The organism is Bacillus sp. G402 (assembly GCF_051172515.1).
Taxonomy (GTDB): Bacteria; Bacillota; Bacilli; order Bacillales; family Bacillaceae; genus Bacillus; species Bacillus altitudinis.
Map to the genome: position 1 here is coordinate 169,904 of NZ_JBPIZC010000002.1, position 115,343 is coordinate 285,246.

The window sequence follows — 115,343 nt, forward strand, 5'->3', positions numbered from 1 at the left end:
GAACATTTATATTTTGGCACGCGGAAGGGCATCATGAAAAAGCGGCAGCGATCCATAGCAGCCTGTCCATGGTCTCCTCGTTCCACATCTACTTTCTTTAATGTTATAATGAACATGGACTTGGCAACAGTTCTTACTGCCATCATTTTTTTATCTTACTAGGGTAAATACTTTATCATTTCGCACGTTATTTTTTCTTAAAGAGAGGATGTTTCTTGTTCATGAGCGTACTGACGAATTTTCCGCTGCTTGCCAGCCTTGCAGCCATCTTTTTTGCACAATTTGTAAAAGTACCGATTCAATTTATCATTTCTAGACGACTAGATTGGTCGCTCATTACAAGCACAGGCGGAATGCCAAGTTCACACTCCGCAGCAGTAACAGCACTCTCAACAGCAGTTGCTTTAGAGCACGGGCTAGGAACATCTATTTTTGCCATTTCCGCCATCTTTGCCATTATTACAATGTTTGATGCGACAGGTGTTCGCAGACAGGCAGGAGAACAGGCAACTGTCCTGAACAAACTGGTCACAGATTTTAACCGGTTTGTTGCCGAGGCAAAGAACTTCCCAAATGCGGAAGAAAAAGAGAAGCAAAAGAAATTGAAAGAGCTTCTTGGGCATAAGCCGATTGAAGTCTTCTTCGGCGGCTTAACAGGAATCTTGCTCACACTCATCTTAGATTATTACTTCATGTAGAAACGAAAAAGCTTTGGACCTTTTGAGATCCAAAGCTTTTTTATTCTTTATTGGCTTGAAACTGCTGCCGGAACACTTGCATCGATTCTGCTTCATTCAACTGATTTAAGTCTTTTTCTGTCAGCGTCCCTTCACCCTTTTTAATCACATAAACGTCCAGCACCTTTTTACCCCATTCTCTATACACATCATCAACCGTTTCATAATATAAATCAAGCTTATGACCTTTAATCGCTTTCCCAGTATCTGCGACTACACCATAGCCATAATTGGGGATAAACAGGACAGTTCCTATCGGAAAGACAGATGGGTCCGCTGCCACGGTTGAATATAAATCACGTTTTACTTTGACGCCTGAATATGTAATGCCATATGCATGATGTTCTTTCGTCTTACCTGTTGATTCTACTCCTGCTGTATAACCTGTGGCGACAACCTTTTGCTTCGGATAATCGTTCCAATTAAATGCTTCTTCGAGAGAAACAGCACGCAAATCATCACTTTTCACCGCCATCGTCTGCCTTTTTGGATGCTTTAAAAAAGAAGATACGTGCTTACCGGCATCGGTCTCTTTCACCCATGCAGCGAGATCACTTGGTTCTACGCCAGATATGCCCGTAAAGCTTGTCATCAAGGCAAGCATAAACAGACCTGTCATGAACAATCGTTTCATCCATGTTTTCATTTCTATTTGTCACTCCTCTACCCATCTATTTGTTTCCAAACAAAATGGAAACTATGCAAAGGAGAAACAAAAAAACCCACTTGCGTGTAGACAAGTGAGTTAAAACATTTGATAGCCTCTTTTACGAAGGGCATTGATGACAAAACCTGAGGCAATGGCACCAATTAGACCACTTAATAAAATGATGATATCTGCCGCAGCAAGAGAAACGATGCGGTCTCCTATCCCGGAAAAAGCAATGCCTGGTTCTCTTACATAAGCGATCATCTTTTGATTATTGATAATGAAAAGGCATACAATTGGATATAAAATTGCCATAATCCATGACATTCTCAGCAGCATATTCAGCAAAAAGCCAATGCCGAAGAATAACACGAAAAATAAAATAACTGAAATGATAACGACTGGTAAACTGATCACTTCATCTCCACCCCCAAATATCCCATCATTAGTTTAACTTGGAAATAGAGATGAAGTCAATCAATGGAAAAAGCCGTAAGATTAATGCTTCTTTCCTGTCCCCTTACATTCCTCACATGTTTCTGATCCGCCGAGCAATAACTGAAAATATCCTTTTCCTGAACAATACTGACAAGTTGACTTTTTTTCTTTCGTTTGTGCATTCATATTGCTCACTCCTTAATCTAAATTTTCTGATAATTAATCATAACATATTTTTCTGTCCAGTACCAAGTGAGAAAATATTCCGTCAAACATGAAAAAACGTGTACCACAGGGATACACGTTTTTGTCTATATCGGTTTAGAAGAACTTGAATTTTCCTTTTTTCAGAACAAGTCCTGGTCCGCCAACCATGAATAATGAACGGTTGTCGATGATTTTTTTCATTGCAGAAGCTTTTGTTCCTTGAAGTTTTTTACCAAACGCAACACCTACAGCGTCGTGTTCACCAAGAGAAGCAACTGTTCCTTTGATGTCTGGCTTAAAGCTTTCAAGCGTGCCACCTTTTACTAGTGCTGCAAGGTTTTTCGCTACTGTTTCACCTTGCTGCATCGCAATTTGTGCAGTAGGTGGGTATGGACGATTAATTTCTTCATTGATGATTAATGAGCAGTCACCGATGATGAATACATCTTCATTTTCTGGTACACGAAGATCTGGAGACACTTTTACGCGGCCGCGCATGTTTTCAAATCCAGCTTCTTCAACGATTGGGTTACCACGTACACCAGCAGCCCATACAACAGTTTCAGCTTTGATTTCTTCTGTATCATCGTCTTTTCCAACAATGATGCCTTCAGGCGTACATTCTTTGATCGCTGTACCGATTTTGAACTCAACACCTTTACCTTGAAGGTAGTTCATCGCATAGTCGATCAATTCAGGATCAAATCCTGGAAGAGCTGTTGGTGCAGCTTCTACACAGATAATACGCACGTCTTTTTGATCAATATCATACTCTTTGCAAAGCTCAGGTACACGGTTTCCAAGCTCACCAAGGAACTCAATACCTGTGAAGCCTGCACCGCCGACAACGATAGTTAGACGCTCTGGGCGCTTTTCAGCATCTGTATTATAAGTCGCAAATTGAAGCTCAATATGCTCACGAAGCTGACGAGCAGAGTTAATGTTAGAGATTGAGAATGCATATTCTTTCAGTCCTGCAATACCAAATGTTTCAGGAACAGCACCAAGCGCAACAACAAGGTAGTCATAAGAAAGTTCGCCATCTGATGTCACAACTTTCTTCTCTTCCTTATTAATGCTTTCAACTGTTGCTTGTACAAAGTTGACACGGGAACTGTTAATCACATCTTTGATTTGATAACGACAACGGTCATGATGAAGAGTACCTGCACTTGCTTCATGTAACCATGTTGTTTCGTAATGATAATTGTGCTTGTTCACAAGAGTAATGTCCGCATCATTTGTGCCAAGCTGTTTTGTTAATCTTGTTACAGTCATTAATCCGCCATAACCTGCACCTAATACAACGATTTTCGGTTTATTCACTGGAATCACATCCACCTTTTTTAAATTTGCTGTAAAACGGATAAAGAATTACATATCGTTATTCTCAACCGCTTTGCGGCATTTTATGAAATTTAAACAAAAAATAAGTATGTGAAAATCTGAACTTTCACCTACAAAAAACGAAAGCATTTGACCGTATCCGACAAAAATTCATAAAAAATTAATATTTAGTTCCCTTAACAATAATAGCGAGTTCTGCTCCTTTTTTCAAGGCTTTAAACTGAAAATCCTTAGGATAAACGGTCTTTCTCTCTTTTTTCCCCTTTTCACAGCATCAGCATCAAAAAACGACAAGTTTTTCAAAACAAGTCAAACGACGATATGTGGTATGATATGATATAGTGATAACAATTTTCATTTGGGAGGATTAAGGAATGCAAGAAGATTCTAAGGTATATGACATTACCGTTATCGGGGGCGGCCCAGTCGGATTGTTTACTGCGTTTTACGGAGGCATGAGACAGGCAAGTGTGAAAATCATTGAAAGCCTTCCTCAGCTCGGCGGTCAACTATCCGCTCTTTACCCTGAAAAATACATTTATGATGTGGCTGGTTTCCCAAAAATCCGCGCACAAGAATTAGTTGATAATTTAAAGGAACAAATGGATAAATTTGACCAAACCATTTGCTTAGAGCAAGCTGTGGAAACGGTTGAAAAACAAGCAGACGGTATTTTCAAACTCGTTACAAACCAAGAGGTTCATTATTCAAAAACGATCATCATTACAGCTGGTAACGGTGCATTCCAACCGAGAAAGCTTGAGCTAGATGCAGCAGAATCATTCGAAGGAAGCAACCTGCATTACTTCATCAATGACCTGAACCAATTCGCTGGCAGACGTGTTGCTGTTCTTGGCGGCGGAGACTCTGCGGTTGACTGGGCACTGATGCTTGAGCCAATCGCAAAAGAAGTATCGATTATTCACCGTCGTGATAAATTCCGTGCACATGAGCACAGTGTAGAAAACTTGCACAACTCGAAAGTCAATGTGCTGACACCATTTGTCCCAACGGAGCTCATTGGGGAAGACCGCATCGAACAAATTGTGCTTGAAGAAGTCAAAGGCGATAAAAAGCAAGTACTAGATGTGGACGACGTGATCGTCAACTTCGGTTTTGTTTCCTCCCTTGGACCAATCAAACAATGGGGCCTTGAAATCGAAAAGAACTCTATCGTGGTCAAATCCACGATGGAAACAAACATCGAAGGCTTCTATGCGGCAGGAGACATCTGTACGTATGAAGGAAAAGTCAAATTAATCGCAAGCGGATTTGGTGAAGCACCAACTGCTGTGAACAACGCGAAAGCCTACATGGACCCGAAAGCCCGTGTACAGCCGCTCCATTCCACAAGCTTATTTGAAAATAAATAAGAACGGATCAAAAAAAGGAGTTCCATCTGCGGAACTCCTTTTTTGTTTATTTAAAAATCCCAATATAGGCATTCGCCATTCCAAGTACCATTGCAGCAAGTAACACCACAACAATTCCTGCCACAACCAAAATTACCCGATCCTTCACACGTTCCTTTTTCGGAAGCGGCTTGTCTATCCCGCAAGACGGACATGTTTTTGAACGATACGGAATCAGTTCATGACAGTTCCTGCAATTGATTTGTTCACTCAAACCTCAGCAACCTCTTTTCTGATGACAGTATATGTTTGGTTCTCATGATACTCTTTTCGAGGGGAAATAGCCAGTTGTGAGGACAAGCTGTAACAAAATTGAGCGATTTACAAATTGTTTAAGAAGGAATGGAATGAATGAAGGTTTGATTGGTTCAACCGATATAAGAAGTAGAAGATTGTCATGAAGGATAGGTGGAAAGATGATAAAGCGTTTCATGATTAGTTTGAGCTTGTTACTGATGATTGGCGGCTCAGTAGAAGTGTTCGCAAAAGATTATAACAAACATTATGCTCAATTCGCTGCCGGATCGAATATGGATGTTGATCAGCTAGAACCTTTTTTAAAGCGTGTATCCACTTCGGTTTTAGATGCTGGTTTGAGTGATCAAGAAATCAAACAGATACTCACCAACGTTCAAAAAATGAATAAAAACAATGATACAAAAAGAATGGGCATCTTTGAAGTGGTATACCATGAAAAACCAGCAAAGATTAAAATTGAAATTGAAGTCCATGTGGAAGATGGCAATAAAGAAGTGGTGATCTATATGTTTAGCACCCAAGAGTTGGTGGATGTCTTGGATAAAGAACTATTGAAAATAGAAGAAGCCATTTGAGAAAGAGACGCTGAATGAGTATCTTTTTTTGGTCATCTTTTCTCTTCAAAACAAAAAGCCTCCTCGATCGTGTTGTTTACAAAAACAAACGAACAAGGAGGCTTATTATTATCCATGATCAGTTGTTAACACTCTTCCGGCGTACCGGTATTCGTGGCTGTTCTGAACGAAGAACCGCATCCGCATGACGCAATCGCGTTCGGATTGTCAATCGTGAAACCGCCGCCCATTAGTGATTGTTTGAAATCAATGATGGTTCCGTTCATGATGTCAAGGCTTTCGGAGTCGACAAGAACCTTGATGCCGTGCTGTTCGAACTGCGTGTCTTTCTCTGAGACTTCATGGTCAAAGCCCATCCCGTATGAAAGACCGCTGCAGCCGCCACCTTTTACGCCAACTCGCAGGAACGCATTTTCTTCTTCATGTTCTTTCATCATATCTTTAATCTGCAATGCAGCAGCTTCTGTAATCGTTACTGGTGTACTCACGATCATCCCTCCTTTTGACTGGATGTTTCTTTTCAATTATAAACGTGATGTTGCCTTTTCTCAAATAAATGGTTTAGAGATAGAATGTGCCGTCACAAATTGTTTCAGCAGGTCCTGTCATCAGCACATGGTCATTGTCTTTCCAGCGAATGATGAGGTCTCCGCCAGCTAGATGAACGGTCATATCCGTTTCTTTTTTCGCATGTCCATTCACAATCGTTGATACAGCCGCAGCACATGCTCCTGTTCCGCACGCTTGCGTAATCCCTGATCCTCTTTCCCACACGCGAAAATGCAGTTCCGTTTCACTGACACGTTCCACAAATTCTACATTGACGCCTTCTGGAAACATGTCATGCTTTTCAATAATTGGCCCAACTGAATCAAGCGGCGCCTGTTCAATGTCTTCTAAATAGAAAACGATATGGGGATTCCCCATTGAAACAGCTGTTCCATTTAAGGTCGTCGTGCCAAAATCAAGCGGTTCATTGATCGTTGTACTGGCCGGTTCACCAAGCATTGGCATCGCTTCTTTTTCAAAACGAGGTTTACCCATATCAACTGTCACTAACTGAACGTGACCATCCTGCACATGAACGGTCGCCTCAACGAGTCCTGACAATGTCTCAATCTGGAACGTTGTGTCTGTTACGATTTGATGCTCATACACATATTTTGCCACGCAACGCAGACCGTTACCGCAGTTTTTCCCCTCTGATCCATCATTGTTGAAAATGCGCATCTTCACAGGCGCAACATCTGATGGGCAAATGAGGATCATTCCGTCTGAACCGATACCTGTATAAACAGAAGAAACGCGGATCGCTATCTCTGACAGCTGCTCTTCTGGAAGCTGTTCCTTCATCTGATTGACGTATATATAATTGTTTCCTAGTCCGTGCATTTTCGTGAATTGAAATGATGTCATGAGCGTCCTCCAAAAATGTTGTTTCTTTATAGTATAAAAGGAGTCGATTCAGGAGACAATCTTATCATCCCCCGTTTTTCATACATAGAAGCTCTTTGCTGCCATGGCAAAGGGCTTTTATTATGCATATGCCTCTTTTTCTCTCGTGTGATGCTTCATTTTGATGATATTTTATTAGCATAACATATTGGATGCGCTTTCTACATTTTTTCCTGAAAATGGAAACTTAATATATGAAAAAAATGCACCTCATGACCCATGTGGTGCATTTAAAACATGTCGTTTTCCTCTATAAAAGCATAAATACGCTCGACTAGCTGCTCTGCATTTTCTCCAGAAACAAATTCTCCATTCACAAGAGCAAATGGGGAGTCCATACATTTGCCGCAGTAGCTTAAACAGCCGTATTCCATTACATCTAAGTTTGGGTCTTTTTCTAGCTTCTCTTTTGCTTCTTGAGACCCTTGTGCAAGATTACTTACACAAAATTCGATCAGTGGAAACACTGTGCTTCACCTCACATTTGCCTTACTATCCTACCGAAATTCCTTCTATTAGTCAAAACATGAGCTTCAATAAATCGTTACGCCTATTCCCCGTAAAATGTTTTACTATTTAGGACTAAGTAATGAATATGTAGGTTATTTTGAAACAATTATTGTGGTTTCACAGTAAATTCGATATAATTTTATTTGGTATTTTAACTTAAAGTTTTTTAGTATAAGTGTTTTTCAATGTCTAGGGGGAAAAGGAGAATCGTCATGAAAAATTTAGTCTTGATCGGCGGAGGTTACGGGAATATGCGGGTTCTCCACCGCTTATTGCCAAATCAATTACCTGATGATGTTACTATCACATTAATTGATCGAAATCCTTACCACTGTTTAAAAACAGAATATTATGCACTTGCTGCTGGAACGATCTCTGATCATCACATTCGAGTATCTTTTCCAGAGCATCCGAAGCTGGATATTCAATACGGGGAAGTAGAAAAAATTGATATTGAAAACAAACAGATCTTATTTAGCGACCGTGAACCGATTCCATATGATGATACGGTAATCGGACTCGGCTGTGAGGACAAGTATCACAATGTCCCTGGGGCGAAAGAACATACATACAGCATTCAAACCATTGATCAGTCAAGGCTTGCGTATAACAAATTAAACAATTTGAGTGCAGGTGCAACGGTTGGTATCGTCGGTGCTGGACTTAGCGGGGTAGAGCTGGCCAGTGAACTGCGTGAAAGCCGTTCTGATTTAAACATCATTCTTTTTGACCGCGGAGAACTGATTCTTTCCAGTTTCCCAAAAAGATTAAGTTTATATGTACAAAAATGGTTTGAAGAAAACGATGTAAAGATCATTAACTGCGCCAATATTACGAAGGTTGAAGAAGGAGTTGTGTACAACCATGACGATGCCATTGAAGCAGATGTCATCGTGTGGACAGCAGGAATTCAGCCAAGTAAAGTCGTGCGAGATATGGATGTTGAAAAAGATGCACAAGGCCGTGTCGTCTTAACTCCTCATCACAATCTCCCTGGAGATGAGCATGTCTATGTCGTAGGTGACTGCGCAAGCTTGCCTCATGCACCAAGTGCACAGCTTGCCGAGGCACAGGCAGAGCAAATTGTGCAATCTCTACAGAAACGCTGGAAGAACGAACCGCTTCCTGAGGCTTACCCACAGTTTAAGTTAAAAGGCGTACTCGGCTCTTTAGGGAAAAAAGCCGGCTTTGGCTTAGTGGCGGATCGTCCACTTGTTGGTCGTGTTCCAAGACTCTTAAAATCTGGACTTCTTTGGATGTACAAGCATCACAATGGATAAAATGATGTGAATTTTTTCTCAAAGCTCCTTCTAATGAAGGAGCTTTTATTATGAAACGGCATGTACCGATGAATGGTTCACTTTGATAGGAGCAAGCGCAAGGATGCAGTCTTTACGAAACGTTCTGATCGTCTTCTTCGATAAACAATACGCTTGTATGAACTGTTCAGTTTGACGATGTACAATGATTTTTCGTTTCGAGCACTCTCCATTTTTCTTCATATAAATCATATCAATCGGTATTTGTTGATGAAGAGATTGTTTTAGTAAATAATTCATGATGCTCACGCTCCTTTCATCTCATTATAAACGAACAAACGTTCTAAATCAACCTAAAAAGGAACGTTTGTTCTGTTTATTTTCCTAAAAAAAGAACAGCTCATTCACTGCTCTCTTCGTACCCGTATTTCTCCATTTCTTGATAAATATCTTTTAATTTCGGATTGCCCTCTCCAACAATTTGATCCTCAACAAGGACAAGCGGATAAAAGAATTCATCATCAAGAATTCGTTCAGACAATTCTTTTTGGCGTTCGTTTTCAGGCGGGTGCTCAATATCGATATATGTGATGCGAAACGGCTGATTTGGATATTTTCGTTTTAATGCTGCATCTAGCCACTCAAATGTATCTTTTGAAGAAGGCAGATTCACGCAACTAGCGCACAGGACATCTCTTCCATATACATAAAGGTCAACGGTTTTGTTCATTTGACAAGCCCCCTATTCTTTCTTTATTTTAGCTGAATTTTCTGTATGAAAAAAGTCAAAATCACTTTTTGTTTCAAGATGAGATTGTGCTATAATGAGAAGGAAACTTTGAAACCAATCAATAGATTTTTATCGTCCAGATGAATATAATGGTGATATGTTGTGAAAGGAGCGATTATATCTAATGACTGAAGTCGAAATGAAAGACCAAGTACAGGAAGTACTGGACAAACTTCGTCCATTTCTATTACGTGATGGTGGAGACTGTGAGCTTGTAGACATTGAAGATGGCATTGTGAAATTACGCCTTCTTGGTGCATGCGGCAGCTGCCCAAGTTCAACCATTACATTGAAAGCCGGTATTGAGCGCGCATTATTAGAAGAAGTACCTGGCGTTGTAGAAGTTGAACAGGTTTTCTAATTCATATATGACATGAAAACGACCCTTACTGGGTCGTTTTTTAATTGTTGACAAAGGGCTAATTTTAGCCCTTTGTCTTCTTTTCAGTGTGATAGAAAACCTTTGCAGTCTAGGAAGGACGAGTACTGGCGCAGAGCGAATTTGACATTCGTGAGCACCGGAACGCAGGACTGACACCGAATGCGAGGGTTTGTCTACACGCTGAAACGACCCAATCAGGGCCGTTTTTTGATTAAGATAACTTCTCTCTAAACCATTCTTGAATAAAGGTCAGTCTTTGAATACGCTGCCCAGGGTGGCCACTTCTCGATAAATCATGAGAAGCCTTAGGAAACTTGACTAATCTCGTGTCTTTTCCAAGTTCCTTCAATGCCACAAAAAGCTGTTCTCCTTGATCGACTGGACAGCGGTAGTCTTCATCACTGTGCAGGATGAGAAGCGGTGTGTTCACCTGTTTTACATACTTTAGCGGCGAACGATCCCATAGCCTATCAACAGAGTCATAAATATCCCCATCAATCTGCCATTTTGTAAAGAAATAGCCGATATCACTGATGCCATAAAAGCTAATCCAGTTCGAAATGGAACGCTGTGTAACAGCTGCACGGAAACGGTCTGTCTGTCCGACAATCCAGTTGGTCATAAAACCGCCATAGCTGCCGCCCGTTACGCCAAGCCTCGTTTCATCAAGAAAGTCATAGGCTTCGAGCACATGATCAACAGCCAGCATAACATCCTCATAATCAACGTCACCATAGCTGCCTCTTACCCGATCCGTAAACATCTGTCCGTACCCATGACTGCCATGAGGATTGATGTACACAATCGCATACCCTTCAGCGGCGAGCATTTGAAATTCATGAAAATACGTATGACCGTACATCGCATGCGGTCCGCCATGAATTTCTAAGATTAGTGGATATGTCTTCCCCTCTTCCATCTGAGCAGGCTTCATAAACCAGCCACGTACAATGTCTCCATCTTTTGACTGGAAAGAAATTGGTTCAGGTTCGGATATGACATGTTCCTTTAGAAAGTCATCATGCTCAAACGTGATTTGCTTGAGTGAGGATTCCCCTAAAGTCAGCTCATACAGCTCACTAGGCGAGACAGGCGAAAGACGGCTGATCAGCATTTTTGATTCGTCTGGATGAAGACTGAAATTCGTCACATGTTCTGCCTCTAAACGAACGGGATAGGCTAAGCCCTCAATAGAGAAATAATAAATTCCGGTACTCCCTTGATCAGAAACAAGCGCATAAAACCCCTGACTATCCTTTGTCCATTGTGGAAACTGATTGGCCTCACCCATAACACTATCCCCTGCCATACAGTTTCCTACATACATATCGAGCATTTCTGATAATTGAACGGTCTTTTTCTCCTTCAGGTCATGCAGCCACAATGATGGGAAGGTTGCATTCTGAAATTCACGTTCGTGTCCAATGTACAAAAGGCTTTCTCCATTTGGAGAAAATGATACAGTCGTGTAAGCGCCTGTTGATTGGGTAATTTTCTTGGATGTACCGTCCTCTAAGGAAAGGAGACAGATATCACTTATGTAAAACGTCTGAGGATTTGATTGAATATACGCAAGCCACTTCCCACAAGGAGAGATGACATGATTCACATGATGATGCGGCTCACTCGTAAGCATCTCTACCTCGCCGGAACGGACATCGATTTTTACAATTTGCGTCAGACGCCCATCTAAAAAGCCTCTGCCATCTGCTTTATAAGTCAAATCATCATATACGGCCGGAGCAAAGTCATCACGCTCTTCTTTTTTTTCATCATGAACAGATTCTTCTTGTTTTAATGAGACCGCTGCATAAATGAACGCTCCATCCGGTGAAAATACAGGTTGAGAGACGCCGTAAGGAATATTCGTTAAGGTACGAATGCCGCCGCCATCGCTCTGAATGAGTGCGAGCTGAGGGACTTCCTTTGGCTTCTGCAAAATAAACGCAAGCTGCTTTCCGTCTTTTGACCATGCTGGTTGATGATGCTTTCCATCATCAAATGTCCATTGAGACAACTCCCCTGTCTCTTCATCTCGAACCCATAAATGAATATTGTAATCATCCTTTTTTTCATTCACCGATACTTTTGTAAAAACAGCCTTTTTTCCATCTGGTGAATAAACTGGATGAGAAACAGACACAATTTGTGTTAAATCCTCTGCTGTTATCAATTTCTTCATCAATAGATCTCCCCCTTTTATGTATCAAAAATAGTTCGCTTCTCTAAATAATAATCCCTGCTTTTGTTATGAAAAACAAGGATAAAAAAAGAACGTGCGTCTTCACAGCACGTTCTTCATTTGATTCACAGAATGATGCTCGACGACGACACCTTCTACCGGCACCGTCAGTACATCCACTTCACAATGCGGGAAATTTTGGGCAAGCTGCTTTTTCAGCGCTTCTCCCTTCCCTTTTTCCACTAAGGTCAAAATAGTCGGCCCAGCACCGCTTAATGCCGTTCCATACGCGCCTTTTAATGAAGCAACGTGCTCCACCTTTGATAGCTCTGGGACAAGCATCGTGCGGTATGGCTGATGAAATAAATCTTTATTCATCATTTCCCCTACAAGCGGCCAGTTCTGTGTCATTAAGGCGGCGACAAGGACGTTACTCACTGCACTCGCACTCACGGCCTGTTTATAGGAAAAATCCTCTGGCAGGACATCACGGGCATCCTTTGTGAGCACTTCATAAAAAGGAATCACGACGACGACATCTACATCCACATGCTGCACTTTAACGGCATGTGTCTTGTCTTCTTCATGAAGACCGATGAGTAAACCACCGAATAAAGAGGCACCCGCATTATCTGGATGACCTTCTACCTCACTTGCAAAAAAGAGCTTCTGATCATCGGTCATCTTTAATTCAAGCAACTGATTGGCGAGCTCAATAGCGGCGACAATGGCAGCAGCGCTGCTGCCCAGCCCCCTCGCTAATGGAATATCACTCCACACTTTGACATGAACAGGCGGGAGTGTTTTTCCAAAGTCATCTGCGACCTTTTTAGCTGTTTGGTAGATCAGATTATCAGTGCCTGATGGAATACCAGACACGACATCTGTTTCTGCTTCAAACAGCCAGCTATCATGGTCATAGACCGATAGCTTTAAATAGCGGCTGAGCGCCATTCCGACTGAGTCAAAGCCTGGTCCTAAGTTGGCAGTGCTTCCCGGTACTGTGATTGAAAAAAGCATGGAGGCGTTACTCATACGCGTGCGGCCTTTTCTAAATGTTCAAGAATTTGATCTTCATCTGCATCTAGTGTGACCGGTTTGATGTGTGAAATATCAATCGCCGTATTTGGATCTTTTAATCCGTTTCCTGTCAGTACAGCGACGACTTTACTGCCTGGCTTAATTTCTCCAGATTTCACTTGTTTGAGTACACCTGCAATTGATGCACAAGAGCCTGGCTCTGCAAACACACCTTCTTCACGTGCGATCAATTGATAGGCATGAAGAATTTCTTCATCTGTCACTTCATCAATTTTCCCGTTTGATTCATCTGCCGCTGCTACAGCTTGCTTCCAGCTTGCAGGGTTTCCGATGCGAATGGCTGTTGCGACTGTTTCTGGCTGCTCAATGACTTCATTTCGAACGATGGCTGCAGCTCCTTCTGCTTCAAAACCACGCATGACTGGCAGTGCAGTGCCTTTTTTCTCATGATATTCTTTGAAGCCTTTCCAGTACGCTGTAATATTCCCCGCATTTCCAACAGGAATCGCCAGTACGTCTGGTGCGGAGCCTAGCTGCTCACAGATTTCAAAAGCCGCTGTTTTTTGTCCTTCAATTCGGTATGGATTGACGGAGTTAACAAGTGCGATCGGTGCTTTTTCACAGATGCTACGGACAATTTTCAGCGCATCATCAAAGTTGCCGTCAATGGCAATGATTTCTGCTCCGTACATGACAGCCTGCGCCAGCTTACCGAAGGCAATTTTTCCATCTGGAATGATGACAATACATTTCATATCAGCGCGCGCCGCATAAGCTGCCGCTGCTGCAGATGTATTCCCTGTCGATGCACACATGATCGTATCATTGCCTTCTTCTTTTGCTTTTGCGACGGCCATGACCATCCCGCGATCCTTAAAAGAACCTGTAGGGTTGACGCCTTCTGTTTTCACATGAAGTTCAATCCCAAGCTTTTCAGATAGCTTTGCGAGATGAATCAGCGGTGTATTTCCTTCATTTAATGTTAGTTTAGGTGTTTGTTCGTTTACTGGTAAGAATTCTTGAAATTCTTCAATGAGTCCATTCCACTTCATCAGCTTAAACCGTTCCCTTCTACTCGGTACGTGCTCTTGACTTGAACCACCACGTCGAGATCGTTTAATGTTTGCAGGATATTTGAGAAATCTTCTTCTGATGTTTGATGTGTAATAATCACAATTTCAGCCAGCTCATCATGCCCTTTGACAGGAAGCTGCAGGATCTTTTCAAAGCTGATGCCTCTTTCAGAAAAAATCGATGTAATGCGGGAGAAAGCTCCGACTTGATCTCTCACATGTATTCTTAAAAATTGCTGAGCAAATACTTCGGATGATGATTTGATTTTCTTCTCAAATTGCGGTGCAATAAATCCACTGCCATTCACACCAAGACGCATGTTTTTCATAACAGCGACTAAATCTGAGACTACAGCTGTTGCCGTTGGCAGGCTGCCTGCTCCAGGTCCGTAAAACATCGTTTCTCCGACAGCACTTCCGTAAACATAGACAGCATTAAATTCATTATTGACGGAAGATAACGGGTGATGATCAGGAAGTAAAGTTGGCTGTACGCTGACCTCCACTTTCTCTCCGTCCCGCTGGGCAATTCCAATCAGCTTCATTGTATAGCCAAAACGTTTACTGAAATTAATGTCCTCATCCGAGATGTCCGAGATGCCTTTCACTTTCACATCCTCTAAGTCTACATTCATGGAAAAGCCGAGTCTTGCCAGGATGGCCATCTTTCTTGCCGCATCTAGTCCTTCTACGTCCGCCGTCGGATCTGCTTCTGCAAAGCCAAGATCCTGCGCTTCTTTTAATACATCTTCATACGCACTTTTATCGACATTCATTTTTGTTAAAATAAAGTTCGTTGTCCCGTTCACGATTCCCATCATTTTTGTGATGCGGTCAGAGGCTAAACCTTCCTCTAGTGTACGCAAAATCGGAATCCCACCTGCGACACTCGCTTCATAGTAAAGGTCACAGCCGTTTTCTTTTGCTACATGTAAAAGCTCTGTGCCATATAGCGCCATTAAATCCTTGTTGGCTGTAATGACATGCTTCTTCTCATTTAGTGCATCTATTAAATATTGTTTTGTCTTTTCAATGCCGCCCATCACTTCAATAATGACGTCGACCTCTGGATCTCGAATCACATCGTATACTTCAGTTGTGAAGACCTCTCTTGCCACATCCACATCTCTTTTTTTATCGGGATTGCTCACAAGCACTTTTTGTATTAATACCGGACAGCCGATCTGGTGCATTAATTTATCCTGATGATCTTGAATAATCTTAACGACACCGCTCCCCACTGTTCCTAATCCTAGTAGTCCAACTCGAATTGCCTTCACCTGAAATTCCACCTTTCTCCGTAAATGTCCTCTCTAAAAAGACATTTGTTAACCTAACACAGACATTCAATGTACACACATTATAAAGGGGTATCCTCATTTTGACAAGGTAATAAAATAAGAGAATATGAGAATGAAACCGCTTAACAGCTATTTATATCAAGATTCTATATTTTCAAAATATTTTTGTAAGAAAAGCTCCCGAAGCCGGGAAGCTTGAGATTACGCCTGAACTGGCGTTTTGGCTTGCTGATCTTGCAGGACAAGCGCAATATTTTCAGCACATAAATACATCATGTTTTTTCTCGTTTCAACACTTGCACTTCCGATATGAGGAAGCACTGTTACATTTGGTAATGTCGTTAACGGGTGTTCTGGGCTGACTGGTTCCTTGCTAAATACATCCAGACCTGCTCCTGCAATTTTCCCTGTCGTGACAGCATCATATAAAGCATCTTCGTCTACCGTCTGCCCTCTGGAAACGTTGATGAAGTAAGCCGTGTTCTTCATCTGCTCAAATGCTTTCTTATTAAACATTTCTTTCGTTTCAGGCGTTAAAGGCGTCAAACAAACGATGAAATCAGACTGCGTAAGCAGCTCATCAAATGCGGCATAGGTCACACCTAGTTGCGCTTCTGCTTCTGGCTTTCTTGAACGATTATGATACAGAACATTCATATCAAAACCTTTTGCCCGCTTGGCCAGTGCGGTTCCAATACTGCCCATTCCGACAATCCCTAACGTTTTATGATGAACATCAGCACCGGCTAGAAGAAGCGGCCCCCAGCCTGTCCAGTTCCCGTCCTTAATCCAATCACTCGCTTCGACAATTCGTCTTGCTGACGCCATCAAAAGCGCAAAGGCTAAATCAGCCGTCGATTCTGTTAAGACGTCCGGTGTATGACATACCGTGATCCCGTGCTTTTTAGCTGCCTTTAGATCAATATTGTCATAGCCGACCGCGAGATTCGCGACCACTTTTAGATTTGGAGCATTTGATAAAAGTGCCTCATCTACTTGATCTGACAGCATCGTGAGCAGCCCATCTGCTTGAGCCGCTTGTTTTTCTAACTCTTCTCTTGGACACGGCTCATCCTCGCTCGTCCACATGTCAATATGAGCGACTTCTTTTAATGGTGTAAGTGTTGTTTCATCAAGCTTTCTTGTGATATAGACATAAGGTTTCGTCAAGAAGAACACTCCTTTGGTTGCTTTCTTTAAGCATAACGAAAAACGCCTCAAGAGAAAAGAGACGTTTCGTCTGTTCACTGAAACTTCAAATCAGCGGATTGATGAATCCATCCAACAGGAGGAATGAGATGCCCACCGCTGCGCATGGCACTCAATTCTTGAAACACCTTGAGAAAATATTCGTAGCGGTTCGCATCATTTAAAACGTAATCTAATCGTTCTTCATAATAAGATTTTTCATTTTCTCCTGACATATAATACCCTTCGACAATTTCAAAATAATGAAGCGGAAACAGAAGACGGCTGTACAGCAGTCGCTTTGAAAACGATGAAAGAGGCGTAACCTGCTCATATTGCTGCAAAAAGGAGAATCCCTCTTCAATTAAATCCTCCTTATGCTGGACAAAGGTTTCTCTTAAATATTCCGCGATATCTCTTGTTGGATGGTCAAATACCCAGTCAACAGGTAAACGAAGCGGCTGCTCGTGTGGCCAGGTCATACGTGAAAAGCGCTGATGACAAACAGTTCCTGAATCACATTCTTTCGGTTCATCATCAAGCTCTGTATCCACTAAATATTGAATGGCATTTTCCGTTAATCCGAGATAATACGGAAAGGATTCAATGAATTTCTTTTCAAATCGTTCAAGTGGTTTTTGATGCATTTGCTGCATCCAAAAGCCTTCCAGCTGGTCTAACCGTTTTGCCCATAATTCCTTCCAAGCTCCGACACGTTTTGTTTCAGACACCTCATATGGAAACCCTCTCCCCCTGACATGAAAGGCCGCCAGCTCTGATGCGTGCTGAAATGAGCGGCTTGTAACCCGCGGTGCTGCCTTTAATAGAGCGTACAGTTCTTTTCCATGGGTAAAAGTCGGTTTCTCTTCGTTTGTTAATTCAAACACGGCAACGTATGGGTCACCGTCATTCAGTAAATACTGACTGATATGATAAAGCTCTGTGAGTTCTTCTTCTCGCAAATGAGACACGGGAACAATGATAAAGAGAGCTTTCGCCGTTTGAAAGCTCTGATAACTGCCATATGGCATAAATTGACGCACATCAATACCAAATGTGTGATAAATGGTTTCTTTCATGATTTCACCTGCGTTCATAAAATCAGTCTCTTATCATATCGTAGTCGCAGGTTGAGGGATTTATGAATACTATTTACTATCCGAAGCTTTTTCACACGTTGTGGACAAATTACGAGGATTGGGTGAGGAACATGCCGCATCATCATGAGATGAACGAAGTAGAAAAAACAGCAAGACGCCGTTTACAGGAACGAGGCGTAACCATTCAAGATATAGCAGACCTTGTCTTCTTTTTACAGGAAAAATATCATCCTGGCTTAGACATGACAGAGTGCATCCACAATGTGGAACGTGTCATCGCAAAACGTGAAGTCCAAAATGCCATCTTAACAGGCGTTGAACTAGACGTTCTCGCTGAGCAAAAAAAGCTGACAGAACCGCTGCAATCCATTCTTGAAACAGATGAAAGTCTATATGGGGTTGATGAAATTTTATCCTTTGCCATCGTTAATATTTATGGCTCCATCGGCTTTACGAATTACGGATATATCGATAAAGAAAAACCAGGGATTCTTGGGAAACTCAACGATAAATCCTCAGGCGAATGCCACACCTTTTTAGATGACATTGTCGGTGCTATTGCTGCGGCAGCATCAAGTAGACTGGCACATAGTGCGAGAAATGCAGAATAAAACACAAAAGAGGACGTGCGTCTGACGCTTGTCCTCTTTTCATTAAGATAATCGTTCAATCCACTCAGATAATGAATCAATGACATAGGTTGGCTGTTTGTCATATTTCTGAAGCAGCTCTTTTGTCGTGACGCCTGTATGAACAAGCAGTGTATCCATCCCTGCATTCATCCCTGCCATAATATCGGTATCATAGTTATCGCCCACCATGAGCGTCTCTGACACATCTGTCCCGAGCACCCGCATGGCCTGTTCCATAATGATAGACTCTGGCTTCCCGATAAATGTTGGCTGCACTGTTGTCGTAACCGTCAGCACAGATGTTAACGATCCATTTCCAGGTAACAGCCCTCTTTCTGTCGGAATGGCAATATCTCCATTTGTTGAAACAAATTGTGCACCTTGACGGATCGCAATGGCTCCTACCGCTAGTTTTTCATATGTAATACTGCGGTCTATTCCAACGACAACGAAATCAGCGTCTTCTTGACCAAACGACAGTCCTTTTTCTTCGATGGCCTGCTGAATGCCTTCTTCTCCGATCACATACACCGAGGCATCTTTCTTTTGTTCTGCGATATAGTTTGCCGTCGCCATACTGGTTGTAAAGACTTGTTCTTCCGTTGCTGGAATATCGAATGAAACCAGTTTTTCTGCTACTTGCTTCGGCGTGCGTGAAGAGTTATTCGTGACAAACAAATAAGGGATGTTCAACTCATTTAACTTGTGAACAAATTGCCCCGCCTCTTCGATCTTTTCTGTTCCTTTATACATCGTCCCGTCTAAATCAATTAAATAGCCTTTGTATTTCATGCTGCATACAACTCCAATGGTTTATTTAAACGCTGATACTGGTCCAAGCTCCTGCTCCAAGTAAGTGCGAATTCGATTCGGGAAGACTTGCAGCGCCTGTTCTACCTCACTGATGACCTGCAACAAATCGTGATGCACCACTTCTTGGTATTGCTGAACAAGTGTTTTACGGCACGAGACCAGTTTTTTCAGGTGAGTGCCTTCTTCTGTTGGTACAACTTTTTCGTCCACAAGAATATCCATGATGTCGTCATAGCTTCCTGGGTCCCGCATGATAAAGCCGTCAATCATATCATTTCCTGTATCAAGAATACATTCGACGAGCAAATGAACAATTCGTTCCAGCGCTTTTTTTTCTAAAGGACTTGACCATGTTTGATGGCTGCGCATCAAATCATATTGCTCCTCAAAAAAACGTAATGTCTCTTCAATCTTCTTTCTGTCTACGAAATACATCATGACGCCCCCTTTGCGTTATTTTCTAATCCGCTTTAAGACAAAATAGGCACAGCCAAAATTACAGTATTCATAAATGTATTCATCGAGTGTACTGATTTTTGTATCGAATGTGGCCTTTTGGTTTTGGTCATCAAAAAACCCCTTCAGCCTTAGCTGGTTGTAGCCCCAATCCCCCACAATATAATCATACTTATTTAAAATATCTGAGTACCTTGCTTTAAACGCTTCCTCATCAAAGCCGTCTTTGATTTCTCTGACAAGATCAAAGGTAGCATTCTGAATGACGATCATCTTCTCACCTCTTTTTAAACGATCCATCTTTAATGATAATTCATTGGAACAACTCCATCAATTGCTAAAGCATGTTTTTTCCGATTTAGCCGAAGCTAAAGAAAAAAGGAGGTCACATTTATGATGAAACAACTCACAGCCACTATTCTCCTATGCATGCTTTTAGGCGGGTGCGGCTTTCAATCAGGCATGAACCGGCAAGTGGATGAAGATTCTTCCAGCAAGACAATCCGCCTGTCTGATCGTCATGAAGGAAATAATTCCAACATGCCAGAAGCAGATACGAATCGAGCAGGCTATGTTCGTTATCAGCGCCAGCAAGTAACCGATCAAAAGGAAAGAACCCCTGCTTTAAATCGTGAGCACCTTGCCCACGTGATTACAAGTTTAGCCATCCAGCTGCCAAATATAAAGGATGCAGCAACACTTGTCACAGACGAGGATGCCCTCATTGTGTATCGAACAGGCAACAAAAACCGAGATGAATCAGCCGATCAAGTGAAAAAAACAGCGGTTTCTGTTCTCCCTCGTTATTATCATGTGTACGTCTCTGATAACCCAGAGCACTTTCAATCCATTGCCAATTTTTCACGTCTTCAAACCAATTCACGTGATTTTGATCAAATTTTAACAAAAACGATTCAACAAATGAAATACTCTCCTCAAGGCGGAGATATTTCAACGAAAGAAGATGCCAATGGCATGACGAATTCCGATCGGACCATGAGACGAAACGCACCTTACGGCCAAAATTAATACGAGAAAAAACGCCAGAGAGCTCTGGCGTTTTCTTTGTTATGCTTGCGCCTGACGCTTCTTAGACGCTTCGTTTACTTGTTCGTCTGCATGATAAGAAGAACGGACAAGCGGTCCAGCTTCACAGTGGCTAAAGCCTTTAGACATAGCAATTTCCTTCAGCTCTGCAAACTCATCTGGATGGTAATATTTTTGCACTTTCAAATGCTTTTTCGACGGTTGTAAATACTGACCAATTGCCATGATGTCAACGTTATTGGCAAGAAGATCATCCATAACTTCAATGATTTCTTCCTTCGTTTCACCAAGTCCAATCATAATGCTTGATTTCGTTGGAATGTCAGGCTGCATTTCTTTTGCACGACGCAAGAATTCCAATGAACGATCGTATGTAGCCCGTGCACGAACTCTTGGTGTTAACCTGCGTACTGTTTCAATATTGTGATTTAAAATATCAGGGCGTGTATCCATTAACGTTTTCAAATTATCATAATTGCCACCCATGTCTGAAGGGAGAACTTCAATTGTTGTGAATGGACTTTTTCTTCTAATGGCACGAACAGTTTCAGCAAACACGCCTGCTCCGCCATCTTTTTGGTCATCCCTTGCAACCGCTGTTATAACAGCGTGCTTTAAATTCATCAAAGCCACTGAATCTGCCACGCGTTCTGGCTCTTGCAAGTCTAATTCAGTAGGAAGTCCGGTTTTCACCGCACAGAAACGGCATGCGCGCGTACAAACAGATCCGAGGATCATAAATGTAGCAGTTCTTCTCACTGCCCAGCATTCGTGAATATTCGGACATTTCGCTTCCTCACAAACGGTATGCAGGTTGTTTTCCCGCATCATTTTTTTCAAACCGGTATAGTTTTCATTCGTATTCAGCTTAATTTTAAGCCAGTCCGGTTTTCTTACGTGCTCTTCCTTCTTTGCCAATTCCATCATCTCCATATGAATTCGTTAAAGGTGCATATACAATCATCTTCCTGCTATATACGATGGATGCAGCTGTTGCCGCAAAAAATTGAATCTTCGGCCTAAGGCCTTTTCTTTAGACACTTTAACATAGTACAGATTGAACAACAAGGGAATGAGCTGCAAAAATACCCAAAAGACTCCTAAAATAACAGAAGAAAATTACTAACATTTTCTTCTTATGAAATAACGTGATCAAACCACACTAAACGGTAGAAGAGATGTTCGAAGAAAGGAGATGGACGTTTGTGAAAGTGGTTTTAGCGATCATCATCGCTCTTTCAATGATTCCCGCTTCAGTCCATGCACAAGGGACAAACAAACAGCCCGATGAATTAAAACAGCGAATGGCACTGTATGAAAAGATCGCCATCACCACACAGGTCCCGTGGTATGTACTTGCTGCGGTTGATCAGTATGAACACAATATACGCAAAAGCAGAAGAGATTTACCAAAACAAACAGGTGTGATTGGCATCTACATTCCCCGGGAAATGTGGATAGGACCAGAAAATCCAAATAAGCAGGATACCTCTCCATTAAGCATTAAAGTGTTCGACGGTATTGGGCTTGATGGAAATGGGGATGGAAAAGCAGAAATCGATAACGATGAAGATGTCCTGTTCACGTTTGCTCAATACTTGCTCCATTACGGCAGCAGCATCGACCAATTAAAAATCGCGCTGTGGGATTATTACGGACGTGATCAAACCGTTGGAATCATTTCATCTTTTATGAAGCTCTATAAGCATTACGGCCATCTTGACCTTGGTAAGCATGCGTTTCCTCTTCCGGTTGGCGCTGACTACAGCTACAGGAGTACATGGGGTGATGCGAGAGGCTTTGGAGGCAGAAGAATTCATGAGGGCACTGATCTTTTTGCTCATTACGGTCTTCCTGTTCGTGCGACATCGTACGGAGTGATTGAAATGAAAGGCTGGAATCGCTTTGGCGGCTGGCGGATCGGCATTCGAGATATTCATAATCATTATCATTATTTTGCCCACTTAAATGGCTTTGCAAAAGGACTCAAAGCTGGGCAGATTGTAGAACCTGGTCAAGTCATCGGATCAGTCGGAAGCTCCGGTTACGGTCCACCTGGCACAGCAGGAAAATTCCCGCCTCACCTTCATTATGGCATGTATAAAGACAATGGACGAACTGAATGGTCGTTTGATCCTTACCCTCATTTAAGGGCATGGGAAAGAGCCGAGCGGAAACGTCGATAAATAAAAGGAGAAGTTTAGCGATACCGCTGGCTTCTCCTTTTAATATGTATCAACATTATCACTTGTCTACTGTTACTGCTTATGCTTTTCTTTCAATCCTAAAACTAAAAAAAGAATACCCATGATGAAAAAAAGGAGATACACAACTGTTACTTCAAGTGGAATCATGTCAAACATCCCTCTAAATAAGTCGACACTCAAACTGTCACTCCCAGCTAATAATATCGATGCTGACATATATTTAGCACTAAATACAATGGCAAATACTAAAAAACAAAATCCGCTTACATGAATTTTCTTCATATCAATCAAATCCTCCTCTCACTTTCATAACTGACGATCGTGAAAAATCAGCCTTCAGGATAGCTACACTATTCAAAAAGGAAAACAATGAACATTTATCATGGCACGCGATTCGTATGGAATCAAGTGGTTAATTAGGATAAGATGAACAGATCACATAAATAAGTCTAAGCATCGCAGCCAATGAAAGATTACTTCACAAAGAGTAGTTAGGGGGTTGTTTTTTGAAAAGAGGACTGACCTTTACCATTCCAAATGAATACGGAGGCTTCCTTGGAGAAGTGCTAAAACCGATCGACATCACTAAATTCAGCTGGCGAATCGATACCGAAGACTCGAATATACTAGTTGATGGCGAAAAAGATGAAGAACTTTTTCCTGAAGGTAAAACAGAAATGGACGGTATAGAACTCAAACACCTCATTGAAAACAAGACGTATTATATGATTTTCGCCGATTTACAAGCATATCCAAAAGGGACATTGACTCATATTAAGACCTATGAAGAATTTATTGAAAGCCAATGCGAGCTTGTTCTTTTAGTAGCCGATTGCTCCTATGTCACGATCTATTGCAAAAATAAGGGAACACTCGAATGGCTATACAAGAATGCAGTTGAATGTGGATTTGAAGACGTGACCTATATCACCGATGAAAATGATGCAAGGACAAGACTGTCTGTTTCGTAACAATAAAACGTGCATCACAAAAACACTATATGCAATCACAGTGTATGAAAAAAACAGCCCCATCCGTCCATTGGGCTGTTATTCTTTCTTCTCCTTTTTTTCTGGCAGAACAATCGATGGAGCGCCTGAATTTGTTCCGCTGCCATTATAATAATCTGGGACGTCTCCTTGAACGGCTTGAATGGAGACAGGCACGGAGTTTTTGACGACGATGGTTTCTGAGGCAAATGGGATGATGACTCTCACCTTCACCTCAATGAGCACACTAATATCAATCAAGGCATTGTTGATGCCATAAGGCTTAATGTTTTTTTCAACGTCCGTATGCGGGTCACCAATGACACTGAATCGTACAGGCACTTTTGGTCCTAGGTTGGCGATAAGTGCATTTCCGGACGCTTGCCCAAGCGGAATGTTATATATAATGCCGTCATGTCCATCTGTTTGATCCTTTAATGCTTCTTTTGCCTCTTTTTGAAAATTCCCCTTTTCAATGTCCTCTAGATTTTTTTGAAGGTGACGTGACAGGTCAGCCATTGCTTTCGATGTTGCTTGCGCATTGAAGTCGATGGTTGTCACTTTTCCGTTCTCACTGGTATTCATCACAACCATATCCTTCATATTCTCCTGATCATCTGCAAAATCCTGAACAGAATATTGGATAAGATGATTGGCGATTCGTTCTGTTTCTAGTTCAGCAATGTGAATCAACGTTGGTTTAATGGAACGATTGATGAAGAATAGGCTAATGACAGTTGAGAGCACAAAAAATAATACGGCAAGCAGCATGACGTAACGAAATGGCAGAGGGCCCTTTTTATAGGGGCGATAACGGCGGTTCAATCTCAATAAAAAATCCCCCCTTCTCCATTACAAGTGTATGCAGACAGGCGGGGGGATAGGAATCATCTGTACATTTTATTTCACCATTTTTAATAATGCATCTCTTCCAATTGTGCCAGCATGAATGCCGAGTGACTCAGCGGCATATGTCACAGATTCTAAAGGTGCATCCAGCAATTGCTCGATGGTTCTTACACCGACTGCTCTTCCTGCGATGATTCCTCTATCTGCAAGCTTTTCATTTAGGAGCCCGACATCAAGTGCACCGCACATAATATAACCATGCTCATTTGTCACTGCCATGAAATTGGTCTTTGGCAATTTGACGGTGACGGCTGTAAAGGAATGGCCATCAATTGTAATAGGTGTTAAATTCACCATATCCCTTCACTCCCTTCAACACAATCTATGTGAAGGGAGGGCAAGTGTTGTTAGGCTGGAGCGGATTTCACTTTTCGTCCCTCAATCGCCAGCTCAGGACATCACGTAAAAATTCCGGCATAAAATATTCGATGTGTTCATGGTCACGTATATGAGGAAAAAGAGAACCAAGTGTATACATATCCACTGTGCCAACCGTATAGGAATCATCTTCTTTGACGAGTTGATCGTTTACATAGACCTCTTTTACTCGTTTGGTTTCGCCCTCTTCTAATGAATAAGTCAAACCGCTGTATAGCATTTTCCCCATCAGTTCGCCTCTAAAGCCAAAGCCTTTGATGCGCAGTTGTTCCATTTTTTCTTCACAGCCACGAGAAACTGTTTCGATCAATTGCTTCCCAGTAAGCGTCACCCGGATTGGATTAATGGGGTGCGGGCATATCCGGTGAATGTCTTCTCTAGTGACGATGCCAGCCTCTAATGAATCAAGCACCATCCCTGCATTCATCATGCCGATATCTGCCCCGCACCATTCTTTAATGGCATCTGTTAAAAGTTGCGGAAGCTGGGAGTCATCAAACCACTTTGTTTCGAGCTTTGATTTAATGGATGTCACTTTTTCCTGCATGAGTGACTTCGCTCGTCTTTCTGCTTTCTGTAAAGTCATGATCGCTTCATCGGATTCGCTGATCAGCTGGTCCACTGATTGCACCGTCGCTTTTTTCTCGATGAGCTCGCTACTCGCTGTGTCAATGGTCAGCTCGACACAGCCAATATAATGCCCATACTTTTCAGCACATGCAAGAAGAACGCCATTATCCATTTCGCCCTGTTCTAAAAGATGATGCGTATGTGAGCCTAAGATGATGTCGATTTCCGGGAAGTCATGGGCTACCTCTCGATCATGGATGATGCCTAGATGGGAAAGAAGAACAATGACATCGGCTTGTCCTTTCACTTCTTGCAGCATCTCCCGTATGCTCTCAAATGGGTCTGTAATGTCCCAGCCCAGCTTTTCATAGACAGGTGTATACGCAATGGTCACCCCTAAGACGGCGATCTTCAGTCCATTGTTCAACGTGATCACTTCATAAGGCTTTGCCCACGATGGTCTTTTGCCTTTTTCAAATAAATTAGATAAAATCACCGGGAATTGCGCGTCTTTGTACAATTGGTCGAGCTGCTCATGAGGCAACGTAATGCCTTCATTATTACCAATTGTGACGCCATCATAGCCAAGCTGATTGAGAAGTTTGACATTCACTTTTCCATAATCCGCTTCTGATACAAGGTTTACTCGATCCATATGATCGCCAATATCAAATAAGAGCATCTGATCGTGAACTTGACGCTTTTCTTCAATATAAGCTGCGATTTTTGGCCAGTTTTCAAAGTGGCTGTGCAAGTCGTTTGTATGATATAACCATAGCTTCTGCAGCATGTTGATCTCTCCCTCAAGTTGTCACTGAACCGTCTCGTTCAGGTTGAAAGCCGCAGCTCTCATTTAACTAAATAAATCTAACTGCTTCGGCGATAAGCTTGAATACGTCAAATCCAGTAAATCAATCATTTGCTGGCCATTCGCTGCCGCATCTCCGCCTGAGTTATTATTAAATACGACATATACATCTTTCGATTGTTGATGCAGGATGTCGAGGTTCTTTTTCCATTCCTTTAGTTCAGCTTCATTATATAAATATAAGTAACGAACTTCACGCCAGTTCTCATGATCTGCCGGGTGAAGCCAGCCTTGTTTATTTCTTCCGTGGAAACGGACCAATGTTTTGTCACGGTGTGTGGCTTTTATGACTGGCGGTATAGATCCTTCTCCGACTTGCGGTTCATCACAGACGGAATGAATCCACTCTTCTTTCTCCATAAAGGATAAGGTTTGTTCATAAAACTCGTCTGAAAACCAAGTTCGGTTTCGGAATTCGAGTGCACAAGGAATGTCCCCCATCTTCTCCTTACACCATCTTAAATAGTGGACGTGCTCCTTTTTGCAATCAAACCATGGTGGAAATTGAAACAGAACCATCGCCAGTTTCCCTGCTCGAATGAGAGGAGTCAGTGAAAGAATAAAGGCATCAAACATTTCTTCCTTTGAAGCAAACGGGATCTCGCCTCGTTGATGCCCGGTCATTCCTTGATATGCTTTCACAACAAATTGAAAGGCGTCTGGCGTATCTTTTATCCATTTTTCATGGTTCCGCTCAGGCTGAACAGCATAAAAGCTTGCATCCAGTTCCACAATGGGAAACGTTGATGCGTAGTGAAACAGCTTTTGAGAGCTGCCGATTCTCGGCGGGTACAGACTGTCATGATCTCCCCAGCCAGTTAATCCGATATAAATCATCTATCTCACCTCTTGCCACTTGCTTGTCTAAACGGATTTTCCCATTGAAAGTCTTTGTTTCTTGGGATACCCATCTTTCTGAAAGAAATTCTTCTGTCTACAACATATCATATTTACCCATTTTTCTGAATGAAGATGACTGATGTGATGTTGCCCTGCCATCTTTTTTGTGATATTACATCACAACTTTCTATCTAAATTGAATGGAGCTGATAACATAAAATTGATATCAGAGACTTTGACAGCGATTGTCCATTTTTTTATTCATCTTCACCAAAGGCTTCAGCTCTAAAAAAAGGAGAATGAGTGGATATGAACATTGTCGATCATCATGTTGAAGCATTGCAAAAAGTGGCCCAAAGAATTCATCAGCCTGTCTATTTGATCAATCAGTATGGACGTATTCTTTTCACCTCACTCCAAGGTATGACAAATCCAGATTGGATACAAATGCTCCGCTTGTTTCACAGTACGCAGCAGCATTATTTTTCTATGGTTCATTCAAAAGAAAGCGTTTCTGTTTTTCCTATCTATATAAACGAACAAGCTTATGATTATTTAGTCGTTCCCGCCTTCATTCATCCTCAAGACGACATGGGGCTGCATTTGATAATTGAACAAGCTGTAAATGCCATGTCCATTTCACGCATCAAACAACATGCCATCAAGCAATCGACAGAGCGAGCCAAAAATGAATGGTTTCGCAAATGGATGGAGGGGACGATTTCCTTAGAGCAAGATGTTGCCTGTCTGGCACGCATGTTTGGATTAAACACAACGATTCCCTATTTATGTATCGTCTGTCAACTTGATCAGAGCAGTCATTTCACTTGTTTCCTTAAGCAGCAAACCCTTGTAGATGATGTGTTTGCTTTACTTGAAAGCACCCTTTCGCACTGTCCATTTCCCGCCTTTCTTTTTGTCAAAGGAGATATCGGCATCTTCCTTATAGAAGAGACTGGCGGCTGGCTGGCAATGAACAAATCGATCTGCTCTTTTTTAAAACAAATGCAGATCCTTATTAAACAGCATGTGAATGCCACCATTTCCTTTGGTGTAAGCTTAAGCGGTTATCTCATCATTGATCTGCCAAAAGGATTCAGTGAAGCTGCCCATGCTCTGCAATCAGGCCAGCTCTCATTACGAACTGAATACATTCAGTTCTATCAAGCAAAAGATGTGTCAGATTTACTGAAGCTCATCCCACCAAAAGATTTAACAACATTCTATGAGCGGTACCTCCACCCATTATATGAACAATCACAAGTCGATCCAAATCTTCTCCACACCTTATCTGTTTATGTCGAAACACATTGCCATATTTCAGAAACAGCCAAACGTTTATCTGTTCATCGCAACACCGTGATATATCGACTGGAGAAATGTGAAGAACTGCTCCAGATCAGCCTAAAAGATCCTGACGCAACATTGCGCTTGCGATTAGCTTTGCGGATTCAAAAGCACCTTTCATCCGATTCCAATTGAATCTTTTTTTCTTACGCCTCATATATTTTGGAGGAGAAATGTGAATGACAAGGAGTGGTGTCAAATGGATGAGGAGATTCGTCACATCCCGCAACCGATTCGAGACGATGGGGCCGGCGCAACCGATTTAGGCCCGCGAGACGTTCTGCGCGATATGGAGAACCCAGATATGTTCGTTCCCCCTAAAACGGATGCGGGGACGATTCCTAATTTAAAATTTTCCTATTCTGATACACATATGCACTTGAATCATGGCGGCTGGTCGAGGGAAATTACCGAGCGAGAGCTGCCTGTTTCAACAACGATTGCTGGTGTGAACATGCGGCTTACGCGCGGAGGTGTTCGTGAGCTTCATTGGCATAAGCAGGCGGAATGGGCATATATGATTTTAGGCAAAGCCCGGATCACATCTGTAGATGCAGAAGGACGGAATATGATCGCTGATGTAGAAGAAGGAGACTTGTGGTATTTCCCGCCCGGTATTCCGCACTCCATTCAAGGTCTTGAGGATGGCTGTGAGTTTCTCCTTGTGTTTGATGATGGTGCTTTTTCTGAATTTGATACGTTCACCATCACAGACTGGTTTGCTCATACACCAAAAGACATTCTTTCTGCTAATTTCGGCGTGCCAATCAAGCTGTTTGATCACATTCCACATAAACAACGCTATATGTTTCAAGGCTCTTCACCGGCATCCATTGAAAGCCAAACAGTCTCTGATCCATATGGCGGCATCAAACCGCCATTTACCCACCAGCTCCTTCGTCAAAAACCAATCGTGACCTCTGGTGGAACCGTGCGAATCGTCGACTCACGCAATTTTCCAGTATCTAAAACCATTGCTGCTGCACTTGTGGAGGTAAAACCTGGCGGGATGAGAGAAATGCACTGGCACCCGAATAATGATGAGTGGCAATACTATTTAACCGGCACAGCCAAAATGACGGTTTTTGGAGCAGGCGGGACAGCTCGCACCTTTAATTACAGAGCAGGTGATGTTGGTTATGTTCCTTTCGGGATGGGGCATTACATACAAAATATCGGGCAAACGAGCCTTTGGTTTCTAGAAATGTTTAAAAGCGATCGTTTTGCAGATATTTCATTGAACCAATGGATGGCCTTAACCCCTCCTCAATTAGTGAAGGAGCATTTGCATGTAGACGATGCATTGATTCATGCGTTGCATAAAGAAAAATCACCAGTCGTGAAGTATGAGCGATGACGAAAAAAACCGATCCATTTGTGCTGATCGGTTTTTTCTATGCTGCCTTTACGATACGGCATGGGAATGTTGCTGCGCTTTTTTCGCCCATAAAATAGAAGCAATAAAACTCATACAAAGCACTAGCGTTCCAAACATAAATGGCAGCTCAATATTCACATCAAATAAAATACCCGCAAGACTTGGCCCGACGATATTCGCAAGGCTCATAAAGGAGGTATTGAGGCCGCCTGCTACCCCCTGCTGATTCCCTGCCATTTTAGATAGTAATGTATTGAGAGCTGGACGAACAAACGAGGTGGCTGATAAAAATAAAATGGAGCCCGTAAAAATGAGCCAAAAGGAAGGAGCAAAGCGGCAGGCGATCAGCATAAATGCCGCAGCTAAAAGGGCATAACGAATGACTCGCATTTCGCCAAATCGTTTCACAAAGGTATTTACTAAAGCACCTTGAACGATGACACCCGCAAGTCCAGCTACCGTAATGACAAATGCAATATCCTTCGGTGTAAAGCCATGTTTTTGGTCCACATATAAGCCAAAGATCGATTCAAAATGAATGATTCCGAAATTCAAAACAAAGGCCAAGATAAACAAAAAACCGTATGGTGTTTTTAAAGCCTGAATCATCTGCGTAAAAGGATTGAAATGAAGCTCTTTATTCAATCGTGCTTCTTCCTGCTTTTCCTTTGTTAAAGTTTCAGGTAAGAACAAGAAAGACAACAGCGTCGACAGGGCTGCAAAGGAACCAGCGATGAGGAAAGGAAAAGCAATCCCAAACTCAACCAAATAACCCCCAACACCCGGTCCAATGACAAAGCCTAACGTCATTGCTGCACTAAATAGCCCCATTCCTTTCCCTCGATCCTTTTCACTTGTGATATCAGCAATGTAGGCAAACATGGCGGGCATCAGCAGCGCACCAGCAGCTCCGCCTAAAAACCGAGACACAAACAGCATCCAAAGCTGATCGGCAAATGCAAAAATAAATTGAGCTACCGTAAAGCCGGCAATCCCGGCAATAATCAATTTTCTGCGTCCAAATCGATCAGTCAGCGCTCCGGCGACGGGTGATAAAGCAAATTGTGTGAGGCCAGTTGCAGCAACGAGGAAACCAAGTGTTTTCCCAGTTGCGCCAAAGGCTTCAATATAACTTGGCATGACAGGAACGATCAGACCAAATCCAAGCATGGCAATAAAAATATTGAGCATCAAAATGTACAATCTGCCCATTTTTTTCATATTAAAACCTCTTTCTTCAAAATAAATGAAAATGATGACAAAAATGATAAGAACTTCTTCAGTATAGCGATATCGCTCTCTATAAGTCTAGTTTTTCAAAAAACAGCGTTTTTTCCCAAATAAAAAATACCCGCTGGTGGCGAGTATTTTGAGTATCCCTTTTTTATTCAGCTTGTTCATAGATGGAAAGAGCCGCCTGTAACCCGGCGCCACAATTGATGGCTGCTCCGTACTTCATCAAGATGGCTTCAAGGCCTGCTAAAACAAATAGAATATTTTCCTTTCGGCAGCTATAGCCCATTGAGCCAATTCTCCATATCCGTCCTGCAAGCGGCCCAAATGAACTCGCAATTTCAATTCCAAAATGATGAAGAAGATCAGCCCGGACCGCTTCTCCGTCGATATCACTTGGAATGACGATACACGTCACGACCGGCATTTTGCAGTCTGGATCACCAAATAATTCAAGCCCCATCGCTTCAAGTCCTGCCATTAAAGCCTTTTCATGAAACAAGTGGCGCTGAAAACGTTCCTCCAGACCTTCCTCTAGCACAAGTCGAACCCCTTCTCTCAGTGCATAAAGCATCGTCGTCGCTTCTGTATGATGATTTAACCGCCTCGGGCTCCAATAATCTTGCAGCTGGCTTAGATCAAAGTAATTGCTTTTGATTGGAGAAATGTCTACCTGTTTTTGCAGTTCGTCCTGTGTTGCAATCCCTTTTTCTACTTTCTTTCTCGATTGTACGACATCTGCCACCCGGTCATTATATGTGATCGGTGACATCCCTGATGGAACAGACAAGCATTTCTGTGAGCCCCCAATTGCCGCATCGATTTTCCATTCGTCTACCTTGACCTCGACTCCACCAATTGTCGCCACAGCGTCTACAATAAAAAGCGCATCAAGCGCTCGGCATGCTTCACCAATTTTCTCAAGCGGCTGTAATCTTCCGGTAGATGTTTCACCATGAACCATCGCAACAATTTTCGGCTTGACTTGATGCATCTCTGCGATGATGTCGTCTTGCTTAAAAACCGTTCCCCATTCACATTCCATTGTATGTACCTCAGCACCATAGCGCTGTCCAATTTCAATCAGCAAATGACCGAAGCGTCCAAAGACCGGAACGAGCATGACATCTCCGGGCTCGATCACACTGGCAAGCACAGCTTCAAGTCCTGAGCGGGACGTCCCATCAATTGGATAAGCCCATTCATTTTCTGTTTGAAAAAGTGATCGTAATAAGGTCATCGTTTCATTCATGATCTCTGTAAATGCAGGATCAAATTGACCAAGAATTGGTGTACTCATCACCCGAAGGACTCTCGGATCTACTTCGACAGGTCCTGGTGTCATAATTGTTCTAGTAGGTGTGTGTAGTTCTTTCACGTTATCCATCCTCTCCCTTGCTGTGTCCATCCTTATATGCCCACTTATACAGCAATGCTGATAAAATAGCAATCTCTTTTCTTACGAATTAATTACATAAAATTTACTATAAATCCATTTATTTCTTTATGGCAATATGATAGAACTAAAGAGTATACATTCCCTATGAAGGAGGAAATAGAATGAAAAGATCTTTATTTGGAACTGTGGCCGCCGGAATCATGATTTTCGGCACATTTGCCGCTCCGCTGCCTCCCGCTGCAAATGCTCAAGGCTTTACTCTGAATGAACCGAGTCAAACCATCACCTTTTCCCCGTTACAGCTACAAACCGAAACATCTGCTCAACATGCGAAAACAACTGCTTCAAGTCAAATTGATTCCTATTACCAATCTGCTGCTGGCAAATCTGGGCCTGCTCTTAAGAAAGCATTACACGATATTATTGATGATCATACGCAGCTATCCTACAGCCAGGTTTGGGATGCATTAAAGAAAACGGATGAAGATCCAAAAAATCCAAGCAATGTGCTTTTGCTCTATAGCGGTATCTCCAGGTCAAAGCAAGCAAATGGAGGAAACGTGGGACAGTGGAACCGGGAGCATGTGTGGGCTAAATCTCACGGCAATTTTGGGACGAGCCAAGGACCTGGTACAGATCTCCATCACCTTCGGGCAACAGACGTACAAACGAATAGCACACGAGGAAATTTAGATTTTGATATAGGCGGAAATGAATACAAGGGAGCGCCGGGCAACTTCTACGACAACGACTCATTTGAACCTCATAGCCGGGTGAAAGGAGATGTAGCAAGAATGCTCTTTTATATGGCCGTCCGATATGAAGGCGATGACCGCTTCCCAGATTTAGAATTAAACAACAAAGTGAATAATGGAAGCGCCCCTCTTCACGGCAAAATGTCTGTCCTATTAAAATGGCACAAGCAAGATCCAGTCGATCAAATCGAACGAAATCGTAACGAAATCATCTATCAAACGTACCAGCACAATCGCAATCCTTTTATTGATCACCCTGAATGGGTAAGCGATATTTGGGAATAAAAAAGAGAGGCACTGCTATGAACAAGCAGTGCCTCTTCCCATTACTACATCTATAAAAGATGATCATGCAACATCAAACACACTTCTCAACTTATAAAGATTCTGATCATTATGTTATGTTTATTCCCCCAATTTACTAATAATAATTCTTTCTACATTGCGATCTAAACAGAAAAATTCTATTTTGATATCATGCTTTGAATCCTTATAGCCTAAAATTTCATATCCCTGATCGTCATTTCTACGATAATAATTTTCACCTAAATAATCATAGATATCTTTTTTAGTTGAATGAATATTTATTGTGTTGTTTATATTACTTTGATTATTTTCTAAAGAGATTGCCACTATTTCTTTTCTATTATTCACTTTAAAATAATTTGAATTTGAAGTTTTAATCCACTCGTTTTCACTATAGTTTCTCTTTATTAATCCCAACTTCAATTCTCCCACCTTTAATTCAGTAAGATTTGTACTTTTTACTTTAAGAAAAGAGATGTGGTTTTTAAGTGGTTGAATGAAGAACAAGCCAATGATGATGATGAAAATAAAGATGATATATATGATAATTTTTTTCATATCAGTTCCTTCCATAAATGATGATATAATGAAACAATATAACATAAATATCATATTTAAATTTACATATAAATATTTAAGAAAAATCTAATCTAATAAAAAAACACCTTGCATAAGGTGTTTTTTTACTTTAGCGGACAGACGAGACAATAATCAAGGCTCTCTGATTTTTTCTCAAGCTTATAATACATACAGCAAGTCTTTCGATTTGATGTGTCTAGCAAACTTTCATCTAAATTTAAGCTGTGCTGGAAAGGATTTTGCTTCGCTCCGAAAAGATCACCCGACGCCTTCTTCAGAAACAAATAATCCTCCCGTATGCGCTCTTTCATTTTAGGCTCTTCCGTTTCTCGCATCATGCTACGGTAAAGAGAATTGATACGTACCGCTACATTTTCCCATAAAATTGAATACGGAAGTCTTGAAGTACGTTTCAATACATCTAAAAGAGGTGTGACACACTGCGTAAATAGCATGCGGACGACCTGCTCTCTCCACTCATGACGATCTCCTTCTAACTGAACAAAAGAACAGAGCATTTCATCTAGCTCAATTTTACGATCTTCTCTAAAGACACACGCCTCTGGTGAAAACCGGTAGACAGCATCATACATCGTCATCAAGTACAAAGTAGAACTAACAGCTAAATAGGCATAGCGTTTTGAAAACATGGACGCCGCCACTGCTATATTCGGTGCATGCATCGCTTCCTTTTCAGCTTCTAATAAACGTCTGATAGATGCTTCTGAAAAAAGCGCAGCAAGTGTGCGATCAGATGTCATTGGTCCATTTGTGATGTGTACCCCGAAATCAAGTAATTCTCTCTCAACCCACTCTGGCTTCATGTCAAAACCCCCATCTTTCGTTTAACGATTTCGCTGTTGATATAACAAATAAATAAAGAACGGTGCACCAATCGCCGCCGTAAACACACCTGCCGGGACATCTAACGGGAGAAAGGCCGTTCTCGCAACTAAGTCTGCCAGCATCACGAGAATACTTCCAACAAGCGCAGATGCTGGAACAAGCGCAATAAAGGAACGACCGATGATCATCCTTGCCACATGTGGCGCCATCAGTCCAACAAATTCAATACCACCTGCGAATGCAACGGCAATACCGGCTAATGTCACACTCATCAGTAGAAAGAATAACCTTTTTGCCTGTACTTTCACCCCGAGACCTGTTGCAAGATCATCTCCAAGCTCCTTCACATTCATCGTTCTTGCCAGCACCATGACAATCGGTAAAATCATCAATACCCAAGGAAGCATTGCGATGACGTCCTTCATTGTAGAACCATATAAACTGCCCGTCAGCCAGATGTATGACTTGGTCGTGGTCATCGTATCGCTGAGCACAAGAGTAAACGTCACACACGCCTTCATAATGGCGGAAATCCCAATCCCCATCAAGACGAGCGTGATCGGCTTGACGCCTTTTTTCCATGAAAGCAAATAAATCAGGCATGATACCGCAAAAGCGCCTGCAATTGCCCACAACGACTGATAAGCAATAGGCACAGTGCCCATCCAAAAGACGATGAACATAATGGCGCCAAACGACGCACCGCTCGTAATTCCTATGATGTCAGGCGATGCAAGCGGATTTCGAATGAGACCTTGTAAAATAAGCCCCGATACCGCAAGTGCCGCTCCCACTAAAACCGCAAGCAGGGTCCTTGGAATCCTCAACGTATTTAATACAAACGTATTTCCCTCGCCTTGTCCGAAGATATGTAGCAGCACATCAGCAGGCGGAATAAAGCGGCTGCCCATACAAAGGCTCAGAATAAATAAACCAAAGGCAACGCCTGTCAATAATAGTAAAATCAAAAACGTCCGCTTTGAAAATTGAAATGAAATGCGCCCGCCCTTTGAACGCACTGTATATGTTTTAGCCACCTGTCTTCAACCCCTTGCGCACGAGATAAACAAATAGAGGCGCTCCTGCTACCGCCGTCATGACACCAATCGGTACTTCCTGCGGCATGATCAGAAAACGAGCGGCAAGATCTGCGACAAGTAAAAGCGACGCCCCTACAACAGCACAATACGGCAGTACCCAGCGGTGGTCAGGTCCAACAAGCTTTTTCACAATATGCGGCACAAGAAAACCAACAAATCCAATGGATCCTGCGACAGCGACGGAACCACCTGCTAAAAAGACGACAAGTACCCCCATCGTCATCTTCAAAAGCAACGTACGCTGGCCAAGCCCTTTCGCAATATCATCACCCGATAAAAGGACATTGATCGAGCGGCCAAGAAGCAGCGCCACCACAGTCGCCCCAAGAATATAAGGCAGCACAGGCAGCAGCATATCTATACTTCTTCCTGACACTGAACCAGCCATCCAGAACAGGATGCTTTGAATGGACTGTTCATTCACGATTAAAAGTCCTTGCGTAAAGGACGCAAACAGAGCAGATATCGCAGCACCTGCGAGTACAATTTTGACCGGTGTCAGTCCGTCTCTTCCAATGGAGCCTAGAAGAAAGACAAGCATACCTGCAATGGCAGCGCCTAAAAAGGCCGTCCACATATAACCTGTTAACGACTCGGTAGAAAAGAAAACAATCGAAATCACAATAAAAAAGAGTCCACCTGCATTAATACCTAAAAGATCTGGTGCAGCCAGCGGATTTCTCGTCAATGCCTGCATGAGTGCACCTGAAATCGCTAGACTTGATCCAACAACCGTCGCAATTAAAGCTCTTGATAATCTGGATGTCATGACAATCACACTGTTTGGATCTGACTCATCAAACTGAAGAAACGCATGGATGGTGGCTTTGAGGGAAATTGAGGTTTGCCCAAGAGAAATACTGAGCATAAAAAAGACCAACATCAATACGATGAATCCAGCAAATAGCAGTGCCTTGCTCGAATCCTTTTTTAATAAACTTCTCATCTGATTCCCGCTTTCAATCTGTTATGGAAAAAGGAGAAAATGGTTTTTCACATTTTCTCCTCTGCTACACTTATTTATCAAGCCCTAGACGATCATAAATATCATCAAGCATCATGTTTGCAGCAGTGATACCGCCAGCCATGTTCCAAGTGATTTCATCCACTTTATGCACTTGTTTCGCTTTCACTGCATCAAGCTGCTTCCATAAAGGATGACTTGTCCACTCTTTATATGCTTTTTCAACTGCTTTATCCTGATCATCCATGAAGTAATAGATCACATCTGCATCCATTTGTGGAATGCTCTCTTTGTCTGTAAGTGTAATGATATCTTGCTTTTTATCTTTGACATTTTTAGGACCTTCAAAGCCTAGCTCTGTTAAAATTGAACCTGCAAACCCAGTTTGATAGATTCTTGCATGATCTGCACGGAAGTTCACCACAGACACACTCATTGGCCAGTTTTTAATGTCTTTCTTTGCTTTTTCTTTGAAGTCAGCGACGCGGTCATCCCACTTCGTCAGCAATTCTTTTGATTTGTCTTGCTTGTTTAACGCTTCACCCATTAAATTCACTGTGTCTTTAAAAGTGAACACTGTTTCTGTTGCAACAGTTGGCGCGATTTCTTTCAGCTGATCAAAAATTTGCTCGTGACGGATTTTTGATGCAATGATCAAATCTGGCTTCAGCTTTTCAATTTCTTCTAAGTTTGGTTGTGTTTCCTGCCCAACAATTTTGACACCCTTTAAATCATCTCTTAAATATTTATACGTAGGTGCTTCAAGCCAAGATTCTACAACACCCACTGGTTTAATGCCCATAGCGACGGCTGCATCTGTTGCTCCTTGATACAACGTCACCACACGTTTAGGCGATCCTTTAATTTCAGTTGAACCGATAGCGCTTTCAACGGTTCTTGTTTTCTCATTACTATCTGACTTGCCTTCACTGCTATTACTGCCACAAGCCGCAAGTAATACGATGGAGAGCACAACTAATAGCGACCAAAAAGATTTTTTGAACATGTACCTCACCTATCCATTCTATATGTAGTCATATCGTTTGATAACGATTCTCATTATCACACTATGATTTTATCATAGAAAAGGATGGTGTCAATGTAAATTTTTAAGAAAAAGGTAGAGTGTTGACTAGTTGTTCAGGTTAAATGGAACTTTTCCACATTTGGATGGTACGCCCAATCTTTTTTCCTGATTCTAGTAAAATGGACAAATGAGTATGGTTTTCTATCACTTGGTAAACAGATTGATTTTTCACCTGCTGATTTGGAAGCGCCAGATATGGATGAAATTTGTCTACGTCGTATAACTCATCCTCGCTTCCAACAAACATGCCATAAGGCTGGTCCAGCCTTGCAAATTGTTTTTGAGGTGCAGATGGCGTTAAGGCAAGAGACATATTGATGGTAATGCCTGTTAAAAGAAGTGGATCTTGTGCAATTACCCATGCTGGGTAGTGAAATCGTACAGCTTCTGAATGCCCCATCAGCCTTCCTTTTGTCATCGCAGATAGCACGAATTTCCAAACTTGAACTGTGGCAAAAGGGACTTGATTAGACTTCGCTGTGTCAGATTTGTAGCCAAATTCAGGAGCAATAAAAAAGTAACCGTCTACTTTTCTTTTTTCATCCCAAGATAGATATTGAAGCAGCAATCCAGCTCCAGAGGAATGACCACAAAGATAAATTGCTCCTTCGTGCTGCTGTTTGATGACATCCACAACTTGCGAAATATCTTGCCACACGTCAGTGACTTTGGGTGTATCCCCCTTCTTTCCTTCAGAATATCCGTGGCCTCTCAAATCCAGCAGAAACACATTCACGTGAAAATCATGTTGCAATGTATAGGCAATATGCTCATAACCAGCCAAGCTGTGAGCGCCTCCGCCATGAATGATGATCACATTGGTCTGCGTGTTTGTTTCTGATAAAAACGGATAATAAGCAAGACGAATGCCGTCATGTGATTGAATGAACTGTCTTTCTGGAATAGCTACAGGAGCTACTTCCTGCATACTTGTAAATGAGAACGGTTCTGTTTCGTTCATAATTAACTTTTGATCCTCCAATTAGAAACGAGAATGGCTAGAGCATTGCTGGCCATCCTCATGTTCGCATCCTATTTTGTCATATCCCTCAAAGGGAACGTCTTACTCTCAATAATGGCGACAATTTGTTTTAACGCTTGGTTCGCTTCGGGAATAGGGAAGACAGGAAAGACGTGATTCATTTTTGGGTATTCGATATAGTTGATGGGAACACCCTGCTTGTCTGCCATCTCTTTGAATTTCCGGGCATCTGGGAGAAAGAATTCATGAGTGCCAATAAAAACAGAAATTCGTCCTAACGATTTGATTTCTCCATAGATTGGACTGATCAAATGATGTGTTTCATCTGTATCACCTGCATAGGCTTTGCCCGATTCGATTAGTAAATCTAGGTTGAGCATTGGCTCTTTTGGAACCATTTTAGCGATATCAGGATTACTTAATGTCACATCAAGCCATGGTGATAATAGAATCAAGTTTCCAGGCTGCGGAAGACCTTTTTTTGCTAAGTATTGAGCAAAGGCGAGCGATAAACCGCCGCCAGCAGAATCACCCATGATGACGATTTTTTCTGGTGTTCCTTTTTCTAAAAGAGCTTGGTAAACTGGGAGAACACTCTCGATTGCATCCATATACTGATGATTCGGTGCTTTAGGATAAACTGGCACATACACCGTACTATTTAATTGCTTCGTCAATCGATCCAAGAAACGCCAATGCCATACGAGCGGCTGCTCAATATAGCCTCCTCCATGTAAAAATAGCACCTGATGATCATCTGGCTGCACATCTGATTTCAACATGTACGTATCGACTGAAAACGTGCTGCTTTTGGTGATGTGATATTTCTTTTTCAACTTCTCAGGCAGCACATAAGGTAATTGATTCGCCATTCTTCGTTCTTCTAAATACCCCTCAACATTTAGTTTCTTCTTTGTAAGTACAAGTAACCATTCAACAAACAAACTTTGAATACTTCGCATACGATCGACCCCTATAGATAGAATGATGACAATCAATGTCTAGGAAAAGAATGGTTTCTCTTTTTCTAAAGCATAACATAAGAACTTGTGAATCCGTTAACTGCTTTGGACAGAATACTTTTTCTATACATCTATTCATTTATGAACACATGTCTATTTATATTATATTTTCTAGATACATCATCATCAATTGTCAATCTTTCAATCATTGTTCATTAATCAACACATATTCAAAAACTGTTCATTTAAACACAAAAAAGACGAGTGTTGACCACTCGTCCTACTCGTCCTTCTTCTTCCTCACTTCACTTCCTCATGCTCATGAGCAGTATCTCTTTTGCTCGCGATAAAGAGCGCACAGGTCATCGCAAGAATGGCCAGTGCCCACCAGAATGTCGATACGGCCTGTTCATGATCAATGATAATCAAACGGATGACAGCTGTGATGCCAATATAAATGAAATAGCGAAGCGGAAAATGAAAGTTGGATTTAAAGTATTTAATAATTAAGGCGATAAATTCAAAATACATAAAGAAGATCAGCAGCTCGCCAAGCATTCCATAATAGCTTTCTCCTTTGTTAAACAATGTTTTATAGACGAATTGCACGATGTACCATGTTTCACTAATTAAGAGTACGCTTAGCGCAATCGCTAGAAAGAACAGGCAGATATTCAGAAGGGCTTGCAGAAGATCAGGTACCTTTTGGAAATTGTTGAATCGTTTCATCAGATTGTTTCCCCATTCCATGATGTTGTTTTTGCTCTCTACATTTTGGTGTTCCAAAATCGCAGTACGATGTAGTAGGTATCGTGTTTTTCTACACTTTCAAACTGTCCATGCATTCGGGACATCATCCGCTTGATGCTTCGTTCCCCGAGTCCATTGCTTTCCGGTATGATGTCTGTCTTTTTTATCGCATTGCTCACATGGATTTCAAAGACATCTTGGTCGGATAAAAAAGTGATCTGAATGTCCTTTTCAGGATCTGCGTATTTACGTAAGTTAGACATCACATTATCAAATACTCTGCCAAGCTCCTCGACATTCACATTAATATAGCTATCCGGCATTTCGCCTACAATATGGACCGTGAAATTCTCCTGATGCAGCAGGGCGACCTGATCTGATAGAAGATCATAAATCACTTCTTTCACTGCAACGGTTTCAAGCTCTGACTCGTGCTCTTTATCTAGCAGGAAATAGGCAAATAGATTGTCAGACAGATTCTTTAATTGCAGGGCTTTTCCATACGCACTCGCTATATACTTCTCCTTGCGGGTATCCGCTAGAGCCTCCTCTTTTTTGGCAAATTCCAGATTCATGATGAGTGATGTCAGCGGGGTCCTCATATCATGCGACATTTCGGTCACCAAGCTGCGGCTCTCTTCCTGCAGATCATCAATAGCCTGAAGCTTGTCCAAAAAGGCTGTTCTTAAATCCTCAATGCTCTTTGCAATCATGGCCAATTCATCATGCCCCTTCACTGTCATCTCATAATCGAGCTCACCGCCTTCAAGAATATGAATCTCTTCACGGATCGTTTGCAAGTACCGCAGACTTCGGCGAATGCCAACAAGCACAATCAGGAGAAAAATGAGTGTTGCACCAAGCAGTTCTAGTGTAAAGGCGAGATCGTGATATCGAGAGGAGTAAAATCCGTCTACCATAACCCTACCTTCTCCGTCGCTAAATTGAACCGGGTAAGAATGACGCTTTGCGTAGTCGGTCTCCTTTTCTTTCCCATAGGCCGATTCGTCAGCGGCAGAGTAAATCGAGTCATATTGAAGCACTTCATCCTTGTAAACAGTGAGATTAATATAATCTTCTTTTTTCACCCACTCACCGAATGCTTTTCGATCCGTTGAAGTCAGCTCATGTTCTGAAACGTAGCGGCTGAATGTTTGAATGTATCTGGCGGATTCTTCCTTATAGTACTCATCCGAACTTAAATATCCTTCAATCAGGTGATCAGTGATCTTTTGCAGTGTCAAAAAGACAACACCACTTACGATAGCAGCGACCAAAATGAGCAGTGACAGCTTTTTGGTCAGCGTATATTTACGATGTGCCAAACCGGTATCCTCTCCCCCATTCTGTTTTGATATACACGGGGCGAGCCGGGTCATCTTCAATTTTCGCACGCAGCTTTCGGATATGCACCATGACCGTATTGTTTGAACAATAAAAATAAGGCTGGCCCCACACGCTTTCATAAATATTTTGAGCAGAAAATATTTTGTTTCGTTTGTTCATGAGCAGTTTTAATATCCGATATTCTAAATCAGATAACTTGATTTGCTGCCCATTTTTCCACACTTCATTAAATTCCTCACTCACCTTCAGGCTACCGCCAACTAAATAGGTTTCTTCCTGTTCCTTTTTTTCCTGATAGATGGTATATCTGCGCAATTGCGCCATGACCCTAGCGTGAAGCTCCTCTTCTGAAAAAGGTTTTGTCATATAATCATCTCCGCCAGCGAGTAATCCTTCGGTTTTATCCCATGTACTAGATCTGGCGGTCAAAAATAAAATCGGCACATTTGAGGTGGCTCTTATTTGCTGGCACGTTTCGATCCCAGAGATACCTGGCATCATAACATCCAAAATCACCAAATCAAGCGAATCATCTATAACATGCAATGCCTGCTTACCATCCATGGCTCTCAACACCTCATACCCTGTACGTGTCAGAGATTCCTGCAACAGGTCACCAATATCCTGATCATCCTCTACAACTAATATTCGATGGGTCATATCTCTGTCACCTCATCCTCCATGACTTCATTCTTATATATTATTACTATATATCATCTAGCTATGTGAAAAGATACACCATAAATCTTAAGTGTTTATGAATATGATCAATTGCCATCAAGTTGTCACATTTATTTTCAAAAAATTGGATCTTCATAAATGATTAAGAATTGGCCTGTATATTGATTCATTGAAGGATCTATCTTTAGATCCAATACATGAAAAGGAGCATTAATATGAATGTAAGCAAGGTAGAACACGGACAACCAATGAGTCTTAAAGAACGGGTGCATTTCTTGGACATCGTACGAGGATTCGCCTTAATGGGAATTATTTTGGTCAACTATTTTTTGATTGTGGATTCGGTCAAGGGATTTGAGATGGAGTCTAATGATGTATTTCACAACTTGGTGAATTGGTTTGCTTCAGGAAAGTTCATTACGTTATTTTCCTTTCTATTCGGGGTTGGTTTTATGATATTTATGGATCGAGCCGCTCAAAAGGTGGACAGCCCGAACAAGTTGTTTGCTCGCAGATTAACGATTCTCTTAGGATTTGGTCTTCTGCATGTCACGTTTGTATGGATTGGTGATATTTTGACCTATTATGCTGTCGCGGGCTTCTTATTGCTTTTCTTTTACAAACGCACAGCCAAAACCATCCTGTACTGGCTGATCACACTCTTTGTGATTCAATTGCTCACGCCTCTTTTCTCAATGCTGCTCAACACCATCAGTACAGGATCATCAGGCAAGCCGGATTTTGCTGATTTCGAGCTGACTAGCCACAACAGTCTGACTTATTTAGCATCTATTGGTGACCGGTGGGCCGATATGGTCACGATGGCTTCCAGCTCATTTTCCACTGTCTATTCGATGTTCTTCATGTTTTTACTTGGTGTGTATTTTGTGAAAATGTCGTTTTTCAAAAACATGGAGACGAAAAAAGCGATTTGGAATCGTATTTGGATGATTTGTACAATCGCTTTTCTTATCACACAAGGCAGTACGATTATGACAGCGGTCACCCCTTTTGAACATACGCCATGGATGAACATTGTCTCAGCACTTGAGCAAAACGGAGGATTAACTGGCAGTATGTTCTATATGAGTTCACTTGCGATGCTGTTTTTGCACGTTCCTCAGCTGCGAGGTGCTTTGATGGTTTTTACCAAGGTCGGACGGATGTCCCTGACCTGCTATTTGCTTCACTCGATCATTGGAACAGTGCTGTTTCTGAAATATGGAGCCGGACTTGCAGATCATCTTCAACCCGCTGGTACGTTCTTCATTGGCATTGGCGTGTATGCCTTCCTTGTCCTTTTCAGTACGTTATGGTTAAAGCGATTTAAGTCTGGACCGATGGAATTTATCTGGCGTCAGCTGACGTATGGAAAGGTCAATGACAAATCGAAAACAAATACATTTCAGGCGGCGAAGTAATAGAAAAAAGGCGAATTACGACAGTTCGCCTTTTTTTAATGTGTTAAGTTTTTTGTGATTGAGATACAATCCGTTCATTTTTAATATTGATCCATCATTTCTTGCAATTGAGTCAAATAACTCTCTTTTAATTCATCGGGGTATTCAATTTTCACATGTTTCCCAAATGAGATCAAATAGTGAGTCATATACGATAATTCTTCTTGGTTGTACCCACCCACTATATAAGGCGTATCATCAATGGTCTCCAATCTCATATTCGGATAATGATTCTTCAAAAACTTCTCTTTCCCTTGTTCCGTTAATCGACATTTAAAAGAGATATCATGATAGGTTTTTTCGTATTCGAGCTGCAGTGCTTTTAATTCTTCCTTCGTAAAAGTGTCTTTCGTTTCTTCTTCGATCATCATGTCCGTCATACAATCACATCTGTAGATGCCCCACTTTTTATTCTGAACATCATATGCTTCGGTGAACCAAATCCCATTTCGATAAAACAACTCAAGAAATTGTAGCCTGATCCTTTTATGTTCATATTGAGTGTATGTCATCTTCACGATTTGATCTTCCATCATTGCCTGCAATATCAAATCCAAATGATGTTGTTCACTCACTGGTGCGACATGATAGTAATGAATCACATCCAAAATCTCCGTGATCCGATGTTTTCTCTCATCAGACATTGTAGCAAACAGTTTTTGGCGAATCTGTGAGTAAGACTTTTTAAATGGTGTTGCTGACAACAGATCTAAGGCTTTAAGAGCGAAAAAAATGGCTTGAACTTCATCTATTTGAAAATAGATCGGAACTAATGGAGATTGATTCACGAGCCGATATCCTCCATGTCTGCCATTTTCAACATAAAAAGCTAAGCCCATGGACTCTAGCTCTTCCATATCTCTTAAAGCCGTACGTTTAGAAATGCCAAATTCAGTTTCTAAATCTTTTAATTGAAATGAATATTTATCACTTAAAAAAATAAGCTCTTGGTTTAAGCGTTCTGATTTTTTCATTTGATTTTCCTTCTGAAAAAGGTGACATGTTTTGTCACCTTTATATTTTATACTCAGTTTATCAAAAGAAAAGGAGCATGTATATGCAAACACTAATCATTAACGCGCACCCAGATTTCACTCATCGAGAAAGTTATTCAAACAAACTGCAAACACTATTTTTAAAGCAGTTTAAAGAAAGATTTCCTCATGAGGAACCAACCATTTTACATTTATATGGAACTGAAATTCCTCGTATCGAAAAAGACCAGCTGCTAGGAATTTGGGATAAGCAAGCATCTGAACAATCATTAACAGCTGCCGAAGAAAAAATCGCCGCTGCTTCATCTGCTCTATTGACTCAATTCAAAGCACATCATCGAATTGTAATTGTATCACCTGTTCATAATTTCAATGTGACTTCACGAATGAAAGATTATATAGATAATATCTTTATTGCGAGAGAAACGTTCAAATATACAGAAGATGGTTCAGTTGGTCTGATGACTGACGATTATCGTGTACTTTTGCTTCAAGCAAGTGGCTCAATTTTCACAAATAATGATCGGTACACACCACTGGAATTTTCATATTATTATCTAAAGGAAATATTCCAAAACTTGATGGGGTTTCATCAATTTCATATTGTCCGGGCACAAGGAACAGCGATTTTAGAGCAAGATGTGATCTTACAATCTGCATCTGATGACATGACGAAAACCTTAGATGCGTTTTATGCACCTCGTTAACCTCTATATTTTCAAGACCCAGAACGAAAAATTTTGCTCACTTGTCATCAATCTTATTTTTCGTTTTGGGGTGACTCCTATCTACTAGTACAAATATTATTGATGACTAATGCTGCCGTTTCACTCGGGTGGCTAAGAGGGAAATGGTGGCCATACGGAACAAAATCAACCTTCCCAAGATGCGATGGCGCAGAATAGCCTCTGTCATACTCCCCCCAAATCATGTGTAAGTTATCCTTTGTGACTTCTTTAAAGTCACCTTGATCGGTTTTCCGTAATAAATGGTTAAGCTGAACCGTTGTATTTAAAATTCTAGGAGAAGTAAAGCTGTTTCTGATTTTTTCAATATAATTTTCAGGGATGCTCTTCGTGCTTTCAAACAAACCATTTCTTAATACATAACGCTCTATCAAATGAGTCGTTGCCAATCTTAATGTCCATTTGTTCAGAAATTGAGGAACATGAAGTGATTTTGCCTTTTGTTTAGCAACAGGCGGCTGAAGTAAAGTGATGGAATACTTCTTATCTATGTAATTTTGTGCTAAAGCTTCTAGAAGAATATACGCACCGAATGAATGACCGATTAGATGTGCACCATTAGCCGCTTTCTCCAATAACTTTTTCACTACATTCAAATAGATATCTAGAAGATGTTTCGCTCGTTTAAATGGAGAACGCCCCAAACCAGGAAGGTCCAAGATCCATACAGGTTGACCTGTTTTCTCATGAAGCTCTTGTGCTAAAGGAAATAAATCTTCTCCATCACTCAATAAACCATGTAATAAAATAAACGGCTTCCCCTCTCCATGTAATTGGTAAAGGGTGTTATTATCGCATAATGTTCGTTTAAATAAATGATGTTGCTCACCATTTTGAGCCATCATTCGATAATCTAGATCAGCTACTACAGCAGGGAAAAATGTCATGACACTCGTCTTCTTAAACCAATCTTCTCCCATTATTTTTTTCGCTGAAACATTTGAAAACGTTCGTTTTGTCATAAAATTCAATCCGTCAGAAGGAATGTTTGTGAGTTTACTGACGCCACTATTCATGATAGCTTTCATCAGTGGCATTGGGACAGAGATGTTTGGCGTCTTCATATTCATACTTTCTGACATCATACTTAATAGTCCAGCAACGTTCTGATCGTGCTCTTTGTCTTCAACAAGTGTATATGTTTGAATAGCCGGCTGCTCCAACTTGAAAACCTGTACAATACACTTCGCAAACTCATCGTTTGAAATAAGTGGTAACCGATAGTCCTTACCTCCAGGAATCACCGGCATGAGCCCTCTTCGCATACTCTTTACAAGCAAACCCAATCCTGCAATTTGCTCTGTACTCCCTGTTTGACTACTACCAACGACAGTTGGCGGATTAATGACAGAAAGCGGATAACCTACTGCTGATGCCTGCTGACGAATATAAAGATCTGCTAAAAACTTTGTTCTCTCATAAGGATTTTTTATTTTCAAGTAATCGTTTCCTTCTTCAAACACGTCGATGGCAATCTTGCTATTTTGATCATCAAAGGGACTCATATAACCGACAACATGGATAAATTGCTGTAAACCCTTCGATTGATGAATACTTTTAGCTAATTCACCAATATATTTGGCGCCATTTAAAAAGACGGAAGCTGCCTCTTTACTGGTTGCTTGAATATCCATGGGTCCTCCTGCGTGAATGATCACATCCGTTGTCAATACCCTCTCCTGATCTTCAGGACTTAGACCCAAATCGGCTTTCGTCAAATCACCTTCAACAAAGTGCATCACTGCCTCTTTTAAAATACCTCTTTCTTGAAAAGTGCGTGTTGCTTTACTTTTCGACCTTACTAAAAGAAGAATGTTCACATCCTCTTTCGCTAATTCCTCGACTAATTGCTTCCCAATAAAGCCCGTTCCACCCGTTAAAAATAATGTTTTCATGTGAAATCTCCTTTTTAGTACTAATCAGTACTAATTTGATGTAAAAAAAATGCTTCTTTATCGAAGCAAGTTAAATAAATGATCTGCTGTTTTTGTGATGACAGTGGCATCTTTCAATGTTTCTGAAATAAATAACGCTCCTTCAAGATTTGTCATAAAAAGTGATGCCACCTCATCAATCTGAATCGAATCTCTGAATTCCCCGTTCTCTACCCCTTGTTTCAGTAATAGAGAAACTTTCTTTTGTAATCCCGTGAAAAAAAGACCTATTTTTTCTTTTATTTGTGTGGCCTTTGCAGGACTTTGAATATAAAGAGTAATAAATGGACAACCGCCCTTATACTCTCTCGACTGAACACCTTGTGATAATTGCTTTAAAAACAGTTGAATACGATCTTCAACTGAAAATTGGGTCTGAGACAGTACGTCATCCATTGCAGATTGATACATATCAATCCAATAATCAACGACCCCTTCTAATAATTCCTCCTTATTAGAAAAGTGATAATACACATTAGACTTTGATACTTTGCTAACACGTACCAATTCATCCATACTTGTATAAGCAAACCCTTTTTCTAAAAATAAAGTTGCAGCTACTTCAAGTACACGTTTTTGATTCATTAATTTTATCTTTGTCATAATTAGAACTATACAGTACTAATTTGAATGTGGCAAGTATTTATGATCATTTAGAAAAGAGTTTGATGAAAAAGTTTTCTCAATGCGGGCAAACGCAAATGAGGAAACTAACAATAAGAGAGTTTCTTTTAATTATAATCTTCTCCTACCAGTAAAGTACTATACTTTGCTTTAAATTTTTCATACTTTCTCTCATCCTTAAATAATAAGAATGCCCCTCTGTCATCATAAATATGATAAATAAAATCTTTATTTATAAAGAAAATTTCAGGATAACTACTATATTTGTCATTGAACCTCGGAGCCATACTTTTAAAATCTTGATTACATATTGCCTTGATTATTTTCTTGTACTCTATATGCTGTTTTTTTGTTTCTAAAGAATATTGAATGACTTTTCCATTCTCATCTTTAGAATTTTTGACATTGAGTCTATATTTATTAATTTTTTTTGAATACTTACTATATACTCCTATCGGCCTCTGTAATGAATGCTCGCTTCGAACAATTGTGACGACGAACAATAAATCGTTCTCCCCAAAAAGTTCATCAAATATACTTATTGCAACATTATAAACCTTATTAAAAATATTGAGGATTTAAATGGCCTTGATCATTAAACTGATACATGTCTTTTTCGAGTTGAATATGAAGGCTTAGAGGTAACTCGTTAAAGGAATCATTAATTAAATCAATATTGAATTCACTTTGTAAATAATCTAGGTGAACCATATCTCATTCTCCATTCATTCTTTTATGTACAATTCTTATTTTATTCATACTCGACCACTTTTATTTAGTGTAGCTATACGCTCTCCGGATTTATTCATTAATTTGTAGTAACTTCCTCCATGAGAATTCCCTTTCCCAAAATCTCTTAAAATGGACCAACCAGATGTAGGATTTTTCCACTTTTGTCTACCTTTAACCTTCTTAGTGAAAAGAGGAATCTTAACTCCAGTATCATTCAATAAAGATTTTTTACATTTTTTTATACATAGTCAACTTAGATGTAACCAATGAAATAGAAAAAGACGAACTTAAAAAGTTCGTCTCATACACTAAAAGGTCATCTTGATCGGCACAAATTCGGCACGCTTCATCAACCTCTTATATCAATCATTTTCAACCCTCTGTATTAACCAATAGAACCTTCCATTTCAAACTTAATCAAACGGTTCATTTCAACGGCGTATTCCATTGGCAGTTCTTTTGTGAATGGCTCGATGAAGCCCATGACGATCATTTCTGTTGCTTCTTCTTCAGAAATTCCGCGGCTCATCAAGTAGAATAGCTGCTCTTCTGATACTTTTGATACCTTCGCTTCGTGCTCTAATGAAATGTTGTCGTTTAAGATTTCATTGTAAGGGATCGTATCAGATGTTGATTTGTTATCCATGATGAGTGTGTCACACTCGATGTTTGAGCGTGCACCCTCTGCTTTGCGTCCGAAGTGTACGATTCCACGGTATGTGACTTTACCGCCTTGTTTGGAAATCGATTTCGATACGATCGTTGAAGATGTGTTTGGTGCAAGGTGAATCATTTTTGCACCTGCATCTTGGTGCTGACCTTTACCTGCTAGGGCAATACTTAATGTCATACCACGAGCGCCTTCACCTTTTAAGATGACAGCTGGGTATTTCATCGTCAGCTTAGAACCGATGTTTCCATCAATCCATTCCATTGTTGCATTCTCTTCACATACTGTACGTTTTGTCACAAGGTTGAAGACGTTGTTTGCCCAGTTTTGAATCGTCGTATAACGGCAGTAGCCGCCTTTTTTCACGATAATTTCAACAACCGCACTATGAAGTGAGTTTGTTGTGTAAACTGGAGCTGTACAACCTTCTACGTAATGCACGTGTGCGCCTTCATCAACGATGATCAGTGTACGTTCGAACTGACCCATGTTCTCAGAGTTGATTCGGAAGTATGCTTGCAGTGGTGTATCTACTTTTACGCCTTTTGGTACGTAGATGAATGAACCACCAGACCATACAGCCGAGTTAAGCGCAGCAAATTTGTTGTCAGTCGGAGGAATGACTTTTGCCCAGTGCTCACGGAAGATGTCTTCGTTCTCTTTTAATGCACTGTCTGTATCTTTAAACACAATGCCTAGATCTTCAAGATCTTGCTTCATGTTGTGATACACAACTTCAGATTCATACTGAGCAGATACACCTGCTAAGTACTTTTGCTCTGCTTCAGGGATTCCAAGCTTGTCAAAGGTTTGTTTGATTTCTTCTGGTACTTCATCCCAAGAACGCTCTGAGCGTTCTGATGGTTTTACGTAGTACGTAATTTCATCAAAGTTTAATGCATTTAAATCTCCGCCCCATTGTGGCATCGGCATGTTGTAAAAGTGCTCAAGAGATTTCAAACGGAAGTCGAGCATCCACTGAGGCTCTTCTTTCATACGAGAAATTTCTTCAACGATCTCTTTTGTCAGTCCGCGCTCTGAACGGAAAATGGAAACGTCTTTATCAGAAAAGCCGTATTTATATTCACCAACATCTGGCATTTTTTTAGCCATCCATTTTCACTCCAATCTTATGATTTGCCGTTATCTTCGGCAGATGCGCCTTTTTCAAGCGCCTTCCAGGATAATGTTGCACATTTGATGCGCGCTGGGAATTTTGCGACTCCCTGCAGCGCCTCAATATCACCAAGATCAATGGAATCGTCGTATTCTTTTCCTAGCATCATATCGGAGAAAATCTGAGACATTTTCAAAGCTGTTTCAATATCTTTCCCTTTAATCGCCTGCGTCATCATAGAGGCAGATGCCATCGAAATCGAGCATCCTTCTCCTTCAAATTTCGCATCGATGACTTTTTCGTCTTCGATTTTCATCGTGAGACGAATGCGGTCACCACACGTAGGGTTGTTCATATCGACGACAATGCTGTCGTTTAACACACCTTTGTTTCTCGGATTTTTATAATGATCCATAATCACTTGTCTGTACAGTGTGTCTAAGTTTACATTAAAAGACATTCGTAAAATACTCCTTTGTCTTACGGAGCGCTGCCATGAGCTCGTCAATCTCCTCTTCTGTATTGTACAGATAGAAGCTTGCTCTTGCAGTCGCTGATACACCAAGCCATTTCATGAGCGGCTGTGCACAGTGATGTCCAGCACGAATGGCGACACCTTCCGTATCTAGAACAGTTGAGGCATCATGAGGATGGACGTCGTCTAAGTTAAACGTCACAAGTCCAGCTCGGTGCTGCGGTCCGTAAACCGTGGCACCTTCAAGCTCCTTAAAGCGCTCAAGTGCATAAGTCGCAAGCTGATGCTCGTAACGACTGACTTCCTCCATTCCGATGTCATTTAAGAAATCAATCGCTTTTCCGAGCCCAATTGCTCCTGCAATAATCGGTGTTCCCGCTTCAAATTTCCACGGCAGCTCTTTCCATGTAGAATCATATAGATCCACAAAGTCGATCATTTCACCGCCAAACTCAGCAGGCTCCATATTATTCAAAAGGTCCTTCTTCCCGTAAAGAACACCAATGCCAGTCGGTCCACACATTTTATGCCCAGAGAAGGCGAAAAAGTCGCAATCCAAGTCCTGAACATCAATTTGCATGTGCGGGGTGCTCTGGGCACCATCGACGACGATAATTGCACCGTGATCGTGAGCAATCTTTGCGATGTCTTTAATTGGGTTGATGGTTCCTAATACGTTTGAGACATGTGTGACAGCAACGATTTTCGTTTGATGTGTGATGGTTTGCTTCACATCTTCAAGCGACAGCGTGCCGTCTTCCTGTAACGGAATATATTTCAATGTGGCGCCAGTTGCTTTTGCTGCCTGCTGCCAAGGGATGATATTCGCATGATGTTCCATATGCGTAATGACGATCTCATCGCCTTCTTTAAGGTTTGCTCTAGCATAGCTGATTGCCACTGTGTTCAGTGCGGTTGTTGTACCTCTAGTAAAAATAATCTCCTGGACAGAAGAAGCGCCAATGAATGCACGAACTTTTTCTCTTGCACCCTCGTATGCGTCCGTTGCTTTTGTGCCAAGGGTATGAACACCCCGGTGGACGTTCGAGTTGTAAGACCGGTAATACTCATTCATTGCATCAATGACAACTCGTGGTTTTTGAGATGTCGCTGCACTGTCCAAATACACCAAATCATGTCCGTTCACTTGCTGATGAAGGATTGGAAACTGCTCACGAACGTCTTTGATATTCATTATTTTACTTTCCTTTCAATCACAGAAACGAGCTGCTTTTTAACTCCTTCAATCGGCAGTTCTTTGACGACTGGATTTAAGAAGCCATAAATGACAAGTCTTTCTGCATCTTCTTTGGAAATCCCACGGCTCATGAGGTAATAAAGTTGAATTGGATCAACACGCCCAACAGAAGCAGCGTGCCCCGCTGTTACATCATCTTCATCGATTAAAAGAATTGGGTTAGCGTCACCGCGTGCTTTCTCACTCAGCATGAGAACACGAGATTCTTGCTCTGCATTTGACTTCGTTGCGCCATGCTCGATTTTACCAATCCCGTTAAAGATAGAAGATGCTTGATCCTTCATGACACCATGCTTCAAGATATACCCTTCAGAGTTTTTACCGAAGTGGATGATGCTTGTTGTGAAGTTTTCCGTTTGATTCCCGCGGCCAACAACAACTGATTTTGTATCACCGAATGTACCGTCGCCCATAAGCTTCGTGATGTTTTCAGACACGACATCTCCATCATTCATCAGACCAAGCGCCCATTCGATTTTACTGTCACGGCCATTTGCCATACCACGTCTATTCACATAGACTGTCACACCTTCTGCAAGGTTATCCACTGCACCGTAAGTGACGCGGGCATTTGCACCCGTGAAGACTTCAGACACGATATTGAAGATCGCTTCTTCTGGTGTTGCCGTACTGATGTAGTTTTCGACATATGTCACAGCACTATGATCGTCTGCTACAACGATGACATGGTTGAACAACGTTGTTTCGTCATTTTCATGAAGATAAACGGCTTGAATTGGTGCTTCAAGCTCTACGTTTTTCGGTACATAGAGGAAAGCTCCGCCATTCACTAAAGCAGCATGTAGAGCTGTTAGTTTGTGCTCATCCACTTTCACTGCATCAGTCATGAAATATTTCTTCACTAGGTCTCCATGTTCGCGAATCGCAGTATGGATATCAGTGAAGATCACGCCTTTGTCTTTTGCTTCATTAGAAAGAGACAAGTATGCTGGCGTTTGATCACGCTGAATATAGACTGTCTTATCTGTGTCCTCTAAATCAATAAGAGATTTCACTTCTTCAGGAAGCTCTTCTAAAGATCCAAATGGCGCACTTTCAACTGTATGCTGTTTGAAATTGGTTAAATTCCATTTTGAAATATTCGTTTTGTCAGGCTTTGGCATTGGAAGGTCTTCTGCTTTTTCAAGAGCCTGTAAGCGAAGGGAACTCATCCATGCCGGTTCCTGATGCTTCTCGGAGAAGCTTTTGACATAATCTTGATCTACTGATAATTTCGTTTCTAATGTCATCAATAATCCTCCTAACGCTTACGCTTCTTGACCAACAGTTTCGTCTTCAATTCCTAACTCTTTTTTAATCCAGTCATAACCTTCTGCTTCTAGACGCTGCGCGAGTTCTGGTCCGCCAGATTTCACAATACGTCCTTGCATCATAACATGAACGTGATCTGGTGTGATGTAGTTCAATAGGCGCTGATAGTGAGTGATCATTAAGCAGCCGAAGCTTTCGCCTCGCATTTTATTAATCCCTTTAGAAACAACTTTCAGTGCATCGATATCAAGACCAGAGTCGATTTCGTCAAGGATGGCGATTTTTGGTTCAATCATCATTAATTGAAGAATTTCGTTACGTTTTTTCTCCCCGCCTGAGAAACCTTCGTTTAGGTAGCGCTGTGCCATATCTGGGTCCATTTCAAGGAATTCCATGTTTTCGTCCATTTTGCGGATGAATTTCATGAGAGAGATTTCATCGCCTTCTTCTCTGCGTGCGTTAATAGCCGAACGAAGGAAGTCTGCATTTGTTACACCACTAATTTCAGATGGATATTGCATTGCAAGGAAAAGACCCGCTTGAGCGCGCTCATCTACTTCCATTTCAAGAACATCTTCGCCATCAAGCAAAATGCTGCCTTTTGTCACTTCATACTTAGGGTGGCCCATGATTGCAGCAGATAAAGTAGATTTACCTGTACCGTTTGGTCCCATTACTGCGTGGAATTCTCCACCTTTTATTTCTAGGTTTACACCTTTTAAGATTTCTTTCCCTTCAATCTCAACGTGCAAGTCCTTAATTGTTAATGTCGAAGCAGTCATATATCGATACCTCCAAAATAATCATTATTCTCAATTTATTCTCATTCTAATTTTATAACAAATTAAAAGTGAATACAACACATTCACGACAAGCGTGAGAGGATGCTCTCAAAATTCTAACAAAAAATACAGGTAGATAAAAGGATTTATGTCGAAAAGACTGTTTTCATAAAGAAAGGACGGGAAACTATTCTCCCCGCCCCTTAGCTATCAATAGCCTCGTATATTCATTTTTGCGAGCTGTCTTTTCTCATCTCGATAGGACTGCTCTCGTTTAAGTTCTACTTTCATTCGTAAGTCATGGTCTCTTTCGTACTCTGCATAACTCATGCCATGAGATTGATGCATGGCCTTTTCCATCTCGGCGGTATAATCCAATCCCAGTGTACTCTGGTCCGAACAAATAATAAACCATTCCCTTCTTTGAGTGTAGCTTCATTGTATCAAAGGCATGCTGCTTCACTCAAAAGGGATATAACACGCTATGCTGGCATATTTTCTCACACAACCGGCTGAGAACGACTCAACTCCCTGATTTGGAAAAATACCATCTTATCCTTCCCTTAATGCGTCTGTCCTCCAAATTCATCAATACATTGCTGAACAACTGTGATGCCTTGACTTAGCGCAGCACCGCCGCCAAACGCTGCCGCCACACTGACGACCTCCAGCAAATTCTCTTCTGTTGCGCCTTGGTCGAGCGCTCCCTTTGTATGATAGATCATGCAATATTCATCTTGTGCATGAATGCTGATGCCAAGGGCAATCATTTGTTTTTCTTTTTGCGTTAATGAATCGCTCTGGAAGCACTGCTCCGTAAATTCATTGAATTTCTTGCCAAACACCGGCATTTTCTTCTGGAATTCACCCATTGCCGTTTTATAATCAGTCAGTGATTGCTGCATGGATCCGCTCATATGCTGTTCATTCATTTTGATTCCATCCCTTCAGGTCATTTGTACGTTTTTATTATGAGCGAGATTTGAAAAAATACACAAAAAACCTCGCTTTGGTAGAAGCGAGGTTGCAGATTGTTGATAAAGGGCTAAAATGATCTTTATTTTAGCCCTTTGTCTTCCTTTCAGCGTGATAGAAAACCTTTGCAGTCTAGGAAGGACGAGCACCGGAGCGGAGCGAATTTGACATTCGTGAGCACCGGAGCGCAGAACTGACAAAGAATGCGAGGGTTTGTCTACATGCTGAAACCTCGCTTTGGTAGAAGCGAGGTTGAAATGTTGTTACTCAGATACAGGCAATACTGCACCATCATACTTTTTGTCGATGAATTCTTTGATTTTATCAGAGTGAAGAACTTCCATTAATACCTTGATCTTCTCTGATTTTTCGTCACCTTTGCGAACAGCGACGATGTTTGCATACGGGTTGTTTTTCGTTTGCTCAAGTTCGATTGAATCTTTTTTCGGATTCAATTTATTTTGGATCGCATAGTTAACGTTGATAAATACAGCGTCGCCTTCACTGTTTTCATAAGCTTTCGCTGTTAGTTCAGGAGCGATTTTTTTGAATTTTAGGTTCTTCGGGTTTTCTTTGATGTTTTTGACTGTTGCGTTGATTGTATCTACTTTTGGATCAAGCTTGATCACACCAGCATTTTGTAATAGGGCAAGCATACGTCCTTGCTCAGCTACGTTGTTTGTCATGATGATCGTGCCGCCGTTTGGGATATCTTTTACTGATTTGTATTTCTTAGAGTAGATACCGAAAGGCTCAAGGTGAACGGCACCAGCACTCACTAAGTTGTAATCTTTGTTTGATTTATTTTCTTCGTTCAAGTAAGGGATATGTTGGAAAAAGTTCGCATCCACTTCTTTTTCAGCTAATGCTTTGTTGTACATTTTATAATCGCTCAGTACTTTCACTTTTAGATCGTAGCCTTTTTCTTTTAGAAGTGGTTTTGCTTCTTCAAGAATCTCGGCATGTGGTGTTTTTGAAGCGGCAACCGTGATGGTTTTGTTATCGCTTGCGTTATTTGATGAACCGCAAGCAGCTAAAATGCCTGCAAATGCTAGAAATAGTGCACTTAAAATCAATTTCTTCATGAATAATTCCTCCCTTAACGTTTATCAATTTTATTTGTAATCAAATCACCGATTATTTGAATGATAAAGACGATGATCAGAATAAACACAGTGGCTACAAGTGTGACATCTGTATTACCAGATTGGTATCCTTCTACATAAGCAAGGTCACCAAGTCCGCCTGCTCCAATTGCTCCTGCAATCGCAGTAGAGCCAATCAGAGCAATCGCTGTTACAGTAATTCCTGAAATAAGGGCTGGCAGTGATTCTGGAAGCAATACTTTGAAAATAATGGTCGACGTTTTTGCTCCCATAGATCGTGCTGCTTCAATGACTCCTTTGTCTACTTCACGCAGTGCAATTTCGACAAGACGTGCGTAGAAAGGGGCTGAGCCAATGACAAGGGCTGGTAATGCTGCATTTGGACCTAAAATTGTATGCATTAAAAATTTCGTAAACCCTAGTAAAAGAATAATTAAAATGATAAAAGGAATCGATCTGAAAATGTTGACGACTGCGCCGATGACAGCATTGATCGGTTTATTTTCCCAAAGACCGCCTTTTCCTGTAAGGAAGAGCAGTAGGCCAAGAATAATACCGATCACAAAGGCAAATGCCAATGAAATGAGTGTCATATACACCGTTTCACCCGTCGCGTTCCAAATAACCTCTAGATCAACGTTCGGAAACCATTTCTCAAACATGTGTCATCACCTCGATTTCAACCTGTTTGCTTTGGATATAGGCGATGGCTTTTTCAACTTCGTTCTCGTCTCCATTAATATGGATAAAGAGTGTTCCAAACGCGCCTTCCTGCGTTTGAGAAATCTTTCCTTGCAGGATGTTCACATCGACCTTGAAGGATCGAATGATTTCCGTGATCAACGGCTGTTCGGCAGAATCTCCAATAAAGGACAACCTGACGACCTGACCTTCTTTTACTCTCTCTAGGACGTGCTCGATCGTTTCTTTTGCTTCTTCTGGTTCAGCAAGCTGTTTCACGAATCGCTTCGTCATTTCTTCTTTCGGCTGTCTGAAGACACGTAATACTTCGCCTTCTTCGACAATACGGCCATTCTCCATCACTGCCACACGATGACAAATTTTGCGAATGACGTGCATTTCATGTGTGATCAATACAATGGTGAGTCCTAGTCGTTTATTAATATCGGCTAAAAGCTCAAGGATGGAATCCGTTGTTTGTGGATCAAGCGCAGAAGTGGCTTCGTCACATAGCAGAACTTTTGGGTCATTCGCTAATGCTCTCGCAATCCCTACACGCTGCTTTTGCCCGCCGCTGAGCTGAGAAGGATATGCATTTTCTTTTCCTTCTAAACCGACCAATTTAATCAGTTCGTTTGCACGAGCTCTCCGTTTTGACGTTGGTACACCTGCGATCTCGAGCGGGAACATAATATTTTGTCTCACTGTTCTTGACCAGAGCAAGTTAAAGTGTTGGAAAATCATGCTGATTTCTTGTCTTGCTTTCCGAAGTTTCGCATTCGATACTTCATTGATCCGGTTGCCTGCCACTTCAACGATTCCTTCTGTTGGCAACTCCAGACCGTTTAATAGGCGAATCAAGGAGCTTTTCCCAGCGCCGCTATACCCGATAATTCCGAATATTTCACCTTTATCGATATCCAAGTTGACGTCTTTCACGGCATCAACATTTCCGCTTTTTGAAAGATACGTTTTTGATACATTCTGTAAATGGATCACAGTCTGTTCACCTGCTTTCTTGCTGAATCTATAGGTTGCCATCACATACGTTCAATTATTCTTCCGACTGTTATGACTCTAGCCTGACGCAAGGTCAGTAAAAAAGACCTAACTGCAACGCAAGCAGAAAGGCCTTTTATATCAAATACGCCTTTCTCTCATCTTTCAAAGCGTTGCGGCTTTGAGTGAATTGGCACCAATTTCAGCTATGCTGACGGTTGCCGGGTTTCATAGGGCACGTCCCTCCACCTCTCTTAATAAGAGAAAATATGTTGTTTTATGTGATGTTCATGTTTTTACTAACGTAGAATATCATGCTATCTGAGATATGTCAACGCTGTAAATCGCTAATTTCCAAGTAAACGACTACGTTATCATTTTTCGAAAAAAACCGTTCGTCAGCCAAAGTACCGCTTCTAGTCTTAGAAGAGCTCGAAATGAGCCTTTCACTTTCACTTGTCCTCTGCTGATCAGCTGCTGTAAGGACATGTCTCCATCTAATAATTGCAAAATCTCTTTTCGCTCACCATAAAAGATGAGATCCGATAACTCAATTGCAGGTAGTTTCTTCACTTCACCACGTTCATCCACAATCAATGTACAAGAGTCCGTTTCCGCCTCAAATGTAATCTTCAAGGATGATGATGAGAGCAACGGCTTTAACAATAATCGCTGCCCTGCACTTCCATGGGCTTTCACATTTTCCACATGTATAACCTCCCTGTCATTTGGTTATACATAACATTTCTCTACAAACATCGGCTTGTCCTTTATAAATAGCTCGACAAATTTTCAAATGAATTGCTTGAAATATGACAAAAAACCGCTTTATTTAGCGGTTTCAATCATTTCGTGAAGATATGGAACGGAGTGAAAGGCATAGCCTTTTTGCACGATTTCACCCTTTTTAAACAGGAGAAAGCAAGGGACACTTTCGATCTCAAATGCTTTTGCAAAACTTGGCGAGTAATTTAAGTTATTTTCATAAAAAGGAACTTCCGGCTGCATGGCATCAACCACTGCCAGCATCTTCTTTGCCAGCTGGCATGTTCCGCAAAATGGTGTATATAAGTACAAAAGAAATAAATCGTCCTCTATCTCCTTGAATTCATGCTCTTCAATCTCTTTCATATACGTCACCCTTATAAATATTTCGAATGAACATCAATGTTTGCAGCTAATAGAATAGATGCAATGTGGGCTGACGGTGAAGCGGCCACTTCGCGGTACGTTCTGTCGACAAAAAGATGCAGTGCTTCAGGGAATTCTTTTCGGAATTGCTTCCGCAGTTTGTCGCCAGCATCGTCACTGTCTGCTAATATGTAAACGTCTTTCCCGAATAAATCGTCCACAAGCTGATCCAGCTTCGATGTACTGATCGTGCCATTGGTGCAAATGATGGTAACAGGTTCACTTATGACTTCTTTTAGCTTCTGTTTATCTGATTTACCTTCTACAATGATGACCTTTTCTATCTCGACATTCATCACGATCACCTGGCCCTTTTGACGTTGATTCACTTCTTCCTTAGATTACAATCTTTCATTCGGGTTGTAAAGATTGGGCACTTGATCAACAAAAAGGCTGTAGCATTCACTCACTACAGCCTTATCTGTGATTAGCACCAGCCATTTTCATCGTCACAGTCTACATATTTTTCAGTCCCATGGGTCAACGTATCTGACAGACGATAAAAACGGTTTTGATCATAGGAATAACCTGATTTTAATTCATATTGATTTTCACTAATCATCGTGCCAATCTCTTCGTTTTGATGGTAAAGCACCATGCCGCTCTCTTTGAATCGTCCAGTGACATGCTCTGTTATATCCACCTGTTCTTTTTGAAAAGACAAATTGGACACCCCCCATAAAGGTAGAGTGTCCAATTTCACATGAATTAGTCTTCTTTTGTCATTTCTTCATATTGCTCAGCTGTCATTAAGTTCTCGATTTCAGACGCATCCGCTGGCTCTACTACGATCATCCAAGCTTTTTCGTATGGAGAGTCGTTGACGAACTCTGGACTGTCATCAAGCTCATCGTTCACTTCAACGATTGTGCCGTTAATCGGTGCGTATAGTTCAGAAACTGTTTTGACTGATTCTACACTTCCGAAAGGCTCGTCCGCTGTGATTTTGTCTCCTACTTCAGGAAGCTCAACGAACACGATATCCCCTAGCTCAGATTGAGCAAAATGCGTAATACCGATACGCACCTTATCTCCTTCTACTTTGACCCATTCATGTTCTTCTGAATAACGTAAATCTTTTGGTGTGCTCATTTCATACCCCTCCAGTCTTTTCTTACAATCTATATTGAAGATACCACAATCTGAATGAAAGTTACATCATTTCCAGACGCTTTTAAATGTATCTTCATTAAATCCAACTGTCACTCGTTTGCCGTCTGTTGTAATTGGACGCTTGATTAGCATTCCGTTAGACGCAAGTAATTCAAGCTGCTCGTCCTCTGACATTGCAGGAAGTTGATCTTTCAGCTGCAGCTCTCTGTATTTCTGACCGCTCGTATTAAAGAATTTCTTCAGCTCTAAACCGCTTTTTTCGTAAAGGGCTTTTAATGTTTCTTTATCAGGCGTCTCTTCGACGATATGTATGCTGTTGATGTCTTTATTGTGTTCTTCCAGCCATTTCTTTGCTTTTCGGCATGTACCGCAAGATGGGTATTCGTAAAAATCTAAAGCCACCATTTTCACCTCCTGCAAATAGTGACAACATTTTATCACAAAACATATGAAAAACCTAAATGTATGCTTACAAAAAGGTGCGGCATGATATCCGCACCTTTTCAGCCGTCTTATACGATATATTTCTCTGCTTCAAAGATTCGTTTCGCCACCTCACGCTTTTTCGCAATGACATTCATTGGCGTGAATCTTGTCAGCTTGCGAAGGGCTGACAGACTCATACGGAGTGAATCTCCTTCTTCCATGGCAATCAATGATTCTTTCGCATGAGCTTCAATTTTTAAAAAGGCTTCCTGCGTGAAAATTTGTGTATACGCAAGCTTTTGTGCATTTTTTTCTGTGCCTGATGCTGCGATTGCTTTTTCCGTACGCAAGACCGCCGACTCAGCAGCAAAGAGTTCATTGACGATATCTGCTATATTCACAAGGATTTCTTGCTCTTTGTCTAATGCTTTCCCATATTTCATGGCGGCCATACCTGCCACCATCAAGGCGATCTTTTTCGCATGGGCAAGTAAGTATTTCTCTTGATCAAGCGGCTGATCACCCGGCTCTTCCGGCATCATCATCATTAGCTCTTCCTGTAGGGTTTGCGCTTTTTGAAGAAGCGGAAGCTCTCCTTTCATCGCTTTCTTCAAGAAGGTGCCTGGCACAAGCAATCGGTTAATTTCGTTCGTTCCTTCAAAAATACGGTTAATTCGTGAGTCGCGATAGGCTCTTTCGACTTCGTATTCTTGCATGAAACCATATCCGCCGTGAATCTGCACACCTTCATCCACAATATAATCGAGCGTTTCAGAGCCAAGCACTTTACAAAGAGAGCATTCAATCGCATATTCTGCAATGGATTGCGCAATTTGTTTCCCATCCTTTTGCTCCTCGTCACTTAACAGACCCATTCTTTGTTCAAATAACCCGACTGTGCGGTATACAGCACTTTCCATGGCATAAAGCTTTGCCGACATGTTGGCTGCTTTTTCGCCAATTAAGCTAAATTGAGAAATTGGTGTTTTAAACTGCTTGCGCTGATTGGCATACTCTGCCGATAATTGAATGACTCGTTTTGATGCTCCGATTGTCCCTACAGCCAGCTTATAGCGTCCAATGTTCAAAATGTTAAAGGCAATGACATGACCTCTGCCTGCTTCACCAAGCAAATTCTCCTTTGGCACTTCGGCATCTTCAAGGATTAACGTTCTCGTCGATGACCCTTTAATGCCCATCTTTTTCTCTTCAGGTCCTGTTTTGACTCCAGGAAAATCCTTTTCTACGATGAAAGCAGAGAAGTGTTCACCATCAATCTTCGCATACACGACAAACACATCGGCAAATGCGGAGTTTGTGATCCATTGTTTTTCCCCATTGAGGACATAATGTGTTCCAGCTTCATTCAGGACTGCCGTTGTTTTCGCACCTAGCGCATCAGAACCTGACCCTGGCTCTGTTAGGGCATAGGCCGCAATTGTTTCTCCAGAGGCGAGTCCTGGCAGGTACTTTTCCTTTTGCGCTTGATTGCCGAACAGCACGATCGGCAAAGAACCGATCCCAACATGGGCGCCGTAAGAAAGAGAGAAGCTGCCTGCTCTTGCAAATTTTTCAGTAATGATGGCTGAGCTGATTTTATCTAGCCCAAGCCCGCCAAATTCCTCAGGAACATCAGCACCAAGCAGGCCAAGCTCTCCAGCCTTTTTCAAGAGACGAACAGAATGCTCGAATTCATGATTTTCAATTTGATCGATGTGCGGAACGACATCTTGTAAAATGTAATCTTCTGTTGTTTTCCCGATCATTTGATGTTCATCAGAGAAATCCTCTGGTGTAAAGATATGCTCATAATTCGTCTCATCAATTAAGAAACTGCCACCCTTTTTTACTTCTTCCATTGCTTTCATCCTGTTTTCCCCCTTTAGATCAATTCAAAAATGCCTGCTGCTCCCATGCCCCCGCCGATACACATCGTCACAATACCAAATTGTTCATTTCGCCGTTTCATTTCATGAATGAGGGACAGCGTGAGTTTCGTTCCTGTACAGCCTAGCGGATGTCCTAATGCAATGGCGCCGCCGTTGACATTTACCTTCTCTTCATCGATCCCTAAATGACGAATGACTTGAATCGCCTGAGAAGCAAATGCTTCATTTAATTCAAACAGCCCGATGTCCTTCAGCTCTAGACCAGCGATTTTCAGCGCACGCGGAATGGCTTCAACCGGCCCAATTCCCATGACTTCAGGTGGTACACCACCAACAGCAAACGCTCTGAACTTGGCGAGCGGCTGAAGAGAAAGAGAAGATGCTTTTTCGCGATCCATCATCATGACACATGCCGCTCCATCACTCGTCTGCGAAGAGTTTCCTGCAGTCACTGTGCCTTTTGTTGAGAAGGCAGGTCGTAACGTTGAGAGAACCTCCTCTGTTGTGCCCGCTCTGACACCTTCATCTTGTGAGAACGTAAATTGGCGTTCTTCTAGTTGATTCTGCTCTCCTACCCGTCTTTCTGTCACATCAACGGGAACAATTTCATCTGAAAATTTCCCTTCTTGAAGTGCCTTTGCTGCCTTTTGATGGCTCCTCACCGCAAAAGCATCTTGATCTTGCCTTGTGACCTGATACTTTTGCGCCACTTGCTCCGCTGTGTGGCCCATGCTCATATAGTATTCAGGCGCTTGCTCTGTCAAAAGAGCGTTTGGACGAATGGAGTGACCCATCATTGGGACTTGCGACATCGATTCGACGCCTCCGGCCAAAATGGTTTCTGCCTGCCCAAGCATAATTCGTTCACCCGCATAAGCAATTGACTGCAGACCAGAAGAGCAATAGCGGTTAATGGTAATAGCAGGTACTGTATATGGCAAACCTGCTAATGCCCCAATATTCCGGGCCACATTCAGCCCTTGCTCTGCTTCTGGTGTCGCACATCCGATGATTAAATCATCGATTGTTCCATCATAATCACCGGCACGCTTTAGCGTTTCTTTTACACACAATGCGCCCATATCATCAGGTCTGACATGTTTTAATGATCCCTTTTTGGCTTTCCCTACTGGTGTTCTTGCGCCAGCTACAATCACTGCTTCTCTCATTTTGACTCCCCCCTAGTTACGTAAAGGTTTTCCTTTAACGAGCATGTGCTGCATGCGTGCCTGAGATTTGACTTCCCCTACAAGACTTAAAAAGGCTTCTCTTTCAAGCTCTAATAAGTATTGTTCATCCACCTCTGTACCAAATGGCAATTTGCCGCCAGAAATGACATGTGCTAGTTTTTTCGCAATGGTCATGTCATGGTCTGAAATGTATCCAGACAATCTCATGTTTTCAGCAGCCAGCACCATTGCTGCGTAGCCTGTTTCCCCCATCACGGGCACCTTTCGCTTCAGAGGTGCACGATAACCCGCTTCATCAAGAGAAAGAACGAGTTGTTTCGCATCATGGATTAAATGATCACCATTCATGCTGATCCGGTCATTCACTCGGAGCATCTTCATATCACGCGCTTCCTCTGCTGATGTAGATACCTTTGCCATCGCAATGGCTTCAAAGGTTTGTAGCGTAGCATCTTGGATCGCAGTTGCTGATGGCTTTTCCGCTCCTTGCAGATGGCGAATATAGAGTTCTTTGTTTCCGCCTCCGCCCGGTATGAGTCCGACCCCCGCTTCGACAAGCCCCATATACGTTTCACTGGACGCTTGGATAGCGGCTGCTGGTAGACAAAGCTCCGTCCCTCCGCCAAGTGTCATACCAAATGGTGCAGCCACAACTGGACGGTCACTATACTTCACCTTCATCATCGCCTGCTGGAACCTGCGAATGACAAAATCAATTTCAAAGAAGTTGTCGTCCTGTGCTTCCATTAAAATTAAGGCGAGATTCGCACCAACACAGAAGTTCTTTCCTTGGTTACCGATGACCAGCCCTTTATAATTCTTTTCCGTTTCATCTACAGCACGATCGATCATATCAATGACATCAAGCCCAATGGCATTACTTTTCGAATGAAATTCAAGCAAGACAACATCATCCCCGATATCGATCAAGCTTGCACCTGTATTTTTAAAAATGACATCGTGTTTCTTTTTCAATCTAGCTAACGAAATATTCTTGTCGTTTCCCTTTTCCTGTTCATAAGCACCATTCTGATAAAATGCACGGTCTCCTTCGGCATTTTCTTGATAGAATGTGTCATGTCCTTGTGAAAGCATATCTCGCACCCAGGTCGGGATGCTGTGCCCTTCCGCTTCCATTCGACTGACGGCTTTTTTCACACCAATCGCATCCCACAGCTCGAACGGGCCATGCTGCCAGCCAAATCCCCATTTCATGGCGTTATCGATGGACTGAATATCATCCGCAATGTCGCCTTTTAGTTGAGCTGAATAAAGAAGAACAGGTGCGGTCATATTCCAAAGCAATTGCCCAGCACGGCCGTCTTGATAAATAAGCGCTTTCAATTTCGCTTTTGTCCCCTTTTGCTGCTTGGCAATGTCAATGCCCGGATCCTTCAGCTTTGTCCGTTCTCCGTATGTGAGTGTGACAGGATCAAGCTCTAAAATGCTCTTTCCGTTTTTTTGATAAAATCCTTGCCCTGCTTTGCTGCCGATCCACCCTTTTTCGAGCATTCTTTCCATAAACTCAGGCAGCTGAAAAATATCTTTTTCCTTTCCTTCTACCTGTTCATACACATTGCGGGCTACATGAGAAAATGTGTCGAGTCCCACCACATCAAGTGTGCGGAAGGTCGCACTTTTCGGTCTGCCAATGAGTGGACCTGTAACAGAATCGACCTCTCCGATCGTGTATTTGTTCTCAAGCATTTCACGCACTGTGACAAGAAGCCCATAAGTGCCAATTCGGTTGGCAATAAAGTTCGGTGTATCTTTTGCTTCGACCACACCCTTGCCAAGTACATCTTCACCAAATGTTTTCATATATGAGAGTACTTCTGGATCTGTTTCTTGAATAGGAATTACTTCTAACAGCTTTAAATAACGAGCTGGGTTAAAAAAGTGAGTGCCTAAAAAGTGGCGTTTAAAATCAGCTGATCGGCCTTCTGCCATTTTTTCAACAGAAATACCGGATGTATTGCTGGATACGATGCTGCCTTCTTTGCGGTGTTCGTCGATGAGAGAGAATACGTGTTGTTTAATGCTGAGCTTTTCAGTGACGACTTCAATGATCCAGTCAGCATCGTGTAATAAGGAAAGGTGATCTGTGAGATTTCCGGGTGTGATGTATGATAGGTTTTTGGCTGAAGTAAGAGGTGCTGGCTTTTGCTTTAACAATTTTTTCATTGCGTCTTGGCTTAATCTATTCCGAACACTAGGGTGATCAAGCGTTAGCTTTTTTGCCGTTTCTTCCTTTGTCAGTTCATGTGGCACAATATCTAGCAATGTTACTGGTATCCCGATATTGGCTAGATGTGCAGCAATGCCTGAGCCCATGACACCTGAACCAATGACAGCCGCCTTGCGAATATGTTTGCCCATAAATATCCCCCTAAACATTTTGAATGAACAGTCATTCATTTTTTGTCCAAAAAAAAGCAATGCCTCTTTCTTTATCTTAAAAGATTTTCCGAAACAGTTCAATAGCAGATTTCAAAAATTTACACATTCTCATGCGTCTTTCTTTACAGCGTATGAATTAAAGACGAGGGGGAATTGTAATAATGGAGGTGATGTCCACATGTCTCGTTTGCAAAAGAACCCATCAAAAGCAGGCGTAAGTGCTGCAAGTGTGAAAGGAAACGCAGGTCCATCACAAGAAGCAGACCTAGGTGGTAAAAAGACCAGTCAAAATCAGCAATATAAAAAGAAATCGTAAGGAGGAACACATCTTGAACAACCAGCAAATGAATATGCCCCCACAGGTGATTTCAGTAAAGGATTCCTTGTACCTAGAGGATATGCTCAACTGGAATTTGATCGCAATGAAAAAAGCCCACTTTATGGCCGAGCATTGTCAGGATCAAACATTGAAACAAGAACTCAATCAAGTTGGTCAAATGCACCATCAGCATTACACACAAATACTTCAACATTTAGGCAGCTCAGGGCAAGGCCAGTCTTCTGGCTTTATGCAATAGGAGGTAACAGACATGGAACAGCAAAACCAACAAAAAATCGGGAATCCACAAACGCCGGTTCCAACAACGACAAACATGAACGATCGCGACTTTGTCACAGACCTTTTGTCGACTGAAAAATATATGACAAGCGGATATAACACAGCGCTCAATGAATTCAGCCATGAATCTCTTTACCAAGATATTCAGCGTATTGCGCTAGAAACACAAAAAACGCAAAGACATTTATATGATGTCATGTTCAAATATGGCTGGTACTCTGTCGAAGCTGCTGAACAGCAAAAGCTCCAGCAGGCACACCAGAAATTCCAGCAAACACTGACTGATCAATCACCGTACGGATCATCACCCATGTCATAAAGAAAAACTGCCAGCTCGTACTGGCAGTTTCAGCGTGTAGACAAACCCTCGCATTCTTTGTCAGTCCTGCGCACTGGTACTCACGAATGACAAATTCGCTCCGTGCCAGGGCTCGTCCTTCCTAGACTGCAAAGGTTTTCTATCACGCTGAAAAGAAGACAAAGGGCTAAAATAAAGTTCATTTTAGCCCTTTGTCAACAATCTGATACTGCCAGCTCGTACTGGCAGTTTTTTAACGGTCTTTATTCGCACGATGAGCTTCATTTAATTGCTTGATCCGCTGAATGGTTTCTTTGATGTCTTCTTTTGCCTCTGGATACGTGTCATTAAAATGCTTGGCTAAAGGCGGCATGCTTTTGGCAATATGAGAATAGATGATCCACTGCGTGACATCTCTTTTCAGTTCCTCATTCGTTTCACCAAGCAGCAGCTCTGTATATTTATCAAGCAGGCCTTCGAGCTTTTCATCTAATTCATTTCCCATTGGTATTCCGCTCCTTTTTTCAGAAAAAAGCCTGACTCTGCGTGTAACAGATGTCAGGCTTTTCACATACGATTATCTTGCAGCAAGAAATGTCTCAGCTTGTGCCTGTTGGACAATACAGCGTCCTCTGCCGTGCGGAATACATAACGGTGTTCCGAATAAAGGATCTGTTGTGACTTGGCAGTTCATATCAAAGACATTTTTCACAAGATCACAGTTAATGACAGTTTCCGGTCTTCCTTCTGCATAAATCGACTTGTCTTTAATGGCCACAAGGTGATGCGCATATCTGCAAGCGAGATTGAGGTCATGCAGAACCATGACAATCGTGCGCTGCTCTTTTTCATTTAAATCAAAAAGAAGATCTAGGATTTCAATTTGGTGCGTCATGTCTAAATACGTTGTTGGCTCATCTAATAGAATAATATCCGTCTCCTGAGCCAGTGTCATCGCAATCCATGCACGCTGCCTTTGTCCACCTGATAATGAATCAACCGTTCGATCAGCAAGGTCTTCCATCTTCGTTGACTTCAGTGCACGATTTACCGCTTCTTCATCTTGCTTTGACCATTGCTTCAGCCAATTTTGATAAGGATATCGCCCTTGCTTGACGAGTTGATGTACCGTTAATCCTTCTGGCGCTTCCGGTCCTTGCGGAAGAATGGCAAGCTGTTTCGCCACTTCCTTTGTTGGTAATTTGGCAATGGAATGACCTTCAAGCAGGACAGAACCACCCATTGGCTTCATGAGACGGGCCAAAGAGCGAAGTAGCGTGGATTTACCGCATCCATTGCTGCCAATAAATACTGTGATTTCACCCTTAGGGATCGATACATTTAGTTCGTCTATGATCATTGTTTCTCCGTAACCTAAGCTTAAACCTTCAGTAGAAATGGCACTCATTCCGCTCAAACGCTCCTTTTCTCATCCAAATTTTTTATATTGAATATCGTCTATGTAGACGTAAAAGATCACTTATCTCAATTTAGTGTATCAGATTTAAGTGATCTTGAAAATCATTTTCAATTAAAAAATGAGAAAGTCTCGTTTACTTTTTCTTTTCGAATGCACGTTTTGTCCCATCTTCGAGCTTGATATCGACTCGTATCCGCTGATAATCATCATCTAAATTAAAAGCAGATAATAATTCATTGACATATGTTTCATTCAGCTTTGCACTAGGAATCGACATATCATTGAGCTTCATCTTCATTTCACGTAAAGCTTCTTCCCCTTCATAGCGGACACCATTCATATGATCTCGAATCAGTGCTTCTTCTCTTCCACCAGCTTGACGATAGGTAGCTTCATATAATTCGCTTTTTTGTCCATATTGTACATGCAATTGCAAATGCTGAAATGGCAGTTCCTTCATTTGAACAGCGGACAGACTTTCAGCTTCTGCTTCATGTGGATGTTGTATTGGTTCGATTGAACGACAGCCAGACAGCATAAAGAACAGCACTCCTAGCAGTCCCGCCTTCTTCCAGCACATCATGTATTTCCTCCTATTTTATAGCATCGTTTTTTATTCTTCTCCAAGCCCCTTTTCGTTATTCAATAAAACAGCAGACTATGGTAGATTAAAACAAAAAGGAGAACCGGATGATGAATAAAACAGCCATTGTGACTGGTGCCAACAGCGGTTTTGGAAAGCTCATCACACTGCGTCTTGCTCAGCAAGGGTACACTGTGATTGCTGGCGTAAGACAGGAAACCAATGCGAAAAAGCTTGCCGAAGAAGTAAAGAACGCCGCTTTATCCGAATCGATACATATTGAAGCATTAGATGTGACAGATACACAGTCCATTCAAGCATTTCAAAAAAGGCTTAATGCCTATGCTCCCATTCACCTGCTTGTGAACAATGCGGGAACGGCCTATGCTGGTTTTGCTGAAGAAGTGCCTGTTGATCAGTACCGAGAGCAATTTGAAGTGAATGTCTTTGGTGTGATGGAAATGACACAAGCAGTCCTTCCGTTGATGACGAGCGGTGCAAAAATATTGAATATGAGCAGTATCAGCGGACTCATGGGAATGCCCGCACTCTCTCCATATGTATCGTCAAAGTTTGCACTAGAGGGTTATACAGAGAGTTTGCGAATTGAGCTGGCTGCGTTTGGCATTCAGGCCGCTTTGATTGAGCCGGGTTCTTTCCAAACGAACATTTGGAACACCTCCATGAATGAGCAAATGACGCCGCCCGCAGAAGGTTCTAAATACACAGCTATTTATCAAAAGATGATGTCCTATATAGAGGCGCAAAAAAACAACTATGGAGATCCCGGTGAAGTTGCAGAGCTTGTGGTTTCGCTTGCAGAGAAGAAGCGGCTAAAGAAGCTAAGGTATCTTGTGGGGAAAGGTGTTCGGCTTTCATTCATAGCAAAGCAGCTCCTGCCTTGGAATGTATGGGAAAACATTATTTTACGGACACTATCCTCAAAAAAATAGGCACAAAAAAACAGGTGGATCGCTTATCCACCTGTCAGCGTGTAGACAAACCCTCGCATTCTTTGTCAGTCCTGCGTGCTGGTGCTCACGAATGTCAAATTCGCTCCGCGCCAGTACTCGTCCTTCCTAGACTTCAAAGGTTTTCTATCACGCTGAAAAAAAAGAAGACAAAGGGCTAAAATCAAGTTCATTTTAGCCCTTTGTCAACAATCTAACAGGTGGATCGTTTATCCACCTGTTTTCTTTTATTCGTTATCAGACTGCCCAAGGGTAATATCAAGATTTTTGTTCTTTCCATCACGGATGACAGTCATTGTCGTTTTATCGCCAATTTTTGTTTCTTTATAAAGGATTTCTTTCAGTTGTGAGCTGTTCGCTACATCTTTTCCTTTGAACTTGATGATGACATCTCCAGACTTCAAGCCTGCTTTTTGTGCAGGAGATCCTTTTGATACATCTTTTACATAGATGCCTTTACCGATTTGTTTATCAAATAGGCCAAGTGTATTTTCCTGATACGTTTCAGGCACTTGCTCAAGGTCAATCATTTGTACGCCAAGGTAAGGACGTTCGACTTTTCCATTTTTCAACAGCTGATCTACGATCGGTTTGACATCGTTACTTGGGATCGCAAATCCGAGTGATTCTACTCCGCTTTCGCTAATTTTCAAACTGTTGATGCCGATGACTTGACCGTCTGTATTGATCAGCGGACCGCCACTGTTTCCAGGGTTAATGGCTGCATCTGTTTGAAGCACATTCATCTCAACGGTTCCAGATGATGTATTGGCTTCAACGGTACGATCGAGACCACTAATAATCCCTTCTGTTACTGTACCAGAGAACTGCGCACCGAGCGGGTTCCCGATTGCGATGACTTTGTCTCCAGCCCGAAGCTTAGAAGAATCTCCAAAGCTTGCAACTTTATCAATGCCGTCAGCATTTATTTCCACGACAGCTAAATCTGTCATTACGTCACTGCCGACAAGCTTCGCATCTTTTGTTTTTCCATCGTATAGTGTGACCTTTAATTTATTGGCACCCTCGACTACATGGTTATTTGTGATAATGTATGCTTTTTTGCCATCTTTTTTGAAGATGACACCAGAACCCGTTCCAGCTTCTGCTTCAGTTGAATCACCGCTAAGACCGAACGAGTTTTGTGTAGATTGATAGTTTGAGACCCCTACAATCGTCGGCTCTAAATCTTCTACCATATCAGCAACATTCGTCGCATTGGTGATTTGTTTTGTTGAGAAATTTTCAGATGAAGCCGGTTCGCTTGATGCTGTTTGGGTTTGAGTGTTTGCCGCTGTATCTTGTGACTGCGGTAAAAGCGGTGTAATGCCAAGCACAAGACCGCCTCCAATAATCCCTCCAAGAATCGGACTTAGCCATGCAGCCTTTCGTTTTTTCTCCTTTTTAGACGAACGGTCATCAATCACTTGAGGAGACCCATTTGTCACCCTCTCCTGAGAGGCAGATGCTTCGTTTTCATGATGGTGAAAAACGAGTTCTTTCTCTTTTTCTGGTTCTTCTATTTGTTTCTCATTCTCTTGATGTGTGTGTTCTTGATCATTCATTTTTTTCTCTTCATCTTCTCTTCGGAAATCCATCGCTTGCACTCCTTTGCATCATTTTCATGAAATGCTTCATTCATATGTCTAGACAGGACTCATGTCCTCTTAATGGCAATATCATTGAAAAATTCTTTATGACAATATGTCAAATTATATAATACTTATTCATAGAAAAAAAGCAAGGTGTGCACATTGGTGAAAAGCACCTATTCATTAGCCTTTTGTCTATGCCCTTTTTTCCCTTGAGCTTATCATAAACAAACATTATGGGATAATAATGAGAAGAATATGTGAAATTGTGAAAAAAGCGTGTGATTGTTGACATGCCGCCTTTGTATCCCGTTATAATGACGTTGAGAGGATGTGGAAGACTTTGTCGTACACCATTTATTTAGTTGAAGATGAGCAGAATTTAAATGAACTGTTAACCAAATATTTAGAGAGTGAAAATTGGAATGTGTCCTCTTTTTTAACCGGAGAAGCGGCACGCGCGGCCATGAACAAGCCACCGCATCTATGGATTTTAGATATTATGCTGCCTGATACGGACGGCTACACACTCATTAAAGAAATCAAAGCAGCCTCGCCTGACGTACCGGTCATTTTTATTTCGGCACGTGATGCAGATATTGATCGTGTGCTTGGCTTAGAACTCGGGAGCAGTGATTATATTGCGAAACCCTTTCTTCCGCGCGAGCTGATCATCCGCGTGCAAAAGCTGCTGGAGCTTGTATATAAAAACAGTGACACACCTCAGCAAAGCGTCACACCCGTTTCTTCCTATATCATTCACGAGGACGTAAGAGAGGTGTATGAAGGAGATCAGCTGATTAACTTAACGTCTAAGGAATTTGATTTGCTGCTCTTATTTACCCATCATCAAGGACATGCCTTTTCCCGGGAAGATATCCTCGTCAAGATCTGGGGGCACGATTACTTCGGGACAGATCGTGTGGTCGATGATCTTGTCAGACGGCTGCGAAAAAAAATGCCTGACTTAAAAGTCGAGACCATTTATGGATTTGGCTATAGGATGCTAAAAGGATGAAGAACAAACCACTCGCTTTTCAAATTTGGGTTGTCATCTCTGGCATTTTACTCACCATCTCGATTGTCCTGATCATTTTATTTTCAAATACATTACGCAGCTTCTTTACGAATGAAATTTATAAAAACATCGAAAACGAGCAGCAAGTGTTAACAGAATACCCTCTGAATCGAGACGGCTCACCAAAGTCGACACCAGAAAACCGCTCGGTTCAGCACATTCTGATTCCGTCAGATGAATTAAATCAAATGGCTCAGTTTTTCCCGCATGCCTTTATTGAAAAAGTGCAGTCCTTTGTTAAAAAACAAAAAAGCGCAACAAAACGCTATTCTGAAGAAGTGAATGGCCAGCATATCTTTTTTGTGATCAAAAAAGTCTCAACTGGCAATACACAATATATTCTCTTGTCATATGCACCCGATTCTTATCGAGATGACTTGTCCTTTACACTGTTTAAACAGCTGATTTTCATCTTAGGAACAGTTATTTTACTAAGCTGGATTCCATCGATTTGGCTCGCCCGCTACTTATCACGTCCAATCGTCGCGTTTGAAAAGCACGTCAAGCGCATTGCACAAGAAGACTGGGACGATCCTGTGATGGTTGACCGGCAAGATGAAATTGGCAAGCTGGGGCATACGATTGAAGAAATGAGACAAAAGCTCATTCAAAAAGATGAAACAGAACGAACGCTTTTGCAAAATATATCACACGACTTAAAAACACCTGTGATGGTCATCCGCGGTTATACGCAGTCTATTAAAGATGGAATTTTCCCTAAAGGAGATCTTGAACAAACGGTGGAAGTGATTGAAGGCGAAGCGGAAAAGCTTGAGAAGAAAATCAAAGATTTGCTGTATTTAACAAAGCTTGATTATTTATCAAAACAACATCCGGCGCATTCTCCCTTCCTTGTGAGTAATACAATGCTGGAAGTGGTTGACCGTTTACGCTGGTCGAAAAATGAATTGCAGTGGAACGTGGACTTAGATGATGAGGCTGCACTTGAAGGCGATCCAGAACAATGGAGCAAATTATTTGAAAATGTATTAGAAAATCAACTTCGCTACGCAAAAAATAAAATTGATATTCATATGAAGCAGGAAGAGGATCAAATTCGCATCGTCATTCGTAATGATGGCCCTCCAATTGAAGAACACATGCTATCCAGCCTATACGAACCTTTTAGTAAGGGAAAAAAGGGCGAATTCGGCATTGGATTAAGCATTGTCAAACGAATTCTTTCAATGCATCAAGCGTCCATATCAATTGAAAATGATGAACTAGGTGTACGCTATACGATCACTGTTCCAAAGAAGAGGCTGTAGGTTTTACACCGCAGTCTTTTTTAGATGAATGAATACCCATTGAAATCACGGTATGTGGCTTTAATTTTCTTGCCAGCTTGATACATCCATTTCTTTTCAATGGTTTTCTCTTTCGGCATTTTGACTTTTTCTACTTGAATTCCTTTTGTTTTCAAGCGTCTAATCATATCATCAATTTCTCTCATGGAACATCATCCTTTCACATTTTTTGACCGGTTGGTCACCTTACTTTATAATATAAAGAATTACACTGTAAAAAACAAGTTACAATCTGATTAATTTTTGAAAAGTTTTGTCGTTTATGACCGATAAGTCACATCTCTTTGCGCACGTTTCCTAAGACATTTGTCTCTCGGTAAGAAAGGATGACATTCATATTGAAAAAGAAAGAAAAAATGATTATTGAGGCTGGTATGAAGTTATTTGCCAGCAAAGGCTATAATACAACGTCTGTTCAGGAAATTGCAGATGAATGCCACATGTCAAAGGGTGCGTTTTACCTTTATTTCAAATCGAAGGAAGCACTACTTATTTCGATCTTGCATTACTATTACGATAAGGTATTTACCCGGATTCATGAGGTTCAAACAGAAGGCGGCACACCAAAAGAGGCCTACCGGAAACAGCTCACTGTCTATTACGATAATATTTTGCAGCAAAAAGATTTTATTAAAATGCAGCTAAGCGACAGGGCGCTCCCATTGAACGAAGAAACGCAGCAGCTCGCAAAGCAAATTCGACTTGCGACGATTCAGTTGCACATTGATAACATTAAGCAAGTGTATGGAGATGCGGCCATTCCTTATATGGCTGATCTATGTTTAACGATTGAGGGCATGAGTCACGTGTACTTTGAGCTTGCCATTTTATATGATTTTCAGCTCGAAGCAGAGGAGCTTGCCGCAACAATGATTCACCGTATCGATGATCTAATGGGCGGTATGATGAAGCGCAATGACCATCCGCTCATTTCTGTGGACCAAGCAAGCGACTGGTTCGGCCCGATTTATGAACGATCATTTGACCCGCTCACAGAATCTCTATTAAAAGAATTAAGAGAGCTGGCAGAAGCACATTATGAAGTGAAAGACGAGCCAGATTTATTTGAAGCGCTTGGCATTTTAGAAAACGAGTTAAACAAACAAAAACCAAGACAAGTCATCGTCAAAGGCATGCTTTATCAATTGAAATTATACACACCGCTTCAGCCGGTCTCCAGCTCCTTATTACGCATTCTAAAAGAAGATCATTTATAAAACCCAGGGCTTGGTTGCCCTGGGTTTATGATTGTGACAAATAATCAAACTTCTTTTCTGTAATTTCAGGGAGTTTCCATAAAAAAACCAGAGGCACAGAGGCCTCTGGTGTCTTATTTTGCTTTCGGTGTCACCATTTCTTCTGGTTTCACAAACTCTTCAAACTGCTCTTCTGTTAATAGTTCTAATTGAAGGGCAGCTTCTTTTAGTGTTAATCCTTCTTTGTGCGCAAGCTTCGCAATTTTCGCTGCATTTTCATATCCGATGTGCGGGTTGAGTGCCGTCACAAGCATCAATGAATTGTTTAGGTTTTTCTCGATCGTTTCTAGGTTTGGTTCAATTCCAACGGCACACTTGTCATGGAATGAGTTCATACCGTCAGCAAGCAATTCAACTGACTGCAAGAAGTTATAGATGATGACCGGCTTAAATACGTTCAGCTCGAAGTTTCCTTGGCTTGCGGCAAAACCGATTGTTGCATCATTCCCCATGATTTGTGCGGCAATCATTGTTAAAGCTTCACTTTGAGTTGGGTTGACTTTTCCTGGCATAATGGAGCTGCCTGGCTCATTTTCAGGAATGATCAATTCACCAATTCCGCAGCGAGGACCACTTGCAAGCCATCTCACATCATTGGCAATTTTCATTAAGTCAGCTGCAAGTGCTTTAAGCGCACCGTGTGCATATGTGATTTCATCATGACTTGTCAGCGCATGGAATTTGTTTGGTGAAGAATTGAACGTTTGACCTGTTAACTGGCTGATTTCTTCTGCCACGTATTTACCAAACTCAGGATGTGCGTTAATTCCCGTACCAACAGCTGTTCCGCCAATGGCAAGTTCTCTCATTTTTTCAGTAGATTCTAAAATCATTTCTTTTGAACGATCAAGCATGTACACCCAGCCGCTAATCTCTTGGCCCACTGTAAGAGGTGTTGCATCTTGCAAATGCGTACGGCCAATTTTCACGATCTCTTGGTATGCTTTCGCTTTCTCATCAAGCGTCGCTCTTAACTGGTCAATTGCAGGCAATAGCTTTTTGTACACAGCTAAAACAGCTGCCACGTGCATAGCCGTTGGGAATGTATCATTTGAACTTTGGCTGCGGTTGACATCATCATTCGGGTGAATGCTGAATTCACTATTTTTATCTTTCAAGTAGGCAGTTGCTCTATTTGCAACGACTTCGTTCATGTTCATGTTACTTTGTGTTCCACTTCCTGTTTGCCATACAACAAGCGGGAAATGCTCGTCATACTTTCCACTGATGATGTCATCACATACAGCAGCAATCGCTTCTGCTTTTTCACTTTCTAAGTTGCCTAGACGTTCGTTCGCAATCGCTGTGCTACGTTTCAAAATTGCAAACGCATTCACAACTTCCTTTGGCATTTTCTCAGAACCGATTTTGAAATTTTCTTTGCTTCGTTGTGTTTGTGCACCCCAGAACTTGTCCTGTGGCACCTTGATTTCGCCCATTGTATCTTTTTCGATTCTAAATTCTGTCATTATGTATCCCTCCATAGCTTCATCACTCAACTCTATTCTATACAAAAAACGAAAATCCTTTAAGCGTTTTCAATTAAAATTTTATCTTTATTTTAATTTTAGTTCAATATAAACACGAACATCTTTGGAATATTTGTATTTTGGATTTGTTTTTCCGTAATCTTTTGACGTATAAGTCACCTCATAATGCTTGTCAAACGACTGTAGAATAAGATCGATCTCCTCTTTTGTTCCTGCTAAACGAATTTGCGCCATCTTCTTTCCTCCAACACCGTGATTCTTTCATATACCACAAAATAATGTAACACAGAATATTGTTTTTTCAAGCAGGTAATGCTAAGAAAAAGAAATTGAGGCGGGTGATCCATTTGAATCAAACTCCATTGAAAGAGCACTTATACGATAATCTCTCTGTCATTCTCCCTCAGTTAAAGGACATGGATGATTTGATCCATGAGAAAAAAACATTGCCTCATGGACAGGTTGTTTATTATTTATACATTAAAGAAATGAACGAAGCGATGCAGATTCAAACCTTCTTAAAACTGCTATTGCAAGATCATGCCTCTCTGACAAAAGAGAAGCTAGAATCCAATTTATCGATGATGACTACCCGTACGGTGAAAACCTCTGAAGAACTAGTAGATGCTATTTTCCAAGGACATTGTGTCGTACTGATTAATGGATTTCAGCATGCTTATATTTTAGAAACACACGGAACGAAGAAACGTAATTTAGGAGATGCTACATCTGAAACCATCGTAAGAGGACCAAAAATTGGTTTCATTGAAGATATCAACACGAACTTAGCTCTCGTCAGACAGCGTTTGAAAAACCCTGATCTCAAAACAGTAGATATGAAAATCGGCGAAAAGAAATACACCCAAGTATCGATCATGTACATTGATGGTATCGTTGAGCCCTCTGTTTTAAAAGAGGTAAAAAAGCGTCTCAAACAAGTCACCATAGATGATATTCAAGACTCAGGCGTTCTTGAGGAGCTGATTGAAGACAATGTGTATTCTCCTTTTCCGCAAATTCAAAACACAGAACGGCCTGATAAAGTGGCATCTGCTTTAAACAATGGACGCGTCGCCATCTTTGTTGATCATTCGCCTTTTATCTTAATTGTGCCTGCTTCTCTCGCGACGATTATGCAATCACCTGATGATTATTATGAAAGATGGATCGCTGCCTCTCTGATTCGTTTGCTGCGTTTTACGTCCATCTTTCTCACATTGTTTTTATCAGCCATTTATATTGCCCTTGTGTCCTTCCAGCAAGGTCTATTGCCCACAACTTTAGCTATTTCCATCTCAAGCACACGAGAGAATGTCCCCTTTCCTCCTATTGTGGAAGCACTCATCATGGAAATGACCATTGAGCTGCTGCGGGAAGCTGGGTTAAGACTGCCTAATCCACTTGGACAAACAATCGGACTTGTGGGCGGTGTTGTCATTGGGCAGGCAGCCGTACAAGCCCATATCGTCAGCTCCATTATGGTCATTATTGTCAGCGTCATTGCACTTGCATCCTTTACCTTTCCTCAATATGGAATGGGGATATCATTTCGTGTCCTTCGCTTTGTGTCCATGTTTGCTGCAGCTGCATTCGGTTTATATGGACTTGTCCTGTTTATGCTCGTCTTACTCACTCATTTGACAAGACAAAAAAGCTTTGGCATCCCATATTTTTCACCAGATTTTGTGTTCAGCTATAAAAATGAGGACAATTCCATCATCAGATTGCCTTTGAAAAATCAAAAGAAAGGGGAACAACATGGTCAATCATAAAGAGTCGATCACAAGCTATCAGGCAAGTGCCATTATCGCCAATACCACACTAGGCGCAAGTATGATGATTCTGCCAAGATCAATGGCTCAAGCTACGCCTACACCTGACGGCTGGATTGCACTCTTACTCATGAGTGTGATATACATTGTGTTTATTTTTGTCAATGTGCTCATGATGAAAAAGGTCTCCTTTTCTTCCTACTATGACTATACAAAAGAAGGGCTTGGGAAATGGATTGGCTCACTTGCCAACCTGTTGATTATTATTTACTTTCTCGGCGTTGCCAGCTATGAAGTACGGGCTATGTCTGAGATGGTGAAATTCTTTCTACTTCAAAACACACCTGTAGCGGTGACAATGATCAGTTTTATTTTGGTTGGTTTTTATCTCGTAGTTGGCGGAATTGGTGATTTTGCCAGACTGTGCCCATTTTTCCTCATTGTCACCTTAATTATCTTATTTATTGCATACGGACTGAGTGTGCAAGAATTTAAATTAGATAACCTAAGGCCTGTATTAGGAGAGGGATTCTCCCCTGTCTTCAAATCCTTGAACGCATCAGCCATTTCATTTGTAGGTATTGAAATGATGCTGTTTATGCCTACCTACATGAATACGCAAAAACACACTTTTGCATATGGCTCCATCGGCTTTTTGATTCCTGCGATCATCTATATTTTCACCTATATTCTTGTGGTTGGTGCGCTCACGGTGAAAGAAACGGCGACTCTGACGTGGCCGACCATTGCCTTATTTCAATCATTTGATATTCAGGGGATTTTTATTGAACGGATTGAATCCTTTTTGCTGATTGTTTGGCTTGTCCAGCTTTATACGAGCTTTGTAGGATATACGTTTTTTGCTACGATAGGAGTCATCAAATTGACTAAATTCCCTAAAAAAATCGCGCTCGCCTTGATGGGCATTGTGATCTTCTTTGCCGCTCTTTTCCCAAAAGATGTTGATACGGTCCGAGACTATTTAACCTACGTAAACAACTTGTTCTTTCTTCTATTTGGTATACTCCCGTTTCTTTTATTTATCATCGTATTTTTCAAAAGGAGGCGGAAAACAGCATGAAAAAGAAAGCGGTTCTTGCGCTCTTCTCACTGATTCTATTATGCGGGTGCTGGGATAGTACAAATATCGAGGAGCTCAACATGGCAATTGGATTTGCTGTAGATAAAGGAGATGACGGACATAAATTGAAGCTGTCTATGCAGGTGCTCGTTCCGCAAAAAATTGAGCAAGAATCAAGCGTGAAAGATCCGACGAAGATTATTGAGACAAGCGGTGATTCCATACACCAAATTTTTCGTACAACGGCCCTAAAAACACACCGCATTTTTGCTCAGCAGCTGAGGGTTTATTTGTTTTCTCAAGACCTTATCAATGAAAATAATTTCGATTTGGTCATCAATCAATTCATTCGGGACAATGAAACACGAAGAGGAAGCCTTGTCTTTATGGCCTCTGAGAAGCCTGGAGATATGCTGAAAATCAATGACGACGGCCAGCCTGCCGCTTCCACCTTATACGATATTTCTTCGAATACAAAAACGACCATTCGTATGTTCAAGCCCGTTTCCTTAGGAGATATTTCTTCTGCTATGCAAAACAACGTATCCTTTGCCATTCCGAAAGTCAGTGTCAGTCAGGGCAAATTAATGCTGGATGGTGCCTCGATTATTCAGAACAAACGATTTCTCACCAACATCTCTCCTTTAGCGGTGCAGTCCTACAACCTGCTGACTGGAGATGCAACAGGCGGAGTGATTGAATTCCAATATGAACATAGCATTTATTCTTTTGAGATCTTTAAAATCAAACACAACATTGACACCCATAAAACAGCCAGTGGCAAATATGAATTTGATGTGTCAGTGGAGCTTGATGGAAGATTGTCTGAGGATTGGAATGAACGGGAAAATTCATTTAATGAAAAATACCTCCAAGAAATTGAGAAAGTCGTGGCACATCGACTTGAGGAAAATGTAAAAGATTTTATCGGGGAATTACAGCATGAGATCAAAGCAGATATTTGTGGATTTTATCAAAAAGCGAGTATTGCCTATCCGAAGGAATTCCGAAAAGAAGCAAAACATTGGGATGACATTTTTAGTGAATCGGATATTCGTTACAAGGTAAATGTGAAAATCCGTGACTTCGGGACTAAGGGCGCAACACAATCCTAATAGAGTATGTTAAAATGGTAAGAAAAAAAGGGTGTCAATCATGAAACGAGCTTTACTTTCGGCCGGCATTCTATTTTTGATTCTAGGAATACTTCTGTTAGTCGTGGTATTCATGCAATCAAAAGAAGATTTCTTCATTGAAGCCGACAGCTTTTCAAGCACATTTTTGATCGTGATTTATTATGGACAAACCCCTGCGCTCCTTCTGATTGGAGGCGGTTTATTTGTTGGACTTTCACAGATCATTGATTTGCAAGAGAAAAAAGCTGCAGTGGCAAAGGAAAGCGTCAAGCTGCTTTCCGAGATGAAGAAAACCCTGGAAGACAAATCGGCCGAGGAGCAGGAGGCTTTTCCAGTTCCTGAGCTCCATCAACTATCCGAACGTCCAATCACAGGACAGAAGGACTAATTTTGTGCATGTTCCAGCAGCTTTCATTTGAAAGCTGTTTTTTTATTGAATCAGCTTATGGCGATGTGCATACACGGCCGCTTGTGTGCGGTCTTCTACATCAAGCTTGGAAAGAATGTTGGTAATATGCGTCTTGACTGTTTTGATGGTAATAAACAATTCCTCAGCAATGACCTTATTCGATTTCCCATCGGCAATCAGCTTTAATATTTCCATTTCTCTTGCGGTTAACGAATCGTGCAGAATGGACCCATTTGATGAATGGCGGAGTTTGTTCATGACCTTTCCAGCTACTTTTGATTCAAGCCTTGGTTCGCCGATACTTGCAGACCTGATGGCATCAGCAATTTCTCCTGCTTTCGATGTTTTTAAAAGATAGCTTAAAGCACCAGCCTCAATCACTGGATACACTTTATCATCATCAATAAAGCTCGTCAGTACAATAATCCGGGCATCCTCTATTTCCTGACAAATTCTTTTCGTTGCTTCGATGCCATCCATGCCTTCCATGACAAGGTCCATTAAAATCACGTCTGGCTTTAATTCAACCGCTAGTTCTACACCTTTTTGTCCATCTGACGCTTCACCGATGACTTCAATATCCGCCTGTGCCTCTAAAAAAGCAGCAAGACCCATTCTCACCATTTCGTGATCGTCAATTAAAAGCACTCGAATCATCGAACGTTCTCTCCTTTTCCTTCATCAAAAATGGGAACCTTCACATCAATTTGTGTGCCTTTTCCCTCAAATGACATAATCTCTGCGACACCGCCTACTTCACTTGTTCTTTCTCGTATCGATTCAAGTCCGTAGGAAGCAGTCTTCACATGATCTGTTTGAAAACCAATCCCGTTGTCGATAATTTTCAATTGAACTTGACGGTTCCGAATAAGCAGACGTACTGTCACCTTTGTCGCCTTTGCATGCCTAAACACATTGGAAAGGGCTTCTTGCACAATTCGGAACAGATGGTCCTCCACCCCTTTAGACAGCGGAGCATCATCTTCTATTTCCCAATCAATATCAATTGGCTGCTTTGCCTGAAATTCATTGAGTAGCTCAATCAAGCCTTTTTTCAAGTCTTTTCCTTCAAGGGTGATCGGTCTTAAATGCAAAAGGAGTGCACGCATCTCATTTTGTGCATCGCCAGCCATTCGTTCCACAAGACGCATTTGCTTTAAAATCTTTTCATCCTTTTCCTTCATCCCTTCAAGAATCGCAGACGTCATCATCGAAATGGCGAATAGCTGCTGGCTGACTGCATCATGCAGCTCACGCGCTAGACGCTGACGCTCTTCTGAGACAACCGATTTTTTCATTTGAACCTGCCATTCAGCTCGCTCATTTGAGAGCTTTTGTAAGGAGGCTACTTGCCCTTCCACTCGTTTCGCCATTTCATTTAATTGATCTGCCGCCAAACCAATTTCATCATCACCTAGAGAAGGCAGTCTATAGGCAAAATTCCCATTTTCAAACTTCAAAATCGACTCTACAAGCTGATCCAGCCGCTTCTTATGCTGATAGCCAAACACATGCCCCGCTGATACACCAATGGCGAGACTAATAATGAGTAAAATACAAAAAAACGGGATGCCGAACCACCGCGTAGACAGTAAAATCATGGGATCAAGCTGGTAATAAAAAAACATCGGGAGTGTCGTCATGATGACAACACCAAGCGAGATACCGACTGCAAGACGAACAGATTGCCACTGGATGCCTAAATGCAGTTTCCTCATAAGTACCTCACATCCACATCCCCTATCAGGAGAGAAATGGAGATTTTCACTTTTCGCTTGCTCTCATCATAATCATTTGTCATGACATACACTTTACTGCCGAACCCGCTTCTTTTTTCATCAATGATTTTCATATCACCAATCGCCGCCGAAGCACTCACACACACTTCAATATCCTGCGGTACATAAATATCGACATCTCCGATGAGTCCACTAATGACGATCGTACTCTCTTCCTCAGCAATGATTGCCTTTGATAAGTCGATTTTGACATCGCCAATAAAACCTGAAATGGTCAAATCGCTTAATTGAAATGGTTTTTTCATCAGCCTGACTTCACCGATGAAGAAATCATGTTCTTTGCGCGGCTTTGTCTGGCTTTTTGTTTTCTTCTGATCGCCCTCTTTTTCAAGATTGACTTTCAGTGAAGGCTTTCCATCGTCTGATGATTCCTTTTTATCGACATCAAAAACAGGTTTGTTTTTCAATAAACGATAGCCCGCATAGATCAAAAAGGCAGCAAATAAATACCCAGTCAAACTAAACGTGATATTTAGTAGAAACTTCAAGAAGAGAAAGCCTGCAAAAATATAGGAAACCGAACCGAGCCAACGTTTAGATCGAGAGTGCAGCCAATAACCAGCTAGAGCAAAAAACACTGGCCAAAATAGGTCTGCCCCAATCCCAATAATTTTGAGAAAAAGATTAATACCGAAAATCACCACAATGATGCCTAAAATTTGATTTCTAGAAAAACGCAGTTGACTCGCCTCCTTCCTTTTTACGTTTGTTTACCGCAATTTTAAGTTTCCGCTTGTCATCTCAATATCGACTAAGTGTGTCCCTTTCCCATGCGTGCCTGTAAAACCTCGGCCTTCACTATCCGCTTGGTCAAAACCATACGAATGATCAATACGTCCACTCGTTTTTTTCACTTGGACTTTGAAATCTCCCTCATCTGGCAAGTTCAATTTCGCACTGCCTGATGTCATGTGAAAGTCGACTGGTGAATCAATTGTATCAAAGCTTGCTGTCAGCCTGCCGCTTGTCATGCCTAATTGCAGCTTTCCTTTTACATCTTGAATATCAGCACGACCAGAAGTGGCACCAATATCACTTTCCTTCGCATCAATATGAGACACTGAAAGTCTGCCAGAAGTCGCTTTGATTTCCACACGATTTGCTGAGAAGTTCTCAGCTGTGAGGTTTCCGCTCGTTGATTTGAGCGTCACATCTTGAAGAGACAGCTTTCCTTCGCCATTTACTTCGCTCACGCCGATTCCACCTGTTATTTTCACATCTTTATGATAATCTGTTGGAATTTTGACTAAGAGTTCTCCTTTTTCAAATGCAGAGAAAAACAAAAATCCTTTATTTTCAGCACGGACTTTGAAGGTTCCGCCTGTTTGTTCCGCATACATTTTCCCTTTTCCATTCACAACCATCACAGAAATATCCGAACGATCTTCCGGCTCCACCTTGATGCGAAATCCAGAAAGAGAGATATCTAATTGTTCAACCTCATCCTTTTTCGCTGAAGCTGTTGTGACCGCTTTATCACGAGAAAAGCTCAAATGAAAGAGATCTCCATTTTTGAAAAGCATCCCAATCATCAAAAAAACACCAACAAGTATACAAATTAGACCAATGAACCGTTTCATTTATATCATCCCTTTATCCTTTGACCTTTTTATTATAAGGAAAAGCGAAACAGAAAGAAATCAAATAACGGAAGAAAAATCCTGTTTTTCTTCCGTTTTGACACATTTCCATTAGTTTGCCGGCTGTTTCTCAAGCTGCTTTGATCGTTGAAGCTTTTGCCATTCCTTTTCAACCTCATCAGCGTAATCAAGATGAGCATATGCACCCTGATCAGCAAATTGTGCATAGCTGCCCGCTTTTATCTCCATTTCCTCTATACGGTTCTCCATGCGTAGAAATTCTTTATAAGCACTTTCACTATCAACTTTATTCATAGATTCATTCATATGCTGCTTTGCCTGTGCGGCATTGGCTCTTGCAATCAGCGCTTGCTTCTTGTCTTTAACATCACGCAGCTTTGTTTCTAGATGCTGCAACTGTTCTTTCAGCTCTTTCAGCTGTTTAACAGATTGCTGATAGGCATCTTGATATTCATTGTGCTTTTCTTCAAAATACTTCATTTCAGTCAGTGCTTTCCGTGCAAGTTCTTCTTCTCCTGCATGAAACGCCAGCTCCGCCTGTTTCTTTCGCTTATCAGCAAATGCTTCTGTCTCTTCTGCTTTTCTCAAGAAACCTTGCTGAATGGTTTGCTGTTTGATAATCGCATGCTTCGCTTTGGCAATATCGTCCTCCATATCACGAACATATTGATTCAGCATGACACGCGGATTCTCCAATTTATCTAAGCCTTCATTGACTGTTGCAACAAACATATCACGTACTCTTCTTAATACCATTTCATATTCCTCCTTTTATTTTTTCTTTAAAAAGTCTTCCCATTCTTGATCAAATGACGTGTGCATAGATTCTTCCATGTTCGGTGCTGTGTTTGGCTCCATATATGTTGTTCTGCCGGATGATTCCTTTGCAGATTCACCATTGATCATCTTCCAGCCAAAGTAGAGAAGTACTCCAGCAAATGCGATTCCGAGTAAAAATGGCAGCGACTGTGCGACAAGCAATACACCGATAATAGAGAGTATGACCCCTGTTGTTTTACTGCCTTTATCATATTTTTTGACACCTACATAAATGAGCCACGCCCCAATCAAAGTCGGGATCAGCCCGCCCAATGAACCACCAAAGAAGATGGATAAACCGATAAACATCAGGATTGAACCGATGATGGTTTTACTTGTGATTTTCATCTTCATGCCTCCTTTCTTGCTCCTTGCTTTAACTATAGTCAAAAAAGGAAGCCGGCAAAACGTGTCGTAGATTGATCTTTGGTTGCGACCAGAGTCGTAACATGGCTCAGACTGAGCGGTTGAATCTATAGAAAAAGCACTCTTCGACTAGAAGAGTGCTTTTCCTCATTTAGAACGAAACACGTCTGCACTTCGTTCATATTCAACATCCGCTTCACCAAGCCGATGATTTACAATACGGGCGACAGCAAATAAATAGTCGGATAGACGGTTCACATATGTGAGCGTAATTGCTGGAATTTCCTCCTGCTTTGCGAGTGTCACAATATGCCGCTCGGCTCTCCTGACGACTGTTCGCGCTACATGTAAGAGGGCAGCACCTTCCTGGCCGCCAGGTAAAATAAATTTAGTCAGCGGCGCAGCTTCTTCTACATACACGTCCATTCGCTTTTCAAGGACTGTGACAGATTCTTCTTTTAACTTGCCTTCTTTCGATGGTTTCACCGCTGCCAAATCACCGCCGCAGTCAAACAGTTCATGCTGAATGACCATCAGCTCAAATAGAATATCTTGAAACAATTCGCCATGCTGCCTTAAGTTTGCATGGGCTAGCCCAATCAAACTATTCGCCTCATCTAATGTACCGTACGCTTCTACTCTTGCGTCATCTTTATCAGCCCGCCCGCCAATCAAGCCTGTTTGACCTTGATCTCCGGTTTTTGTATAAAGCTTCATTGAGGTTCCCCCTTCCATGCTTCTTCCTTTTAGTATACCCTGTTTATTAAAACCACTGTAATCTAAATGTAAAATCATGAATCCCTAAACAAAAAAGCGAACCAGCTGGTTCACTTTTTCATTGCATCCAATGTATGAAGAAGACGCTTCACTTTCTGTCTGACTCTTTCATGTAAATGAGCAGTATGCTCCTTTTCTTCTGCATTGGCAGCAGCGATACAAAGATGATGTACCTGGATACTTGTCTCTTGTTTAATGAAGTGCGTCAGCTCGCCCATCAGCTGGACAGACGCACCATCTGATATCGTTCCTTTCAGCACAAGCCAAACGGACAGCTCTCCTTCTTGATGCATCCCATAAAGAAGGACATCTGCATCATCATCTTCAGCGGCGTATTGCTTCGGCCCATCAGATTGACCAAGAAATAAGTACCCTTCCTCATCATCCAGCATGTCTTGGAGTGCTTCAGTTCCCGTTCCAAGGGACCGTGTCCAAAAGAAACCCCCGCTTTTCTCATGTGATGAAAGGATGCGCAATGGCTGATGAGTAGAAAATGTCATTCCGTTTGCGCCATATGTTTTCCACCCATCCGCTAAGTTCAGCCTTGAATGTTCAGAGATGGACGCAGGTTCAATTACCAGCTGAGGGTTGGCCCGCAGTGGATGTTGGAGAGGTGTTACATCTGTTTCATACACCCGGTTCACCCGTTCGGTGGTCAACACATGATGCGGTTCTCCCAGCATGTCCGTCTTTCCTTCATTCAGCAAAAGCAGACGGTCACAATACAAACTGGCAATGTTCACATCATGAAACACACCGATCACCGTTAAGTTAGAGGAAACCGTCTCTTGTTTAATCAAATCGAGTAACTCTTTTTGATAAGCTAAATCAAGAAAACTGGTTGGTTCATCCAGCAATAAATAGTCAGGGCACTGAGCCAGCGCTTGGGCTAAGTAAACCCGCTGCTGTTCTCCACCGCTTAACTCATGGATGGATTGATCCTTAAATTGAGCAATATCTGTTTGGTCCATCACCTTGCTGACAATCTCGATATCTTCTTTTGTAACAGATTGTAGCCACCCTTTCTGATAAGGATAACGCCCAAACTGGACCGTTTCTTCCACTGTAAATGAAAAGGCTTGATCGGTCTTCTGAGGGAGAACTGCCAATTTTTGCGCAAGTGCCTTTGGCCGGTAGGATTGAACTGGATGGCCACTTAGTGTTACTTGGCCGCTCTCAGGTGCTAAAATACCTGCGATCATTTTAAGTAGCGTCGTCTTACCGCTCCCATTCGGACCAAGGATGCCGAGGAATTCCCCTCGCTCCACTTCAAAACTCATGCCGTGAATGACCTCTTTTTCACCATATCCTCCTCTAACTTCCTTCACTTGAATCATAGATGCGTCCCTCCTCTATATCTGCGGATGAGGATGATGCCAAAGACAGGAGCACCAATTAACGCAGTAATGATGCCAATAGGCAATTCAGTCGGTTCAATGATCGTACGGGAGAGCACATCTGCTAAAACGAGAAAGGAAGCACCATTCAGCATCGACAAAGGCAGCAAATGACGATGATCCGTAATGGATAAAAGACGGATAAAATGTGGAATCACCAGTCCTACAAATCCGATCGTTCCTGACACAGCCACCGCACTGCCAGTCAGAATCGAACCAGCAAGCAACACCACATATTTGCTCCGTTTCACATGCACCCCTAACAGTTTTGCCTTTTCTTCGCCATATGTCATCACATTTAAATCTCTTCCCATCAAGATCAATGCAAATGTACCAATAAGGAAAAAAGGAAGGAAAAGAACAATATATCGCCAGCCTCTCATAGACACACTGCCTAGAAGCCAATGAATAATCTCTTTTAAATCATCACCTGTTAACGCAATCATTAATGAAATGAGCGCTCCTAAAAAAGAGCTAAAGATGACCCCCGTCAAAATTAAAGAAGAAATGCTCATTCCTCGGTGAACCAGACGGGCAAAAAAGAGGACGAGACATAGTGTGACAAGCGCTGTTGTCATACTCAAAAAAGGCAGTGTAAAACTGCCAAGCAAAGGAAACTGCAAACTGAAAAACAATGTGGCTACAGCCCCCACAGATGCCCCTTGAGATACCCCAAGTGTATAAGGGTCAGCGAGAGGATTTTTTAATAAACCTTGAAAGGCTGCACCAGATAACGCCAGAGCTGCTCCGACTAACGCCGCTAATATCACTCTCGGCAGCCGGATATTCATCATAATATTGCGGTCAATTGCATCAATGGTTCCGGCCTGAATTCCAAATACTTCATGAACAAAGATCCGAAGTATAGAAGGAATGGGAATCCCTAAACTGCCAAATGAGATTCCCATTCCAATGCTCACGACAAGAAGTAAAGCACTTGCTGTGTATGCGATGATGATTTTATTTGAACGTGTCAGGATAGATGCTTTTCGCAAGAGCCTCCACTCCTTCAACCAATCGCGGTCCCGGTCGTGATGCCAGATCCGTATTCAATTGAAAGACTTGTTTTTCTTTGACTGCTTTGATCGCCTTCCAGCCGTCTCTTTTTTTCAGATCAGCTAAACTTGCGCCATCAATCGTAACGATAGCATCAGGATTTCGTTTAATAATTGATTCTTCCGTCATTTGCACCCAGCCCGTTTGATCGCCAGCGGCATTTTTTGCATGAATGACAGACAGCATTTCGTCCATAAACGTTTGTTTACCTGTTGTATAAATTTCAGGCGCACCTGATACTTCGACAAAAACTGTTTTTTGTTTGTCTTTGGAGATGGATTCTGCTTGTTTTTTGATGTCATTCAGTTTTGATTTCATCTCATCTACAAGCTTCGTTGATGCCTCTTTTACGCCGGTTGCTTCACCAATCATATGGATAGACTTATAAACATCTTTGAAGGAAGCCGCATCATTGACAGTCAGCACTTGAATACCTGCATCTTCAAGCTGTTTAAATCCGTCTTTTGAGCTCATTTGTGATGCATGTGCTAAGACAAGATCAGGCTTCAAGGAAATAACCTTCTCTACATTGAAATCAAGACCGCCAATCTTCTCGACCTTTTCTACTTCCTTTGGATAGTTGTCAAAATCTGATCTACCCACGATTTTATCTCCAAGGCCAAGGGCATAGGCAACCTCTGTATTACTTGGAATTAACGAAACAATTCGTTTAGGCTGTTCTTTGATTTCAACTGTTTTACCAGCTGCATCTTTGATGGATACAGGAAATGCCGCAGCCGCTGTCTCTTTAGGCTTTGAACTGTTTGTTTTTTGGTCCGTTTCCGCACCTGCACACCCTGCTAAAACACCGATCACAAGTAACAATGATAGCCAAATACCAGTTAACTTCTTCATCAATAAACCCCCTGCTTTATGTACTGCTTGACGTCATCTCTTTCGTCAATTCTTTTCTAATTTCGGGAATATTATACTACAGTGCAGATAGGTTGTATATGTGATTCCGAATACGTCTTGTCTGTGCTTGTAAAAGAAAAACAGCCTTTGACGTGGCTGTTTTCACTTCCGCTATTGGTTCATATGTTCACCATTAATGACAACTTTCTGAAATGAAGGAGATACTGCATGTTCCAATGAAAGAGGGTACGTGACATCGTCAATGACACAGTCTTTCATTTTAAAGTGTGTGACCGGGGAATGTGAGTATGCGGCGATCTTGACACCATATCGCCCTCCGCTGCTTTTTAGCCCTTCTACTTCAATATGACGGACTACAGGCCTATGTGGACCGGCATCCCCTTCCTCATACATCATGTCGATACAGACCACCTCATGCTTTAAGCTTTTCACTAGATTGTTTTTAAAATAGATGTGTTCAATGGTACCGCCCCTGACAGAGTTGGTCTTAATGCGCAATGCCCTGTCGAGGTTCGGACTGTCCATGACATTATCCTCTGCATATACATACTTGACGCCTCCAGAGATTTCACTCCCGATCGTTACTCCGCCATGACCATCACGCATCGTATTTCTACGAATGACGATGTTTTCAGATGGAACACCGATTCTCCGGCCGTCCTCATTTCTGCCCGATTTAATGGCAATACAATCATCGCCATTATCAAAATAACAATCTTCAATGAGCACATGTCGGCACGACTCTGGATTCACACCATCTGTATTTGGGCCATGACCGATGATATTCACCCCGCGGACGATGACGTTTTCACTTAACACCGGATGGACTTGCCACATCGGTGAATCCTTTACGGTTACTCCTTCAATGAGAATGTTTTGGCAATTGTAGGGCTGGATAAAGCTTGATCTTAAATAATGTCCATCACCAAACACTCTTTCTTCCACTGGTATTCTTTTTTCAGCCATTTCAAAAAGAAGCTGACGATCCCGATCTTGAGAGGGTTGACCATTTGTTCCATACTTCCAAGGCCACCAGTGGTGTTCATCCCCTCTCCCGTCCAGCGTGCCTGCTCCTGTAATCGCGATGTTTTCTGCATGATGGGCATAAATAAGTGGTGAATAATTATAAAGCTCAATTCCTTCATATCTTGTTAGAACAAGCGGGAGATAATCACGTGTATCTTGGCTGAAGCTCACATAGGCGTTTTCATGAAGATGAAGCTCTACATTGCTTTTCAATTCTAGAGCGCCTGTCAAAAATGTCCCTTTAGGAATCAGCACACGCCCTCCTTTCAAACGATGTGCATCATCAATGGCAGACTGAATAGCATTTGTCGAAAGCTCTATCCCTTTGTTATCTGCACCATAATGAATGACATTGAATTCACGATCTGGGAACTTTGGCGCTTTTATCTGCTTTAACACATGATCTATACCATCTGTTTCTTTGTCTTTTTTCCCTTGCTTTGCTAAACGTGCGAGTCCAATTCCTGTTAGTACTGTTCCTGCTGTCACATACATCAAATTCCGTTTTTTAGACATTTCCTCATCCCCCAGACGCCTTAAAGTGTCACACCTGTTTTAAAAATGGCCAGCTCTCTAAAATTGTTTTTTTCATGATTTAACAGCTTTCCACTCGCCACATCAATCAACGTGGCAATGAATTTCTCTAGCACCACATCTTCTGGTACATCTTCAAGCAATTCCCCCGCATTAAAGTCGATCCAATGTTTTTTTGTTTCATATAAAGCGGTATTGGTCGATACCTTCATCGTTGGAACAAATGTGCCAAACGGTGTGCCTCTGCCTGTTGTAAAGAGGACGAGCTGACAGCCAGACGCTGCGAGAGCAGATGAAGCAACCAAATCATTCCCAGGCGCACTTAATAAATTCAATCCTTTTCGTTTTAGCAGCTCCCCGTATGTTAAAACATCCTTTATAACGGAAGTACCCGCTTTTTGTGTGCAGCCGAGAGATTTATCTTCTAATGTCGAAATTCCTCCTGCTTTATTTCCCGGGGAAGGATTTTCATATACTGGCTGTCGATGATCCATAAAGTATTGTTTAAAATCATTGATCATCTGCACAATATTGTCGAATGTCGCTTTTGATTCCGCTCTCTCCATTAAGATCGTTTCAGCCCCGAACATTTCCGGTACTTCTGTTAAGACGGTGGTTCCGCCTTGAGCCACAATAAAATCGGACAGTCTACCTAAAAGTGGATTTGCGGTAATGCCTGAAAACCCATCTGATCCTCCGCATTTCAAGCCAATACTCAGCTCAGATAACGGAATGTCTTCTCGCTGATCTTCTTTCGCTGCGTCATAAATTTCCTTGAGCAAAGCGACACCTGTCTCAATCTCATCCCCTACTTCTTGGCTTCTTAAAAATTTCACCCTCGTCTGGTCATACTCCCCTAATGTTGCCTGAAAATCCTCAATGTCATTGTTTTCACAGCCAAGACCTAGAACGAGAACCCCTCCAGCATTTGGGTGCTTTACGGCATTTTGAAGTATTGTTTTTGTGTTTTCATGATCATCCCCAAGCTGTGAGCACCCATAATTGTGCTTTAATACGAGAGCCGTTTCAAAAGGATGGATGCTCCCCCCCATTTCAGCGGTAAATATTTGAATGATTTGATCGGCAATGCCATTGACACACCCAACTGTTGGGACAATCCAAAGCTCATTTCGTATACCACTTGCGCCATTTTTTCGTTTATACCCTTTGAATGTCAGATTCGTTTTTTCATAGGGGTTTTCTGTTAAAGAAGGTCGGTATTCGTAATCGAGCTTACCTGATAGATTCGTTTTGATATTGTGCGTATGCACCCATTCTCCAGCAGAAATCTTAGTGGCTGCATGACCAATGGGGTAGCCATATTTGATGATATTCTCTTTTTCTTTAATCTCAACCAATGCAAATTTATGACCTTTAGCAACGGTTTCTTTTAAAATGATTGTATGACCTTGGTGCTGAAGCTTTTCGCCTTGCTCAAGCACTTTTAAAGCGATACCAACATTATCTGAAGGATGAATCACAACAAAGTCTCTCATGCCTTCTCCCCCTGACTTTCATATTGAAGAATTTGGTGAACAGCAGCTCTCATGCCATTTTCATGTATGAAGGTGAGCTGCTCGGCTACTGCATCCTTCAGCCCTGCGATCTTCGTCAAATCCATCCCCCATAAAACTTCGTTTGAAAGAAGTCGATCGACCATTGATTCATAGGAATGGTCCACTTCCTCCCATGCTTCCTTCATGAATGTCATCACAGACTCATCATCCTTTATTTGATCTGCATGGACTTGATAAAAATAAATCAAACTGCTCAGTGAGAACATAAGTTTCGTAGGCAACTGTTTTTTTAGCTCTATATAATCTAGAAGAGACGGGAGAATACGTGCCCGAAATTTAGATACACCATTTAAGGCAATATCGAGTAATTGATGTTTGACAAAAGGGTTGCAGAATCGATCCCAAACGGATTGTGTATAAAGCAGCAGCTCTTCTTCAGGAAGTGGCAAACTTGGCAGCACTTCCTCCTCAAGCATGCGGCGAATGAACACACCAACATGCTCATCATCCACCGCTTTTTTGACAGTATCCAAGCCACATGAATATGCAATCGGCACCATCGCTGTATGCGCACCGTTTAAAATGCGAACCTTGCTCATACGATAGGGAGCGATATCTTCCACAAAAAGTACGTTTAACCCTGCTTCTTGAAAAGGAAGCTCTTTTTGAACAAACGCAGGTGCTTCAATGACAAACAGGTGATAATATTCTGCCGTGACAAGCAATTCATCAATATACCCCTCTTCTTTTTGAACAGTCTCCGCTGCTTTCTGAGAAAATCCTGGGACAATCCGATCAACTAACGTATTACAGAACGTGTTGGCTTCCTTGACCCAAGCCACAAAATCAGGCGGAAGATTCCACTCAGCTGCCATTGTGATCACATATTCTCTTAATCGATCACCGTTTTGTTCAATCAATTCACAAGGTAAAATGATCAAGCCCTTTTTCTCATCTCCAGAAAAAGCTTTGAAGCGGTGATACAAGAAGGCTGTCAGCTTTCCTGGAAAACTTGCTTGCGGCCGATCTTCTAATCGGTCCTCTTTTCTTAACACAAGTCCTGCCTCTGTTGTATTAGAAAAGACAAAGCGCACATCAGGACTTTCCGCTACATGTAAAAAGGCTTCATAATCTGTATATGTGCTGATTCCCCTGCTGATGGATTGAATGACGATCCGTTCGTTCATTTCTTTTTGGTCATGAAACCCTTGAATACATAAAGTGTACAAACCATCTTGTTCATTTAGAGCGGTCACTGATCCTTTTCGAGGAGGAACAACCACTGCTCTTCCTTTAAAATCTGTACAGTCGTTTAACTTCTGGATCTGCCAATTCATAAATCCCCGCATAAAGTTCCCTTCGCCAATTTGTAGAATGGTTTCAGGATATTCAGCCACTGGGTACACATCTTTGGATAATCGTCTCAAACGCTTTTCCTCCCCGCATTTTTTGCACACGTGAACATTTTTATTTAAAAGATGCTGATTACTGCACCTTTTTTACTGAATCTCTAATCATCAGCTCTGTGTGGACATACACTTTTTCCAGATGATCGTCTTCTTGCTTTTCACCGTTGATGACTGAAAGGATCGCTTCTGCTCCAAGCGCACACATTTTTTCAATTGGCTTTTTGACTGTTGTGAGGGCAGGCGTTGTATAAGATGAAAATGAAATATCATCAAAACCGATAATAGAGAGATCATCAGGACACCTTTTACCTTTTGCAAACAATGCATTCATCGCACCAATCGCCATGTCATCGTTTGAGCAAAAAAGGGCAGTTGGCGGATCATCAAGAGTGAGTAAGGCTTCCATTGATTCATAGCCGCTCTTCATATGATAGTCGCCTGTGATCATGTATTCCTTCTTCATGGGTACATGATGGTCAATGAGTGCTTGCAAAAAACCAGCTTTTCTTTCCTGTGTAGATTTAAACCCTTCTTTCCCTTCAATAATGGCAATTTGTTTATGCCCCTGCTGAATGAAATAGTGTGCAGCTTGATATGCCCCTTCACCATCATCCGCTAATATATTCATCACTTGATTACTTTCTACACGACGATTCAGTACAATAATGGGAATGCCCTGTTTTTTCACATGATGGATAAACGCTTCATCATGCTCGCTCTGGCTCATGAGCAAAATACCATCATACCGCTGTTTATGAATGGTTGTGTAATCGTGAAAATCGTCAATTCCTCTTACAACCAAATGATAGTTTTCTGTTATCACACTGTTGACGCCTTTTAATGCATCAACAAAGAAACTTGAGGATGTGCCTTCTGTTAAACTCGTAAAAAACAGACCAATTGTAAATGATTTTTGCGAGACAAGGCCTCTGGCATGGACATTCGGTGAGTAATTCAGCTGTTTTGCAATCGACAAGATGTTTTGTTTTGTTTTCTCTTTAATAAAAGGACTGTTATTCAAAGCCCTTGATACTGTGGTATGAGAAACGTTTGCCAATTTTGCTATATCTTTGATTGTGACTGTCATGCTATTCCGCCTTTTATGATTTTTTATCATCTTATCATAAAAACGCTTTCATATTCTTGCTTTTTGTTCATATCATCTTGCTTTTATGCGAAAGCTCATTTGCCCGTTCAAATTGAAAATACTGCTTTGCATTTTCATAGCTGATTCCTTTTACCATTCCCCCTAGCAAATTGAGATCATTAGGCGCTTCACCTTTTTCCACCCAATCTCCAATGATGTCACATAACAGTCTACGGAAATATTCATGTCTTGTGTAAGACAGGAAGCTTCGTGAATCTGTCAGCATCCCAATAAATCGGCTGATCAGTCCGATACTGGAAAGTGCCATCATCTGCTCTGTCATTCCCTGCTTTGTATCATTAAACCACCAAGCTGTTCCATGCTGCATTTTCCCAGGAGTCTTTCCATCTTGAAAACTTCCAGCTATCGTTGAAATCACCACATTGTCCCTTGGATTCAAGGAATAGAGGATGGTTTTTGGCAATGCATATGCTTGTTCTAACCGATCTAATACGCGGCAAAGAGGTTTTGCAATGTCTTCATCATTCATTGCATCATATCCGGTATCTGGTCCAAGCCGCTCAAACATTTTTGAATTGTTGTTTCTGAGCGCATTGATATGAAGCTGCATCGCCCATCCCCGCTGAGCATATGCCTGACCTAGTTCAATGAATGTGTGCGTTTTAAATTGAACCTTCTCCTTTTCCGTCAATGGATGTCCAGACATTCTTTTATGAAAAATGATCGTAGCTTCTTCTTCCGTCGTGTCTTCGTACGTCATTTCATTGATGGCATGATCTGAAATCAAACAGCCCTGTTCATGAAAGAAATCGATACGCATATGAAGTGCTTTTATGAAGTCTTGATAGGATTCGATCGGGATAGATGAAACCTCCGCCAACTGATCAACATATTCGATAAACAAGTCATTTGTGATATCTAATGCTTTATCTGGCCGAAACCCTGGCAGTACTTGCACAGAAAAGCCTTCTTCCCGCAGTTGTTGGTGATAAATCAACGAATCAACCGGATCGTCTGTCGTCACAACCGTTTCAACATTTGATTTCACAATGAAATCTCTCGCACCAAATCCATCTCCTTGCAACTTTTCATTTACTTTTTTCCAGATGATGTCTGCGCTTTCTTCATTCAAAAGTTCTTCGACATCAAAATATCGTCTTAGCTCTAGATGGGTCCAGTGATAGAGAGGATTTCCAATCGTCATCGGAACAGTTTTCGCCCAAGCTAAAAATTTCTCATCATCTGAGGCATCTCCTGTGATATGTGTTTCAGGTATCCCATTTGCTCTCATGGCACGCCATTTGTAATGATCTCCGTAAAGCCATGCTTCAGTTATATTTTGGAACGTTTTATTTTCATAGATTTCTTTTGGACTTAAATGACAATGGTAATCAATAATCGGAAGGTTCTTTGCAAACTCATGGTATAGCTTTTCCGCCGTTTGACTGTTTAATAAAAACTGCTCATCTAAAAAAGCTTTCATCAAACTCCCCCATCTCTTATAATGATGAAAATCAATTTGTTCACGTTAACAATTTTATTGTAATCGTTTACAAAATCGATTTCAATCCTAAAACAAGAAAAAACGATCTCCTTTAGAAAAGAAAATCGTTTTTTGGCTATTTTACAGATGGTGTTTTCTTTAGGATAATCGCAATAGTTGTTCCTTGACCTAATTCACTTTCTACTTGAATATCGCCATCGTGCAGTAAGACAAGCTCTTTTGCAATCGCCAGTCCTAGTCCTGTTCCATTTGTTGGATCATTCGTATTTGTCCCTCTATAGTAACGATTAAATAAATGATCCACTGTTTCTTGCGCCATTCCGCGTCCGTTATCTTTCATTTCGATCCGAACTTCATCATTTGTTTCAGATAGAACAGCTTGAATAAGAGTACCTTTCTGGTTATGCTTCACTGCGTTCGCCAGCAGGTTCTCAATGACTCGTCTAAACCAGGCTTTATCGATCTCAAACATGACACCCTCTGTTTGATCTTCAAAGGTTGATAAATAATCTTCTGAAAGCGTGCTTCTTGAAAACTCGTCCATAATGGAGGCTAAAAATTCACCAAGTTCAACAGGTTTTCGATTAATAGGCAATGCACCATTTTTCAATCGATACGTGAGGTTTAAATCCTCAATCAAGGTCGACATGTATTCTGATTTCTCACGAATGACTTGTCCCATTTCCATGACTTCTTCCTTGGACCATTGGTATTGATCTGATTCTAGCATTAATCCATAGCCGTAAATCGTGCTAAGAGGCGTTTTTAGATCATGAGACAGCCCTGCGATCCATTCTTCCCTTGTGGTTTGAATTTTTCTTCGGTTTGCTTCATTCTCTTTTAACGTATTGGTGAGCTGATCCATTGTTTTGAGGATATCCTCAAACAGCCGGTACTCCCGCTTAATACGGCCCTTTTTATTTTTACTTACTGGAATACCTTTTCTATTTGTTGGCTCCTGCAATTTATTTCTTGATAAGAAAATCAGCCAGCGGATAATGTGATAGATCGGTAGCCCATAGCGATACGAGTACCATAATGTCATAACGATAATAATCGTAAGCGCAAGACCTGCAATCAAAAGCGTTGTATATTGGTTTAAAGCCTCTGTCTCTTTATCATAAAGCTCGTCTGGGCTGTATACTTTGTTTGGCACCGAAACAATCATATACAAATCCTTATTCACTTTGATATACGACAGGTCACTTCTAAACTCCCAAGGCTTGGATTGATACTTGAGCAGTTCAACATCCGTTACGTTATTTTTCAAATTACTATTGGCTCGGATACCTTTTAAGTATTTTCCTTCTTCATTAAACAGATGCACCGATCCATTCATTCTTTTCAAAAATTCTTTTGTTTCAACTGAATATTGAGACAATGCAGCCAGGTTTTTTTCATGCTGCTTGAGATAATTGGCTACCTTTGTGCTGTTCGTTTTAAATCCATATAAGACGATAAAGCTTTCTTGATCAATCTCAATTGGCCAGAAGTACATCTTGTAATCTTTAAATTGTCTTTTTTCAAAGATTTTGATCATTTCATCCTTTTGATAGGATGTTGGAATGTTTTTAGGGAGTTGATAGCTATAGACGTTGCGTTTTTTGGAATCAATCACTTGTAGCCAGCCATCACGTTTTTCCACTGCTTGTTTGAGCTGATCATCGGCTTCCATTTTTCCATCCTCGTTAAAATAAAGCCAGCTCATGAGTGTATCTCCATCTGCCTTCGTTAAACCAGTTTCAGTCATATTCTCATAGCGTTTTTGAAAATAAAGATTTTCAGAGAATGTTTGCCCGATCGTTAGAATGACGATGACAATAAACATTTGTCCGACAAAGTGAAAGAAAAGTTTTGTTCGTAAATTCATAAACTATTGAAGAACCTTCACAGGTTGCGGAATGAACTTATAGCCCATACCACGGATCGTCACAATATATTCAGGCTGACTTGGATCTAACTCTATTTTTTCTCTCAGCTTTCGGATATGAACCATGACGGTGTTGTTGTCACCATATGATGGAACACCCCATACTTTCTCATAGATCTGATCTTTTGAAAGTACCACATTCGGATGGTCACAAAAATACTTCAGCAAGGACAAAAGCTGAGCTGAGCAAGCCGTCACCTTTCCCCTTACTTTCAACTCTGCTGCATGAGGATGGTACGAGAAATGAGCATATTCATATTGACTGTGCGCTTCTTCCTGCTCCTCCTGTAAGGAGACATAAGTTCGTTTTAAGTGCGCCTTAATTCTAGCTACTAGCTCTAACGGATTAAATGGCTTTGTGATGTAATCGTCTGCACCTTGTGCAAATCCAGTCAATTTGTCTACATCAGACGTTCTTGCTGTTAAATAGAAAATCGGTGCCTTCGTCATTTTCCTGATGTCAGGTAGAACATCAAAGCCTGACTTACCGGGCATCATCACATCTAGAAGTAAGAGGTGGATGTCCTCGTTTTTGACAATATCTAATGCTTCATCTGCATGATAGGCTTTATAAATATGTTGAAACCCTTCTTTTTTTAATACGCGTTCAACCATTTTTACAATTGCTTCTTCGTCATCTGCAATCAATATTTTTGCTGTTTCCACGCATCTCTTTCCTTTCTAGCTATGATCTCTAACCGTATATTACCATTGTCCAAAGTAAAAAAGTACCTCTTTTCTGCATAAAAGCGAAAAAAGATCAACTGGAGAAAATGGCATAACAAGGTAATACCAGAAGATGCAAAAAAACTCGGTCATACATACCGAGTTTTTTGTCCATCTATTATCCGTTCACAGCTTCAAGCTTTCTTTCATGATTCATTAAGTCATATGTTAAACAGATCGGCTTATTCGTTCTCGGATCAAGCACAATTTCTGCATCGATGTGGAACACCTGACTGAGTACCTCTTTTGTCATGACCTCATGAGGCGTACCCTCTTTAATGACTTTCCCTTGATTGAGGGCAATCATGTAATGCGAAAAGCGTGCAGCATGATTGAGGTCATGAATTACCATCAGCACCGTTCTGCCCTGTTCTCTGTTTAAGCGTTCTAATAGCTGAAGGATCTCCAGCTGATGAGCAAGATCTAAATACGTCGTTGGTTCGTCTAATAAAAGCAGCTCTGTTTCCTGAGCGAGTGCCATCGCAATCCATACCCGCTGACGCTGTCCACCGGAGAGTGCTTCAATTGGCCGGTCATGAAATGCAATCATTCCCGTCTCCTCAAGTGCCCATCTGATGATTCGTTTGTCCTCATTTGATAAACGGCCAAATCCATTTTGATGCGGGAAACGTCCATATGACACAAGCTCATAAACGGTCAGACCACTTGGTGCTTCAGGCGTCTGCGGTAAAATGGCCATTTGTTTTGAAATTTCTTTTGTTGGTGTTTGATGGATCGCCTGGCCATTTAAATAAACAGCACCTTGATGGGACTTCATAATACGAGACATTGTTTTTAAAATCGTTGACTTCCCGCACCCATTCGGCCCAATTAATGTGGTCACCTTGCCTTTTGGGATGCTGATATTTAAATCGTCTACAATCAAACGGTCATGATAGCCAATACAAAGCTTTTCTGTTTCAAGTGATTTCATCTGTTGTACTCTCCTTCCTCATTAGTTCGTTTTCATCAATAAGTAAATGAAGTAAGGTGCGCCTAAGGCAGAAACGACAAGTCCAACGGGCACCTCTGATGGAGCAAGTATGACACGCCCAAGTGTATCTGCAAGTAATAACAGCAGTGCACCAATCATAGCGGACGCCGGTATCATTCCTTGATGTTTCGGACCAACTAGCTTTCTTGCGAGGTGTGGTGCCGCTAACCCTAGGAACGATATACTCCCTGCAACAGCAACACTTGCACCGGCTAATGCAACTGCAATCAGCATGAGAAAACTTCTTTCTTTATGAACTGAAATCCCTAAGCCATAAGATATCTGATCACCCAAATTCATGATATTTAAGTAGCGTGCCCTCACCATCGCTAATACAAGAAAAATCAGCATCCACGGCACGACTGATAAGACATATGTCCAGCTTGAGCCCCAAATACTTCCTGACAGCCACACAATGGCTTGGTTAAAATCATTTGGACTCATCTTTAATTGAATGACCACAATTGCTGCCGAAAATGCAGCATTGATCCCAATACCAGTTAAAATCAATCGAACAGGCGTAATGCCCTTTTTCCACGCTAGCACATAAATGAGAAATGCAGCAAAGGCGGCACCTACGAAAGCGAAAAGCGGCAGTACAAATATTGAAAAATCACCTAAGTTCGACATCGAACCCTGAAAGGCAAAGATAAACAAAACCACCGCAAAACCTGCACCCGCATTTACACCTAGAATGCCGGGATCAGCTAAACCATTTTGAGAAACACCTTGCCAAATGGCTCCTGATACAGCGATAGAAGCGCCAACAAGTAAAGCGATGACCATCCTTGGAAGTCTGAACTCGAATAATACAAGCGCATCCATTTCACTTCCGAGTCCAAAAAATGTTTTGAATGTATCCATCGGAGAAATCCGTATCTCTCCGGTATTTAAACTAATCAGGAACACAGCCACGATCGCTAAAAAGATCATGACCATCGTTCGTTTGTATTTCTTTTTCTTTGCCTGCTGCACCATTTCCATTTAAATTCCGCTCCTTTCACGTCTCGCTAAATATAAGAAGAAAGGAACGCCTATAATGGCTGTAATGGCACCCACTGGCGTTTCAAACGGCGCATTGACAAGCCTTGCCGCAATGTCTGCATAAATGAGCAAAATAGCCCCTAAAATAGCTGAGCAAGGGATAATCCAGCGATAGTCAACGCCGACCAAGAAACGCGTAACATGAGGAATCACAAGCCCGATAAAGCCAATAGAACCTGCAACTGACACGGCTGCACCTGTTAAAAGGATCACGACCAATATGCCAAGTACCTTGACTGTTCGTGTATATTGTCCAAGCCCTTTTGCTAATTCATCACCTAAGCTTAAAACCGTGATGGAGCGGGCAAGAATCATTGCGATGATCAGTCCTACAGCCGCAACTGGAATGATGATCTTAATATTGCTCCAATTCACACCAGCCACACCGCCTGCGTACCAAAAACTCATATCTTGCGCGACGTCAAATCGAATGGCAATCGCTGAGGAAATTGAGCTTAAAAGTGCGCCAACAGCCGTACCGGCTAATGCGAGCTTCACAGGAGTAAGTCCCCCTTTTGAAAGGGTTCCAACCCCAAATACAATAGAGGCGCCAAGTGCTGCACCCAAAAATGACCAAAGAATTAATGTAAAAGAAGATTGGCCTGGGAAAAAAGCAAACGCAATGGCAATCGCAAATGCAGAGCCATTTGTCACACCCATGATTTCAGGAGACGCAAGCGCATTTCTTGTCATGCCTTGCATAATGGCACCCGATACTGCTAAAAAGGCACCGACAAGTGCGGCACCAACTGTACGCGGCAGCCTTAGTTCCCTAATGATTTGATGTGAGGTTTGTTGTGAGTCAAAATGAAAGACGGCTTCCCATACCGTGTGTAAATGAATGTTTGCCGCTCCTAGCGATACTGATAAAAAAAGACCAAATGCTAAAGCAATGATTCCTATGATGACAACAGCTGCTGTACCAAAAGGCTTTGTCACAATATCTATCGCATCATCTTTAGCTGACAGCTGTTTATTCGATTGTGAGCCCAAAACCAGTCTCTTCCTTTCCGTTCATATCTATTCGTTATTAGTGATAATGATTATCAATCTCGGAGTCTAGTATATCACTTTCTTCACGTTTTGAAATCCTTGTTCTGATAAATTTCTTTATTTTCATCAAAAAACCGGGAGAATTTCACCATTTTCATTTTGGTCATAAAATAGCCGATGCATTTTTTCTTCTATCATGTTAAGATATAATCGCGAATGAGAATCATTATCATAAACAATTGAATAGGAGCGAACTTTTGTGAAAAAACGAACCGGACTTCTTTTGATTTCCTTCATGACCCTTATGATTTTTACTGCTGCTTGCAGCAGCACTTCCAATAAAGAATCGGGAGCCAAAAAAAATGACACGATTACCTATCAAGATGTAAAGGGTGAAGTGAAACTGCCTCAAAACCCAAAACGTATTGTGCTTCTGGCGGAAAGCTATTACGGGGATCTCGTCACACTCGGCAAAACCCCAATTGCTGCCACTGCGCCCATCTTTAAAAACCCTTTCTATAAAGGAAAAACAGACGGAGTGAAAAATATTGGAAAATCTCCCTCTGTTGAGAAAGTAGCCTCTTTGAAGCCGGATATGATCATTGCTTGGGGAGAAGATGAGAAATTTGATCAATACAAAAAAATTGCACCTACAGTTGCCATTCAATACAATCAATATTCGTTTAAAGACCAGCTAAAAGAATTCGGTAAAATGACAGGCACATCAAAAAAAGCAACGGATTGGATCACAAAATGGGATGCCAAAATTGCTGAAGTGAAACCAAAAGTAACAAAAGCTGTAGGAAACAAAACCGTTTCGATCGTATCACCATTCGATAAGGGCATTTACATTTTCGGTAACACTTTTGCACGCGGTGGTGAAATCATTTATGACGAGCTGAAATTAAAAGCTCCGAAGGCCGTCCAAAAAGAAGCCATCGACAGTGGTGTCGGTTATGCAAACATTTCTCTTGAAAAGCTTCCAGAATTTGCAGGTGATTATATTTTCACAAGCCCATGGAGCGGTTCAAAAAGTAATGGCGATCAAGTGTATAAAAGCAGCATCTGGGCATCACTTCCTGCTGTCCAAAACAAACGCGTATTTGAAACAGATACAGTCGGTTACTTCTTTAATGACCCTGTGTCACTAGAAGGTCAGCTCGAATTTATTGTGGATCGATTAACATCTGCCTCATAAAAAAATACGTTTCTCCAGCATTGGAGAAACGTATTTTTTAAACTGTACCTTTGGCAAATTTTTTGGACATGAATGGGTAGAGTAAAATGCCAACTAAGAACAATCCAATACCAAGACCAAATGTTTTGAAATCAGCTGTGCCTGAAATAATGACCCAAGCGGAATACCCCATGGCCACAAGCGCAATGATCCCGTCTCTTGTCCGTTTTCCTTTTTGGAGCTCATATGTGTCACCTTGCATGATGACCTTAAAGCTGTAGATCGACGACACGATATACGGAATGAGATACGCAAGTGTCGCTGATGTTGTTAAGAAAGTAAAGGCTTCATTAATCGTACGTGACATGACTGAGAAAATAAACAGCTGTGACATGATATTTGTGACAGTCAAAGCAATAACAGGACTGCCTTTTTTGTTTGTTTTTGCAAACACTGCTGGGAAATCGCCAGCTTTTGCTGCTTGATAAGGGACTTCAGAACCAAGCAAAATCCAGCCAAGCATCGAACCAAATAAACAAATGATCGCAAGAAGTGCCATGACAATGCCGCCAGCCGGTCCGATAATGAGCTGAAGCACGTCTACGAATGGTTTATCAGAACCTTGCAATTGATCATGCGGCAGAACGCCCATTGTAATCAAGGTAATAATCATATAAATAGACAGTGCAATTAAAAGTCCTGTAATCGTCGCACGTTTGACATCACGCTGCGAGGAAGCTCTTCCTGATAAAATGACAGCAGATTCGATGCCGATAAATGCCCATAGTGTGGAAATGGCCGCATGATGAATTTGGCCTCCAAGTCCGAGCACTCCTTCACCACTTGCTGCTTCAACAGGGAAGTAATAATGTTCAAATAATGCGGTTTGGAATGCAAATAAGCCTGCGACAATAAAAAGGACGAATCCAAGCACCTTTGAAAAGGTCGTAATAAAGTTCAACTTACTTGCTGCGCTTAAGCTTGTAATTAAAATCGTATGAGTCCCCCATAGAAGGATTGTACATACGATAAACGTTGTGAGCTGACCAAGTGTGATCGCTTCTTTTCCAAAAGTAAAGACCTCCGTTTTCACGGTTAAAATTGGGAAAAAGGTTGTTAAATAACCAGCTAGGCTTGTGATAATGGCGACATTACTAATCCAGCTTGCCACCCAATATCCCCAAACCATTGTAAAACCGGCTGCTTTTCCTTTTTTCGGATCTTTAAAAAGCGCTCTTGCATAGCTTTGTGGTCCAGCTGTTAGCTGCGGTTTATGAATGGACAAATGTCCAAACACAAAGGCAATCATCAGTACGCCGCCACCTGTGACAAGCCATGCCATCGTCACACCTAAAGGACTTGCATGCTGGGCAAGTGTACTAGGCAGCATAAAGATGCCTGAACCTACCATATTTCCGACGACAAAAGCCGTCAATAACCAAAAACCCCATTTTTTTGTCTGTTCCATTTTCGTACCTCCGTTATATTCACTTTGGACCAGACCCGGCAGTATCTTCATTGATATATTTGTGAAGCAATGACTTGCATTCTTTATGTTCATGTTGGGTCACTTTCTTACCAGCATACCCTTTTCTTAGGCAATCAGAACATAAAAAAAAGCCTGAACAAAAGTCCATGCTTTTCAAAACATACACCTTGATCTCCGGATAGCCCTCCACGCTTCAAAGACGTGGCAGTCCTGCATTTGTTCAATGCAGACCCAGCATAAAGAAAGTTGGAGCTCTCTCTACACTTCGGCGCTGATGCCTTTTTTCTCATGATCAACGATTCCATCTCTCCCATGAGTGACTCATCATCCGCGCAACCTCTACCTCACTGAGACATAGCGTGAGGATTTCTATTCATTTTTACTACACGAAGATTATCAAACATTCTCATATCTGTCAAAGGGAAAAACATAGAAAAAAGGCAGAGAAATGATTCTCCGCCTTTCTGTCAGCTTATTGATGGTTGTTTTTCTTCTTTTGGACAGCTTCCTGAAGCGGATCGCCTGCTAGTTCTTTACTTGCTTCTTCTAACAGCTGATCTACCTGCTGATGGTCTTTCTCGCTTTTCGCCTTTTTATCCTTTTGGAAAAATGACATCGCTATTTCCCCCCTTTTCTTAAAATGCCTTTGCCTGTTTAATTTGTGCTACAGCGCTCAGCATTATACAAAGAGGAGCGGTTCATTCATCGTGAAAGGTCTGTCTCATTTTTTGCAAATATGTTAGAAAGGTTTTTAAGTCTTCCTCTGTGAAGTCTGACATCATATGCTGAATTACCTTTCCAAAAAGACGTGTATGCTTTTCGTAAATAGCCAGCCCTTTTTCCGTGGCTTCTAGCCGGACCAGGGAATGATCGTCCTTGTCCCTTTCTCTCTGAATGTAGCCTTGCTCACATAATTTATTGAGGGCAATGGAAGCGGCACCTGGGTTGAGAGAGAGTCTTTGTTTGAGCTCTTCAGCATGTGATACTTTTCCTTGTATCAATATAGAAAGAGCATATATCTGTGGAGGCGTGATGTCTTTTTCTAACTCAAGTAACTTGCGGTTTAATTTACGGCTGACTTCATAATGTACAAGAACAATTTCTTTTAAAATGTCTGCATTACTCATCCGAATCGCATCCTTATCGTTAGTGTCAACATGACTTCCTTCTTATTATAGAATGTTTTTCCAAACAGCCAACTATTTTACCCCATTTTTCTTTAGAAATAAGCCTTGCTGAATGGATTCACCCTTGATATAGTGAGTACTTGAACAAAAAACAGAACAGGAGTACGCATCATGACAGGAAAAACACATATTATGGGCGGAATTGCCGCCTCCACAGCCGTCGCCTATTATTACGGATTCGAACCAGTGACGATGGCTGCTGCAGGATCAGTAGGTGCCCTCATCCCAGATCTATGTCATACAAAAAGCAAAATCGGCAGGAAATTCCCGCTGCTTTCCACACTGATCAGTAGTGTGTTCGGGCACCGCACCTTTACACATAGTTTATTATTTCTGCTGATCATTTATTTTATTGCGACAACATACATTCCAAATGACAGCCTCAGTACCGGGTTACTAGTTGGGATGGCAAGCCACCTCATCCTTGATGCAGGCACAGTGAACGGTATTAAATTTTTGTTCCCTGCAACCATGAAAGTACGTCTCCCCTTTTATGTCAAAACAGGCAGCACAGGAGAACAAGTCGTACTAGCTGCTCTGACCATTGTCACCTGCTATTACATGGCTGTCATTTGCGGAATATCCATCCCATTGCCGTTTTAGAAAAAGAAAAAAGAGTTTTGCAAAAAAGCAGGATATGAATTGATCATTCCTCATTTTTTTAGTAGTTTTAAGATAAGTGTTTTTGCCTTGCAGCTGAATACAGAATGGTGAGGAGTTACATAAATGAAAGCGTTTTTCAAAAATCACTGGTTTTTAGTGTACTCCATCCTCTTTATGTGGATGAAAACATACATCATTTATCAATTCGGATTTCATATACGAACGGCCAATCTGTTTCACGAGTGGCTGCTTTTGATTAATCCACTTAGCTTTTTGCTCCCTTTGTTTGGGATTGCTCTTTTCTTAAATGAAACGAAACAAAAGGTCTTTTTATTGACCACAAATTTTATTTTGACAGCCATTTTGATATCGAATACGATCTTTTACGGTTTTTATATTGATTTCATTACCATTCCTGTCTTATTTCAAGCAAAGAACATGGGAGATATGGGTAGCAGTATGACTGAATTGTTTCATCCGCTATTTATACTCATGCTGATTGATTTTGTAGTGCTGGCATGGCTCTTAAAACGGAAACCGCTATCACCAAAAGCGTCTTTTAAGACGATCAAAACATACTATGTGGTTTGCTGCAGCTTGCTATTGTTCCATGTCAGCTCAGCTTTGATGGACCACCCTCGTTTTTTGACAAGCTCGTATGATCGAGAAGTCATTGTACGAAACCTTGGGCTGTTTCAATTCCATTTGTATGACGGTGCCGCTCAAACAGCACGAATTGGACAAAAAGCCTTTGCTGACGAAGATACACTTTCAACAGTGGCAAACTACACAAAAGCTGATTACAGTGCTCCGAATGAAGACTACTTTGGACTTGCTAAAGGCAAAAATGTCGTGTTCATTTCACTTGAATCAACGCAGCAATTTGTCATGAATCAAAAGGTGAATGGACAATACATCACACCATTTTTAAATCAACTTGCCAAAAAAAGCTTCTATTTCGATGAATTTTATCAGCAGACAGAGCAAGGCAAAACGTCGGACTCAGAGTTTATCGTCGCAAACTCCCTCTATCCATCTAGCAGTGGCGCTGTCTTTTTCACAGCGAGTGACAACGAATATGACACACTGTACAAGCAATTGAAAAAAGAGAATTATCAATCCGTCCAATTTCATGCGAATAATAAAACGTTCTGGAATCGTGATGTGATGTATGAATCTCTTGGGATTGACCGCTTTTATGATGTCGATTCATTTGATGTCAATGAACAGAATTCGACTGGCTGGGGCTTAAAGGATATCGACTTTTTTGACCAATCCATCGATTATTTAAAAAAGCTGAAAACGCCTTATTACAGCACGTTTATTACCTTAACCAATCACTTCCCATTTGAAATTGATCCAAAGGATCAGTTCATTGATGAATACGATTCGACTAGCACCATTTTAAACCGCTATGTGACCACCGTCCGCTATCAAGATGAAGCCATCAAAAGGTTCTTTGAACGAATGAAAGAAGAAGGACTATATGAAAATACAATGTTTGTCCTGATGGGAGACCACTATGGCATTTCAGAAGCACATCATGAGGCAATGGCAGAGCTGCTGAAGCAGAATGAAATCACACCGTTTGATGCGGTTAAACTGCAGCGGGTCCCTTTTTTGATTTACATTCCTGGGGTGACAGACGCAGCCCCTCAAACCATTTCTGAAACAGCCGGTCAAATGGATGTCAAACCGACACTTCTTCATTTACTCGGCATTGAATCAAAAGATGCCATTCAATTTGGAAATGACCTTTTCTCCAATGAACGGACGCCGTTCGCTGTGCTGAGAAATGGAAACTTTATTACAGATGATTATCTTTATACAAAGAACACGTGCTATGATCAAAAAACAAAACAACCTGTTGAAGAAGATGAAGTATGCCAGCCCTATATAGAAAAAGCCAATAAAGAGCTGTCTCTATCAGATAAAGTGATCAACGGGAACTTACTACGTTTTTATCAGCATTAAAAGCTGCCCTCTGGCGGCTTTTTCTTTTCTCTTTTCCTGAAAGCCTATGAATGGTCAAATAAGTTTGATTATAATAAAGGATACACATGATGTTGAATGATAAAGAGGTGTGATCATGAAATATTTATTCTTAACCTTCGTCGCCATCTGTTTGCTCCTGACTGGGTGTCAAACGGAGTCGACGTCACCAGATCAAAGAAAAAAGACAGAACTTGTGATTTCAGCGGCGGCAAGCCTGCAGGATGCTTTGAAAGAGATTGAATCTGCCTATGAAGATGATCATCCAAACGTGACACTCACGAATAATTTCGGGTCATCCGGCGCATTGAAGCAGCAAATCGCTCAAGGAGCAAAAGCGGATCTCTTCTTCTCAGCAGCTGAAGAGCCTTTTGATGACCTTGTTCAATCTGGCGACATCGATCAGGATCATACAAAGGATGCCATACAAAATGAGCTTGTTCTCATCGTGCCAAAAGAAGGTTCCTCTTCTATCAAAACCTTCCGCGATGTTCAGCACATAAAAGGAAAGATAGCGCTTGGCACACCTGAATCTGTTCCTGCTGGTACATATGCAAAAGAGATTTTCACAAAACTGAATATATGGGACCAAGTGAAACAGAACGCTGTCTATGGCAAGGATGTTCGTCAAGTATTAAACTATGTCGAAACAGGAAATGTGGAAGCTGGTATCGTGTATAAGACGGACGCGCTCGTTTCTCGCAAAGTAAAGATAGTAGATGAGGCAAATCAGGACATGCATTCCCCCATCATTTATCCAGTTGGCATTGTCAAACAGACCGAACATATGAAGGAAGCGAAAGCATTTTTTCAATATCTCCAATCAGATCCAGCCGCATCGATTTTTAAAAAGTACGGCTTTCAAGTGAAATAATGCCGATGCTGACCGAAGATTTTCTTTCACCTATCTGGCTGTCCGTACAAGTGGCTGCTTTCAGCGGGTTATTGGCTGTCGTTTTAGGAACGTCCATTGGTTTTTGGATGGCGCGTACATCTTTCAAAGGAAAAATGATCGTGGAAACGCTCCTCATGATGCCGCTTGTCCTTCCGCCAACAGTCGTAGGATTTCTGCTGCTCGTCGTGTTCGGGAAGCACAGTGTGATTGGACAAGCCATTGAATGGATCTTCCATCAGCCTGTCATCTTCACTTATTGGGCAGCGGTCATTGCATCGACAGTTGTCGCATTCCCGCTCATGTATCAATCAGCGAAAGCTGGTTTTTCTACGATTGAGTCAGACATTGAAGGTGCTGCAAAAGTTGATGGTGCGCATTCTTTCCAGGTCTTTGCCTATATTACCGTCCCACTCGCACTGCCATCTCTTCTCTCTGGTGCAGTTTTAAGTTTCGCAAGGGCTTTAGGAGAATTTGGAGCGACTTTAATGTTCGCTGGCAACATTCCTGGGAAAACGCAAACCCTCCCAACAGCCATCTATGTGGCGATTGATTCTGGACGAATGGAACTTGCGTGGGCTTGGACCATTTGTATTGTGATCCTGTCTTTTCTCATGCTGTTGGCTGTGCGCCGAAGCAGGACTTAAAAAATCCCCTTCTCAAAAAGAGAAAGGGGATTCAGATTGTTGACAAAGGGCTAAAATGAACTTGATTTTAGCCCTTTGTCTTTTTTCAGCGTGATAGAAAACCTTTGCTAGTCTAGGAAGCACCAGTACTCACTGACAAAATATGCGAGGGTTTGTCTACACGCTAAGGGGATTTTTTATTTATTCAAACCCAACCGTCATCGTTTCTGGATTAGACCCGACACGTTCATTATTATTAAGTGCATTGATTTTTTCCATGTCTTCTTGTGAAAGCTCGAAGTCAAAAATGTCGGCATTTTGTTTAATGCGTTCTTCATTGATTGATTTTGGAATGGTGACAACGCCGCTTTGCAGATCCCAACGCAAGATCACTTGAGCCACAGATTTGTTGTATTGTGCTGCAATTTCCTTTAATACGTCATGATCCAAAAGCTTTCCTTGCATCAGCGGAGACCATGCTTCAATTTGAATGCCTTTTTCTTTCGCATATTGTCGTAATTCGACAAGTGTCAGTTTTGGATGAAACTCCACTTGGTTCACCGCTGGAACAACCTCCGCATCTTTTAACAGCTCTTCTAAATGCTGCACATAGAAGTTGCTGACACCAATCGCTCTTACTTTTCCATCTTTATAAAGCTTCTCAAGCGCACGCCATGTCTCTTTAAATGTATCTGCATTTGGTCCAGGCCAATGAATCAAATAGAGGTCTAAGTAATCAAGACCGAGCCGGTTTAAGCTTGCATCGAATGCAGCGAGTGCTTTGTCATATCCTTGATCTGTGTTCCATACTTTTGACGTAATGAACAATTCTTCTCTTTTGACGCCAGATTCTTTAATGGCTTTCCCTACGCCTGTCTCGTTTTTATAAACGGCAGCCGTATCAATGCTGCGATAACCGTTTCGTATGGCTGCTTTGACGGCATCAACCACTTGGTTGCCGTCCTCCACTTTGAATACACCTAAACCAAACCATGGCATTTCTACTCCGTTATTTAGTGTTACGGTATCATTCAAGCTTTTGACCATGTTAACAACCACCTTTTCATAGATTCCATCTTTTTCATTATCTCATGTTGCGTTTGAAAACTCTATTATCAGGCGTTTCTCTTCGCTTCAATCGCTAACAGCAAAGCACCTGTCATACCTGCCTTGTCCTCAAGTCCAGGAGAGACAATGTATGTATCAAGCGGCGGCATGTCGACATAATCATTGACATACGCAGCCAGCTTCTCTCGAATGAGCGGAAATAGCTGTTTTTGCTTCATGACGCCTCCACCCATTATGATGCGCTCTGGGCTTAATATCAGCGTGTATTGCATTAATGCCTGTGCTAAATAATCTGCTTCAAGAGACCAAACTGCTTCTTCTTCGGTAAGCTCTTTAGCCGGCTTTCCCCACCTTGCCTCAATAGCTGGTCCTGCCGCCAGTCCTTCTAAGCAAGTACCATGCGCTGGGCAGACACCCTCAAACTGATCTGATTCATGCTGCCTGACCAGGATGTGTCCCATTTCTGGATGTGAGTGACCGTGAAGAAGCTCATGTTTCACAACAGCCCCGGCACCGATCCCCGTACCGACCGTGATATAGAGACAGCTGCTTAGCCCTTTGGCGGCCCCTTTTGTCAGTTCACCTAATGCTGCGGCATTGACATCTGTCGTAAAGGACACCGGTACGCCTAATTGTTTCTCCAGCTCAGGTATCAACGGGTAATGCTTCCATTCCACTTTCGGCGTATTCATGATGTAACCGTAAGAAGGATCGTCATTCTGGACACAAATCGGTCCAAAGGAACCGACCCCTAATGCTGCAATTTCATGTTGCTGAAAAAATGGAATAAGTGATTGGATGGTTTTTTCCGGGTGCTCTGTTGGAATGGTTAATTCCTCTATGATATCCCCATGCTCATTGCCAATGGCACAGCAGAACTTTGTCCCCCCAGCTTCAATCGCTCCGTAATATGTCATCCTGCCTCTCCCCCTGCTCGTCTCTTTTTTTCATCATAAAACATAGGAGAGAAGATGACAACATCATGTATTGGTCAGTAAGACTGCTTCCATGTCATTGATATACTCCCTTAAATGATGGGCAATATCACGATTGATTTCGCCATTTTCATATAAAGTTTGGATTTCATTACGAATCGTCTGTACGGCTTGGAAGTTAAGCTCTTTCTTCTTCCGGTCAAACGTACGATCCTTTTGCTGGAAGAAAGAAGGACCATGTTCACAGCGGAAAATCACTTGATTGTAAAACCCAATGACTTGATGACACGTTTGTTGATTGTCTTCGGTCATATGGTGCTTAATAGAATCCACCGCAGCTTCAGCCGTTTTCTTACGGATTTGTTTATACGATTCCTCGTTTTCTAATATGCCGCTCGAAATACGCTGATGCGGACGCCACAATTGAAGCCATTGTAGTAAGCGCAGAAACTTCACTTTTGAGAAACGAATTTTAAAGGAGTTGGAATAGAGCATTTCCAGCTCATGAAATCTCTCCTGCAGCTCATATGCTTCTTCTTTGTCGATTTTCTCTTCCTCAATCAACTGCTGAAGTTTCATCTGTTCTGCTTTAATGCCGTGCAGTCTGATTTTTCTCTCTTGTTTTCTCATACCAAACTGGTACGGTTCCCGCTGAATATTTCTCAGCTTCATTCGGTAATCATTGATGAGTGCAAGGGAGACTTCTCGATTGTCTTCATTCATTCCTTCTTTTAAGGTTTTAATGGCACTTCTCAGCAGCTTCCGTTTTGCGTGCTGAATCTTTGTATCTAAGTCCACATCCACCTGCTTATCTTTTTTCTCCGATAAAATAGGCAGCAAGACACTCGCTAAAATGAGTGTACATAAAATGACGCCTGCTGCGAGGAAAATAATTAAATGGCGCTCAGGAAATGGTGACCCGTCTGCAAGCGTAAACGGGATGGAGAAAGCACCCGCTAATGTAACAGCACCACGAACACCAGAGAATGTCATCAGCATGGAAGCACGCAGCTTCGGTTTTTTCGCGTTCTTCTTTTTCGATACACTCCAGTTTCCTGCCCAGAACAGCCATACCCATAGGAATCTGAGAATCATTAGACAGAATGTAATGATTAAAATGTAACTGATCACCTGCATATTATTAAAGGCTTCATCTTGGAAAATCACGGTCGATACATCAGGAATTTGTAACCCAAGTAAAACGAAAACAAGGCCATTTAAAATAAATAAAATAATATTCCACGTGTTTGAAGAAGCAATTTGCAGTTTTGCTAAATTCGCTTCCATTCTGTCTTGCTCGATGGCATGTGTCACACCACCGGCAACAACGGCTAAAATGCCGGATACGCCAATTTCTTCCGCTGCTAAATAAATCACAAACGGCGTGAGGATTTGCAGGATGATGTGCATTGTGACATCGTCCATGCCTAAACGGCGCAGAAAATAGCGGAAACGAATGATAAAAAACGACAGAATAAATCCGGTCAATAATCCGCCAGCAGCAATAAGAACAAAGCTAAAG

Annotated in this window: 122 protein-coding genes, 1 pseudogene and 2 riboswitches (1 of these 125 cut by a window edge); of the genes and pseudogenes, 30 read left to right on the forward strand and 93 right to left on the reverse strand. The window is 41.6% G+C overall.

The features are described from left to right. Positions 1 to 221 precede the first annotated feature (221 nt). Entirely contained in the window at positions 222 to 698 is a 477-nt protein-coding gene (locus tag ACSBQP_RS09505) for a divergent PAP2 family protein (RefSeq protein ID WP_008346791.1), read from the forward strand. A 40-nt stretch (positions 699 to 738) separates the two neighbouring features. Here the strand turns inward: ACSBQP_RS09505 and ACSBQP_RS09510 are convergent, their stop codons facing one another. The 4 genes from ACSBQP_RS09510 to ACSBQP_RS09525 all read right to left on the reverse strand — a co-directional run bounded on the left by ACSBQP_RS09510 (position 739) and on the right by ACSBQP_RS09525 (position 3,363). Next, on the reverse strand, positions 739 to 1,383 hold the full coding sequence (locus tag ACSBQP_RS09510; protein WP_017358926.1) for a 3D domain-containing protein: 645 nt from the start codon (positions 1,381 to 1,383) through the stop codon (positions 739 to 741). Positions 1,384 to 1,482: 99 nt separating this feature from the next. After that, complete coding sequence (locus tag ACSBQP_RS09515) at positions 1,483 to 1,803, reverse strand: YuiB family protein (RefSeq protein WP_003212933.1); 321 nt, start codon at positions 1,801 to 1,803, stop codon at positions 1,483 to 1,485. Between the two features lie 81 nt (positions 1,804 to 1,884). Further along, complete coding sequence (locus ACSBQP_RS09520; RefSeq protein WP_008346797.1) at positions 1,885 to 2,010, reverse strand: YuiA family protein; 126 nt, start codon at positions 2,008 to 2,010, stop codon at positions 1,885 to 1,887. Between the two features lie 135 nt (positions 2,011 to 2,145). Next, the gene (locus tag ACSBQP_RS09525; RefSeq protein ID WP_162149727.1) at positions 2,146 to 3,363 is read right to left on the reverse strand and encodes an NAD(P)/FAD-dependent oxidoreductase; all 1,218 of its coding nucleotides are present in this window, start codon (positions 3,361 to 3,363) and stop codon (positions 2,146 to 2,148) included. 389 nt (positions 3,364 to 3,752) lie between these two features. Here ACSBQP_RS09525 and yumC point away from each other — a divergent pair, with 389 nt between their 5' ends. Next, a complete protein-coding gene (gene yumC, locus ACSBQP_RS09530; RefSeq protein WP_008357239.1) occupies positions 3,753 to 4,751 on the forward strand; it encodes a ferredoxin--NADP reductase 2 in 999 nt (332 codons plus the stop codon). A gap of 46 nt (positions 4,752 to 4,797) precedes the next feature. On the opposite strand, the gene ACSBQP_RS09535 is transcribed toward yumC, so the two are convergent. Continuing rightward, positions 4,798 to 5,004, reverse strand: a complete 207-nt coding sequence (locus tag ACSBQP_RS09535; protein WP_008346803.1) for a hypothetical protein — start codon at positions 5,002 to 5,004, stop codon at positions 4,798 to 4,800. 202 nt (positions 5,005 to 5,206) lie between these two features. On the opposite strand from ACSBQP_RS09535, the gene ACSBQP_RS09540 reads away from it, so the two are divergent. Further along, entirely contained in the window at positions 5,207 to 5,623 is a 417-nt protein-coding gene (locus tag ACSBQP_RS09540) for a hypothetical protein (protein ID WP_008346805.1), read from the forward strand. A 125-nt stretch (positions 5,624 to 5,748) separates the two neighbouring features. On the opposite strand, the gene erpA is transcribed toward ACSBQP_RS09540, so the two are convergent. The 3 genes from erpA to ACSBQP_RS09555 all read right to left on the reverse strand — a co-directional run bounded on the left by erpA (position 5,749) and on the right by ACSBQP_RS09555 (position 7,545). Continuing rightward, positions 5,749 to 6,111, reverse strand: a complete 363-nt coding sequence (erpA, locus tag ACSBQP_RS09545; RefSeq protein ID WP_008357254.1) for an iron-sulfur cluster insertion protein ErpA — start codon at positions 6,109 to 6,111, stop codon at positions 5,749 to 5,751. A gap of 73 nt (positions 6,112 to 6,184) precedes the next feature. After that, positions 6,185 to 7,039: a diaminopimelate epimerase gene (gene dapF, locus ACSBQP_RS09550; RefSeq protein ID WP_008346809.1), complete on the reverse strand. Its 855-nt coding sequence runs from the start codon at positions 7,037 to 7,039 to the stop codon at positions 6,185 to 6,187. 269 nt (positions 7,040 to 7,308) lie between these two features. After that, positions 7,309 to 7,545, reverse strand: a complete 237-nt coding sequence (locus ACSBQP_RS09555) for a YuzB family protein (protein WP_008346813.1) — start codon at positions 7,543 to 7,545, stop codon at positions 7,309 to 7,311. Positions 7,546 to 7,800: 255 nt separating this feature from the next. On the opposite strand from ACSBQP_RS09555, the gene ACSBQP_RS09560 reads away from it, so the two are divergent. Then, the gene (locus ACSBQP_RS09560; protein ID WP_017367978.1) at positions 7,801 to 8,868 is read left to right on the forward strand and encodes an NAD(P)/FAD-dependent oxidoreductase; all 1,068 of its coding nucleotides are present in this window, start codon (positions 7,801 to 7,803) and stop codon (positions 8,866 to 8,868) included. Between the two features lie 48 nt (positions 8,869 to 8,916). On the opposite strand, the gene ACSBQP_RS09565 is transcribed toward ACSBQP_RS09560, so the two are convergent. Then, positions 8,917 to 9,147, reverse strand: coding sequence for a hypothetical protein (locus ACSBQP_RS09565; RefSeq protein ID WP_017358919.1), 231 nt, complete (start codon positions 9,145 to 9,147; stop codon positions 8,917 to 8,919). A 100-nt stretch (positions 9,148 to 9,247) separates the two neighbouring features. Beyond that, complete coding sequence (locus ACSBQP_RS09570; RefSeq protein WP_008346819.1) at positions 9,248 to 9,577, reverse strand: YuzD family protein; 330 nt, start codon at positions 9,575 to 9,577, stop codon at positions 9,248 to 9,250. A 121-nt stretch (positions 9,578 to 9,698) separates the two neighbouring features. Between ACSBQP_RS09570 and ACSBQP_RS09575 the strand changes: the two are divergent. After that, a pseudogene (locus ACSBQP_RS09575) lies at positions 9,699 to 9,998 on the forward strand (NifU family protein). Between the two features lie 232 nt (positions 9,999 to 10,230). On the opposite strand, the gene ACSBQP_RS09580 reads toward ACSBQP_RS09575, so the two are convergent. The 6 genes from ACSBQP_RS09580 to yutH form a co-directional block, all read right to left on the reverse strand. Next, a complete protein-coding gene (locus tag ACSBQP_RS09580) occupies positions 10,231 to 12,201 on the reverse strand; it encodes a prolyl oligopeptidase family serine peptidase (RefSeq protein ID WP_435028355.1) in 1,971 nt (656 codons plus the stop codon). 102 nt (positions 12,202 to 12,303) lie between these two features. Next, on the reverse strand, positions 12,304 to 13,236 hold the full coding sequence (gene thrB / locus ACSBQP_RS09585) for a homoserine kinase (RefSeq protein ID WP_007500423.1): 933 nt from the start codon (positions 13,234 to 13,236) through the stop codon (positions 12,304 to 12,306). Then, entirely contained in the window at positions 13,233 to 14,294 is a 1,062-nt protein-coding gene (thrC, locus tag ACSBQP_RS09590; protein WP_039963831.1) for a threonine synthase, read from the reverse strand. Before thrC ends, thrB begins: the two co-directional genes overlap by 4 nt. Continuing rightward, a complete protein-coding gene (locus ACSBQP_RS09595; protein ID WP_039963829.1) occupies positions 14,294 to 15,595 on the reverse strand; it encodes a homoserine dehydrogenase in 1,302 nt (433 codons plus the stop codon). Before ACSBQP_RS09595 ends, thrC begins: the two co-directional genes overlap by 1 nt. A 222-nt stretch (positions 15,596 to 15,817) precedes the next feature. Beyond that, complete coding sequence (locus tag ACSBQP_RS09600) at positions 15,818 to 16,786, reverse strand: 2-hydroxyacid dehydrogenase (protein ID WP_052320793.1); 969 nt, start codon at positions 16,784 to 16,786, stop codon at positions 15,818 to 15,820. A gap of 74 nt (positions 16,787 to 16,860) precedes the next feature. After that, positions 16,861 to 17,901 carry a spore coat putative kinase YutH gene (gene yutH, locus ACSBQP_RS09605; RefSeq protein ID WP_035389301.1) on the reverse strand — a complete coding sequence of 347 codons (1,041 nt, stop codon included), beginning with the start codon at positions 17,899 to 17,901 and terminating at the stop codon, positions 16,861 to 16,863. Positions 17,902 to 18,014: 113 nt separating this feature from the next. Here yutH and ACSBQP_RS09610 point away from each other — a divergent pair, with 113 nt between their 5' ends. Next, positions 18,015 to 18,515: a phosphatidylglycerophosphatase A family protein gene (locus tag ACSBQP_RS09610; RefSeq protein WP_024719755.1), complete on the forward strand. Its 501-nt coding sequence runs from the start codon at positions 18,015 to 18,017 to the stop codon at positions 18,513 to 18,515. Between the two features lie 42 nt (positions 18,516 to 18,557). Here the strand turns inward: ACSBQP_RS09610 and ACSBQP_RS09615 are convergent, their stop codons facing one another. Genes ACSBQP_RS09615 through ACSBQP_RS09625 form a run of 3 tightly spaced genes read right to left on the reverse strand, consistent with a single transcriptional unit; the run spans position 18,558 to position 20,078 of the window. After that, positions 18,558 to 19,328, reverse strand: a complete 771-nt coding sequence (locus ACSBQP_RS09615; RefSeq protein ID WP_050826574.1) for a TIGR01457 family HAD-type hydrolase — start codon at positions 19,326 to 19,328, stop codon at positions 18,558 to 18,560. Positions 19,329 to 19,349: 21 nt separating this feature from the next. Next, on the reverse strand, positions 19,350 to 19,784 hold the full coding sequence (locus ACSBQP_RS09620) for a DUF86 domain-containing protein (RefSeq protein WP_024719757.1): 435 nt from the start codon (positions 19,782 to 19,784) through the stop codon (positions 19,350 to 19,352). 18 nt (positions 19,785 to 19,802) lie between these two features. Further along, positions 19,803 to 20,078, reverse strand: coding sequence for a YutD family protein (locus ACSBQP_RS09625; RefSeq protein ID WP_008346837.1), 276 nt, complete (start codon positions 20,076 to 20,078; stop codon positions 19,803 to 19,805). A 120-nt stretch (positions 20,079 to 20,198) separates the two neighbouring features. On the opposite strand from ACSBQP_RS09625, the gene ACSBQP_RS09630 reads away from it, so the two are divergent. Further along, positions 20,199 to 20,834 (forward strand): YhcN/YlaJ family sporulation lipoprotein, encoded by a 636-nt coding sequence (locus ACSBQP_RS09630; RefSeq protein ID WP_007500413.1) that lies wholly within the window; start codon positions 20,199 to 20,201, stop codon positions 20,832 to 20,834. Positions 20,835 to 20,873: 39 nt separating this feature from the next. Here ACSBQP_RS09630 and lipA read toward each other — a convergent pair whose 3' ends face one another. Beyond that, positions 20,874 to 21,770, reverse strand: a complete 897-nt coding sequence (gene lipA / locus ACSBQP_RS09635) for a lipoyl synthase (protein ID WP_008360456.1) — start codon at positions 21,768 to 21,770, stop codon at positions 20,874 to 20,876. 323 nt (positions 21,771 to 22,093) lie between these two features. Between lipA and ACSBQP_RS09640 the strand changes: the two genes are divergently transcribed. Continuing rightward, positions 22,094 to 23,038, forward strand: a complete 945-nt coding sequence (locus ACSBQP_RS09640; RefSeq protein ID WP_224559398.1) for a M23 family metallopeptidase — start codon at positions 22,094 to 22,096, stop codon at positions 23,036 to 23,038. A 72-nt stretch (positions 23,039 to 23,110) separates the two neighbouring features. Here the strand turns inward: ACSBQP_RS09640 and ACSBQP_RS09645 are convergent, their stop codons facing one another. Next, on the reverse strand, positions 23,111 to 23,341 hold the full coding sequence (locus tag ACSBQP_RS09645) for a hypothetical protein (RefSeq protein ID WP_008346846.1): 231 nt from the start codon (positions 23,339 to 23,341) through the stop codon (positions 23,111 to 23,113). Positions 23,342 to 23,565: 224 nt separating this feature from the next. On the opposite strand from ACSBQP_RS09645, the gene ACSBQP_RS09650 reads away from it, so the two are divergent. Further along, positions 23,566 to 24,030: a DUF2691 family protein gene (locus ACSBQP_RS09650; protein ID WP_081114360.1), complete on the forward strand. Its 465-nt coding sequence runs from the start codon at positions 23,566 to 23,568 to the stop codon at positions 24,028 to 24,030. A gap of 78 nt (positions 24,031 to 24,108) precedes the next feature. Here ACSBQP_RS09650 and yunB read toward each other — a convergent pair whose 3' ends face one another. The 4 genes from yunB to ACSBQP_RS09670 all read right to left on the reverse strand — a co-directional run bounded on the left by yunB (position 24,109) and on the right by ACSBQP_RS09670 (position 27,610). Further along, positions 24,109 to 24,879, reverse strand: coding sequence for a sporulation protein YunB (gene yunB, locus ACSBQP_RS09655; protein ID WP_017367991.1), 771 nt, complete (start codon positions 24,877 to 24,879; stop codon positions 24,109 to 24,111). Between the two features lie 69 nt (positions 24,880 to 24,948). Continuing rightward, positions 24,949 to 25,254, reverse strand: coding sequence for a YunC family protein (locus tag ACSBQP_RS09660; RefSeq protein WP_007500404.1), 306 nt, complete (start codon positions 25,252 to 25,254; stop codon positions 24,949 to 24,951). Between the two features lie 67 nt (positions 25,255 to 25,321). After that, positions 25,322 to 26,695, reverse strand: a complete 1,374-nt coding sequence (locus ACSBQP_RS09665) for a bifunctional metallophosphatase/5'-nucleotidase (protein WP_202734247.1) — start codon at positions 26,693 to 26,695, stop codon at positions 25,322 to 25,324. A 63-nt stretch (positions 26,696 to 26,758) separates the two neighbouring features. Further along, complete coding sequence (locus tag ACSBQP_RS09670; RefSeq protein ID WP_060781365.1) at positions 26,759 to 27,610, reverse strand: DUF72 domain-containing protein; 852 nt, start codon at positions 27,608 to 27,610, stop codon at positions 26,759 to 26,761. Positions 27,611 to 27,922: 312 nt separating this feature from the next. Between ACSBQP_RS09670 and ACSBQP_RS09675 the strand changes: the two genes are divergently transcribed. Together ACSBQP_RS09675 and ACSBQP_RS09680 are read left to right on the forward strand one after the other, a co-directional pair. Beyond that, entirely contained in the window at positions 27,923 to 29,095 is a 1,173-nt protein-coding gene (locus tag ACSBQP_RS09675) for a PucR family transcriptional regulator (protein ID WP_202734246.1), read from the forward strand. 64 nt (positions 29,096 to 29,159) lie between these two features. Next, positions 29,160 to 30,317 (forward strand): oxalate decarboxylase family bicupin, encoded by a 1,158-nt coding sequence (locus ACSBQP_RS09680; RefSeq protein ID WP_008346857.1) that lies wholly within the window; start codon positions 29,160 to 29,162, stop codon positions 30,315 to 30,317. A 48-nt stretch (positions 30,318 to 30,365) separates the two neighbouring features. Here ACSBQP_RS09680 and ACSBQP_RS09685 read toward each other — a convergent pair whose 3' ends face one another. Further along, positions 30,366 to 31,559 (reverse strand): MFS transporter, encoded by a 1,194-nt coding sequence (locus tag ACSBQP_RS09685; RefSeq protein ID WP_435028356.1) that lies wholly within the window; start codon positions 31,557 to 31,559, stop codon positions 30,366 to 30,368. A 163-nt stretch (positions 31,560 to 31,722) separates the two neighbouring features. After that, entirely contained in the window at positions 31,723 to 32,958 is a 1,236-nt protein-coding gene (locus ACSBQP_RS09690) for a pyridoxal-phosphate-dependent aminotransferase family protein (RefSeq protein WP_026050143.1), read from the reverse strand. 173 nt (positions 32,959 to 33,131) lie between these two features. Between ACSBQP_RS09690 and ACSBQP_RS09695 the strand changes: the two genes are divergently transcribed. Next, the gene (locus tag ACSBQP_RS09695; RefSeq protein ID WP_041507729.1) at positions 33,132 to 34,010 is read left to right on the forward strand and encodes an endonuclease I family protein; all 879 of its coding nucleotides are present in this window, start codon (positions 33,132 to 33,134) and stop codon (positions 34,008 to 34,010) included. Between the two features lie 120 nt (positions 34,011 to 34,130). Here the strand turns inward: ACSBQP_RS09695 and ACSBQP_RS09700 are convergent, their stop codons facing one another. From ACSBQP_RS09700 to ACSBQP_RS09745, 10 genes are all read right to left on the reverse strand, one after another. Further along, positions 34,131 to 34,589 (reverse strand): hypothetical protein, encoded by a 459-nt coding sequence (locus ACSBQP_RS09700; protein WP_025207927.1) that lies wholly within the window; start codon positions 34,587 to 34,589, stop codon positions 34,131 to 34,133. Positions 34,590 to 34,714: 125 nt separating this feature from the next. Beyond that, positions 34,715 to 35,434, reverse strand: a complete 720-nt coding sequence (locus tag ACSBQP_RS09705; protein WP_435028357.1) for an IucA/IucC family C-terminal-domain containing protein — start codon at positions 35,432 to 35,434, stop codon at positions 34,715 to 34,717. Between the two features lie 21 nt (positions 35,435 to 35,455). After that, entirely contained in the window at positions 35,456 to 36,493 is a 1,038-nt protein-coding gene (locus ACSBQP_RS09710; protein WP_017359303.1) for a FecCD family ABC transporter permease, read from the reverse strand. Further along, entirely contained in the window at positions 36,486 to 37,502 is a 1,017-nt protein-coding gene (locus tag ACSBQP_RS09715; protein ID WP_007500383.1) for a FecCD family ABC transporter permease, read from the reverse strand. The genes ACSBQP_RS09710 and ACSBQP_RS09715 overlap by 8 nt, the downstream gene beginning before the upstream one ends. Before the next feature lie 70 nt (positions 37,503 to 37,572). Further along, positions 37,573 to 38,526, reverse strand: coding sequence for an ABC transporter substrate-binding protein (locus tag ACSBQP_RS09720; RefSeq protein ID WP_007500381.1), 954 nt, complete (start codon positions 38,524 to 38,526; stop codon positions 37,573 to 37,575). Positions 38,527 to 38,665: 139 nt separating this feature from the next. Beyond that, a complete protein-coding gene (locus ACSBQP_RS09725) occupies positions 38,666 to 39,568 on the reverse strand; it encodes an alpha/beta hydrolase (protein WP_017359301.1) in 903 nt (300 codons plus the stop codon). Between the two features lie 71 nt (positions 39,569 to 39,639). After that, on the reverse strand, positions 39,640 to 40,551 hold the full coding sequence (locus ACSBQP_RS09730) for an alpha/beta hydrolase (RefSeq protein ID WP_017359300.1): 912 nt from the start codon (positions 40,549 to 40,551) through the stop codon (positions 39,640 to 39,642). Positions 40,552 to 40,851: 300 nt separating this feature from the next. After that, positions 40,852 to 41,280 carry a phosphate-starvation-inducible protein PsiE gene (gene psiE / locus ACSBQP_RS09735; RefSeq protein ID WP_008346998.1) on the reverse strand — a complete coding sequence of 143 codons (429 nt, stop codon included), beginning with the start codon at positions 41,278 to 41,280 and terminating at the stop codon, positions 40,852 to 40,854. Positions 41,281 to 41,318: 38 nt separating this feature from the next. After that, a complete protein-coding gene (locus tag ACSBQP_RS09740; RefSeq protein WP_017359299.1) occupies positions 41,319 to 42,626 on the reverse strand; it encodes a HAMP domain-containing sensor histidine kinase in 1,308 nt (435 codons plus the stop codon). Further along, complete coding sequence (locus ACSBQP_RS09745; RefSeq protein ID WP_017359298.1) at positions 42,613 to 43,308, reverse strand: response regulator transcription factor; 696 nt, start codon at positions 43,306 to 43,308, stop codon at positions 42,613 to 42,615. Before ACSBQP_RS09745 ends, ACSBQP_RS09740 begins: the two co-directional genes overlap by 14 nt. 236 nt (positions 43,309 to 43,544) lie before the next feature. On the opposite strand from ACSBQP_RS09745, the gene ACSBQP_RS09750 reads away from it, so the two are divergent. Then, positions 43,545 to 44,750, forward strand: a complete 1,206-nt coding sequence (locus ACSBQP_RS09750; RefSeq protein WP_017359297.1) for a DUF418 domain-containing protein — start codon at positions 43,545 to 43,547, stop codon at positions 44,748 to 44,750. An 80-nt stretch (positions 44,751 to 44,830) separates the two neighbouring features. Here the strand turns inward: ACSBQP_RS09750 and ACSBQP_RS09755 are convergent, their stop codons facing one another. After that, complete coding sequence (locus ACSBQP_RS09755; RefSeq protein WP_017359296.1) at positions 44,831 to 45,763, reverse strand: helix-turn-helix transcriptional regulator; 933 nt, start codon at positions 45,761 to 45,763, stop codon at positions 44,831 to 44,833. Positions 45,764 to 45,846: 83 nt separating this feature from the next. Here ACSBQP_RS09755 and ACSBQP_RS09760 point away from each other — a divergent pair, with 83 nt between their 5' ends. Further along, positions 45,847 to 46,491 carry an FMN-dependent NADH-azoreductase gene (locus ACSBQP_RS09760; RefSeq protein WP_017359295.1) on the forward strand — a complete coding sequence of 215 codons (645 nt, stop codon included), beginning with the start codon at positions 45,847 to 45,849 and terminating at the stop codon, positions 46,489 to 46,491. Positions 46,492 to 46,568: 77 nt separating this feature from the next. Here ACSBQP_RS09760 and ACSBQP_RS09765 read toward each other — a convergent pair whose 3' ends face one another. The 22 genes from ACSBQP_RS09765 to ACSBQP_RS09870 form a co-directional block, all read right to left on the reverse strand. Beyond that, positions 46,569 to 48,425 (reverse strand): alpha/beta fold hydrolase, encoded by a 1,857-nt coding sequence (locus tag ACSBQP_RS09765; RefSeq protein ID WP_435028358.1) that lies wholly within the window; start codon positions 48,423 to 48,425, stop codon positions 46,569 to 46,571. 57 nt (positions 48,426 to 48,482) lie between these two features. Further along, positions 48,483 to 49,049, reverse strand: coding sequence for a TetR/AcrR family transcriptional regulator (locus ACSBQP_RS09770; protein ID WP_048002053.1), 567 nt, complete (start codon positions 49,047 to 49,049; stop codon positions 48,483 to 48,485). 146 nt (positions 49,050 to 49,195) lie between these two features. Continuing rightward, complete coding sequence (locus ACSBQP_RS09775) at positions 49,196 to 49,666, reverse strand: DUF3885 domain-containing protein (RefSeq protein WP_420481247.1); 471 nt, start codon at positions 49,664 to 49,666, stop codon at positions 49,196 to 49,198. 539 nt (positions 49,667 to 50,205) lie between these two features. Next, positions 50,206 to 51,603, reverse strand: coding sequence for a Fe-S cluster assembly protein SufB (gene sufB, locus ACSBQP_RS09780; RefSeq protein ID WP_007500362.1), 1,398 nt, complete (start codon positions 51,601 to 51,603; stop codon positions 50,206 to 50,208). A 17-nt stretch (positions 51,604 to 51,620) separates the two neighbouring features. Continuing rightward, positions 51,621 to 52,067, reverse strand: a complete 447-nt coding sequence (gene sufU / locus ACSBQP_RS09785; RefSeq protein WP_008347017.1) for a Fe-S cluster assembly sulfur transfer protein SufU — start codon at positions 52,065 to 52,067, stop codon at positions 51,621 to 51,623. Continuing rightward, the gene (locus ACSBQP_RS09790) at positions 52,057 to 53,277 is read right to left on the reverse strand and encodes a cysteine desulfurase (protein ID WP_008347019.1); all 1,221 of its coding nucleotides are present in this window, start codon (positions 53,275 to 53,277) and stop codon (positions 52,057 to 52,059) included. Before ACSBQP_RS09790 ends, sufU begins: the two co-directional genes overlap by 11 nt. Beyond that, positions 53,277 to 54,590, reverse strand: a complete 1,314-nt coding sequence (sufD, locus tag ACSBQP_RS09795; RefSeq protein ID WP_017359290.1) for a Fe-S cluster assembly protein SufD — start codon at positions 54,588 to 54,590, stop codon at positions 53,277 to 53,279. Before sufD ends, ACSBQP_RS09790 begins: the two co-directional genes overlap by 1 nt. Positions 54,591 to 54,608: 18 nt before the next feature. Beyond that, positions 54,609 to 55,394 carry a Fe-S cluster assembly ATPase SufC gene (gene sufC / locus ACSBQP_RS09800; protein ID WP_007500355.1) on the reverse strand — a complete coding sequence of 262 codons (786 nt, stop codon included), beginning with the start codon at positions 55,392 to 55,394 and terminating at the stop codon, positions 54,609 to 54,611. A gap of 210 nt (positions 55,395 to 55,604) precedes the next feature. Beyond that, positions 55,605 to 55,742, reverse strand: coding sequence for a hypothetical protein (locus tag ACSBQP_RS09805; protein WP_008356693.1), 138 nt, complete (start codon positions 55,740 to 55,742; stop codon positions 55,605 to 55,607). Positions 55,743 to 55,957: 215 nt separating this feature from the next. Then, complete coding sequence (locus tag ACSBQP_RS09810; protein ID WP_003212803.1) at positions 55,958 to 56,326, reverse strand: carboxymuconolactone decarboxylase family protein; 369 nt, start codon at positions 56,324 to 56,326, stop codon at positions 55,958 to 55,960. A 306-nt stretch (positions 56,327 to 56,632) separates the two neighbouring features. Further along, entirely contained in the window at positions 56,633 to 57,454 is an 822-nt protein-coding gene (metQ, locus tag ACSBQP_RS09815; RefSeq protein WP_007500351.1) for a methionine ABC transporter substrate-binding lipoprotein MetQ, read from the reverse strand. 14 nt (positions 57,455 to 57,468) lie between these two features. Then, complete coding sequence (locus tag ACSBQP_RS09820; protein ID WP_008347031.1) at positions 57,469 to 58,137, reverse strand: methionine ABC transporter permease; 669 nt, start codon at positions 58,135 to 58,137, stop codon at positions 57,469 to 57,471. Then, positions 58,130 to 59,155, reverse strand: coding sequence for a methionine ABC transporter ATP-binding protein (locus tag ACSBQP_RS09825; protein WP_017359288.1), 1,026 nt, complete (start codon positions 59,153 to 59,155; stop codon positions 58,130 to 58,132). The genes ACSBQP_RS09820 and ACSBQP_RS09825 overlap by 8 nt, the downstream gene beginning before the upstream one ends. A 155-nt stretch (positions 59,156 to 59,310) precedes the next feature. Then, a riboswitch (SAM riboswitch) is annotated at positions 59,311 to 59,419 on the reverse strand. A 102-nt stretch (positions 59,420 to 59,521) separates the two neighbouring features. Continuing rightward, the gene (locus ACSBQP_RS09830; RefSeq protein WP_008347033.1) at positions 59,522 to 59,863 is read right to left on the reverse strand and encodes an SCP2 sterol-binding domain-containing protein; all 342 of its coding nucleotides are present in this window, start codon (positions 59,861 to 59,863) and stop codon (positions 59,522 to 59,524) included. Between the two features lie 120 nt (positions 59,864 to 59,983). After that, positions 59,984 to 60,286 carry a thioredoxin family protein gene (locus tag ACSBQP_RS09835; protein WP_007500346.1) on the reverse strand — a complete coding sequence of 101 codons (303 nt, stop codon included), beginning with the start codon at positions 60,284 to 60,286 and terminating at the stop codon, positions 59,984 to 59,986. Positions 60,287 to 60,297: 11 nt separating this feature from the next. Continuing rightward, complete coding sequence (locus ACSBQP_RS09840) at positions 60,298 to 60,642, reverse strand: toprim domain-containing protein (protein WP_008347035.1); 345 nt, start codon at positions 60,640 to 60,642, stop codon at positions 60,298 to 60,300. A 131-nt stretch (positions 60,643 to 60,773) separates the two neighbouring features. Next, positions 60,774 to 61,010: a YusG family protein gene (locus ACSBQP_RS09845; protein WP_008347037.1), complete on the reverse strand. Its 237-nt coding sequence runs from the start codon at positions 61,008 to 61,010 to the stop codon at positions 60,774 to 60,776. 44 nt (positions 61,011 to 61,054) lie between these two features. Continuing rightward, the gene (gene gcvH, locus ACSBQP_RS09850; RefSeq protein WP_008347039.1) at positions 61,055 to 61,438 is read right to left on the reverse strand and encodes a glycine cleavage system protein GcvH; all 384 of its coding nucleotides are present in this window, start codon (positions 61,436 to 61,438) and stop codon (positions 61,055 to 61,057) included. A 66-nt stretch (positions 61,439 to 61,504) separates the two neighbouring features. Then, positions 61,505 to 61,861 carry an arsenate reductase family protein gene (locus ACSBQP_RS09855; RefSeq protein WP_034317446.1) on the reverse strand — a complete coding sequence of 119 codons (357 nt, stop codon included), beginning with the start codon at positions 61,859 to 61,861 and terminating at the stop codon, positions 61,505 to 61,507. A 110-nt stretch (positions 61,862 to 61,971) separates the two neighbouring features. Next, positions 61,972 to 63,753 (reverse strand): acyl-CoA dehydrogenase family protein, encoded by a 1,782-nt coding sequence (locus ACSBQP_RS09860; protein WP_017359285.1) that lies wholly within the window; start codon positions 63,751 to 63,753, stop codon positions 61,972 to 61,974. 14 nt (positions 63,754 to 63,767) lie between these two features. After that, positions 63,768 to 64,943, reverse strand: a complete 1,176-nt coding sequence (locus ACSBQP_RS09865) for an acetyl-CoA C-acetyltransferase (RefSeq protein ID WP_019743167.1) — start codon at positions 64,941 to 64,943, stop codon at positions 63,768 to 63,770. A gap of 12 nt (positions 64,944 to 64,955) precedes the next feature. Then, entirely contained in the window at positions 64,956 to 67,343 is a 2,388-nt protein-coding gene (locus ACSBQP_RS09870) for a 3-hydroxyacyl-CoA dehydrogenase NAD-binding domain-containing protein (protein ID WP_435028359.1), read from the reverse strand. A gap of 199 nt (positions 67,344 to 67,542) precedes the next feature. On the opposite strand from ACSBQP_RS09870, the gene ACSBQP_RS09875 reads away from it, so the two are divergent. The 3 genes from ACSBQP_RS09875 to ACSBQP_RS09885 are packed head-to-tail and all read left to right on the forward strand — an operon-like array spanning position 67,543 to position 68,302. After that, on the forward strand, positions 67,543 to 67,680 hold the full coding sequence (locus tag ACSBQP_RS09875) for a YuzL family protein (protein WP_008347049.1): 138 nt from the start codon (positions 67,543 to 67,545) through the stop codon (positions 67,678 to 67,680). A gap of 10 nt (positions 67,681 to 67,690) precedes the next feature. Further along, a complete protein-coding gene (locus tag ACSBQP_RS09880; RefSeq protein WP_060698253.1) occupies positions 67,691 to 67,942 on the forward strand; it encodes a hypothetical protein in 252 nt (83 codons plus the stop codon). A 12-nt stretch (positions 67,943 to 67,954) separates the two neighbouring features. Then, positions 67,955 to 68,302: a spore coat protein gene (locus ACSBQP_RS09885; protein WP_048002149.1), complete on the forward strand. Its 348-nt coding sequence runs from the start codon at positions 67,955 to 67,957 to the stop codon at positions 68,300 to 68,302. 232 nt (positions 68,303 to 68,534) lie between these two features. Here the strand turns inward: ACSBQP_RS09885 and ACSBQP_RS09890 are convergent, their stop codons facing one another. The 3 genes from ACSBQP_RS09890 to ACSBQP_RS09900 form a co-directional block, all read right to left on the reverse strand. Then, the gene (locus ACSBQP_RS09890; RefSeq protein ID WP_008347055.1) at positions 68,535 to 68,786 is read right to left on the reverse strand and encodes a YusU family protein; all 252 of its coding nucleotides are present in this window, start codon (positions 68,784 to 68,786) and stop codon (positions 68,535 to 68,537) included. Between the two features lie 72 nt (positions 68,787 to 68,858). After that, a complete protein-coding gene (locus tag ACSBQP_RS09895) occupies positions 68,859 to 69,689 on the reverse strand; it encodes an ABC transporter ATP-binding protein (RefSeq protein WP_008347057.1) in 831 nt (276 codons plus the stop codon). 145 nt (positions 69,690 to 69,834) lie between these two features. Further along, positions 69,835 to 70,281, reverse strand: a complete 447-nt coding sequence (locus ACSBQP_RS09900) for a YusW family protein (protein ID WP_171465740.1) — start codon at positions 70,279 to 70,281, stop codon at positions 69,835 to 69,837. A gap of 113 nt (positions 70,282 to 70,394) precedes the next feature. On the opposite strand from ACSBQP_RS09900, the gene ACSBQP_RS09905 reads away from it, so the two are divergent. Beyond that, entirely contained in the window at positions 70,395 to 71,237 is an 843-nt protein-coding gene (locus tag ACSBQP_RS09905; RefSeq protein ID WP_017368022.1) for an oxidoreductase, read from the forward strand. A 245-nt stretch (positions 71,238 to 71,482) separates the two neighbouring features. On the opposite strand, the gene ACSBQP_RS09910 is transcribed toward ACSBQP_RS09905, so the two are convergent. Then, on the reverse strand, positions 71,483 to 72,853 hold the full coding sequence (locus ACSBQP_RS09910) for a S1C family serine protease (RefSeq protein ID WP_008347064.1): 1,371 nt from the start codon (positions 72,851 to 72,853) through the stop codon (positions 71,483 to 71,485). Between the two features lie 337 nt (positions 72,854 to 73,190). Between ACSBQP_RS09910 and ACSBQP_RS09915 the strand changes: the two genes are divergently transcribed. Together ACSBQP_RS09915 and ACSBQP_RS09920 are read left to right on the forward strand one after the other, a co-directional pair. Beyond that, positions 73,191 to 73,865 (forward strand): response regulator transcription factor, encoded by a 675-nt coding sequence (locus tag ACSBQP_RS09915; protein WP_008347066.1) that lies wholly within the window; start codon positions 73,191 to 73,193, stop codon positions 73,863 to 73,865. Then, the gene (locus ACSBQP_RS09920; protein WP_007500323.1) at positions 73,862 to 75,193 is read left to right on the forward strand and encodes a HAMP domain-containing sensor histidine kinase; all 1,332 of its coding nucleotides are present in this window, start codon (positions 73,862 to 73,864) and stop codon (positions 75,191 to 75,193) included. Before ACSBQP_RS09915 ends, ACSBQP_RS09920 begins: the two co-directional genes overlap by 4 nt. A gap of 20 nt (positions 75,194 to 75,213) precedes the next feature. On the opposite strand, the gene spxO is transcribed toward ACSBQP_RS09920, so the two are convergent. After that, a complete protein-coding gene (gene spxO, locus ACSBQP_RS09925; protein ID WP_164998991.1) occupies positions 75,214 to 75,378 on the reverse strand; it encodes an anti-adapter protein SpxO in 165 nt (54 codons plus the stop codon). Between the two features lie 192 nt (positions 75,379 to 75,570). Between spxO and ACSBQP_RS09930 the strand changes: the two genes are divergently transcribed. Further along, entirely contained in the window at positions 75,571 to 76,449 is an 879-nt protein-coding gene (locus ACSBQP_RS09930) for a TetR/AcrR family transcriptional regulator (RefSeq protein WP_046527525.1), read from the forward strand. A gap of 113 nt (positions 76,450 to 76,562) precedes the next feature. Here ACSBQP_RS09930 and fumC read toward each other — a convergent pair whose 3' ends face one another. Both fumC and ACSBQP_RS09940 read right to left on the reverse strand, forming a co-directional pair. Next, positions 76,563 to 77,957 (reverse strand): class II fumarate hydratase, encoded by a 1,395-nt coding sequence (fumC, locus tag ACSBQP_RS09935; protein WP_017359275.1) that lies wholly within the window; start codon positions 77,955 to 77,957, stop codon positions 76,563 to 76,565. An 87-nt stretch (positions 77,958 to 78,044) separates the two neighbouring features. Continuing rightward, positions 78,045 to 78,212, reverse strand: a complete 168-nt coding sequence (locus tag ACSBQP_RS09940) for a YvzF family protein (RefSeq protein WP_017359274.1) — start codon at positions 78,210 to 78,212, stop codon at positions 78,045 to 78,047. A 113-nt stretch (positions 78,213 to 78,325) separates the two neighbouring features. On the opposite strand from ACSBQP_RS09940, the gene ACSBQP_RS09945 reads away from it, so the two are divergent. The 4 genes from ACSBQP_RS09945 to ACSBQP_RS09960 are packed head-to-tail and all read left to right on the forward strand — an operon-like array spanning position 78,326 to position 82,355. Beyond that, a complete protein-coding gene (locus tag ACSBQP_RS09945; RefSeq protein WP_435028360.1) occupies positions 78,326 to 79,750 on the forward strand; it encodes a spore germination protein in 1,425 nt (474 codons plus the stop codon). Continuing rightward, on the forward strand, positions 79,737 to 80,831 hold the full coding sequence (locus ACSBQP_RS09950; RefSeq protein ID WP_435028361.1) for a GerAB/ArcD/ProY family transporter: 1,095 nt from the start codon (positions 79,737 to 79,739) through the stop codon (positions 80,829 to 80,831). The genes ACSBQP_RS09945 and ACSBQP_RS09950 overlap by 14 nt, the downstream gene beginning before the upstream one ends. Further along, positions 80,828 to 81,946, forward strand: a complete 1,119-nt coding sequence (locus tag ACSBQP_RS09955; protein WP_008347083.1) for a Ger(x)C family spore germination protein — start codon at positions 80,828 to 80,830, stop codon at positions 81,944 to 81,946. The genes ACSBQP_RS09950 and ACSBQP_RS09955 overlap by 4 nt, the downstream gene beginning before the upstream one ends. A 40-nt stretch (positions 81,947 to 81,986) precedes the next feature. Beyond that, a complete protein-coding gene (locus tag ACSBQP_RS09960) occupies positions 81,987 to 82,355 on the forward strand; it encodes a hypothetical protein (protein ID WP_007500307.1) in 369 nt (122 codons plus the stop codon). A gap of 42 nt (positions 82,356 to 82,397) precedes the next feature. On the opposite strand, the gene ACSBQP_RS09965 is transcribed toward ACSBQP_RS09960, so the two are convergent. From ACSBQP_RS09965 to ACSBQP_RS10060, 20 genes are all read right to left on the reverse strand, one after another. After that, positions 82,398 to 83,033: a response regulator gene (locus ACSBQP_RS09965; RefSeq protein WP_007500305.1), complete on the reverse strand. Its 636-nt coding sequence runs from the start codon at positions 83,031 to 83,033 to the stop codon at positions 82,398 to 82,400. Further along, a complete protein-coding gene (gene liaS, locus ACSBQP_RS09970) occupies positions 83,030 to 84,094 on the reverse strand; it encodes a two-component system sensor histidine kinase LiaS (protein WP_007500303.1) in 1,065 nt (354 codons plus the stop codon). Before liaS ends, ACSBQP_RS09965 begins: the two co-directional genes overlap by 4 nt. Next, on the reverse strand, positions 84,091 to 84,855 hold the full coding sequence (liaF, locus tag ACSBQP_RS09975; RefSeq protein ID WP_007500301.1) for a cell wall-active antibiotics response protein LiaF: 765 nt from the start codon (positions 84,853 to 84,855) through the stop codon (positions 84,091 to 84,093). The genes liaS and liaF overlap by 4 nt, the downstream gene beginning before the upstream one ends. Before the next feature lie 30 nt (positions 84,856 to 84,885). Beyond that, on the reverse strand, positions 84,886 to 85,755 hold the full coding sequence (gene liaG / locus ACSBQP_RS09980; protein ID WP_411238338.1) for a LiaG family protein: 870 nt from the start codon (positions 85,753 to 85,755) through the stop codon (positions 84,886 to 84,888). Between the two features lie 111 nt (positions 85,756 to 85,866). Beyond that, on the reverse strand, positions 85,867 to 86,532 hold the full coding sequence (gene liaH, locus ACSBQP_RS09985; RefSeq protein WP_435028362.1) for a stress responsive protein LiaH: 666 nt from the start codon (positions 86,530 to 86,532) through the stop codon (positions 85,867 to 85,869). 15 nt (positions 86,533 to 86,547) lie between these two features. Continuing rightward, the gene (locus tag ACSBQP_RS09990; RefSeq protein WP_024719792.1) at positions 86,548 to 86,943 is read right to left on the reverse strand and encodes a hypothetical protein; all 396 of its coding nucleotides are present in this window, start codon (positions 86,941 to 86,943) and stop codon (positions 86,548 to 86,550) included. 165 nt (positions 86,944 to 87,108) lie between these two features. After that, the gene (locus ACSBQP_RS09995; RefSeq protein ID WP_435028363.1) at positions 87,109 to 87,678 is read right to left on the reverse strand and encodes a cob(I)yrinic acid a,c-diamide adenosyltransferase; all 570 of its coding nucleotides are present in this window, start codon (positions 87,676 to 87,678) and stop codon (positions 87,109 to 87,111) included. A 110-nt stretch (positions 87,679 to 87,788) separates the two neighbouring features. Next, positions 87,789 to 89,075: a heme ABC transporter ATP-binding protein gene (locus ACSBQP_RS10000; RefSeq protein ID WP_435028364.1), complete on the reverse strand. Its 1,287-nt coding sequence runs from the start codon at positions 89,073 to 89,075 to the stop codon at positions 87,789 to 87,791. Next, positions 89,072 to 90,130 carry a FecCD family ABC transporter permease gene (locus ACSBQP_RS10005; protein WP_435028365.1) on the reverse strand — a complete coding sequence of 353 codons (1,059 nt, stop codon included), beginning with the start codon at positions 90,128 to 90,130 and terminating at the stop codon, positions 89,072 to 89,074. Before ACSBQP_RS10005 ends, ACSBQP_RS10000 begins: the two co-directional genes overlap by 4 nt. Continuing rightward, positions 90,096 to 91,046, reverse strand: a complete 951-nt coding sequence (locus ACSBQP_RS10010; protein WP_008347105.1) for an ABC transporter substrate-binding protein — start codon at positions 91,044 to 91,046, stop codon at positions 90,096 to 90,098. The genes ACSBQP_RS10005 and ACSBQP_RS10010 overlap by 35 nt, the downstream gene beginning before the upstream one ends. Before the next feature lie 171 nt (positions 91,047 to 91,217). Then, positions 91,218 to 92,609 carry a glycoside hydrolase family 28 protein gene (locus ACSBQP_RS10015; protein WP_435028366.1) on the reverse strand — a complete coding sequence of 464 codons (1,392 nt, stop codon included), beginning with the start codon at positions 92,607 to 92,609 and terminating at the stop codon, positions 91,218 to 91,220. A 20-nt stretch (positions 92,610 to 92,629) separates the two neighbouring features. Beyond that, a complete protein-coding gene (locus tag ACSBQP_RS10020; RefSeq protein ID WP_435028367.1) occupies positions 92,630 to 94,123 on the reverse strand; it encodes a UxaA family hydrolase in 1,494 nt (497 codons plus the stop codon). Beyond that, positions 94,120 to 95,571, reverse strand: coding sequence for a tagaturonate reductase (locus ACSBQP_RS10025; RefSeq protein ID WP_435028368.1), 1,452 nt, complete (start codon positions 95,569 to 95,571; stop codon positions 94,120 to 94,122). The genes ACSBQP_RS10020 and ACSBQP_RS10025 overlap by 4 nt, the downstream gene beginning before the upstream one ends. A 58-nt stretch (positions 95,572 to 95,629) precedes the next feature. Continuing rightward, positions 95,630 to 96,640: a LacI family DNA-binding transcriptional regulator gene (locus ACSBQP_RS10030; RefSeq protein WP_017359253.1), complete on the reverse strand. Its 1,011-nt coding sequence runs from the start codon at positions 96,638 to 96,640 to the stop codon at positions 95,630 to 95,632. Positions 96,641 to 96,707: 67 nt separating this feature from the next. Next, a complete protein-coding gene (uxaC, locus tag ACSBQP_RS10035) occupies positions 96,708 to 98,144 on the reverse strand; it encodes a glucuronate isomerase (protein WP_435028369.1) in 1,437 nt (478 codons plus the stop codon). Positions 98,145 to 98,280: 136 nt separating this feature from the next. Next, entirely contained in the window at positions 98,281 to 100,035 is a 1,755-nt protein-coding gene (locus tag ACSBQP_RS10040) for a sensor histidine kinase (protein WP_435028370.1), read from the reverse strand. 3 nt (positions 100,036 to 100,038) lie between these two features. Then, complete coding sequence (locus ACSBQP_RS10045) at positions 100,039 to 100,761, reverse strand: response regulator (protein WP_435028371.1); 723 nt, start codon at positions 100,759 to 100,761, stop codon at positions 100,039 to 100,041. Positions 100,762 to 100,939: 178 nt separating this feature from the next. After that, complete coding sequence (locus ACSBQP_RS10050) at positions 100,940 to 101,755, reverse strand: ABC transporter ATP-binding protein (RefSeq protein WP_017359249.1); 816 nt, start codon at positions 101,753 to 101,755, stop codon at positions 100,940 to 100,942. Positions 101,756 to 101,776: 21 nt separating this feature from the next. After that, entirely contained in the window at positions 101,777 to 102,799 is a 1,023-nt protein-coding gene (locus ACSBQP_RS10055; protein WP_435028372.1) for a FecCD family ABC transporter permease, read from the reverse strand. Continuing rightward, complete coding sequence (locus tag ACSBQP_RS10060) at positions 102,800 to 103,852, reverse strand: FecCD family ABC transporter permease (RefSeq protein WP_008347113.1); 1,053 nt, start codon at positions 103,850 to 103,852, stop codon at positions 102,800 to 102,802. 259 nt (positions 103,853 to 104,111) lie between these two features. Between ACSBQP_RS10060 and ACSBQP_RS10065 the strand changes: the two genes are divergently transcribed. Then, on the forward strand, positions 104,112 to 105,050 hold the full coding sequence (locus ACSBQP_RS10065) for an ABC transporter substrate-binding protein (protein WP_099496747.1): 939 nt from the start codon (positions 104,112 to 104,114) through the stop codon (positions 105,048 to 105,050). Positions 105,051 to 105,087: 37 nt separating this feature from the next. On the opposite strand, the gene ACSBQP_RS10070 is transcribed toward ACSBQP_RS10065, so the two are convergent. The 3 genes from ACSBQP_RS10070 to ACSBQP_RS10080 form a co-directional block, all read right to left on the reverse strand. After that, positions 105,088 to 106,497, reverse strand: coding sequence for an amino acid permease (locus ACSBQP_RS10070; RefSeq protein ID WP_099496748.1), 1,410 nt, complete (start codon positions 106,495 to 106,497; stop codon positions 105,088 to 105,090). 192 nt (positions 106,498 to 106,689) lie between these two features. Next, positions 106,690 to 106,868, reverse strand: a riboswitch (Lysine riboswitch). 122 nt (positions 106,869 to 106,990) lie between these two features. After that, on the reverse strand, positions 106,991 to 107,134 hold the full coding sequence (sspJ, locus tag ACSBQP_RS10075) for a small acid-soluble spore protein SspJ (protein WP_008347117.1): 144 nt from the start codon (positions 107,132 to 107,134) through the stop codon (positions 106,991 to 106,993). Positions 107,135 to 107,216: 82 nt separating this feature from the next. Then, positions 107,217 to 107,645 (reverse strand): MarR family winged helix-turn-helix transcriptional regulator, encoded by a 429-nt coding sequence (locus ACSBQP_RS10080; RefSeq protein WP_007500254.1) that lies wholly within the window; start codon positions 107,643 to 107,645, stop codon positions 107,217 to 107,219. A gap of 171 nt (positions 107,646 to 107,816) precedes the next feature. Between ACSBQP_RS10080 and ACSBQP_RS10085 the strand changes: the two genes are divergently transcribed. The 4 genes from ACSBQP_RS10085 to modB all read left to right on the forward strand — a co-directional run bounded on the left by ACSBQP_RS10085 (position 107,817) and on the right by modB (position 111,839). Beyond that, positions 107,817 to 108,308: a metal-dependent hydrolase gene (locus tag ACSBQP_RS10085; protein WP_008347118.1), complete on the forward strand. Its 492-nt coding sequence runs from the start codon at positions 107,817 to 107,819 to the stop codon at positions 108,306 to 108,308. Positions 108,309 to 108,431: 123 nt separating this feature from the next. Next, positions 108,432 to 110,282 carry an LTA synthase family protein gene (locus tag ACSBQP_RS10090; protein WP_048003213.1) on the forward strand — a complete coding sequence of 617 codons (1,851 nt, stop codon included), beginning with the start codon at positions 108,432 to 108,434 and terminating at the stop codon, positions 110,280 to 110,282. Between the two features lie 115 nt (positions 110,283 to 110,397). Then, positions 110,398 to 111,174 (forward strand): molybdate ABC transporter substrate-binding protein, encoded by a 777-nt coding sequence (gene modA / locus ACSBQP_RS10095; RefSeq protein ID WP_048003214.1) that lies wholly within the window; start codon positions 110,398 to 110,400, stop codon positions 111,172 to 111,174. Then, a complete protein-coding gene (gene modB, locus ACSBQP_RS10100) occupies positions 111,174 to 111,839 on the forward strand; it encodes a molybdate ABC transporter permease subunit (RefSeq protein ID WP_008347121.1) in 666 nt (221 codons plus the stop codon). The genes modA and modB overlap by 1 nt, the downstream gene beginning before the upstream one ends. 180 nt (positions 111,840 to 112,019) lie before the next feature. Here modB and ACSBQP_RS10105 read toward each other — a convergent pair whose 3' ends face one another. From ACSBQP_RS10105 to ACSBQP_RS10115, 3 genes are all read right to left on the reverse strand, one after another. Next, positions 112,020 to 112,865 carry an aldo/keto reductase gene (locus ACSBQP_RS10105; RefSeq protein WP_017359243.1) on the reverse strand — a complete coding sequence of 282 codons (846 nt, stop codon included), beginning with the start codon at positions 112,863 to 112,865 and terminating at the stop codon, positions 112,020 to 112,022. Positions 112,866 to 112,933: 68 nt separating this feature from the next. Next, positions 112,934 to 113,803 (reverse strand): ROK family protein, encoded by an 870-nt coding sequence (locus tag ACSBQP_RS10110; protein ID WP_286108515.1) that lies wholly within the window; start codon positions 113,801 to 113,803, stop codon positions 112,934 to 112,936. 63 nt (positions 113,804 to 113,866) lie between these two features. Beyond that, positions 113,867 to 115,343, reverse strand: the 3' portion of a protein-coding gene (locus ACSBQP_RS10115; RefSeq protein WP_039963778.1) for a Na+/H+ antiporter. Its footprint extends 539 nt past the window's final position; 1,477 of the gene's 2,016 nt are visible here — the last part of the coding sequence; its start codon lies beyond the right edge, outside the window — the gene reads right to left on this strand; its stop codon occupies positions 113,867 to 113,869.

Coding starts and splice junctions, on each gene's coding strand:
- ACSBQP_RS09505 (WP_008346791.1), top strand. CDS start 222: ATGAGCGTACTGACGAATTTTCCGCTGCTTGCCAGCCTTGCAGCCATC.
- ACSBQP_RS09510 (WP_017358926.1), bottom strand. CDS start 1,383: ATGAAAACATGGATGAAACGATTGTTCATGACAGGTCTGTTTATGCTT.
- ACSBQP_RS09520 (WP_008346797.1), bottom strand. CDS start 2,010: ATGAATGCACAAACGAAAGAAAAAAAGTCAACTTGTCAGTATTGTTCA.
- yumC (WP_008357239.1), top strand. CDS start 3,753: ATGCAAGAAGATTCTAAGGTATATGACATTACCGTTATCGGGGGCGGC.
- ACSBQP_RS09540 (WP_008346805.1), top strand. CDS start 5,207: ATGATAAAGCGTTTCATGATTAGTTTGAGCTTGTTACTGATGATTGGC.
- dapF (WP_008346809.1), bottom strand. CDS start 7,039: ATGACATCATTTCAATTCACGAAAATGCACGGACTAGGAAACAATTAT.
- ACSBQP_RS09560 (WP_017367978.1), top strand. CDS start 7,801: ATGAAAAATTTAGTCTTGATCGGCGGAGGTTACGGGAATATGCGGGTT.
- ACSBQP_RS09565 (WP_017358919.1), bottom strand. CDS start 9,147: ATGAATTATTTACTAAAACAATCTCTTCATCAACAAATACCGATTGAT.
- ACSBQP_RS09570 (WP_008346819.1), bottom strand. CDS start 9,577: ATGAACAAAACCGTTGACCTTTATGTATATGGAAGAGATGTCCTGTGC.
- ACSBQP_RS09580 (WP_435028355.1), bottom strand. CDS start 12,201: ATGAAGAAATTGATAACAGCAGAGGATTTAACACAAATTGTGTCTGTT.
- thrB (WP_007500423.1), bottom strand. CDS start 13,236: ATGAGTAACGCCTCCATGCTTTTTTCAATCACAGTACCGGGAAGCACT.
- thrC (WP_039963831.1), bottom strand. CDS start 14,294: ATGAAGTGGAATGGACTCATTGAAGAATTTCAAGAATTCTTACCAGTA.
- yutH (WP_035389301.1), bottom strand. CDS start 17,901: ATGAACGCAGGTGAAATCATGAAAGAAACCATTTATCACACATTTGGT.
- ACSBQP_RS09610 (WP_024719755.1), top strand. CDS start 18,015: ATGCCGCATCATCATGAGATGAACGAAGTAGAAAAAACAGCAAGACGC.
- ACSBQP_RS09615 (WP_050826574.1), bottom strand. CDS start 19,328: ATGAAATACAAAGGCTATTTAATTGATTTAGACGGGACGATGTATAAA.
- ACSBQP_RS09620 (WP_024719757.1), bottom strand. CDS start 19,784: ATGTATTTCGTAGACAGAAAGAAGATTGAAGAGACATTACGTTTTTTT.
- ACSBQP_RS09625 (WP_008346837.1), bottom strand. CDS start 20,078: ATGATCGTCATTCAGAATGCTACCTTTGATCTTGTCAGAGAAATCAAA.
- ACSBQP_RS09630 (WP_007500413.1), top strand. CDS start 20,199: ATGATGAAACAACTCACAGCCACTATTCTCCTATGCATGCTTTTAGGC.
- ACSBQP_RS09640 (WP_224559398.1), top strand. CDS start 22,094: ATGATTCCCGCTTCAGTCCATGCACAAGGGACAAACAAACAGCCCGAT.
- ACSBQP_RS09645 (WP_008346846.1), bottom strand. CDS start 23,341: ATGAAGAAAATTCATGTAAGCGGATTTTGTTTTTTAGTATTTGCCATT.
- ACSBQP_RS09660 (WP_007500404.1), bottom strand. CDS start 25,254: ATGGTGAATTTAACACCTATTACAATTGATGGCCATTCCTTTACAGCC.
- ACSBQP_RS09665 (WP_202734247.1), bottom strand. CDS start 26,695: ATGCTGCAGAAGCTATGGTTATATCATACAAACGACTTGCACAGCCAC.
- ACSBQP_RS09670 (WP_060781365.1), bottom strand. CDS start 27,610: ATGATTTATATCGGATTAACTGGCTGGGGAGATCATGACAGTCTGTAC.
- ACSBQP_RS09675 (WP_202734246.1), top strand. CDS start 27,923: ATGAACATTGTCGATCATCATGTTGAAGCATTGCAAAAAGTGGCCCAA.
- ACSBQP_RS09680 (WP_008346857.1), top strand. CDS start 29,160: ATGGATGAGGAGATTCGTCACATCCCGCAACCGATTCGAGACGATGGG.
- ACSBQP_RS09685 (WP_435028356.1), bottom strand. CDS start 31,559: ATGAAAAAAATGGGCAGATTGTACATTTTGATGCTCAATATTTTTATT.
- ACSBQP_RS09690 (WP_026050143.1), bottom strand. CDS start 32,958: ATGGATAACGTGAAAGAACTACACACACCTACTAGAACAATTATGACA.
- ACSBQP_RS09695 (WP_041507729.1), top strand. CDS start 33,132: ATGAAAAGATCTTTATTTGGAACTGTGGCCGCCGGAATCATGATTTTC.
- ACSBQP_RS09700 (WP_025207927.1), bottom strand. CDS start 34,589: ATGAAAAAAATTATCATATATATCATCTTTATTTTCATCATCATCATT.
- ACSBQP_RS09705 (WP_435028357.1), bottom strand. CDS start 35,434: ATGAAGCCAGAGTGGGTTGAGAGAGAATTACTTGATTTCGGGGTACAC.
- ACSBQP_RS09715 (WP_007500383.1), bottom strand. CDS start 37,502: ATGAGAAGTTTATTAAAAAAGGATTCGAGCAAGGCACTGCTATTTGCT.
- ACSBQP_RS09720 (WP_007500381.1), bottom strand. CDS start 38,526: ATGTTCAAAAAATCTTTTTGGTCGCTATTAGTTGTGCTCTCCATCGTA.
- ACSBQP_RS09725 (WP_017359301.1), bottom strand. CDS start 39,568: ATGAACGAAACAGAACCGTTCTCATTTACAAGTATGCAGGAAGTAGCT.
- ACSBQP_RS09730 (WP_017359300.1), bottom strand. CDS start 40,551: ATGCGAAGTATTCAAAGTTTGTTTGTTGAATGGTTACTTGTACTTACA.
- psiE (WP_008346998.1), bottom strand. CDS start 41,280: ATGAAACGATTCAACAATTTCCAAAAGGTACCTGATCTTCTGCAAGCC.
- ACSBQP_RS09745 (WP_017359298.1), bottom strand. CDS start 43,308: ATGACCCATCGAATATTAGTTGTAGAGGATGATCAGGATATTGGTGAC.
- ACSBQP_RS09750 (WP_017359297.1), top strand. CDS start 43,545: ATGAATGTAAGCAAGGTAGAACACGGACAACCAATGAGTCTTAAAGAA.
- ACSBQP_RS09755 (WP_017359296.1), bottom strand. CDS start 45,763: ATGAAAAAATCAGAACGCTTAAACCAAGAGCTTATTTTTTTAAGTGAT.
- ACSBQP_RS09760 (WP_017359295.1), top strand. CDS start 45,847: ATGCAAACACTAATCATTAACGCGCACCCAGATTTCACTCATCGAGAA.
- ACSBQP_RS09765 (WP_435028358.1), bottom strand. CDS start 48,425: ATGAAAACATTATTTTTAACGGGTGGAACGGGCTTTATTGGGAAGCAA.
- ACSBQP_RS09770 (WP_048002053.1), bottom strand. CDS start 49,049: ATGAATCAAAAACGTGTACTTGAAGTAGCTGCAACTTTATTTTTAGAA.
- sufB (WP_007500362.1), bottom strand. CDS start 51,603: ATGGCTAAAAAAATGCCAGATGTTGGTGAATATAAATACGGCTTTTCT.
- sufU (WP_008347017.1), bottom strand. CDS start 52,067: ATGTCTTTTAATGTAAACTTAGACACACTGTACAGACAAGTGATTATG.
- ACSBQP_RS09790 (WP_008347019.1), bottom strand. CDS start 53,277: ATGAATATCAAAGACGTTCGTGAGCAGTTTCCAATCCTTCATCAGCAA.
- sufD (WP_017359290.1), bottom strand. CDS start 54,590: ATGACATTAGAAACGAAATTATCAGTAGATCAAGATTATGTCAAAAGC.
- sufC (WP_007500355.1), bottom strand. CDS start 55,394: ATGACTGCTTCGACATTAACAATTAAGGACTTGCACGTTGAGATTGAA.
- ACSBQP_RS09805 (WP_008356693.1), bottom strand. CDS start 55,742: ATGCATCAATCTCATGGCATGAGTTATGCAGAGTACGAAAGAGACCAT.
- ACSBQP_RS09810 (WP_003212803.1), bottom strand. CDS start 56,326: ATGAATGAACAGCATATGAGCGGATCCATGCAGCAATCACTGACTGAT.
- metQ (WP_007500351.1), bottom strand. CDS start 57,454: ATGAAGAAATTGATTTTAAGTGCACTATTTCTAGCATTTGCAGGCATT.
- ACSBQP_RS09820 (WP_008347031.1), bottom strand. CDS start 58,137: ATGTTTGAGAAATGGTTTCCGAACGTTGATCTAGAGGTTATTTGGAAC.
- ACSBQP_RS09835 (WP_007500346.1), bottom strand. CDS start 60,286: ATGAAAGAGATTGAAGAGCATGAATTCAAGGAGATAGAGGACGATTTA.
- ACSBQP_RS09840 (WP_008347035.1), bottom strand. CDS start 60,642: ATGAATGTCGAGATAGAAAAGGTCATCATTGTAGAAGGTAAATCAGAT.
- gcvH (WP_008347039.1), bottom strand. CDS start 61,438: ATGAGCACACCAAAAGATTTACGTTATTCAGAAGAACATGAATGGGTC.
- ACSBQP_RS09860 (WP_017359285.1), bottom strand. CDS start 63,753: ATGAAAGCAATGGAAGAAGTAAAAAAGGGTGGCAGTTTCTTAATTGAT.
- ACSBQP_RS09865 (WP_019743167.1), bottom strand. CDS start 64,943: ATGAGAGAAGCAGTGATTGTAGCTGGCGCAAGAACACCAGTAGGGAAA.
- ACSBQP_RS09870 (WP_435028359.1), bottom strand. CDS start 67,343: ATGGGCAAACATATTCGCAAGGCGGCTGTCATTGGTTCAGGTGTCATG.
- ACSBQP_RS09875 (WP_008347049.1), top strand. CDS start 67,543: ATGTCTCGTTTGCAAAAGAACCCATCAAAAGCAGGCGTAAGTGCTGCA.
- ACSBQP_RS09885 (WP_048002149.1), top strand. CDS start 67,955: ATGGAACAGCAAAACCAACAAAAAATCGGGAATCCACAAACGCCGGTT.
- ACSBQP_RS09890 (WP_008347055.1), bottom strand. CDS start 68,786: ATGGGAAATGAATTAGATGAAAAGCTCGAAGGCCTGCTTGATAAATAT.
- ACSBQP_RS09895 (WP_008347057.1), bottom strand. CDS start 69,689: ATGAGTGCCATTTCTACTGAAGGTTTAAGCTTAGGTTACGGAGAAACA.
- ACSBQP_RS09900 (WP_171465740.1), bottom strand. CDS start 70,281: ATGTGCTGGAAGAAGGCGGGACTGCTAGGAGTGCTGTTCTTTATGCTG.
- ACSBQP_RS09905 (WP_017368022.1), top strand. CDS start 70,395: ATGAATAAAACAGCCATTGTGACTGGTGCCAACAGCGGTTTTGGAAAG.
- ACSBQP_RS09910 (WP_008347064.1), bottom strand. CDS start 72,853: ATGGATTTCCGAAGAGAAGATGAAGAGAAAAAAATGAATGATCAAGAA.
- ACSBQP_RS09920 (WP_007500323.1), top strand. CDS start 73,862: ATGAAGAACAAACCACTCGCTTTTCAAATTTGGGTTGTCATCTCTGGC.
- spxO (WP_164998991.1), bottom strand. CDS start 75,378: ATGAGAGAAATTGATGATATGATTAGACGCTTGAAAACAAAAGGAATT.
- fumC (WP_017359275.1), bottom strand. CDS start 77,957: ATGACAGAATTTAGAATCGAAAAAGATACAATGGGCGAAATCAAGGTG.
- ACSBQP_RS09940 (WP_017359274.1), bottom strand. CDS start 78,212: ATGGCGCAAATTCGTTTAGCAGGAACAAAAGAGGAGATCGATCTTATT.
- ACSBQP_RS09950 (WP_435028361.1), top strand. CDS start 79,737: ATGGTCAATCATAAAGAGTCGATCACAAGCTATCAGGCAAGTGCCATT.
- ACSBQP_RS09955 (WP_008347083.1), top strand. CDS start 80,828: ATGAAAAAGAAAGCGGTTCTTGCGCTCTTCTCACTGATTCTATTATGC.
- ACSBQP_RS09960 (WP_007500307.1), top strand. CDS start 81,987: ATGAAACGAGCTTTACTTTCGGCCGGCATTCTATTTTTGATTCTAGGA.
- ACSBQP_RS09965 (WP_007500305.1), bottom strand. CDS start 83,033: ATGATTCGAGTGCTTTTAATTGACGATCACGAAATGGTGAGAATGGGT.
- liaS (WP_007500303.1), bottom strand. CDS start 84,094: ATGAGGAAACTGCATTTAGGCATCCAGTGGCAATCTGTTCGTCTTGCA.
- liaG (WP_411238338.1), bottom strand. CDS start 85,755: ATGAAACGGTTCATTGGTCTAATTTGTATACTTGTTGGTGTTTTTTTG.
- liaH (WP_435028362.1), bottom strand. CDS start 86,532: ATGGTATTAAGAAGAGTACGTGATATGTTTGTTGCAACAGTCAATGAA.
- ACSBQP_RS09990 (WP_024719792.1), bottom strand. CDS start 86,943: ATGAAAATCACAAGTAAAACCATCATCGGTTCAATCCTGATGTTTATC.
- ACSBQP_RS09995 (WP_435028363.1), bottom strand. CDS start 87,678: ATGAAGCTTTATACAAAAACCGGAGATCAAGGTCAAACAGGCTTGATT.
- ACSBQP_RS10000 (WP_435028364.1), bottom strand. CDS start 89,075: ATGATTCAAGTGAAGGAAGTTAGAGGAGGATATGGTGAAAAAGAGGTC.
- ACSBQP_RS10010 (WP_008347105.1), bottom strand. CDS start 91,046: ATGAAGAAGTTAACTGGTATTTGGCTATCATTGTTACTTGTGATCGGT.
- ACSBQP_RS10015 (WP_435028366.1), bottom strand. CDS start 92,609: ATGTCTAAAAAACGGAATTTGATGTATGTGACAGCAGGAACAGTACTA.
- ACSBQP_RS10020 (WP_435028367.1), bottom strand. CDS start 94,123: ATGAGAGACTTTGTTGTGATTCATCCTTCAGATAATGTTGGTATCGCT.
- ACSBQP_RS10030 (WP_017359253.1), bottom strand. CDS start 96,640: ATGACAGTCACAATCAAAGATATAGCAAAATTGGCAAACGTTTCTCAT.
- uxaC (WP_435028369.1), bottom strand. CDS start 98,144: ATGAAAGCTTTTTTAGATGAGCAGTTTTTATTAAACAGTCAAACGGCG.
- ACSBQP_RS10040 (WP_435028370.1), bottom strand. CDS start 100,035: ATGAATTTACGAACAAAACTTTTCTTTCACTTTGTCGGACAAATGTTT.
- ACSBQP_RS10050 (WP_017359249.1), bottom strand. CDS start 101,755: ATGAAATCACTTGAAACAGAAAAGCTTTGTATTGGCTATCATGACCGT.
- ACSBQP_RS10055 (WP_435028372.1), bottom strand. CDS start 102,799: ATGGAAATGGTGCAGCAGGCAAAGAAAAAGAAATACAAACGAACGATG.
- ACSBQP_RS10070 (WP_099496748.1), bottom strand. CDS start 106,497: ATGGAACAGACAAAAAAATGGGGTTTTTGGTTATTGACGGCTTTTGTC.
- sspJ (WP_008347117.1), bottom strand. CDS start 107,134: ATGTCATTTTTCCAAAAGGATAAAAAGGCGAAAAGCGAGAAAGACCAT.
- ACSBQP_RS10080 (WP_007500254.1), bottom strand. CDS start 107,645: ATGAGTAATGCAGACATTTTAAAAGAAATTGTTCTTGTACATTATGAA.
- ACSBQP_RS10085 (WP_008347118.1), top strand. CDS start 107,817: ATGACAGGAAAAACACATATTATGGGCGGAATTGCCGCCTCCACAGCC.
- ACSBQP_RS10090 (WP_048003213.1), top strand. CDS start 108,432: ATGAAAGCGTTTTTCAAAAATCACTGGTTTTTAGTGTACTCCATCCTC.
- modA (WP_048003214.1), top strand. CDS start 110,398: ATGAAATATTTATTCTTAACCTTCGTCGCCATCTGTTTGCTCCTGACT.
- modB (WP_008347121.1), top strand. CDS start 111,174: ATGCCGATGCTGACCGAAGATTTTCTTTCACCTATCTGGCTGTCCGTA.
- ACSBQP_RS10105 (WP_017359243.1), bottom strand. CDS start 112,865: ATGGTCAAAAGCTTGAATGATACCGTAACACTAAATAACGGAGTAGAA.
- ACSBQP_RS10110 (WP_286108515.1), bottom strand. CDS start 113,803: ATGACATATTACGGAGCGATTGAAGCTGGGGGGACAAAGTTCTGCTGT.